Below are 114,539 nucleotides of genomic sequence, written 5' to 3'. Positions count from 1 at the left end.
AGCGAAGGTGTGGGCCTTGCTCAGGTTGCTGGTCCAGACACCGGCAGCCAGGCCGAAGATGCTGTCATTGGCGATGGCCAAGGCTTCTTCAGCGGTATCGAAGGTGATCAGCGACAGCACCGGGCCGAAAATTTCTTCCCGGGCGATGGTCATGGCATTGGTCACGCCGTCGAAAATCGCCGGTTCCACGTACAGGCCGCCGGTGGCTTCGAGGGTGCGGCTGCCGCCCGCGATCAGTTGCGCGCCCTGGTCTTTGCCGACCTGGATGTAGCGCAACACGTTGTCCAGTTGACGCTGATCGACGACCGCGCCGACGGTGGTTTGCGGGTCCAAAGCATGCCCCGGTTTCCAGGCTTGCAGCGCTTCCACCAGCAGCGGAATGAACTGCTCGCGGATCGAACGTTCGACCAGCAAACGCGAACCGGCGGTGCAGACTTCGCCCTGGTTGAAAGCGATGCCGCTGGCCGCTGCCTGTGCTGCCGCGCGCAGATCCGGCGCATCGGCGAACACCACGTTCGGGCTCTTCCCCCCTGCTTCGAGCCAGACGCGTTTCATGTTGCTTTGGCCGGCGTAGATCAGCAGTTGCTTGGCAATCGCGGTCGAGCCGGTAAAGGCCAGCACGTCGACGTCCATGTGCAACGCCAGTGCCTTGCCGACGGTGTGGCCGTAGCCCGGCAGGACGTTGAACACGCCTTTCGGAATGCCGGCGTCCAGCGCTAATTGCGCGATGCGGATCGCGGTCAGTGGCGACTTTTCCGAAGGCTTGAGGATGAACGAGTTACCCGCCGCGAGGGCCGGGGCGAACTTCCAGCTGGCCATGATCAACGGGAAGTTCCATGGCACGATGGCGGCGACAACACCGGCAGGTTCGCGGGTGATGAGGCCGAGTTGATCGTGCGGTGTGGCGGCGACTTCGTCGTAGATCTTGTCGATGGCTTCGGCGCTCCAGCGGATCGCGTTGGCGGTCGCCGGGATGTCGATGTTCATCGAATCGTTGATCGGTTTGCCCATGTCGAGGGTTTCGAGCAGGGCGAGTTCTTCCCGGTTGGCCAGGATCAGGTCGGCGAAGCGGATCAAAGTGCGCTTGCGCTCGGCCGGGGCGAGATTGGCCCAGACGCCGGATTCGAAGGTGCGGCGTGCGACGGCAACGGCTTCGTTGGCGTCGGCTTCATCGGTGCTGGCGACATTGGCCAGGAAGCGGCCGTCGACCGGGCTGATGCATTCGAAAGTTTCACCGCTGAGTGCATCGCGGTATTGGCCGTCGATGAAGGCGCGGTTTTCGATGGTTAGGGACTGGAAGCGTTGTTCCCAGTCGCTGCGAGTGTTTGTCATGGTTGTGACTCGACGCAGAGGAATGTTGGGTGGGCCGTGGGCGTTGGTGGTGGCTGAGCTGCCGCCATCGCCGGCAAGCCGGCTCCTACAGGGTTTGGTGTCATGCACGAAAGGTGTGAACGACAGCGATCAACTGTAGGAGCCGGCTTGCTGGCGATGGCGGTGTGTCAGGCGGCACTTGTGTTGGATGTGCCGCCGCTATCGCCAGCAAGCCGGCTCCTACAGAGTTTTGTGTCGTGCACGAGAGGTGTGGACGACGCAGATCTCGTCAAACCGTGTGCAGGTACCAGTTGTACTCAAGGTCCGAAATGGAGTTCTCGAACTCGGCCAGCTCGCTTTCCTTGCACGCCACGAACACGTCGATGTACAGCGGGTCGATGTATTTGGCCATGACTTCGCTGTCGTCCAGCTCGCGCAATGCATCGCGCAGGTTGTTCGGCAGGCTTTGCTCGTTTTGCTCGTAGCTGTTGCCTTCCACGGGTGCGCCCGGCTCGATCTTGTTGGTCAGGCCGTGGTGCACGCCCGCCAGCACCGAAGCCATCAACAAGTACGGGTTGGCATCGGCACCGGCCACGCGGTGTTCGATGCGCACGGCATCGGAGGAACCGGTCGGCACACGTACCGCAACAGTACGGTTGTCGATGCCCCAGCTCGGCGAGTTCGGCACGTAGAACTGCGCACCGAAACGGCGGTACGAGTTGACGTTCGGGCACAGGAAAGCCATCTGTGCCGGCAGGGTCTCGAGCACACCGCCGATCGCGTGTCGCAGCGCGGCGTTCTGCTCGGGATCCTCGCTGGCAAAGATGTTGTTGCCTTCTTTGTCGAGAATCGAAATGTGCACGTGCAAACCGTTGCCCGCCTGGCCCGGATACGGCTTGGCCATAAACGTGGTGTCCATCTCGTGGTCGTAGGCGATGTTCTTCACCAGACGCTTGAGCAACACCGCGTAGTCGCAAGCCTTGATCGGGTCGTTGACGTGATGCAGGTTCACTTCGAACTGCGCCGGGGCGCTTTCTTTGACGATGGCGTCGGCCGGGATGCCCTGCTCTTTCGCACCTTCGAGGATGTCTTGCAGGCAATCGACGTATTCGTCGAGGTCGTCGATCAAATACACCTGGGTCGACATCGGACGTTTGCCGGAGACCGGCGAGCGTGGCGATTGCGGACGACCGTTCACGTTGTCCTGGTCGATCAGGTAGAACTCGAGTTCGAACGCAGCGCAAATGGTCAGGCCAAGTTCATCGAACTTGCGCACCACATTGGCCAGCACTTCACGCGGGTCGGCGAAGAACGGTTCGCCTTCGAGCTCGTGCATGGTCATCAACAGTTGCGCGGTCGGGCGCTTCTGCCAAGGCTCGATGCTCAGGGTGCCAGGGATTGGATAGCAGATCCGGTCGGAGTCGCCGATGTCCAGACCCAGGCCGGTGCTTTCCACCGTGGAGCCATTGATGTCCAGGGCAAACAGGGACGCCGGCAGGTTGATGCCTTTTTCGTAGACCTTATGAAGACTGGTGCGCTCGATGCGCTTGCCGCGCACCACACCGTTCATATCCGCAATCAGAAGGTCGACGTACAAAACCTCAGGATATTTCTTAAGGAATGCGTTTGCTTCGTTGAGTTGAACGGCACGCAGAGGGACCGACATGATGCACCTATTAGCTGTTAATTATTATGTTCACCGCACTTTCTGGAGCCCAGTCAACCCGAACGGCAAAGTGAAGTCAATAGCGAACACTTGGCCTTTCATCCTTTATTTTTGGGACTTTTCTGGGCACGAGAGTGCCATATAGGCCCTCAACACCGCACAAAGACTAGCAATCGGACGTGCGGCGTTTAGAATTTTTTACATGAGAGTTGTTAATTAAAATCAACAAAGCTAAGCTCCTGAAAAACTCGTTCAAGGTCGAGGTGATAAAAATGGCATTCAAGCCATTGATCGGCGTTACAGCGTGCGTCAAACAGATTGGCCTGCACCCCTACCACATCAGCGGCGACAAGTACTTGCGTGCTGTCAGCGTCGCGGCTCTGGGGCTGCCCGTGGTCATTCCTTCCTTAGGCGAACTGACTGAAATCGAGGATGTGCTCGCGCATCTCGACGGTCTGTTGCTGACCGGTTCGCCATCGAATGTGGAGCCCTTCCACTATCAAGGCCCGGCCAGCGCTCCCGGCACGGATCACGATCCGGCGCGGGACGCCACTACCCTTCCTTTATTGCGTGCAGCCATTGCGGCGGGCGTTCCGGTACTCGGCATCTGCCGTGGTTTCCAGGAAATGAACGTGGCGTTTGGCGGCAGCCTGCACCAGAAGGTGCATGAACTGCCGGGCATGCTCGATCATCGCGAAGCGGACAGCCCTGAGCTGGCAGTGCAATACGCCCCGGCGCATGCGGTGACGGTGCAACCGGGTGGCGTGTTCGAAGCGCTGGAGTTGCCGACCGAGTTCATGGTCAATTCGATTCACAGTCAGGGCATCGACCGCCTCGCTCCCGGCCTGCGTGCCGAGGTGATTGCGCCGGACGGTCTGATCGAAGCGATTTCGGTGGACCACAGCCCGACCTTTGCGGTCGGTGTGCAATGGCACCCGGAATGGCAGGTGCTTTCGAATCCTCCTTATTTGAGTATTTTCCAGGCGTTCGGCGATGCATGCCGACGACGGGCCGCGCAGCGTAAAACCCGCTGACCCAAAACACCCATTTACTGCCCCCGCGAGTTTGGCGGGCGTGCCTTTGCGCGTCCGTGGCTCGCGAAAACAACACACTGCAATAACAACAAGTACGACCCAGGCAGCCAGGACGGCGGCGCCGAATAAGCCCGAGCGGTATGGATCAGGCGAGCGCAATCCTTTGTAGGAGCGAGGCTTGCCCGCGAAGGCGGTGTTTCAGACAACGATGATATCGACTGACATACCGTCTTCGCGGGCAAGCCTCGCTCCTACAGGGGGTTGCGCCAACCGAATGCCCCGGGCTTGCAATCCACTCTTAAGTCAGGCCGCGTTGGCCCGACGACTGAAACCTGTTGGGAGTTTCACATGGCAAACGCCTCCAGCATTTACAGGAAGGCTCTTGAAGGTCACCAGGCACCGAAAAAGGTCTTGGTGAAAGTCGACCGCGTCACCAAGAAATTCGACGAAACCACCGCAGTGGACGATGTTTCGCTTGAGATTCATCAAGGGGAAATCTTCGCCTTGCTCGGCGGTTCCGGTTCCGGCAAGTCGACGCTGCTACGCATGCTCGCCGGCTTCGAGCGCCCGACCGAAGGGCGGATCCTGCTCGATGGCGTGGACATCACCGACATGCCGCCGTACGAACGGCCGATCAACATGATGTTCCAGTCGTACGCCCTGTTCCCACACATGACCGTCGCACAGAACATTGCCTTCGGCCTCAAGCAGGACCGTTTGCCCGCCAGTGAAATCGACGCCCGCGTGGAAGAGATGCTGCGCCTGGTGCACATGACCCAATACGCCAAACGCAAACCCCATCAACTGTCCGGCGGTCAGCGTCAGCGTGTCGCCCTCGCCCGCTCCCTGGCGAAACGTCCGAAGCTGTTGTTGCTCGACGAACCGATGGGCGCGCTGGATAAAAAACTGCGTTCGCAGATGCAGCTTGAGCTGGTGGAAATCATCGAACGCGTTGGCGTGACCTGCGTAATGGTGACCCACGACCAGGAAGAGGCCATGACCATGGCCCAGCGCATCGCGATCATGCACCTGGGCTGGATCGCCCAGATTGGCAGCCCGGTCGACATTTACGAAGCCCCGGTCAGCCGCATGGTCTGCGAATTCATCGGCAACGTGAACGCCTTCGAAGGCACCGTTGTTGAGGACCTTGAAGGTCACGCGATCATTCACAGCAAGGATCTGGAGCAGAAGATCTACGTCGGCCACGGCGTCAGCACTTCGGTGGAAGACAAGTCCATCACCTACGCGATCCGTCCGGAAAAACTGCTGGTCAGCACCACCCAACCCGAGTCCCGCTACAACTGGTCCCAGGGCAAGGTGCATGACATCGCCTACCTCGGCGGTCACTCGGTGTTCTACGTCGAATTGCCTGGCGGCAAAGTCGTGCAGTCGTTCATGGCCAACGCCGAACGCCGTGGCGCGCGTCCGACCTGGGACGACAAGGTCTACGTGTGGTGGGAAGACGACAGCGGCGTGGTACTGCGCTCATGAAAACACTCAATCAGCGGTTCATGCGGCTGATGCCGAGTGGTCGAAAGCTCGTCATCGGGATTCCATTCCTGTGGCTGTGCCTGTTTTTCCTGTTGCCGTTCTTCCTGGTGATGAAGATCAGCTTCTCGGAAGCGGCGCTGGCCATTCCTCCTTACTCTGAGATCTACACCTTCGCCGAACAGAAACTCCAGCTGTTCCTCAACGTCGGCAATTACCTGCTGCTGACCGAGGATGAGTTGTACATCTCGGCTTACTTCGGTTCGTTGAAGGTCGCGTTTTTCAGCACGCTGATGTGCCTGGTGATCGGTTTCCCGATGGCCTACGCGATCACCAAGGCAAGCAAGGAAGCGCAAAACGTCTTGCTGCTGTTGATCATGATGCCGACGTGGACTGCGATCCTGATCCGCGTGTACGCGTGGATGGGCATCCTCAGCAACAACGGTTTGCTCAACGCGTTCTTGATGTGGACCGGGCTGACCGATCACCCGATCGAGATCCTCAACACCAACACGGCCGTGTACATCGGTGTGGTCTACGCCTACCTGCCGTTCATGGTCTTGCCGCTGTACGCCAACCTGGTCAAGCACGATCAAAGCTTGCTGGAAGCGGGGTCGGACCTGGGGTCGAGCAACTTCAACAACTTCTGGAAAATCACCGTGCCGCTGGCCAAGAACGGGATTATCGCCGGCTGCATGCTGGTGTTCATTCCGGTGGTGGGTGAGTTCGTGATTCCGGAACTGCTGGGCGGCCCGGAAACCCTGATGATCGGCCGTGTGCTGTGGCAAGAGTTCTTCAACAACCGCGACTGGCCGGTGGCGTCTGCCCTGGCGGTGGTGATGCTGTTGATCCTGATTGTGCCGATCCTGTTGTTCAACCGTAGCCAGGCCAAAGAGATGGAGGGTCGGGGATGAAACGCTTCGGATTTTCAAAGTTCATGCTGATTTTCGGCCTGTCGTTTATCTACCTGCCGATGCTGATCCTGGTGATCTACTCGTTCAACGCCTCGAAACTGGTGACGGTGTGGGGCGGCTGGTCGGTGAAGTGGTACGTCGGCTTGCTCGACAACTCACAACTGATGGGCTCGGTGGTGCGCTCGCTGGAGATTGCCTGCTACACCGCGATTGCGGCGGTGGCGTTGGGGACTTTGGCGGCGTTTGTGCTGACTCGTGTCACGCGTTTCAAGGGTCGTACGCTGTTTGGTGGCCTGGTCACCGCGCCGTTGGTGATGCCAGAAGTGATCACCGGCCTGTCGCTGTTGCTGCTGTTCGTGGCCATGGCGCAGCTGATCGGCTGGCCGATGGAGCGTGGCATCGTGACCATCTGGATCGCCCACACCACGTTTTGTGCGGCCTATGTGGCGGTGGTCGTCTCTGCCCGCCTTCGTGAGCTGGACCTGTCCATCGAAGAAGCGGCTATGGACCTCGGGGCGAAGCCGTTCAAGGTGTTTTTCCTGATCACCATCCCGATGATCGCGCCGTCACTGGCGGCCGGCGGCATGATGTCGTTTGCGCTGTCGCTGGATGACCTGGTGTTGGCCAGCTTCGTGTCCGGCCCGGGCTCGACGACCTTGCCAATGGAAGTGTTCTCGGCGGTGCGTCTGGGCGTGAAGCCTGAGATCAACGCCGTGGCCAGCCTGATACTGCTCGCCGTTTCGATTGTGACCTTCATGGTCTGGTACTTCAGCCGCCGCGCCGAAGCCAGCCGCAAACGGGCGATCCAGGAAGCGATGGACCAGACCGCCAGCGAATCCTGGCAGCAACCTGAAAAGCAAATGGCAGGAGCGACGGCCTGATACCCGTCCCTGTAGGAGCGAGCCCGCTCGCGATGGACTTCAACGATAACGCGGGCTGTCTGATTGAACGCGGCGTCCTCAGGTTTTTCGCGAGCAGGCTCGCTCCTACAAAGGAGCGCGCAAGCGCTTGCTGTGTGATTTTGAATAAAAAGAGAAATGGAGTTGTACCGATGAAAATGTTTGGCAGGACTCTGCTGACACTGTCCTTATTGGGCGCGATGGCTACCGGCGCCCAGGCCAATGACAAGGTACTGCGCGTCTACAACTGGTCGGATTACATCGCCCCGGACACCGTCAAGAAGTTCGAAGACGAGACCGGCATCCGCGTGACCTACGATGTGTTCGACAGCAACGAAACCCTTGAGGCACGCCTGCTCGCAGGCAAATCCGGCTACGACATTGTCGTGCCGTCCAACAGCTTCCTGGCCAAGCAGATCAAGGCTGGCGTCTACCAGGAACTGGACAAGTCGAAGCTGCCGAACTGGAAAAACCTCAACCCGGTGTTGCTGAAAAACGCTTCGGCCAGCGACCCGGAAAACGGTCACGCCTTCCCGTACATGTGGGGCTCGATCGGCATCGGGTTCAACCCGGCCAAGGTCAAGGAAGTGCTCGGTGCCAATGCGCCGACCAACTCGTGGGACTTGCTGTTCAAACCGGAAAACGCCGAGAAGCTGAAAGCCTGCGGCATCAGCTTCCTCGACTCACCGACCGAAATGCTGCCCGCCGCCCTGCACTACCTGGGCTACCCGGTGAACTCGCAGGACAAGGCGCAGATCGCCGAAGCTGAAGCGCTGTTCATGAAGATCCGGCCGTCGGTGGCGTACTTCCATTCGTCGAAGTACATCTCCGACCTGGCCAACGGCAACATCTGCGTCGCTGTCGGTTATTCCGGCGACGTGCTGCAAGCCAAGGCCCGCGCACAGGAAGCGGGCGACAAGGTGAAAATCGAATACAGCATTCCGAAGGAAGGCGCCGGCAGTTTCTACGACATGGTCGCAATCCCACGGGATGCGGCGAACGTCGACAACGCCTACCTGTTCATGAACTTCCTGATGCGCCCGGACATCATCGCCGAGATCACCAACAACATCGGCTACAGCAACGCCAACGCGGCGGCGACGCCCTTGGTGGATGAAGCGATTCGCGATGATCCGGGCTCGTATCCGCCCTTGGCCGTGATGGCGACGTTGTACGCGATTCCGGACATGCCGATCGGCGTTCAGCGGGTGATGACGCGCGGCTGGACGCGGGTGAAGCTCGGGAAATAATTGAGCCCCTTTGTAGGAGCGAGGCTTGCCCGCGAAGGGTCCGTCACATTCAACATTGATAGCGACTGACACACCGTCTTCGCGGGCAAGCCTCGCTCCTACAGGGGCATTGGATTTCTACTGTTTACCGTTCACGCAGCGCCTTACCACCGCTGCACTCCTCTCTGACGAACGGCCTCACCTGGCTTCCTCGGTTAAGGTGAGTTCGGCGCCCTCCTCGGGCGCCTTTTTTTATGCCGGCACCAGCGGCCATTCGGCCAATGCCCGATAGCGACCCTTGTGGGATTCAAACAACACAAATCGATCCGCCCGCAGAAAAAACTCCGGCGGCGTCGTCGACTCAGGCACCGGCGCCCGATAGTCACGCATCAACGTCAGATGCGGCCTGAATTCCTTGTGTGCCTCTTCAAACCCGAACGGCAACATCGCCTGCTCCAGCGCATACACCAGCCGCAGCAACTCCGGCGGCGCCTGTTCCGGCGCGAGCACCAACACCCCGGCCCTGCGCCACACATCCAGGCGATCCAGCGCCAACCGCAACGCCGCACCCGGCACGCGCACCTTTGCTGCCGCCGCGCAGATTTCGGCAATCTGCGCCACCTCCACAGCGCCCAAAAACAGCAACGTCAGATGGAAGTTTTCCACCGGCACCGGACGCCCGATGCGCAATTGCAGCGCGCTGCGCCATTGGGCAATCGCCTTGCGCTGTTCGGATGGGCAATCCAATGCAAAAAACAGCCGTTTGACCGGCTCCGGGGTTTCGTCGCTCACGCCTGGCACCTCCTGACATGCACGTTATAGTTGAACCAACCGAATAAACGGGACGGGGCCATGCGAGAGATCATCAGCAAAGAGCCATGGTGGGCCGTGCCACCGAAACCGGGTCAGGATGAGTCAGAGCTGGAGTGGGGCTGGCTGGTTCACTATAGCGAAGGTGAACCGCGTTTCGAGTTTGTCAAAGAACGACCGACGGACAGCGAGATCCGCAATCGCAAGAGTTGCAGGATCACCCCGACGCCGGAGTGATCCTGCCACACGCTCAGACCTGCAAGAGGATGTCGAAGCCACCGAAGATCATCCGCTGGCCATCGAACGGCATCGGGTTGACGTCCTGCTGCATACGCGGGTCGGCCATCAATTTCTGCATGCCGGCATCGCGGGTGGGCTTGTCCGGCCAGACGATCCAGGAAAACACCACGGTTTCGTCATCCTTGAGTTTCACGGCCAGCGGAAACGAAGTCACTTTGCCATCAGGCACGTCATCGCCCCAGCATTCGACAATGCTCAGGGCGCCGTTTTCCTTGAAAATCACAGCGGCGGATTCCGCGTGTTTCTTGAATTTTTCGCGGTTGGCACTGGGCACCGCAAAGACACAGCCATCGACGTAAGACATGGTCATTCTCCTGCCGGGGGTTGAGGGTCGATCTGCGGTTTAGTCGGTTCGGACGGGCTCCAATCGACAGCGCCGCTGCCCGAACTGACCGACGGTACGTCGGCACTCCCCGCCAGGTTGCCCTCGATCTGCCCTGCCATGTACAACGTCCCCGCCATCACACCGGAGGTCGGGTTCTGCACCATTTTTATCCAGGCCTTATCGAACGTGTTGCCCAGGCTGCTACGAATCAGCGCCTCGCTGTCCGGTCGGTCGCTGGCCTGAATCAGTGCGCGAATTCCCGCCACGCCCAAGGTAATCAAGCCTCCGGCGATTTTTCCCGCCGCTGCGGACACCGCGCTGGCGGCACCGCGCGGGGCCATTTCGGCTTCCATCCGCTGGCTGGCGCGCTTGGCCACCGGTGCCATGGCTTGGTCAGTGGAATCAACGCCCTTGCTACCGCCGGCCTTGTGGATTTTGTCGATCAGCGCCGCGTACGCCGGCAGGGTGTTGAGCGGCTGGGTGTGCACGACCTGGTACAGCGAAGCGTCCCGCGCGGGCGGCGGTCCGAGGGCGATGGCCGGGATTTTCTGGATACGGCCATTGAGCTGGGCCATGGGCACGCCGTGGCGCTGGGAGATTTTTTGCAGTTCTTCCTGAAGAATATCCACGTAGAACGCCGTGGCCAGACCGAGAATCTGGTCGGGATCAATCTCAACCGCGACCGGGGCCAGCACGCGTTTCTGGTATTGCTCCAGCAGATAGGCCGCCAGGCGTTTCGACGAGGCATCCTGCTCACCCTGGGCGCTGAGGCTGTACCAGCTGACTTTCATCGACAGCCATTCCTGGGTCCAGTAACTGCTGAACCAGGGAATGAATTTTTCTTCGGTCAGTTGATAGACCCGGGTTCGCCAGTAATCCATGGCGCCGCGCGAATAGATTTTTGCCTGCTCGGTGGCGGACTGGGATGCCGCGACGATGTCCCGATCCACCTGCTGCCAGGTGCTCTGGGAAATGACCACGGGCGGCGCAGGCGCCGGGGCACGCACAGGCGTGACGCATCCCGCCAACACCAGCAGCACGGCGACGATCAGCGAACGCAGGTTCAAGATCGCGGTTCTCTAGGGTTGAAATCAGATTAAGGGTTTCTACCTGAGTATAGGTGTTTGCCCGCAAGAGCATCGCGAGCAGGCTCGCTCCCACAAGGGATCAGCGTCGTTCACAAAATAACATCTCAATACCGGCCCCTGTAGGAGCGAGGCTTGCCCGCGAAGGGTCCCTCAAGAACACCACAAAAACCCGACCATCACTGACATCGATATTCACCATCGCCGCGAATGCCTTCCGCTCATGAACCGTCAGCGTAGGATCAACTTCAACCCGACACACAACCCCGAACCGGAGGGGCAAATCATGTTGATCCATCTGCTGACCTGCCTGGCCCTGACAGCCTTCACGCTGACCGTTTTTTCGTGGTACGTCCTGACCGAGGAGCGCACATCATGATCCACACCGTCACCCTCGCCGTGAGCTTTCCGGTGTTCGGCAACAACTACTACTCGCAGCAGGCCGTCTCGCGCAAAGTGCTGTCGCTGGTGTTCGACAAGAACTTCGAAGCGCTGCTGATGCCCGCCGCCGGCAACCACTTCAGCAACGAAGTGGTCGGCCTCAACGATCAATTCCGCTTTTTGAATGATGTGCTGGCCGAACATCTGCTGGATGCCGAACTGGCCCAACACACCTCGCGGTCGTTCAGTTTTTGAGACTGACCGTCACTGGCTATTGCGCACAAACCTCACGAACACACCCGCGTAACCAGCGATGCACCGGATCGGCGTCCAGACGCGGATGCCAGAGCATCGCGACGGTGAATTCCGGCAAGGCAACCGGCAGCGCAAAACTGTGCATGCCCGCCCGCAGGTTTTCGGTGTGGCGTTCAGGAACGGCAGCGATCAAATCGGTGGCTCGGGCAAGCGCCAACGCGGTCGAGAAACCGGCAACGATGGTCACGACCTGCCGTTCCAGTTGCAGCGCCGCCAGCGCTTCATCGACAGGCCCCTTGTCGAGCCCGCGCCGCGAGACGCTGATATGACCACCCTCCGCATAACGTTCCGGAGTGATCTCGCCCTGGCTCAACGGATGACCCACACGCACCACGCCGATGAAGCGGTCACGAAACAAACCCTGGGTCCTTAACTCAGGCCCGGCGGCCTTCCCCACCACACCGGTTTCCAGATCAACGGTCCCGTCCCGCAGCGACGTGCTGTCCTTGTCAGGTTTGTGCATGAAGCGCAGCAGCACGCCCGGCGCTTGCTCGGCGACGCGGGCGATGAGCGGCGCGCCAAAGGTCTCCACAAAGCCTTCGCTGGTACGCAACGTGAACGTGCGGACCAATTGTTTCAGGTCAGGCTGTTGCGCCGGGCGCAGTACCGCTTCGGCGTCCTGCACCAACTGGCTGACCCGCTCGCGCAATTCCAGCGCCCGAGGCGTGGCGACCAGTCCGCGCCCGGCCCGGACCAGCAACGGGTCACCGGTGGTTTCGCGCAACCGCGCCAACGCCCGGCTCATCGCCGACGGACTCAGGCGCAAGCGTTTGGCGGCACGCGCCACGCTGCCTTCGGCGAGCAGTACATCAAGGGTGATCAGCAAATTGAAATCGGGAGTCGACATGCGTTGCCCCACGGCCGGGTGAGATGGCGTTTGACGCACGAGTAGAGTGCAACCCGTGCGCCTTCCGCCATGTTAGGCGCCAGCGTAGATTTCTGATAGCTCCACTTCGGGAGCGGTCAGATCCAGAGGGACAGCATGAAGCCGACTATCGCCATCGCGGACAACACAACACAGACACCCGCCGTACGCTGGGCGCTGGTCAGCCTTTCGCTGTCGATGCTGCTGTCGTCACTCGGCACCAGCGTCGCCAACGTCGGTTTGCCGACGCTGGCCCAGGTGTTCGGTGCAACCTTTCAGGACGTGCAGTGGGTCGTCATCGCGTATCTGCTGGCGATCACCACGCTGATCGTCAGCGTCGGAAGGCTCGGTGACCTGATCGGCCGCCGCCGGCTGCTGCTCGGCGGCATTGGCCTGTTCACCCTCGCCTCGGCGCTGTGCGCGTGGGCACCGACATTGGGCACGTTGATCGGCGCCCGAGCCCTGCAAGGCCTCGGTGCGGCGATCATGATGGCGCTGACCATGGCCTTCGTCGGTGAGACAGTGGCGAAAGCCAAAACCGGCAGCGCCATGGGGTTGCTCGGGACGATGTCGGCGATTGGCACCGCACTGGGGCCATCGCTGGGTGGCCTGTTGATCAGTGGATTCGGTTGGCAGGCGATGTTCCTGATCACCGTGCCATTGGGCCTGATGACGCTGCTGCTTGCGCATCGCTACCTGCCGGCGGATCGGCAGAAGGCAACCACCGGGAGCGTCCGTTTCGACGCGTGGGGCACGCTGGTATTGGCGCTGACGCTGGCGGCGTATGCGCTGGCCATGACGCTGGGCCGTGGCCATTTCGGGCTGCTTAATATCGGTTTGCTGTTGGCGGCGGGGTTCGGCGTGGGGCTCTTCGTTTTGGTTGAAATGAAAGTCGCTTCGCCGCTGATACGGCTGGCGATGTTTCGCAACCCGGTGCTGAGCGCGAGCCTGGCCATGAGCACACTGGTCGCGACGGTGATGATGGCAACGCTGGTGGTCGGGCCGTTTTATCTGGCCCACGGGCTGGGGCTGAAGGCGGTTGTGGTGGGCATAGTGCTCGCGATCGGGCCCTGTGTCGCGGCCCTGACAGGTGTGCCCGCCGGCCGGATCGCCGACCGATTCGGCGCCCAACGGATGACTGTCGCCGGGCTGATCGCCATGGCCGTCGGGTGCCTGGTGTTATCGGTGTTGCCGCTGACAGTTGGCATCGGCGGGTACGTTGCGCCGATGGTGGTGATCACGCTCGGCTATGCCGTATTCCAGACGGCCAACAACACCACTGTCATGAGCGATGTGCAGCCCGATCAGCGCGGCGTTGTCTCGGGCATGCTCAATCTGTCGCGAAACCTGGGATTGATCACTGGCGCCTCGGCGTTGGGCGCTGTATTCGCCCTCGCCTCGCAGGCGGCCGACATCACCCTGACGCCACCCGAAGCCGTGGCCCACGGCATGCGGGTCACCTTCGCGGTAGCGTTGGGGCTGATCGCTGTTGCCCTCGGCGTCGTGCTAGCCCGCCGAACGCTGAAACCTTTGTAGGAGCCGGCTTGCTGGCGATGGCGGCGTATCAATCGCCATTGATGTTGGCTGACACACCGCTATCGCCAGCAAGCCGGCTCCTACAAGTGCGGGAGTGCTCCGGGAATGTTCGGTTGACGTAAATCCTGTAGGAGCCAGCTTGCTGGCGATGGTGGGTCAGCTGAATCGATGTCGACTGACACTCCATCGCCAGCAAGCCGGCTCCTACAGGGGATTTGCGTGCCTTTGGCTTACTGTTTGATCACAACCAGCGGTTCGCCTTTCTTGACGATGTACGTTGCCAGTTCGGAGCCGGTTTTGGTTCCGATGTTCTTCGCGACGTGCGCAACGCCGGCCGGGATGTACAGCGAATCACCGGTTTTCAACGTGACGGGTGGCTGCCCTTCCAGTTGATATTCGAACGTGCCGTCGATGACATAAGCCACTTCCACGCCAGGATGGGAATGGTTGGGCGACGAGATGCCCGGATCGATATCAACCCGTACCTGGATCACTTCACGACCGTCGACGTCGAGGTCCTTTTTCAGGAGATCGGTGCGATGAATCCCTGTCTGCCAGCTTTTTGCAGGGGCCTTCACTTCCTCGGCCTGAGACATCCCGGAGAACGCCGCGAGTGCGGCAGTGGTGGCAACAGCGACGCCAAGCATTCTGGCGGTGTGACGAGCGTTGATACGGAACATGGCATTTCTCCGGGTGATACCGTTGTGGTGCCCCATTAGGCGGCCGTCGTGTATCGGGCACGTGTCGCGGATGCCATGGTTTTGTAAGCCAAGATAGCTGCGGCCCCGAGGGATACACGGGGATACAAACCGGCCGACTCATTTGGAGGTGTTGAGCACCACCGCCGCCCGGATCAGCGCCTTCAATGCTTTTTCATCAAGCGCCTCGCCCTCATGCACATCAATCGCCCGGCGGGTATTGCCTTCCAGGCTGGCGTTGAAGAGATGGGCGGGATCGTCCAGCGCAGCGCCTTTGGCGAAGGTCATTTTCACCGCTGTTTTGTACGTCTCGCCCGTGCAGATGATCCCGGCATGCGACCACACCGGTACGCCCCTCCACTTCCACTCCTCGACCACGTCGGGGTCTGCCTGTTGGATGATCGCCCTGACGCGCGCGAGCGTCTCGCCCCGCCAGTCATTCAATTCCCTGATTCGTGCGTCGATCAGCGCAGAGGCCGATTCGCCCCCGCTGCTTTCCTTCGTCATGGTGCTCGCCCTCGACTGATGGTGGTCGCTTGAGTATTGCCGACTCGGGGATTCTCTCCAGCAATCAGGTGACCGGCTGGTCGCACAAAGTTGCGAGAGGCGCATTCGCGGCCTATGGTCCAAACGATGCATTGCTGGCGACCGGCGTGCGATGGCTCGCCGCCGGTTGCTGTCCTTCCCGTGCGAATTTTCGCAAAGAGGTGACAACATGCCGAACGACTCCCGCCCTGCCGTGCTTGAACTGATCGGCAATACGCCGCTGGTGCGCGTCAGCCGCTTTGACACGGGCCCGTGCACCCTGTTTCTGAAGCTCGAATCACAGAACCCCGGCGGCTCGATCAAGGACCGCATCGGCCTGGCGATGATCGACGAAGCCGAGCGCGACGGCCGGCTGAAATCTGGCGGCACCATCGTCGAGGCCACCGCCGGCAACACCGGCCTTGGTCTGGCCTTGGTCGGTCGCGCCAAGGGCTATCGGGTGGTGCTGGTGGTGCCGGACAAGATGTCCACCGAGAAAGTCTTGCACCTCAAGGCCATGGGCGCCGAGGTGCACATCACCCGCTCCGATGTCGGCAAGGGCCATCCCGATTATTACCAGGACGTCGCCGCACGGCTGGCGCTGGAAATTCCCGACGCATTCTTCGCCGATCAGTTCAACAACCCGGCCAACCCGCTCGCCCATGAGTGCAGCACCGCACCGGAGATCTGGGCGCAAACCCAGCATGACGTGGATGCGATTGTCGTCGGCGTCGGCTCGGCCGGCACGCTGACCGGGCTGACCCGTTTCTTCAAGCGCGTACAGCCCAATCTGGAAATGGTGCTGGCCGACCCCATCGGTTCGGTGATGGCCGAATACAGCCGCAGCGGCACCATGCAGACGCCCGGCTCGTGGGCGGTGGAAGGCATCGGCGAAGACTTCATCCCCTCGATTGCCGACCTGTCCAGCGTGCGCCACGCCTATTCGATCAGCGACGAGGAAAGCTTCGATCACGCCCGCCAACTGCTGCGCGCCGAAGGCATTCTCGGCGGTTCCTCGACCGGCACCCTGCTGGCGGCGGCGCTGCGTTACTGCCGCGAACAAACCACGCCCAAACGCGTGGTCAGCTTCGTCTGCGACACTGGCACCCGCTACCTGTCGAAGGTCTACAACGACCAGTGGATGAACGATCAGGGCTTGCTCAAGCGCAAACCTTATGGCGACCTGCGCGATGTGATCGCACGACGTTTCGAGGATGGCCGGGTGATCAGCGTCGGCCCGGACGACACGTTGCTGACGGCATTCCAGCGCATGCGCCTGGCGGATGTGTCGCAATTGCCGGTGCTGGCGGACGGCAAGCAACTGGTCGGCGTGATTGACGAATCCGACATTCTGCTGGGCATGCAGGAAGATCCTTCACACTTCCGCTTGACCGTGGCCAGCGCAATGACCGACAAAGTAGAAACCCTGCCGCCCAGCGCCAGCCTGGAAAAGCTGCAGGCAGAACTCGATCGCGGGCTGGTCGCGATCATCGCCGACGCCTCGGGCTTCCACGGCCTGATTACTCGCGTCGACCTGCTCAATCATTTGCGGAGATCCCTTGCATGAGTCAACACGATGAAAACGCCGCGGCACGCGCCTTTGCCACTCGGGTGATCCACGCCGGGCAAACGCCGGACCCGACCACCGGCGCATTGATGCCACCGATTTATGCCAACTCCACCTATTTGCAACAAAGCCCTGGCGTGCACAAGGGTTTCGATTACGGGCGCTCGCACAACCCGACGCGCTTCGCCCTGGAGCGTTGCGTCGCCGACCTGGAAAGCGGCACCCAGGCCTTCGCGTTCGCCTCCGGGCTGGCGGCGATTTCCACGGTGCTGGAACTGCTCGACGCCGGTTCGCACATCGTGTCCGGCAATGACCTGTACGGCGGGACGTTCCGACTGTTCGACAAGGTGCGTAAACGCAGCGCCGGGCACCGCTTCAGCTTCGTCGACCTGACGGACCTCGCGGCGTTCGAAGCGTCGTTGCAGGACGACACCAAAATGGTCTGGGTCGAGACGCCGAGCAATCCGTTGCTGAGCCTGACCGACCTCGCCGCCGTCGCACGTATCTGCCGCGACCGCGACATCATCTGCGTCGCCGACAACACCTTTGCCAGCCCATGGATCCAGCGCCCGCTGGAGCTGGGTTTCGACATCGTGCTGCACTCGACCACCAAATACCTGAACGGCCACTCCGACGTGATCGGCGGCATCGCCGTGGTCGGGCAGAACCCGGAACTGGCGCAACGCCTGGGTTTCCTGCAGAACTCGGTGGGCGCAATCGCCGGCCCGTTCGACGCGTTTCTGACCCTGCGCGGCGTGAAAACCCTGGCGCTGCGCATGGAGCGTCACTGCAGCAACGCGCTTGAGTTGGCGCAATGGCTGGAGCGCCAGCCGCAAGTGGCGCGCGTCTACTACCCGGGCCTGCCGTCGCACCCGCAGCATGAATTGGCGAAGCGGCAGATGCGCGGTTTCGGCGGGATGATTTCTGTCGATCTGAAGAGTGATCTGGCGGGTGCCACACGCTTCCTTGAGAGCGTACGGATATTCGCCCTGGCCGAGAGTCTGGGCGGCGTGGAAAGCCTGATCGAGCACCCGGCGATCATGACCCACGCCACCATCCCCGCAGAAACCCGCGCACAGCTGGGGATTGGCGACGGGCTGGTGAGGTTGTCCGTGGGAGTTGAAGATGTCGAGGATCTGCGTGCCGACCTGGCGCAGGCGCTGACGCGGATCTGAAAAACAAAGGGCTGTGGCATGCCCCCTGTAGGAGCCGGCTTGCCGGCGATGGCGGTGTGTCAGCCAACATTAATGCTGATTGATCTACCGCTATCGCCGGCAAGCCGGCTCCTACAGGGGAATGCGTAAGGCCGGCCGATTGCGCTCCGTCTTGGGCCTTATTCGCCGGACTTGATGCTCGTCCAAACCCGTGTGCGCACCCGCTCAAGCTTTTGCGGCAGCGGTTGCACCACATACAGGGTTTTCAACGCTTCGCTGGTCGGCGTCAGGTTCGGGTTGCCGGTGATCTCTTTGTTGATCAGCGCAAGCGAGTCCTTGTTGGCGTTGGGGTAGCCGAGGAAATCACTGATCGGGGCGATGACTTTCGGGTCCAGCAAGGTGTTGAGAAACTCGTGGGCTTCCTCCACGTTCTTCGCGCTTTTTGGAATCGCAAAGGTATCAAACCAGATCGGCGCGCCCTCCTTCGGCAAGCGCCAATCGACCACTACGCCGTTGCCCGCTTCCTTGGCGCGATTGCCGAACTGGTAGAAGCTGCCGGAATAGCCGATGGCGACGCAGATGTCGCCGTTGGCGATGTCGGTCATGTACTTGGCGGAGTTGAAGTAGGTGACGTAAGGGCGAATCTTCAGCATCAATGCCTTGGCTTTTTCGTAGTCGTCCGGGTTCTGGCTGTTCGGGTCCAGCCCCAGATAGTGCAGCGCCAGCGGCAGGATTTCCGAAGGTGAGTCGAGCATGGCGACGCCACAGGATTTCAGCTTCTGCATGTTCTGCGGGTTGAACACCAGATCCCAACTGTCCACCGGCGCATTCTCGCCCAGCGCGGCCTTGACCTTGGCCGGGTTGAAACCGATCAGCACGGTGCCGTACATGTAGGGCACGCCGTACTGGTTGCCCGGATCGTTCTTGTCCAGCAATGCGAGCAGTGCCGGGTCCTGATGTTTCCAGTTCGGCAGCTTGGACTTGTCGAGTTTCTGGAATACACCGGCCTTGATCTGGGTTTCGATGAACTGGTTCGACGGCACCACCAGGTCGTATCCCGAGTTACCGGTCAGCAGCTTGGCTTCCAGCGATTCGTTGGTGTCGAAGGTGTCCCAGGTCACTTTGATTCCGCTTTTCTGGGCGAAGTCCTTGGGCACGGACGGCAGGATGTAGTCCGCCCAGTTGTACACCCGCAATTCCCGCTGTTCGGCGTGCACGGCACTGGCCAACAGCGTCAGCCCACAAACAGTGGCGCCCAGTATGCGTTTCATCATGACCATGAATGAATTCCCCAAATGTGTCGCTCGTTGGTTTTTATGTTCTGTACACGGCAGGCCTTAAAAATTGCCCAGGGCAAGGAAAACAGGATTTCAGTTGTGGATTCGCAAGCATGCTGAAACAGCAATGCTGCTTCGATTCTTGCTGACGAACGAGTGAGTTCATAGTGCGAGGTCGGCCAAAAGGAGATCGAAATGGCCAATATCGGTGTCCCGGTGGATCCGGTGGAGGATGGCGAAAACGACATCGCCATGTTGTACGCAATCCCACTGTAGGAGCTGGCTTGCCAGCGATAGCGGTGGATCAATCAGCATTAGTGTTGGCTGATACACCGCCATCGCCGGCAAGCCGGCTCCTACAAAGGTGTCGGGAGAAAGCGAAAACGACAAAGCCCGCACAAGGCGGGCTTTGGGATTCGAGTAGGTGGCCGGCGCTGGTCTCCGGCTTACAAGGTTTATCAGGACTCTCACAGAAGAGTTTTGTGCTCTTCTGCTTCACACGGCATAAGGGCTGGATCTCAGCGCGGAGATCTTTCTAACCGTGTACCCTTCGGAACGCGCCCCACGTGTCCTTGCCATCCGCTTGCGCATCAGTCTGCGTCTTCACCTACAAGTTCTAGACTAGTACACCCTCCCGAACCGCGCCCCGGAATTTTTAGAACGATTTTGCCCATGGCGACGGACGTCAGGACGGAAAAATACTAACCAGTGGCCGAGGGTTTTGCTGCCGGAGGGTTTCCCTTCAAGCCCTTTGATGTACAGTCTTCGCCGACGTTTGCAGAACAACAAAAAATACAGGAGTTGAAAATGTCAGAACTGAAACTGCATCCAAACGCCGCACAATCCTTGAACCAATGGCACGCGATGATCAAAAAGGCTGACTTGAAGGCCTTGCCCGAATTGTTGGACCCGCAAGTGGTTTTCCGCTCGCCGATGGCGCACACGCCTTATCCAGGGGCGCCGGTGGTCAACATGATTCTCAACACGGTGTCCGGCGTGTTCGAGGATTTCCAGTACCACCGCGAATTGTCGACTGCGGACGGCTTGAACGTCATCCTCGAGTTCAGCGCCAGAGTCGGTGAAAAACAGCTCAAGGGCATCGACATGATCCGCTTCAACGAACAAGGAAAAATCGTTGAATTCGAGGTGATGGTCCGCCCCCTGAGTGGCTTGCAAGCCTTGGGTGAAGAGATGGGCCGCCGACTGGGCGCTTTCCTGGCCGCCAGCAAAGCCTGACCACTGCGCAGCGCTTCATCGGCGGGCACACTCACCGGTGAGGCGCGTCATCAGGCCAGGCTCGAAAGATACGGCCACGGGTAGATGCCACGTTCGTGGCCATCGCTGAAAATCAGTTGCAGGCCATAGCCCTGCGCGTTCAATTCGATGACTTGCACTCGGTCATCGACCCTCGGCGTCAACCCTTTCAAGCGAAACGCCCGGCACTGCGAACACGGGCATTGCCGGCGCAACTCGGCATGATCCAGTAACTGCTCACGGCCATCCGGCCAGTTCAGCCGCAGCTGCTGTCTGCTCCGGGAATTGCCGATCGCCAGCGGGTTCATTGCAACTGACTCAAGGCAATGCGCACCGCTTTGCGCACTTCCGGGTCGCCGTCGTTCTGCGCGGCCTGCAACGGTGCGACAGCGCCTTTATCGTTCAATTCGCCGAGGGCCAATGCGGCTTCCTTGCGCAGGTTGCTGATGCGATGACCGAGGGTTTCGATCAATGCGTCCAGCGCCGGGGCATAACGCAAGCGACCAAGACTGCGGGTGGCGCGCAGGCGCACTTGCCAATAATCATCGCTCAACGCTTCGACCAATGCCGGGCCGGCGTCGGTATGACCGACCTTGCCGAGGGTGGTCGCGGCTTCTTCGCGCACTTGCCAGGCGCCGTCCTGTAATGCCTGGCGCAGGGCCGGCAGGACGTGTGCATCGGAGGCCAGGCCAAGGGCTCCCGTGGCGGCGCGACGGACTTCGGTGTCCGGGTCGTGACTGGCCAGCGTCGCCAGGGCCGGCAAGGCATCCAGCTGTTTGAGCCAGCCGAGCACGCCCACAGCTTCGCGGCGAACGCTGGCGTCCGCATCGCCCAGCGCCGACAAGGCAGCGGTCGCGGCATCGGGAAAACGCAATTCGCGCAACGCCCGGAACGCGGCGATACGCACGTTGATATCGGCATGCCCGGTCCACGGCAGAATCACCCGGCCTGCGGCTTCACTCTTGAGCAGGCTCAGGCTCTGCGCGGCGGCGGCCTGCACGGCCGGCGCCGGATCGGTCAACGCCTGGCACAGCGCCTCGACGACCGGCGCATCCTCCCAGGCTTCAAGCAGGCGCGCGGCTTCGGCGCGGACCTCTGCGGTCGGGTCTTCGGCCAGTCGATCGACCAGCCACAGCAAACCGTCCGGCTCTTCCAGGTCCGCCAATTCGATCAGGGCGATCCGGCGCACGCCGGCGTCGGCATCGGTCAGGCGCGGTTGCAGGGCGAGAATGTCATCGTTATCGGTTACATCGAATAGAGAGGTCATAGGGCAAATCGCGGCAGTTTGTTTTCAGGGGGAAGTCCGAGAGGGTTCAGGCGCGGTAGCTGCCGACCGTCTTCGTGACGCAGTAATTCGAGGCAATGGCGCTTCAAGCGGGAAAACTCATGGCTTGTCACCAGTTCGCTGGTGCGTGGCCGAGGGAAGTCGAGGCGCAGGTCTTCGATGATCCGCCCGGGACGCGTGCTCATGACCAGCAGCCGGTCGGCGAGGAACAACGCTTCGTCGATGTCGTGGGTGACGAACACCACGGTGGTGCGAATCCGCGCCCAGATGTCTAGCAGCAGCTCTTGCATGTTCAATCGGGTCAGCGCGTCGAGGGCACCGAAAGGCTCGTCCATCAGCAACAGGCGCGGACGGTTGATCAGTACCCGGGCGATTTCCACCCGCTGCTGCATGCCACCGGACAACTGATCCGGCCAGCGCTCGGCGAACCCTTCGAGGCCGACCAGCGCGAGGATTTCATCGGCGGCTTCGTGCCGTTCGGCCTTGCCGATGCCGCGCATTTTCAGGCCGAACGCGACGTTGTCGCGCACCGTACGCCAAGGGAACAGCGTGTGGTGCTGGAATACCATGCCGCGCTGGGGCGAAGGACTCGACACGTCTTCGCCATCGACTTTAAGGCTGCCGGCGCGAGGTTGCAGGTGTCCGGCCAGCGCGCCGAGCAAGGTCGATTTGCCGCAACCGGAGGGGCCGAGAATGCACACGAACTGCCCCGGTTCGATCTGGCAATCGAGGCCTTGCACGGCTTCGAACGCGGCACGGCCCTCCCCGAGGCTGATCGACAATCCGCGAATATCGATGCGCCCTTCAAGGTGTTGAAATACGCTCATCAGGCTTTTCCTCGTGGACGATGCCAAGGCGTCAACAACCCGCCCAACCGTTTGATCAGCAGGCTGCTGCCCATGCCGAGCACGCCGATCAGCAACATGCCGACGACGATGTCGGCGTAGTTCTGGATGGTGTAGGACTCCCAGGTGTAATAGCCGATGCCGTATTGGCCGGAGATCATTTCGGCGGTCACCAGGCAAAACCACGAGGTGCCCATGCCGATGGCGAGGCCGGTGATGATGCTCGGCGCGGCGCCCGGCAGAATCACCTCCAGCAGAATCGCCCGACGCCCTGCCCCGAGGCTTTTCGCCGAGGCAATCAGGCGTGGGTCGACGCCTTCGACGCCGTGCACGGTGTTGAGCAGGATCGGGAACAGCGCGCCAGTGAAGGTGATGAAGACCATCGACAGTTCTGATGATGGGAACATCAGGATCGCCAGGGGAATCCAGGCGACGGCGGGGATCGGGCGCAGGACTTCCAGCGGTGGCAGCAGCAAATCTTCGGCCCATTTCGAACGGCCGATGGCCAGGCCCAACACGATGCCGATGATCAGCGCCGCGAGGTAACCGGTGAAGACCCGGCCGAGGCTGCTGCTCAGGTGCTGGGCGAGTTTGCCGGAATCACCCAGGCCCAAAGCGGCTTCGATCACCGCCAGCGGTGTCGGGACATTGGCGAAGGTGACCAGGCCGAGGTTCCAGTGGTGGCTGGCGGCGAGTTGCCAGAACAAAAGGCAGAGCAGAATCGAGGCTGCTCTTGGAATCCAGCGGATAAATGATCGGTACACAATTCTTCCTCTCAACCTAACCCCTGTAGGAGCCAGCTTGCTGGCGATGGAGTGTCAGTCGATATTTCTTCCGCTGACACACCATCGCCAGCAAGCTGGCTCCTACAGGGGGAGCGGTGCCTGGGGTTTTAGCGGGCCGCAACCGCCTGGGTGGTGGCGTCGGTGAAGTCGAGGACTTTGCCGCCCTGGGCCGTGGCGAATTGCTGGGCCTGTCCCTTGAGCAGGAACGCGCTGAGGCGCCCTTTCGCGTCACTGGCAAACCACGCCTGATCCGCCAGCAACTTGATCCCGCTGTCACTCGCCTGGGCATACACCGCGCGGATGTTTTTGCCTTCAGACTTCAAACCGGCCAATGCGGTGAACGCCGATTCCGCCGAGGCGTACTGCCGGACTTTTGGTTCGCCGCGCACCCAGATCTCGGCCACATGACTGAAGTCGGTAATGGCTTTGCCACTCAAGGCATCCACTGCTTTGAGCGGGGTCTGGCCGTAGTTGGCCAGTTGCGCGGTGTAGTCCAGCTTCGATGCCTTGAACGCGGCGCGGATGTACTGGTCGTCGATGAAGGTGTTGAGGTCGAGACCGCGATCAGCCTTCTTCAGCAGCTTGAGGGTGTCGATGGCGGTGCCGACCGCCTGGCGATATTCCGGCTTCCAGCTCAGGTCGCGGGTCTGCACGCCGAGCGGGCCGTGGAACAGGTAATTGACCTCGGCATCGACGCCGGTGACCTTGGCGATCAACTCGCTGTACTTCTCGGGTTCTGCCGCCAATAACTGGTTGGCTTCGAGGCTGGCGCGCAGGTACGCGACGACGATTTCCGGGTACTTTTTCGCGTAGGCCTGATCGACCAGCGCACCGTGGAACGTCGGCGTGTTCGCCTGGGAGCCGTCATAGATCTTGCGAGCAAAACCTCGGCTCGGGAACAGTTCGGCGAACGGCACAAAGTCGGCGTGGGCGTCGATCTTCCCGGCCTGCAACGCGGAACCGGCGACTTCCGGCGGCTGGGCGATGATGTTCACGTCTTTGAGCGGGTCCCAACCCTGAGCCGCCACGGCGCGCAGCAACATGCCATGGGCAGTCGAGGCGAACGGCACGGAAATGGTCTTGCCCTTCAGCTCGGCCAGCGACTGCACGCCCGAAGCGCTCGGCACGACGATGCCGTTGCCGCTGCCCTTGATGCTGCCCGACAGCACGCTGATAAACAGGCTGTGCTTGCCGGCGGTTTCAAACGCGACGCCGTTGAACGAACCGGGGAAATCAGCCATCGCGCCGAAGTCGAGTTTGCCGGCGACCATCTCGTTGGTCAGGGGCGCGCCGCTGGTGAAGTTCTTCCACTCGACCTCGTATTTGGCGTCCTTGTATTGGCCATCGTGGGGCAAGTATTTGTCCAGCAGGCCGAGCTCGCGAATCAACAGGCCGCCGGCGGCGCAGTTGATCGTGGTGTCCTGGGTGCCGATGGCAATGCGGATGGTTTCGGCGGAAGCCGACAAGGTGAAAGAAGCCAGTACCAGACCGGCCAATGCTGCACGCAATAACATGGTGAATCCCCTCGAATCATTTATAGGATGTTCGTCTCCGCCACGATCAGGGCGTGGTGGGAAACGAGGGGTGTTGGGTGAATCCAGCGTCCGGTGTTTCCGGATGGCTTTGGGTTGTCTGGGCGGGCCTCATCGCTGGCAGGCCAGCTCCCACAAGGTTCTCTGTTGCCAGCGAAATCCGTGTCCCACTGAAAATCCCTGTGGGAGCTGGCCTGCCAGCGATGGCGTCCTGTCAGTCAACGCAGCAAATAAGGGATTTCGACTTTCACCGCCCCGGTCGGGCAGTCCTTTTCGCAGGGCATGCAGTACCAGCATTCGTCGAAGGCCATGTAGGCCTTTTGCGTGGCCGGGTTGATCGCCAGCAAGTCCATCGGGCAGACGTCGACGCACACGGTGCAGCCTTTGTGGGCGATGCACAGGTCCTCGTCGACCGTGACGGGCGCGTTGGAACGGAAGAAAATTTCCTGGGGTTGATAGGCCATTGGTCGGTCTCTCTTATAGTCAGGCTCAGGCCGCAAAGGCACCGACACGCAGCCGGTCGTAGGCCTGCATTTCTTCGGCATCCAGCGGGATGATGTAGGGCTCGACGGCTTTCTTGAAACTGCTCATCTGGCCGTGTTCATCCTTCTTCAAATGGCAATGGCAGAACCAGTCGCTATCGTTGCGTTGCGGGTGATCGACCCGATAGTGGTAAAGCCCCCAGCGACTTTCAGCACGGAACAACGAAGCGCGGGCGGCCATTTCGGCGCAGTCGCGGATCATGCTGACTTCCATGGCGCGCATCAGTTCGTGGGCGTTGTGGGCCTTGATCTGATCGAGATCGCGCTGGATATCGCTGAAACGCTGCAGGCCGATCTGCATCTTCTTGGTCACTTTCGGCGGTTGCAGGTAATCGTTCACGAAGCGTCGCAGCTTGTACTCGACCTGGGCCGGCGGCAGTCCGTGCTCGCGGTCCAGTGGTGCATAGACCCGTGCTTTCTCTGTCTCGATCTGCTTGGCATCGACCGCTGAAAATTCGCGACCGGCGACAAAATCCGCCGCATTGGTGCCGGCAAACCAGCCGTAGGTGAACGCGCCAAGCATGTAGTTGTGCGGCACGGCGGCCATGTCACCCGCCGAGTACAAACCCTTGACCGAGGTTTCGGCCTTCTCGTTGACCCACACACCCGACGCCGAATGCCCGCTGCAAAAACCGATTTCCGAGATGTGCATCTCGACCATCTGCGTGCGGTAATCGGTGCCGCGATTGGCGTGAAACTGGCCGCGACTCGGGCGTTCGTTGCTGTGCAGGATCTCTTCGATGTTCTGGATGGTTTCCTCGGCCAGGTGATCGAGCTTGAGGAACACGGGGCCGTTGCCGCTTTCGAGTTCCTGGTGGAACTCCCACATCATCTGGCCGCTCCAGTAGTCGCACTCGATGAAGCGCTCGCCCTTGTTGTTGGCGGTGTAGCCGCCCAACGGACCGGTGACGTAGGCGCAGGCCGGGCCGTTGTAATCCTTGATCAGCGGGTTGATCTGGAAGCATTCGAGGTTCGCCAGTTCGGCCCCGGCGTGATAAGCCATGGCGTAACCGTCGCCGGCATTGGTCGGGTTTTCGTAGGTGCCCATCAGGTAACCCGAGGACGGCAAACCGAGGCGCCCGGCGGCACCGCAGGCGAGGATCACCGCTTTCGCTTTGATCACATGGAAGTCGGCGGTGCGGCAGTCGAAGCCCATCAGGCCGTTGACCGCGCCCTCTTCGTCCAACAGCAAGCGCGTGCACACCACGCGATTGGTGATGCTGACCCGCGCCCGTTTCAACTGGCGGTACAGGACTTTCTTGATGTCGTGCCCTTCCGGCATCGGCAGAACGTAAGCGCCCATGTGGTGGACCTTTTTCACCGCGTAGTCGCCGGTTTCATCCTTCTCGAACTTCACGCCCCAGCGGTCCAGTTGCTCGATGGTTTCGAAGCTGTGGGTGGCGTAGGCGTAGACCGCTGCCTGATTGACGATGCCGTCGTTGGCGATGGTGATTTCCTTGGTGTACTGCTCCGGCGTGGAATGGCCGGGAATGATCGCGTTGTTCAGGCCGTCCATGCCCATACTGATCGCGCCGCTGCGTTTGACGTTGGCCTTGTCGATCAGCAACACGCGCAGGTCGCGGTTGCGCTCCTTGGCCTTGATTGCCGCCATGGGACCCGCCGTGCCACCGCCGATCACGACGATGTCGTATTCCTGTTCGAGGGTACTTCTTGTCATGCCTGCGCCCCTTTGTGCCGGTCGATCCGCAGGCGGTACTGGAAGGCATCGCCACGGTAGTAAAGGTGTTCGAAGTCCACGGGTTGGCCGCTGGCATCGTGGGTCAGACGCTCGATGCGCATGATCGGCGAGCCGGGTTCGATGTTGAGTGCCTGGGTCAGGTCGCTGTCGGCGAGGACGGCATCGATGGCCAGATCGGCATGACCGAGGGCCAGGCCGCAGTCGTTTTCGAGGATCAGGAAGATGTCGCGGGTGACCAGATCGGCCTTCTCCAGCCGTTCGCCGATGGCTTTGGGCAGGTAGGTGATTTCCAGTGAGATCGGCTCGCGGTTGATCAGGCGCACCCGCTTGATCTGCGCCACGATCTCGCCTTCGGCCACCTGCAAACGCTCGGCGACGAGTTTGTCGGCGGGGATGAATTTGAAACTGCGCAGGCGGTTGATCACCTCGTAGCCGCGCCCGGTCATGGACTCGGCGAGGCCTTGCAGGGTGCTGACGTTCTGGAAGGTTTTCGGCTTGGCGACGAACGTGCCCTTGCCGTGAATCTTGAAGATCAACCCTTCTTTTTGCAGATCGCCGAGGGCCTGGCGCACGGTGATGCGGCTGACTTTGAACAACGCGCCAAGCTCGCTTTCCGAAGGCATCTGGCTGTCTTGCGGGTATTCGCCGTCGAGAATGCGGGCACGCAAGACGTCGCGCAGTTGAGTGTGCAAAGGAACACTGCTGAGGGAGAGAACGTTATCGGTCATGGCAGATCACTTGTTATAACGAGTTATGACGTGATCTTAGAGTTCTAGTACTGGGGTTGAGAAATACTGTTTGAGAATAAGGTTAGATTCGTGGGATGGCGCGGCACCTGACGCACCGCGCTGCATGGATCGCCGGCAAGCCGGCTCCTACAGGATTCTCGTCAACCGAATATTCCCGGCACGCTTGCCGGCGATGGCGTCCATGAAATCGCCTTCGCCGGCAAGCCTGGCTCCTACAGGATTGGCGCCAACCGAACATTCCCGGCACACCCACGCACTTGTAGGAGCCGGCTTGCTGGCGATGGCGTCCATGAAATCGCCTTCGCCGGCAAGCCGTGCTCCTACGGAATTGGCGTCAACCGAACATTCCCGGCACACCCACGCACTTGTAGGCGCCGGCTTGCCGGCGATGGCGTCCATGAAATCGCCATCGCCGGCAAGCCTGGCTCCTACAGGATTGGCGTCAACCGAACATTCCCGGCATACACGCGTACTTGTAGGAGCCGGCTTGCCGGCGATGGCGCCCGTGAAATCGCCATCACCGGTAAGCCGTGCGCCTACAGATCAACCGACGCGCAGTGCGCGCAAATCCAGTCGACCGTCCTTCAGCGGTGGGCACCAGTAGTAGCCGCCGGTGATCGGCCGACTGATGCGGTACAAGCCGTCGGTGATGCCGTCTTCCAGACCGCTCATGCGCCGCAATTGGGCTTCGAAGGCGTCGAGGGAGAAACCGAACGCGAGGAACATCAGACCAGCGCGATCCCCTTCGATCCACGGCATCGAGCGGCGGACCACGAACGCCTCAGGGGCGAAGCTTTCCTGGGCGGTGCGTTTGACGTGGGCAGAGATCGGCGCATCATCGATTTCTTCGTTGTCGCTCAAGCGACGGCCCATGATGTTGTCCTTTTCTTCGGACGGCATCGCGTGGAAGCCCTTCAGGTCGTGCTGCCACTGCTGGATCGCGGCAAAGCTGCCACCGACCACACCGTCAGCGCCCTCACCGACCAGCGCGGCAGCCACGGCGGCTTCGTTGTGCGGGTTTTCGGTGCCATCTTCGTAACCGGTCAGGTCGTGGCCGGTGAGGTGGCGGAACGTTTCGTTCATCTGCACCAGGCGCAGGGCCGGTGCCAGCGCGGCCTCGATGGCGGTGGCGCGATTGAGCAACTCGCCACGGTCGACACCATGCAACCAGCACCACAGCGCGTGCTGGGTCGACGGGTTATCGACGCCGACGCCGGTCAGTGCCGGAAACGGCCGCAGCCCGTCGATCTGCACGTGCAGCGCCTTGACCAGGGATTCACCGAAACCGGCCACCGCCGACTTCCCGTCCACCAGCAGCATCAATTTGTCGAGCGCGGCCGGCAGAGCATCGACGGATTCCAGCGCGAAGAACATATGACGGGCTTGAGGTGGAACGGGGGTGGCGAGGATGCCCGGCTGGTAGTAACTCATATGAACTCCTTAATAAAGAGCATGAAGTTTACCCGCAGCGTCGGCCGTTGTGTGTTCTCAGGTCAAAAGATCGCCGGATCTTGACCCCGGCACTTAAAAAGTCGAGGCAATAAGGCGTATAACCTTTGAAGTGAATTCTGAACTGCAAGCCGCCACCGCATGGCTTACATCACATGGAGTAGCGACATGACCACAGCACACATCCTCGGCAACCTGTTTCCCGACGCCAGCGACATCCCGGAAAAGTACCGTCTCGACGGCCAGACCGAGCAACGTGAATACCTGGTCGATGGCGAACTGAAAACCTGGGCTGGCCCCCTCGCCCAAGTCCGCAGCCCGGTGTACCTGACCGGCGAAAATGGCGACGAACAAGTGATCCTCGGCAGCACGCCGCTGCTCGATGCCGACACCGCGCTGACCGCGCTCGACGCCGCCGTCCGCGCCTATGACCGGGGCCAGGGTTTGTGGCCGACCATGCGCGTGGCCGAACGCATCCAGCACGTCGAAGCGTTTCTCGGGCGTATGCGCGAACAGCGCGAAGCCGTGGTCAAGTTGCTGATGTGGGAGATCGGCAAAAACCTCAAGGACTCGGAAAAAGAGTTCGACCGCACCTGCGACTACATCGTCGACACCATCAACGCCCTCAAGGAACTCGATCGCCGCTCCAGTCGTTTCGAGCTGGAACAGGACACGCTCGGGCAGATCCGCCGCGTGCCGCTGGGCGTGGCGCTGTGCATGGGACCTTACAACTACCCGCTGAACGAAACCTTCACCACGCTGATTCCGGCGCTGATCATGGGCAACACCGTGGTGTTCAAACCAGCCAAGCTCGGCGTGCTGCTGATTCGTCCGCTGCTGGAAGCGTTCCGCGACAGCTTCCCGACCGGTGTGATCAACGTCATTTACGGCAGCGGCCGCGAGACGGTCAGCGCACTGATGGCCAGCGGCAAGATCGATATCTTCGCGTTCATCGGCACCAACAAGGCCGCCAGCGACCTGAAAAAACTCCACCCGAAACCGCACCGTTTGCGCGCAGCGCTGGGTCTGGATGCGAAAAACCCTGGCATCGTTTTGCCTGAGGTGGACCTGGACAACGCCGTGAACGAAGCGGTCACCGGTTCACTGTCGTTCAATGGCCAGCGCTGCACCGCGCTGAAAATCCTCTTCGTCCACGAAGACGTGGTCGAGGCGTTCATCGACAAATTCAACGCCAAACTCGCCAGCCTAAAACCCGGCATGCCGTGGGAAAGCGGCGTAGCCCTGACACCGCTGCCGGAGTCGGGCAAGGTCGATTATCTGCACGGGCTGGTTGCGGATGCCGTGAGCAAGGGTGCCCGTGTGGTCAACCCGAATGGCGGTGAAACCCGCGCGTCCTTCTTCTATCCGGCGGTGTTGTTCCCGGTGACGCCGCAGATGCGCGTCTATCAGGAAGAACAGTTCGGCCCGGTGGTGCCAATCGTGCCTTACCGGCATCTGGACACAGTGATCGATTACGTCCTGGAGTCGGACTTCGGCCAGCAACTGAGTGTATTCGGCACCAACCCGGTGGCGGTTGGCCGTCTGGTCGACACCTTCGCCAACCAGGTCGGACGGATCAACCTCAACGCCCAGTGCCAGCGCGGCCCGGACACCTATCCGTTCAATGGTCGCAAGAACTCGGCCGAAGGCACTTTGTCGGTGCATGATGCGCTGCGGGTGTTCTCTATTCGCACGCTGGTCGCGACCAAGTTCCAGGAGACCAACAAGGACCTCATCAGCGAGATCATCAGCGGCCGCAGTTCGAGTTTCCTGACCACCGACTACATCTTCTGAGGACCACGAGCCTGAGCACCTTCAGAGCCCAAAGATTGCCACCACTGTTGCGTCGGGCACTGCGTCCGTTACTGGACCCGTACCGGCGCTATCGCCACGCCAGATTGATTCACGCCGTGCGTGTATCGCTGGGGTTGCTGGCGACGATCCTGCTGACCACCGGCATCCACCTGCCCCACGGTGAGTGGGCGTCGGTGACGATGCTGGTGGTGATCGGCGGTTTGCAGCACCACGGCAACATCGGCAAAAAAGCCGCCGAGCGCGCCATCGGCACCTTGATCGGCGCTGGTGTCGGCCTGTTATTGGTGGCGCAACAAGCCTGGCTCGGGATGCCGTGGCTGACCTATTTTGCGATGTCGGTGGTCTGCGGATTTTTCTCATACCATGCCATCGGCAAAGGCGGTTACACGGCGCTGCTGTCAGCGATCACCGTGTTTATCGTCGCCGGGCATGGCGATAATCCGGTGACCGACGGCCTATGGCGCGGGGTGGATATCCTGATCGGCATTGCCCTGGCCCTGGCGTTTTCCTTTGCGCTGCCGCTGTACGCGGTTTACTCCTGGCGCTACAACCTGGCCGATGCGCTGCGCGATTGCGCGACGATTTACGGGCGCATCATCAATGGCCAACCCGTCACTGATGACGAGCACGTGAAGTTGATGAATCGCCTGAACACGGTGATGGTGCAACAGCGCTCGCTGATGCCGTCGGTGTCCAAGGAAGTGAAGATTTCAATGACCGAACTTGATGCCATCCAGCGCCATTTGCGCATGTGCGTCAGCACTCTGGAAATCCTCGGCAACACCCGACCCGATGCCAATGACCCCGACGCCATGGCGAATCTGCAATCGGCGTTGAAAGCGGAGCATCGGCTGATTCGCGTACAACTGGTGGGGATGGCGCGGGCGCTGAAATCCGGCGCGTCCCAGCGGCTGAATCGCCCCGTCGAACTGCCGGCGGATTCGAGCCTGGACGCACCGGTCTACAACCCGCTGGACGGCTACCGGCTATTGATCCGGCAGCTGGCCAGCAACATTGGCGAAATGCGCCAGCGCCTGGCCAAGACCGCGCCGTGTTGGAACATCTGATTATTGTGTAACGGTCCGCCGAAACTTTAGGCTCCAGCCTTGTTGCATGCCGGCGGCGGCCAGCAGAATTGCAGCGACACCGATCCATTGCAGCATTTCCAGACGATGACCAAAGGCAAACCAGTCGACGAAAATCGCCGCAATCGGGTAAATAAACGACAACGCACCGGTCAGTGCCGTCGGCAATTTCTGGATCGCGCCGTACAGCAACACGTACATCACGCCGGTGTGAACAATGCCAAGGGTCACCAGGCTGGCCCAGGCGCTCGGTGCTTGCGGCAACGCCGAGAAGTGCGCGAATGGCGCGAGCAACAACACGCCGGTGCTGACTTGAATCAGCGCAATCAGGTGCGGTGGCGTGCCGGTCAGGCGTTTGATGATCAATGCCGCAATCGCATAAAGGAAAGCGGCCCCAAGCGCCAGCGCGATGCCCATCAGGTAATCGTTGCCGCCCTCGCCCTGTTGCCCATGTGCGCTGACAATCGCCAGCATCCCCAGAAACGAAACGCCCAGCCAGAACAGTTTCTGCAGGGTGATTTTTTCGTTGAGGAACAGCGCGGCCAAGCCGACCAGCATGAACGGTTGAACGTTATACACCGCGGTGCCGATGGCAATCGAAGCGCGGGAGTAAGAGGCAAACAACAGCACCCAGTTGCCGACAATCGCCACGCCGCTGAGCACCGCCAGCAGGAACGTGGTGCGGGTCAGAATGCCGGGGCGCAGGAAGCCGAAAGCCGCGCAAATCAGCAACAAGGTGCCGGCGCCGAACACGCAACGCCAGAACACCACGTCCAGCACCGGTTGCCCGGACACCAGCACGAACCAGCCGATGGTCCCGGAAATCAGCATGGCGGCAGTCATCTCGAATGACCCGCGACGAAGTGTTTTGTCCATCATCAGACTCCTGTGATTGAGCCCAAAGTATGCCCATCCAACCGGGGGCTTCTCCAGCGCAAAAAGCAGGCTAAACTCGACATCTGCCTTTTTTATCAAGGCGGTTTCGATTAATTACCTTACAGGGGTAGCGCCATGACTGACGATATCGACCAAGTGCTGATTACGGCGTTGATGGAAGACTCACGGCGTTCGCTCAAGGCGCTGGCAAACCTCAGCGGCCTGTCCTCACCGAGCGTCGCCGAGCGTTTGCGCCGCCTCGAAGAACGCGGCGTGCTCAAGGGCTACACCGTCGAGATTGATCCCAAGTGTTTCGGCTATCAACTCCAGGCCATCGTGCGAATCCGCCCGTTGCCGGGCCAGTTGCAAGAGGTGGAGCGGCAAATCCAGGCGATTCCCGAATTCACCGAGTGCGACAAGGTCACCGGCGACGACTGCTTCATCGCCCGCCTGCACGTGCGCTCGATGGAACAACTGGACACCCTCCTCGACCGCCTGAACACCCACGCCGAAACCAACACCGCCATCGTCAAGAAAACCCCGGTCAAACGCCGATTGCCGCCCATGGCGTGAGCCTTCAGCCAAATCGCAGGCAAGAAAAAACCCGCCGAAGCGGGTTTTTTACTCATGGACGACGATTAATCATCGCGGCTCATGATGCCGAAGATCTGCAACAAGCTGATGAACAGGTTGTAGATCGACACATACAGGCTGATGGTCGCCATGATGTAGTTGCGCTCACCGCCGTGAATGATGGCGCTGGTCTGGAACAGAATGCAGACCGAGGAGAACAGCACAAAACCTGCGCTGATCGCCAGTTGCAGACCGCTGACCTGGAAGAAGAAGCTCGCCAGCGTCGCACCCAGCAGCACGAAGAAACCTGCGGTGATGAAGCCACCGAGGAAACTCATGTCCTTACGGGTGATCAGCACGTAAGCCGACAGACCGCCAAACACCAGCGCCGTCATCGCGAAGGCCGAGCTCACTACTTCCGCGCCGCCCTGCATGCCCAGGTAACGGTTGAGGATCGGGCCGAGCAGGAAACCCATGAAACCGGTCAAGGCAAACGCCGACACCAGGCCCCACGCGGAATCACGGAGTTTGTTGGTTAGGAAGAAAAGGCCGTAGAAACCGATCAGCACCACGAAGATATTCGGGTAGCCGACGCGCATCTGCTGGGCGACGAACGCCATCACGCCGCTGAATGCGAGGGTGAGAGCGAGCAAGCCGTATGTATTGCGCAGGACGCGGCTAACCTCTAGCTGCTCAGCCTGCACGCTGTTATTAACTGCGTAATCCTGTTCGCGCATGGCGACACTCCTGTTGGTTTGAAACGTTCAGTCGCAAAGATCATAACAGACGCTCTGTAACAAGCCATGCACAGAGTTTGACAGTGTGTTTCATTCAGGTATTATGGCGCCCGCAACGCAAACGGAGGTGTGGCCGAGTGGTTTAAGGCAACGGTCTTGAAAACCGTCGACTGTAACAGGTCCATGAGTTCGAATCCCATCGCCTCCGCCATCTTTATACGACAAAGCCCTGATTATTCAGGGCTTTGTCGTTTCTGGGGTTTGAGAATCGGCGGCGATTTTTCGAGGCGTTAGAAAACTGTTTGGTAGCCGTTTCAAACTTTCCCGCTTTGACCCTCCTCCGTCCTGTCAACTGCTTCATGTCCCTATGTGGCACACAGCTTTCGAGCAGCGCCGGGCAGCCGAGGTCGCCGATAGAGGGCGCGGCGCCTTGATCGCAATCGACCGCAATGAGGAATTCATCAAGATGACACTGGCCGTAATGATGGCGCCGGAGTGAAGACTATCGACAGCTTTTGACTCAAGGTGAGGTAAGCCTATGGGCGCTGTTAGGTTTACTCACCCGGCCCGTGTCTTGAATTACTGGCCAGATCTTTCCACGCGGTTACGCCCTTTCTTTTTGGCTGAGTTTTCCGCCTCGTTGGCTTTCTTCCGAACTTCGTCAACAGACAGGTTGCCTGGGTGAGAGCTGCAGGTTCCCGTGGAGAGCGTAATACTTACCTCACTGCCATCGACATCAAATCGGCAGGCCGCAGCTTCATCAAGCAACCTGTTAGCGAAGGCTTCGGTCTCCAATGCACTAGTATTGCCAAGCAGTACTATGAACTCGTCCCCGCCCACACTGTAGGAATACCCTCGCGCCTGGACCAAATCCTTTACGAATCTCATAAAAGGTTTGAGCACTTGGAGGTCCACGGTCGTTTCTGTGTACTTGGTATTCAGGTCCTTGAAATGATCAATGTCAAAGAACACAAGCCCTACCGGCTTGCCAGAGTTGGCCAATGCCTGGAAGTCCTGCGCAAGCTGCGATTCGGCCCTGAGGATTTCGAATTTCCCATACCGCACCAACCCTTGTTGCGCAAGAAATTTTGTGGCATCCAGCAAATGGCTGATGGATCTCGCCAAAATTTTGTGCTCACTGTATTCCCACACTTCAGGCAAAGCGTTGAGATCTATGCGCTCGGGGAAATTCAGCTTTGCTGCACTCAGTAGATGATTGAACTGCGCTACGAGGGCTTTTTCGGCTAGGTAGCTGTCATGCCCTTTTGCTCGCTCGGCAAGGCTTTCTATACTCTCTCTAAGGTCGAAATTGCTCACATACCCCCCTGAATACCCGCCAATGGCGCGGCCAAATCAGCGACGCTACTATTTTGCCAGCAATCTGTCCAACGTAAGCGCGTACGTGAGTGTCTTATCAACGGAACAAAATCAATTGCGTTCGTGCAAGCAGGATTTTCAGTTCCTTGTTGATACTTCCCGCGCATAAGCTTGGCCTGCCCTCAGCGCGATCAGTCCTTGGTCTGTCCAACAAAGGTGTCGGGAAAGGCCGAAAAACTCCTGAGACAGAGCTCGACATGAACGCCCAGATCGCTGGAATGCTTGAAGGCCGAAATGTTGACTTGCACGCCGGTATTGCTCGAGCCTGCGACGATCTGCTCGCACTTTCCGCCATCGCCTGACCGCCCAGCACCCACACTCCACCGCCCGGGCATGACCCGGCGAAGGACGCCCATGCCCACGGAGCGGCGGACCGATGTAAAAAGTCAATCTATTCCGAAGCGATCGAAGTCCTAGAACGACTCGCCGAGCTGCCAGATCGCTCTTTAGTGACGCGGTGCAATAAGGAAACGTTGTAATCGTAGGTCGATATCAACGGCACTGGCCCCTCGTTCCGAGCCATCCCGAGCCATTGCCTTGTTCGTTCAACGTCAAAGAGTTCGTTCTTGAACTTCATCTTCGCAACAAGGTTTGCTGAGACCCTGAAGTGTCCACATCCGGCCGAGCATTTGACCTCGGACCAGCATCCTGTCGTGTGAACAATTTTAGAAACAGCTTGGCAAATTAAGCATTGCATGTCCGATCTCCATTTCGATGACCAACTCACTGTAGCCGAACACCGGCCAAGGCTCCTCCATGCCCACAGAAAACAAACCGGCTTAGCCGCTGGAGGTGGAGCGCCGAATCCCGCTTCGCACTCAAGAGCGTAAATTATTCAAACCCAGTCACCCAGCCGTGAATTACTCTATAGATCGATTCAGTTGACAGGTGCTGAAATGCTCACGCTCCCCAAACCCCAGGTTTGTGATCGCGTTTACGACGTAGTGAAACGTTCTGGAATTGACGTGCAACCATGGCATGTCAAAGAAGGAGGCGTTCCCGTCAAAAGACCGGCCGCGAACCCAAACTATTGCTACCGATGGGCCTTCGTCCAAGAGGCACAAGTCGCCGTTCTATGTATGTGGTGGGAACGGATGAAAGCTGACCATATAGGCGTTTTCTATGAGGGTAACTCTCGGTTAGAAGCGCAGGAATTAGCACGCGCAGTTGAGGACTGGAGGCATACCCCGAAACAGCGTCAGCAGGCTAAGCGCTGGGCAGGGAGTGCACTACAATTTGAGGGCATTGTGCAGAAGGCGTTAAAAGAAAAGCTTTTGATCCGAGGCGTAATCGTCGCCCGGCAGGATTCAAATGCGGTTCTTGGCCTTTTCGAACGGTGGGATGCACGTTACCGCGAACTTGATGCCGAGGTATGGCACATCGAGTCCTATGAACTGGAAACAGGTCACTATATTGTCCGACGGGGACCGAGACCTCAGCTTGCACCAATGGCAGTATCAACGGACCATCATCAGTCAAATGATGTTCTGATCAACCACGAAGCTTCGAAGCATCCTACTCAAGAAAAATTTCTAGTCGCGGATCAGTTCACAGGGACAGACAGACCGACCCAATACGAACGAAATGGGCTTGTTTACGAGAGACTGGCGAAAGTCCGTAATCATGTACTTCAGCGAGCTAAAGGTCGCTGCGAGCTAATATCGTGTGGTGCTGCAGGTTTTCGCAAAATTAACGATGAAATTTACCTCGAGACGCACCACGCAAGCCCGCTATGCGAAGGTGGACCAGACACGCCCGCCAACGTGATCGCCTTGTGCCCAAACCATCACCGAGAAGCTCACTACGGCGTCAACAGACAAAGGCTTTACGAAGAAGCCCTGAGAAGTATTGCTGCCGCCGAGGCCTTGACGCAGTATCCGCCCACCTAATGCTCCAAATCCGGTGTTATTGTCTGCATCCGAAAATTGGCAGTGGAAAGGGATTTAGATGAGTCAGTGCTGTGAATGCAAGGAAGACATCCACAATGGCGCAATTAGATGCCGTCATTGCTCGGCGGTACAGGGATGGCGACGCCTTTTAAGGGCTCCTTTACTTGTTTGTGGTCTTATTTTGACTGTTGTATCCATTTTTGCCGCTGATCCGGTTAAACGGCTCATGGACCCCCAAAAAGCAAGCATGCTGGCTGCCATTACAGACGGCGATTATTCCAAAATAAATATCACGCTCACAAACGCGGGAACTCGCGCAGCCACCCTTAAAAATATGAAAATAGAGGGCACGACAAAACAGGGCCAGTTAGCACTCTGGTTTCTAAACAGCAGTTTGGATGGTGCAATTCTGGAGCCAGGAAAGTCCTATGTAACCGTCGCGTCGAATGTCGATAGAATTCCCGGAATTGTTGAGCCAATGCGTAGTGTTCCGCTAAGAAAAATGTATGGATTCACGGATAACTGTCGGCTACTGATCGAGTATGTTGACGTAAATGGGCAAGGATTCATCTATCCGTATCCATTCATGTGTGATCCCATTGATTGGAATTATCGAGGAGGCCTCGATGAAAGCGTTCGGCGCAAAGGCTAACTTTTCTTAAATTCACTTCGATAGGTGATATAGAGTGCGGTAAATTTTTCCCAACTGGTCGCACCGCTAGAAACATAGAAACTCAAAGCAGAACCCTCTACGGGCTCAGGTTTTGTCAGGATTTTACCTGCAAGCTTCCAATAGCCTTTTAGCTTCTGGTCATCAGATTTTTTCGGTATAGGATACCGGCCAGCCCAAAGAATTTATGCCTCGTAGAAACGTAGCATTTTTCTCTCGTTTTCGTTCCGTTTGATGCCTATCAAATCAGCTAAATCATTGAGAAAGTGTTTCTCTGGCACGGTGCCTCCGCGACTGACAATTACAGCCTTCATGACGACTTCCAATGAGAGTCCACAAATCATGTGGTAAACAGGCTTGCAAGCTACGGACATACTGAAATCTTGACCTAAGTTCAGTTCATGAGTGATCGTTTCGTTGTTACCACTGCGCATTGCGAACCAGATTGCACCTGCTGACGCATAAAGGTCGTTTGCTCGATTAAGCCAATGGTTTTTGTGGTTACGTCCATCTACAAGCGTCGGACGGTCAAAAAGATCATAACCGTCTATGCCATTGCTTTCGGTATCCATGTCTCGTCCTATGATGAGTAAAAGATTATTACTGAATGCCTCGATTTACAGAGGGATCAGTCCGAGAGCATTTTTCGTCGAGTCTTCACATCTAAAACGCGATAATTGCCTATCCGTGCCGTTTTAACGATCGTCCAAGATCGCAGTCTTACAGCGCTCATCGTACGTGAACTTCAGGCTAGAGACGTCTCCGCTTTCAACAGCAAACGTCCCCCAATCTTCGAAAGGTGGCTGCAGCACTGCACGCAAGCATTCAATCACCTGTGCCGGGGCGCTACCCCCTTGAACAGTCTCGTTGTTGGTCGCTAGGAACTCGTGCATTTTTCCGGGGTTTTCAAGATCCAGTGGTACGTGCCAAGGAAGGCAGTTGGTCGTTCCGTCAAATAGACAAAACAGAGCTGGGACGCCTTTGAAATGTCGAAAAAACATTCCACGCAAATGCATAGTGAAAGTGTCGAGGTAGTCCATCAAATACGTACTTACCGTTGCTTCCGCGCCATAGAAAAAATCTTCCCTGCTAGCCGCAAGTGTGAAGGTGAAGAACCTGGCTTGGCCCTGCTGGCTGCCCCCCCCAACCCATGATCGCCCTCGCCTGGTTCGCCTACGTGTACTGCTACAAGGGGCCGCGGCGATGAAGGCTCGTATCGAAAAGAAGTTGAACAAACGGCTCGTTCAATTGCACCCAGCGCTGTATCGAAAGGCCTAGCGTGACGATGAGCACTCCGAACTGGCGTACGACCAGAAGTCGAACGTCAGGCATTGCCCGAGCGTGGGAGGTGGAACCGATTATTGGGGTGACAGGATGGATGCTTACACCACCTGGGCGGACTGGAAGAAGAATTGGCCTTTCCATGGTCCGTTCGAGGAATACCCGCATGGGCATGACCTTGCTCACTGCCCGAACGCGGAAGGCTTCAAGCCGACGACTCAAACCTGCTTAACCTGTCCGCCAAGTGCGAGCTGGCATCCAAAGCAACAGCCTAAGCCCTCTTCCACCTACCAGCCTGCTGCTGAACGGCGAATGTCACCGGCACCACTGCATCTCACAGGGGACTCCGTCATTGTCGCCATCCATTTTCATTCCTGGACAATTTTGCAGAAAGCTTTTGGCCTCTGCGCACGAGGTCATCTGCGAGCAGTATTTGCGCCCATCGCATTTGACTGGAACCGAAACAGGCTTCGGCGCAGTCACGACCGTAGAGATGATTTGGGGCGTCGATAGCCGAGCCTCAGCCCAGGACTGTAATTCAGGGGAAAGCTTCCAAGCCAACAGACCAACAACAAGCACAACCAAAATCAGTTTCATCTTGATCCATCCATGATGAGAGACCGTTTGCGTTCTCACGTTGCCTGCTTTCCAGCGTAACCCACAAATTTACATACAGCCTGCCGGTTAACGCCGGTCGAGGATAACTATCGCCATGAACACGGATAGGAATCAACGGCGCCTGCTGGAAAAACAGAGCGTCAAGCTGCCACCGCACCTTCAACACCAAAGGAGACATCACCGAGCGGGTTTACCGTCGCGCGCCTCCAAAATCTCCCACCGACAGCTCTACCGATCGCAATTCTCACCGTCAAAAAACAAGACCACTGGCAAACCTTCAGGGCGAAGACGCGATAACGCACCGGCCAAAGGTAGTCATCCAGGCATTCAAGCCTTGCCGATGTCATCGCCGTACGCCAACCTCGCTGCCACCACAATGGGCCGGTCGTGAAATCGGGGACCGAGCGTTTATTGGTAAGTCATTGTCATTGATATTCCTGCTTTTACTTTGCCTGTAACAAAGAGGGTGGAAGTCCTGAGATAGCGAACAACAAACTATTTACCTAGACGACCACCGGCGCTGGGGAATTTGCCAAAATTTCCTTGGTTAATAGTGCCTATTGCTGATGAATCAGGACCGAAACTTACGGACAAACAGTTTCCCAGAACTTGAATAGCAAAACTTGACGCGGAGTCCGGTACGTTCGCCAATCCTAGCGTCGATGAGGTATTTGTAGGGGATGAAATATCGCTGAGGGTATATTTCACGTTTACGTTTGATGCGCCGGCCCCGCAATCCAAATCGATAGAAAATGGGGATCCTCCAAGGAGTTCAGGGCTATTGGGGACTATGTCTGCACCCGAAGGAAGCCTGACCAAAACACTCACCGCGCAGTATGTTCGAACCGGGGATACTATTACGCCCGGCAAGGTGAATGCCGGAGTAACAATCACACTTTCCTATGAGTGAAGTTAGTAGCCGTTGAGCCGTCTCAGGTTGGTGTAAAACACAACACCGTGAGTCGAGACGGCCTATTCCATATTCAGAGCAGTATTAGGCGACCCTCGCCATGCCCCTGAACATCGTGAGCAACCGCCGTCAGGATCTAGAGCGCACTGAATTCATGACCTGCTTCGTCCAGACAACATCCGGGCAAGGGTGTTATCACCGACCCAATAGTGATGGAACAGGCCAGCGAGCGCATGCAGGCCGATCAGCCAATAGCCGCTGGTGCCAAGCCATTCGTGCCAGTACTTGAATCGCTTGGCCAGATCCGGATCCACCGACACCGGTGCCGACAGATAGACGTCGAAATACGGCAAGGGCTTACCTCCCGCAGCCAGCATCAACCAGGCCATCAGTGGCGTCACAATCATCAAGCCATACAGCGCCAGGTGCATCAGGTGTGACAGGCCGGTCTGCCAGGCCGGCGGCGTTGGCGTGATCGGCGGACGCGGCGTCAGACGCCCGAGCAGGCGAACCCAGACCAGAGCGAAAATGCTTATCCCGAACAGCCCATGCAACCCCAGGAACAGAGCTCGCGCGTTGCTGCCGCGTGGCAGCAGCCCTTTGATCTCAATGCACGCATACACGCCGACGAACAGCGCCAACATCAGCCAGTGCAGGGTGATCGACAGCTTTGCATAACGATCTGTGACTATCTCGCGGGTCATAAACACGCCTCATCAAATTTTGGGACGACTGCCGTGCGACAGCCTCTGAGCGGTTGCTTTGAACCGGCGGCACGCAGCCTGTCGGTCAAAACTTAAGACAATCTGAAGACCAGCGCTCAACGAACCTTTTTCCACCTTCAGACTTCATTAAGAAATGCCTCGGATACTCCCCTCAAACTTATAGAGGGAGGCGTTCCGCCCATGCCCGATTTCGACTGGAACATTGCATTGCCGCTGCACTTCGGCCAGGCAGAAACGCCACAGATCGTCCTGTCCCGCGCCTTGCCGGGCGATGACCAGAGGCCGGTATTCGAGAACTTTATCCAGCAACGCTTTCGCAAGGTTCACGGTGCAGACATTCGTCATTTCATGCCGCAGTTGTTCGGCATAAGCAGCACCGACGGCGAACTGTGCGCGGTCGCCGGGGTACGCCTGGGTCGTGACGAGCCGTTGTTTCTGGAGCGTTATCTGGACAAACCGATCCAGACATTGATCAGCGCCGTGGTGGAGCGCCCGGTGGACCCTGCCGGCATTGTCGAGGTCGGCAATCTGGCCGCCACCGACACCGGCAATGCGCGGATGAGCATCATTGCCATTACCTATCTGCTGGCCATGGGCGGGCTGGAATGGGTGGCCTTCACCGGCAACATGGGCCTGGTCAACAGCTTTCACCGACTGGGCCTGAAACCAGTGACCCTCTGCGCCGCCGACCCGCAGCGACTGGGCGACGATCGGCACAGTTGGGGCAGCTACTACGAAAGCAAACCCTGGGTTCACGTCGGCAACATCCGCGCCGGCTTCATTCATCTGCGCAACATCGGTCTGTTCAGCCGGCTGGGCTTGCCATCGTCCCTTGACGGAGCCTGCCATGTCGCCTGAATGCCAACGATTCGAGCAGGCCTTGCGCAGCCATGCCGAGCGCAAGAGCAACGTCATTGCCCTGTGGGGCGACACCCTGAAAATCGATTACGCCACGCTGTACGCTGAAGTGAAGTACCGCCAGCAGCGTCTGCGCGATGAACAGGCAAGCGTCATCGCCCTGTCTCTGGACAACGGCGTCGAGGCCATACTCTGGGACTTGGCCGCGCTGTTCGAAGGCCTTACTTGCGTGACCTTGCCCCCCTTCTTCAGCCCCGCACAGCGTGCCCACTGCCTGGAACAGAGCCAGGCAGAACGAGTGATTGCCGAACCGGAATTCGAAGCCGAACTGCTCGTTGCCGGCTATGAGAAAAGCGCCGAGTTCTGGCGACGCCCGTTCGCTGGCCCCAACCCGATGCACCCCGGCACGGCCAAACTGACCTTCACCTCCGGCACCACCGGGACTCCCAAAGGCGTGTGCCTGAGCGCCGACAGCTTGTTGCGGGTAGCGCGGGAACTGGATCAGGCCAGCAAACCCACTGAACCACAGCATCACCTGGCGCTGTTGCCGCTGGCGATCCTGCTGGAAAACCTGGGCTGCTACGCCGCGCTCTACGCCGGTGCCACCCTGAGCCTGCCTAGCCAGAAAACCCTGGGCATCCGGGGCGCCAGCGGCGTCGATGTACCGCGCCTGCTCGGTTGCCTGGCCAGTCGTTCGCCCGAGAGCCTGATTCTGGTGCCGCAACTGCTGCTGATGCTCGTCAGCGCAACCGAACAGAACGCGTTCAATCCGCAAACACTGCACTTTGCCGCCGTCGGTGGCGCGCGGGTCTCTAAGGACTTATTGCAACGCGCCCGGCACGTCGGCCTGCCGGTCTATGAAGGTTACGGCCTGTCCGAATGCGCTTCGGTCGTCTGCCTGAATCGCCCCGCAGCATACCGTGCAGGTAGCGTCGGCCGGCCCCTGCCCCACGTCGAAGTGAAACTGGCCGAAGACGGTGAGGTCCTGATCAAGGGCTCGCTCTTGCTCGGTTACCTGGGTGAGCCGGCCTACACCGGCGAGTGGTGGCACAGCGGCGATCTCGGGGAGTTCGACGCGCAGGGTTTCCTCTTCCTCAACGGTCGCAAAAAGCATCAGTTCATCACCAGCTACGGGCGCAACGTCAACCCGGAATGGGTCGAAGCGGAACTCACCCAACGCCGACACATCGCCCAGGCTTTTGTGTATGGCGAGGCTCTGCCGCGAAATCACGCATTGTTGTGGCCCAACCGCCCGGACTGCACGGACGAACAACTGGCTGCTGCCGTCGACGAAGCCAACGACGCGTTACCCGATTATGCCCAGGTGCATCACTGGACACGCCTGAATGAACCCTTCACTGCCGCCAATGGCCTGCTGACCGCCAATGGCCGCCCGCGCCGGGACGCCATCGTCGCGTTGTACCGCGCACAACTGACTGAATTTCCCCATTCCGAGGAGCCCGCATCATGACGTTTTTCGACACCCTGCAAGAAGCCACTCAACAAGAGCGCCACGAACTGTTCAACCTGCCGATCATCCTTGATGCGCTGCAAGGCCAGGTCAGTCTTGAAAGCTATCGGGCGTTTCTCGCTCAGGCGTACTACCACGTGCGCCATACCGTGCCGCTGATGATGGCGTGCGGCGCGCGCCTGCCCACACGCCTGGAATGGCTGCGCAAGGCGGTATGTGAATACATCGAGGATGAATACGGCCACGAACAATGGGTGCTCGACGACATAGCCGCCTGTGGCGGTGATCGCGAAGCGGTGCGTAACGGCCAGCCCTCGCTGCCGATCGAACTGATGGTCGGTTTTCTCTATGACCTGATTGCCCGGGGCAACCCGGTGGGGCTGTTCGGCATGGTCAATGTGCTGGAAGGCACCAGCATCGCCCTGGCGACTCACGCGGCGGGCAGCATCCGTCAGCACTTGGCCTTGCCGGAAAGCGCCTTCAGTTATTTGAGCTCCCACGGTTCGCTGGACATCGAGCACATGCAGACCTATCGCCGGCTCATGAATCAACTCGACGACAGCGCCGACCAGGCCGCCGTGATCCATGCCTCGAAAGTGGTGTACCGGCTTTACGCCGACATGTTCCGCGGTTTGCCGGGCCGCCTGGAAGTCCAACATGCAGCTGCATGAGGCCCGTGTGGTCCTGACCGGCGCGAGTGGCGGTATCGGCATGGAGATCGCCAGCGCACTGTGCGCCGCCGGTGCCCGGGTCCTGGCCGTGGCTCGTCACCAGGAGTCACTGCTGCCGCTGCTCGCGCGCTATCCGCAGAATCTGCACTGGGTGGCCGCCGACCTGACGTTGCCCTTTGACCGGCACAAGGTACTGGCCGCCGTTGAGGCCATCGGCGGCATCAACCTGTTGATCAATGCCGCCGGCGTCAATCATTTCGCCATGCTGGAACAGCTCGATGACAGCGACATCAACGCCATGTTGGCGGTCAACGTCAGTGCACCGATTTGCATGACCAAGCTGCTGTTGCCGCAGCTCAAGCAAGCCGACAGTGCCATGGTGGTGAATGTCGGCTCGACCTACGGTTCGATCGGCTACCCCGGTTATGCCAGTTACTGCGCCACCAAGTTCGCCCTGCGCGGTTTTTCCGAAGCCCTGCGCCGGGAACTGGCGGATACCCGGGTCAGTGTTCTGTATGTGGCACCCCGCGCCACCCGCACATCGATGAACAGCGCGGCGGCCCAAGCCCTGAACGATGCCCTCAAGGCCAATGTCGACGACCCGAAAACCGTGGCCTCGGCCGTCCTCCACGCAATCGCCGGCGACCACCGCGACCTTTACCTGGGCTGGCCGGAACGTTTTTTCGTGCGTCTCAACAGCCTGTTGCCCAACCTGGTGGATCGAGGCCTGCGCAAGCAATTGCCACTGATCCGCCGTCTGAGCCACAAACCCGAGAACGAGCAAAAACCATGAAAAAAATCTTTGCCTGCCTTTTGATAGGCGCCTTCAGCCAGATCGCCTGGGCCCTCGACAGCGCCGACCAGCAACGCCTCTCTGCCCTCCAGCAGAGTTGGGCGCACATTCAATACGAAATGCCGGAAAAACAACGCGAGCAAGCCTTCGAACAACTGGCCGCGCAAGCCTCCGCCTTCAGCCAGGAACGCCCGGCCGTGGCCGAAGCGTGGATCTGGAAAGGCATTGTCACCAGCAGCTGGGCCGGCGCCCAAGGCGGGCTCGGGGCATTGGGCAAAGCCAAAGACGCCAAGGCTGACCTGGAAAAATCCCTGACTCTGGCCCCCAAAGCCCTGCAAGGCTCGGCTTACACCAGCCTCGGCGCACTGTATGACCGCGTACCGGGCTGGCCCATCGGTTTTGGTGATTCAGACAAGGCCGAACAACTGCTCAAGCTTGCCTTGCAAATGAACCCCAATGGCATCGACAGCCTGTACTTTTGGGGCGATCACCTTTACCGTCAAAAGCGCTACTCTGAGGCCAAGGCAGCGTTGCAAAAGGCGCTGCTCGCCGCCCCTCGCCCCAACCGCGAAACGGCCGATGCCGGGCGCCGCAAAGAGATCGAGACGTTGCTGGTGGACGTAAACAGAAAACTCGACTGACAGGAGTTCGCGTGCGTTTATTACTGATCGAGGATGACGTCGCCCTCGGCGAAGGCATTCACCAGGCCCTCGGGCGCGAAGGCTACACCGTCGACTGGATCAAGGACGGCAGCAGCGCTCTGCATGCCCTGCTCAGTGAAACCTTCGACCTGGCCGTGCTTGATCTCGGCCTGCCGCGCATGGACGGTCTCGAAGTGCTGCGACGCCTGCGCGACAGCGGTTCCAACTTGCCGGTACTGATACTCACCGCCCGCGATGCCACCGAAGACCGCATCGCCGGGCTGGATGCCGGCGCCGATGACTATTTGATCAAACCGTTCGACCTGGCCGAACTCAAAGCCCGGTTGCGCGCCCTGCTGCGGCGCAGCGCCGGACGCGCTCAAATGCTGATCGAACACGCCGGCATCAGCCTCAACCCCGGCACGCAGCAGGTCAGCTATCTTGGCCAGCCCGTGGGGCTGACACCCAAGGAATACCAGTTGTTGCACGAATTGCTCTCGCCACCGGGTCGCGTCATGACCCGCGATCATTTGATGCAATTGCTGTACGGCTGGAATGAAGAAGCGGAAAGCAACACCCTGGAAGTGCACATCCATCACCTGCGCAAAAAATTCTCCACCGACCTGATCCGCACCGTTCGTGGTGTGGGCTATCTGGTGGAGGAACGTCGATGACGTCGATCCGTCGCCGTACGCTGACGCTGATCATCGGCTTGATGCTCGCCGGGCTGGCGGTGATCAGCCTGTTTAACGTGCACGACAGCAACCACGAAATCGCCGAGGTCTACGATGCGCAACTGGCGCAGAATGCCCGCCTGTTGCAAGGCGTGATGCGCATGCCGTTGGCGAGTCAGGAACATGCGGATCTGTACCAGGCGTTCAATACGGCGCTGGGCGAGGCAGTGCCTCGCGGCGATGGTCATCCGTACGAAAGGAAAATCGCCTTTCAGGTGTGGAGTCCCAAAGGTGAAGTGCTGGTGCACACCGCCAGTGCGCCCTCGTTCGGCACGCCACCGAACACACCCGGTTTCAGTGATGTGGTGGATTTGAACAATCGTCACTGGCGCGCCTTTGTCCTTGAAGACAAACAAAATGGCCTGCGTATCTGGGTCGGTGAACGTGACGATGTGCGGGCGGATCTGGTCGATCGCATCGTCCGCCACACCCTGTGGCCGAACATGCTGGGCAGCCTGATCCTCGCGGCGATGGTTTGGCTGGCCATCGGCTGGGGGCTGAAGCCGTTAGCCGATATGGCCGCAACCCTGCGCGCACGCCATAGCGGCTCGCTGGAGCCGCTGCAAATGACACCGCTGCCCAGCGAACTGGAACCGATGCAGGCGGCACTCAACCGCATGCTTGCGCAAATTCAGGACGTGCTCGGACGTGAGCGGCGCTTCATTGCCGACGCCGCCCACGAAATGCGCACGCCCTTGGCCGTCTTGCGGGTGCACGCACAAAACCTGCTGGAGGCCGGCACCGAAGATGACCGACGCGAATCACTTGAACACCTGATCGCCGGCGTCGATCGTACCAGCCGGCTGGTCAACCAATTGCTGACCATGGCGCGTCTCGAACCGAAGACGGCAGCCAAAATCCCTCCCCCCATTGACCTCACAGCCACCGTTCGAGAAAGCCTGGTGCAGTTGACTCCCTGGCTTTTGAGCAAAGGACTTGAACTGGTTTTCGATGCGGATGATGGCATCGGCCCGGTCAGGATCGATTCGGCCGACATCCACATTGCCTTGAATAATCTAGTGACGAATGCGGCAAATTTTTCACCGGCTCACGGTTTGATCAGCGTGCGTCTGGAAAGAAAAGAAGATCGCTATGAGTTATCCGTCGAGGACGAAGGGCCCGGAATCGAAGAGTCGGAACGCAATCGGCTCCTTGAGCGCTTTTACAGCCGTGGCAATGGCCAAGGGGCAGGCCTGGGGCTGGCCATCGTCAAGGCAATCGCAGATCGTACGGGAGGGGAAATCAAGCTGGAAAATCGAACGCCAACAGGGACCCGTGCGACGTTAGTGATATGTCCTCGCTAAGTTGAGTTTGAGTTAACAAGACCCGAGAAAAACGACAAAGCCCCGATTGCTCGGGGCTTTGTCGTTTCTGGTGTTTGGGAACGCTTGCCTCAATCCGCCTGCACGGTGACTTGCTGCTGTTCGCCCAACCCTGCGATGCCCAGGCGTATGGTCTGCCCCGGACGCAGGAAAACCGGCTGTGGCTTGATGCCCAGCCCAACGCCCGGAGGCGTGCCCGTCGAAATCACATCGCCAGGTTGCAGGCTCATGCAACGACTCAGGTATGCAATCAGTTGTGGCACGTTGAAGATCAGCGTCCGCGTATTCCCTTGCTGGTAGCGGTGTCCGTCGACATCGAGCCACAGGTCCAGCGCATGCGGATCGGTGATTTCATCGCGGGTTACCAGCCACGGGCCGAGCGGACCGAAGGTATCGAAGCCTTTGCCCTTGTCCCAGGTACCGCCCCGCTCCAGTTGCCATTCGCGCTCAGAGACATCGTTGATCACGCAGTAGCCGGCGACATGCTCCATGGCGTTGGCTTCATCGATGTTGCGCCCGCCTTTGCCGATGACCACGCCGAGTTCGACTTCCCAATCGGTCTTCTTTGAACCGCGCGGGATCTCGATGTTGTCGTTCGGGCCGCAGATGGCACTCGTCCATTTGTTGAAGATGATCGGCTCTTTCGGCACTTCCATGTTCGACTCGGCCGCATGGTCGGCGTAGTTCAGACCAATGCAGACGAATTTACCGACCTGGCCGACGCAGGCGCCTATCCGTGGCTTACCCGCAACGATGGGCAGGCTGGACGGATCGATGGCGGCAAGCGTCGCCAGGCTTTCCGGGCTCAGGGCCAGTCCGGCGATATCCGGTACATGCGCCGAGAGGTCGCGGATCTGATTATCGGCATCCAGCAGGCCCGGTTTTTCCGAACCTTTTTCGCCATAACGCAACAGTTTCATTTAGTTCTCCTGCTCAAACCGAAAGTGCGAAGCGGGTTTCAGATGCTCATGCCGCCATCGATGACATGCACACCGCCTGTGGTGTAGGCGGACGCATCGCTGCCCAGGTACAAAGCCAACTGGGCGATCTCGTCGGCACTGCCGATGCGACCCATGGGTTGGCGGTCAAGAAATTGCTGGTAGACCCGTGCTTCGTCGACGCCTTGTTGCGCAGCCTGTGCGGCAATGCGCTGACGCAGCGACGGCGATTCCACGGTGCCGGGGCAAATGGCGTTGCAGCGAATGCCCTGACTGATGAAGTCGGCGGCAACCGCCTTGGTCAGCCCTACCACCGCCGCTTTGCTGGCAGCATAGGCAAAACGGTTGGGCACGCCTTTGATGCTGGAAACCACCGATGACATGTTGATGACTGATCCACCTCCGCGTTCCAGCATGCCCGGCAGGAACGCGCGGATCATGCGGTACATGGCGGTGACGTTGATGTCCATCGACCGCGCCCAGTCCGCTTCATCGCATTCGAGAATGTTGCCACTGTGCACGTAGCCTGCGCAGTTGAACAGCACGTCCAGTGCGCCGATGCGCTCACTGATTTCGCTGATGGCGGTGGCCGAGGTCACGTCCAGGGTAATCGCCGTTATGCCTTCAAGCCCTTCCAGCCTGCTGATATCGAGGTCCGTGGCAAACACTTCGGCACCGGCCCGGGCAAAGGCAATGGCGCTGGCCATGCCGATACCCTGCCCCGCCGCCGTGATCAGCACCCGTTTGTTCTGCAGGTTCATGCAGCCTCCAGCTTCGCGGTGAGGGGGGCTGTTTTTGGGGTTCTGCCGAGCATCGACGCGGGAATGGCAAGGATCAACCCGCCGCTGACGAACAAGCACAGCGCCAGTACGTAGGTGCCGTTGTTGATATTGCCGGTCAGGTTTTCAGCGACGGCGGTGATCATCGAGCCGGTGAAACCGGAGAGGTTGCCGAAGGCGTTGATCATGCCGATACCCGCCGCAGCGGCGACGCCGGAAAGCACGGTTCCCGGCAGGGTCCAGTAAATCGGCATCAGGCTGAGGATCCCCGAGGCAGATACGCTGAGGAACAACACGGACAACACCAGGTTGTCGGCGAAATACGCGCTCAGGATCAACCCCAAACCACCGATGAAGGCCGGAATCGCCGCGTGCATACGACGCTCACCGGTCCGGTTGGAGTGCCGTGCGTTGAGCAGCATCGCAACCGTGGCAATCGAATAGGGAATGGCGGTCAGGAGGCCAATGTGCAAGCTGTTGGTGATGCCCGTGCTCTTGATGATCGAAGGCATCCAGAACGCCAGGCCGTAGAAGCCGGTGTTGAAGGTCAGCAGGATCAGGACCAGCAACCACACCCGTGGATTGAAAAACACCTCGCTCAGGCGCGAAGCCTTGCCCTGGTTATCGGTTTGCAGATTGGCCTTGAGCAAGGCTTTCTCCGCAGCGGACAGCCATTTGGCGGAGTCGATGTTGTTGGCCAGGCAGACGATGACGACGAACGCCATGATGATCGAGGGAATGCCTTCGATGATCAGCATCCATTGCCATCCGGACATGCCCTGCACGCCTTGCATGCTGCTCATCAACCAACCGGAAAGGATCCCGCCCAGGGTCAGGCTGACCGGCAATGCCATCAGGAACCCGGACATCACCCGGCTTTGCCGATGGGTCGGAAACCAGTAGTTGAGGTACAGAATCACACCCGGGAAAAAGCCGGCTTCACAGATGCCCAACAAGAAGCGCAGCACGTAGAACATCGTGCTCGATTCGATGTGGAAGAAACCCGCCAGCGGCACGGTGAACGCCACGGCCATGGAGATTACGGCCCAGGTCAACATGATCCGGGCGATCCAGAAGCGCGCGCCGTAGCGATGCAGCAACAGGTTGCTTGGCACTTCAAACAGGAAGTAGCCCCAGAAGAACATACTGGCGCCCAAGGCATAGACGGTGTTGCTGAACTGCAGCTCGTTGAGCATGTCGAGTTTGGCAAAGCCGATATTGACCCGGTCCAGGTAAGCCGCCATGTAACACAGGAGCAGGACAGGAAGAATTCGCCAGATCACCTTGCGGTAGGTCCGGTCTTCAAATTCGAGGGCGCTGGCCTGCGCCTGCGCGGGCAATTGCTCGGATATCGTTTGCATGAGGTAACCCCTGGGCATGTGGACATGCCTGATTGTTTTTATCGAATGGGTCAGGCCGAGTGAACCGTTCACTCGGCATAGCGCAATGACTAGAGTGCTTCGGTGGTTTTTTCTCCGTTGACCAGGCGCGTCAGTCCCAATGGATTGCGGTTCTTCAGCGCGTCAGGAAGCAAGGCGTCCGGGAAGTTCTGGTAGCACACCGGACGCAGGAAGCGATCGATGGCCAATGTGCCAACCGAGGTGCCACGGGCATCGGATGTCGCCGGCCAAGGACCGCCGTGGACCATGGCATCGCAGACTTCCACACCGGTGGGGTAACCATTGACCAGTACGCGACCGACTTTTTGCTCAAGCAGCGCCACCAGGTCGGCGGACTGTTCCAACTCTGCCGTCTCCCCCAGCAAGGTCGCGGTCAGTTGGCCGCGTAAACCGTGCAAGGCCGCCAACAGTTCGGCCCGATCGGCCACCTCGACCACCACGGTGGCCGGACCGAAGATTTCTTCCTGCAGCAACTCGTTGCCCGTCAGCAGCAGGCTGGCATCTGCCTGGAACAATTGCGCCTGCGCCTTGTTGCCCTGCTGTGCCGGTCCGGCCAGATGAATGATCTGCGGATGCGCCAGCAACGTTTCGCAACCGTGAACGTAACTGCGCAGGCCGCCCGCATTGAGCATGGTTTGCGCGGGCTGATCAGCCATCAAGGCACTGAGCGTCTGCACAAAGTGGCTGAAGGCCGGTGAGCGAATGCCGATGACCAGGCCGGGATTGGTGCAGAACTGCCCCGCGCCCATGACCACCGACGCCGCCAGTTCGGTGGCGATGCGCTCGCCGCGCACTTGCAATGCCTCGGGCAGGACCAGTACCGGGTTGATGCTGCTCATCTCGGCAAATACCGGGATCGGTTGCGGGCGGGCGGCGGCCATGTCGCACAGCGCCCTGCCGCCCTTGAGTGAACCGGTGAATCCGACGGCCTGAATCAGCGGATGCTTGACCAGCGTTTCACCCACACCGGCACCGAAGATCATGTTGAACACGCCTTCAGGCATGCCGGTATGCTCAGCGGCGCGAACGATGGCTTCGGCCACTCGTTCGGCGGTCGCCATGTGTCCGCTGTGGGCTTTGAACACCACCGGACAACCGGCGGCGAGCGCAGCCGCGGTGTCACCTCCAGCGGTAGAAAATGCCAACGGAAAGTTACTGGCGCCGAACACCGCCACCGGGCCGACACCCAGGCGACACTGACGCAGATCGACGCGCGGCAAGGGTTGGCGTGCCGGGAGTGGCAGATCGATGCGTGCACCGTAGAAGTCGCCGCGACGCAGGGTCTGGGCGAACAGGCGCATCTGGCCGCTGGTGCGAGCGCGTTCGCCCTGGATGCGTGCCGCCGGCAAAGCGGTTTCCTGGCAGACCAGGGCAACGAAGTCATCGCCCAGTGCATCCAGCTCTGTGGCAATGGCCTCAAGGAACTCGGCACGACGGGCGGCCGGCAGATGACGATAAACCGGATAGGCCTGGGCGGCGGCCGTTGCCGCGGCGTCCACTTCCTCGACCGTGGCCTGAATGAACGCCGTGGGCAAAGGTTGCCCGGTCGTCGCATCAACGCTGTGCAACACCACCGATCCGGCGGCGCTGCGGCCTCCCGCGGTGAAATTGTGTCCGGACAGTTCGGGCATGACAGTCTCCTGACCCTGATTGAAAGCTGGTCGCTACTGTACTGTCGCGAATCGATTCTTTCCCAATGGCATTTTTGGATTAACCGATAACGATCCGTTATCGAAATGACCGATAAACCCCATCGGATTTAACTCGCCGAATCGTTGTTCAAACGGGCGTTGTCCTTGAGTATTTCGGCAAATTCCAGAGCCGCTCCCACCAGTTGCTCGCCCTTGCGGGTGAGGATGCCGTAGTCCTGCGGGACCAAATGCAAAGGCGTATCCAGCGTCTTGAGCTGACCGCTTTCGAGCAGTGGGTTGACCATGGCATTGGGCAGCATCCCGATCATCGGCCCACGTTGCAGCACCTGGAGGAAGGTCTGCATCGAAATGGTGTCGACGGTGTTGCGGGGCATGCCCACGCCGGCTTCGGCGAACGCGAGTTCCATGCGCCCGCGAATCGGCGTACCCACCGGGTAAAGAATCCATGGCAAGTCCACCAGTTGCTCCAACGAGATGGGGCCGACACCTGCCAGCGGGTGCCGGTCGTTGACCACAATGCAGAACGGTTCGGGAGCCAGTGGTTGAAAGTCGTACCGCTGCTGCTGGCTTTGATCGGTGAAACGGGCGATGGCCAGGTCCAGTTTCTTCTCTTCAAGCATTTCCATCAGGTGGTTACTGGTTTGCTCCACCACCTCGATCGACAGCAATGGCCAGCGCTGTTTGATCTGCAAGATCGCCTCGGGCAGGGCCACCGCCGTAGCGGCAAATATTCCGCCGACCTTGAGATGACCGTGCCCCCCCTCGCGCAGGCTGCTGATTTGCTCGACGAACGAGCGCGCGTCGTTCAAGGCGATTTGCGCATAGCGCAGCACGTGCTCGCCCAGCGCCGTGGGCGGCATGGCCCGTGGTTGGCGCTCGAACAAGGCGAAACCGAGCAGGCTTTCGATCTCTTTGAGCATCTTGCTGATGGCCGGCTGGCTGAGGTTCATCTGTTGCGCCGCCAGGTGCATGTTACGGGTGCGCCCCAACGTGTCGATCAGCAGCAAATGCCTGAACTTGAGCCAACCGCAGAAACTGGAGAAGGACAGATCTGACATGAACACGCCTCGCACAGGTAATAACCGCAAGTTATCGAATACTGAATTTATCTCATTGGAGTTTATCGACTGTCCGTCCTAGCGTGAAGTCTTTACGAACCAGGAAGATGCCCCATGTCGCTATTGCTTACTCCCGAAAACACCCTGCCCGTCGATGGCGTCGCCGGTACCTTGATCGGCCGCGCCTGGGTACCAGGCCAGATCGCCGGACCTTCGCCGATCGTCCTGCGCGCCGACGGCGTATTCGATCTGTCGGAGCGCTTCGCGACCCTGAGTGACTTGCTGGAATCGGACGCTCCTCTGTCGGCAGTGCGCGAGACGCCGGGCACCTTCATAGCCAGCATCGAGGCCCTGCTCGCCAACACCGGACCTGATGCCGACCCGTCCCGACCTTACCTGCTGGCCCCTCTGGACTTGCAGGTGATCAAGGCCGCCGGCGTGACCTTCGCCGCCAGCATGATCGAGCGTGTGATCGAGGAGCAGGCCGGTGGTGACGCCGCCAAAGCCGAAGCCGTGCGGGCCACCGTGCACGGTGTGATCGGTGACAACCTGCGTTCGATCGTTCCTGGCTCAGAGCAGGCCATGCGCCTGAAAGCCTTGTTGATCGAACAAGGCATGTGGTCGCAATACCTGGAAGTGGGCATCGGTCCGGACGCGGAAATCTTCACCAAGGCACCGGTTCTGGCCTCTGTTGGCAGCGGCAGCCGGATTGGCATTCATCCGGGTTCGCAGTGGAACAACCCGGAACCGGAAGTGGTGCTGGCGGTGAACAGTCGCGGGCAGATTCACGGTGCGACCCTGGGCAACGACGTCAACCTGCGGGACTTTGAAGGCCGCAGCGCGCTGCTGCTGAGCAAGGCCAAGGACAACAACGCATCCTGCTCGATCGGGCCGTTCATCCGCCTGTTCGACGAACACTTCAGCCTGGACGATGTCCGCGCCTGCGTGGTCGACCTTGAGGTGCAAGGTGAGGACGGTTACCGGATGCACGGATCGAGCTCCATGAGCCAGATCAGCCGTGACCCGCAGGACCTCGCCGGCCAGACCCTCAACGCCAATCACCAATACCCCGATGGTTTCCTGCTGTTTCTCGGTACCCTGTTCGCGCCCACCGAAGATCGCGATCATGTCGGCAGTGGTTTCACCCACAAACTGGGGGACCGGGTCAGCATCAGCAGCCCGTTGCTCGGCAGCCTGCACAATCAGGTGACCCACAGCTGCGAGGCAACGCCTTGGACCTTTGGCGTGAGCGCCTTGCTGCGTAACCTGGCGTCCCGAGGACTGCTGCCACGCTGATCCAGAACAGATTGTCGATTCATCCAATTACAAGAGAGACATGAATCATGAGTGACACCCCTAAACGCCGTCTGCGCAGCGAGCAATGGTTCAACGACCCTGCCCACGCGGACATGACTGCCCTGTATGTCGAACGCTACATGAACTACGGCATGACCCGAGAAGAGCTGCAATCAGGTCGCCCGATCATTGGCATCGCCCAGACCGGCAGCGACCTGACACCTTGCAACCGCCATCATCTGGAACTCGCGCAGCGGGTCAAGGCCGGCATTCGTGATGCCGGTGGCATCCCCATGGAATTCCCCGTCCACCCGATCGCCGAACAGTCACGCCGGCCTACTGCCGCACTGGATCGGAACCTGGCCTATCTGGGACTGGTGGAGATTCTCCACGGTTATCCGCTGGATGGTGTTGTACTCACCACCGGTTGCGACAAGACCACCCCGGCCTGCCTGATGGCCGCCGCCACCACTGACCTGCCGTCCATTGTGCTGTCCGGCGGGCCGATGCTCGACGGTCACCACAAGGGCGAACTGATCGGCTCCGGCACCGTGCTCTGGCACGCGCGCAACCTGATGGCGGCCGGTGAAATCGATTACGAAGGCTTCATGGAAATGACCACCGCGGCATCGCCTTCGGTGGGTCACTGCAACACCATGGGCACCGCACTGTCGATGAACGCACTGGCCGAAGCGCTGGGCATGTCGTTGCCGGGTTGCGCGAGTATTCCGGCGCCCTACCGCGAGCGCGGTCAAATGGCCTACGCCACCGGCAAGCGCATTTGCGAACTGGTGATGCAGGATGTACGCCCGTCACACATCATGACCCGCGAAGCCTTCGAAAACGCCATCGCCGTCGCGTCGGCGCTCGGCGCCTCAAGCAACTGCCCTCCGCACTTGATCGCCATCGCCCGGCACATGGGCGTCGAGTTGAGCCTGGATGACTGGCAACGGATTGGCGAAGATGTGCCGCTGCTGGTCAATTGCATGCCGGCCGGCAAATACCTGGGCGAAGGTTTCCATCGCGCGGGCGGCGTGCCATCGGTCATGCATGAACTGCAAAAAGCCGGGCGCCTGCACGAAGACTGCGCCACGGTCAGCGGCAAGACGATCGGCGAAATCGTCAGCAGCAGTCTGACCAGCAACGCTGACGTGATCTATCCCTTCGAGACCCCTCTCAAACATCGTGCGGGCTTCATCGTTCTCAGCGGCAACTTCTTCGATAGCGCAATCATGAAAATGTCGGTGGTCGGCGAGGCGTTCCGCAAGACCTATCTATCCGAGCCAGGCGCAGAAAACAGCTTTGAAGCACGGGCAATTGTGTTCGAAGGACCGGAGGACTATCACGCCCGAATCGACGACCCGGCGCTGGAAATCGACGAGCGTTGCATCCTGGTGATTCGTGGTGCTGGCACCGTGGGCTACCCCGGTAGTGCCGAAGTGGTGAACATGGCGCCACCGGCAGCACTGATCAAGCAAGGCATCGACTCTCTGCCGTGCCTGGGCGACGGTCGCCAGAGCGGCACCTCGGCCAGCCCTTCGATCCTCAACATGTCCCCGGAAGCCGCTGTCGGCGGAGGTTTGGCGCTGCTGAAAACCAACGACCGCCTGCGCGTGGACCTCAACGCAAGATCGGTAAACCTGCTGGTCGACGAAGCCGAAATGGCCCGCCGTCGCGCCGAGTGGACGCCTAACATCCCTGCGTCCCAAACGCCTTGGCAAGAGCTGTACCGGCAATTGGTTGGACAGTTATCGACGGGCGGATGCCTGGAGCCGGCCACCCTGCATATGCGGGTCATTGCTCGAAGTGGCGGCGAGCCGCGTCATTCGCACTGACAGCTTTTGCGCAGCCCTGCTATTTCGGCCGGGCAGAATCTGCTGATCGATGGCGGCGCGATTCGCTCAAGTCAGCAAGTCCGCCGCTGCGCATCGCTCTTCGAGCAAACGCACGAACATGGTCAGGCTTTGCGACACCGTGCCCCGGCGCCACACCAGCCAGGTTCGCAAATAGCGAAAGGACTCAGACAACGGCCACACACTCACGGTGGTGCAGCCCGGCATGCTTTCGAGCATGCTGCGCGGCATCAGCGCCAGGCCAGCACCGGAGCTGACACAGGCCAGCATGCCGTGATAGGACTCCATTTCGAAAATCTTGCCGGGTACTGCGGCGTCCTTGGCGAACCAGCTTTCAAAGTGGTGGCGATAAGAGCAATTGGAACGAAAGGCGTAGATGTTTTCGCCGTTCACGTCTTGTGCGCGGTGGATCGGGGCATGGTTGAGCGGCGCGATCAGCACCATCTCTTCCTCGAAGGCCGGCACGCCCTCCAGTGCCGGGTGCAGCACCGGCCCGTCGACAAACGCAGCGGCCAATCGACCCGAGAGCACGCCGTCGATCATGGTTCCGGAAGGACCGGTGGACAAGGCCAGCTCGACTTTGGCGTGCTTCTGGTTATAGGCGGCCAACAGCCCAGGAATACGCACCGCCGCCGTGCTCTCCAGCGAACCGAGGGGAAACGATCCTTGCGGCTCTTCCCCGGCAACCGTCGTGCGGGCCTCCTGGACCAGGTCGAGGATGCGTCGGGCATAGTCGAGAAAACTCCAACCGGCCGGCGACAGCCGCAGGCGGCTTTTCTCGCGGATAAACAGGTCCACGCCCAGATCCTGCTCCAGTTGCTTGATCCGCGTCGTCAGGTTCGACGGCACCCGATGGATATGCTGAGCGGCCACGCTGATGCTGCCGTGCTCGGCGACAGCTTTGAAAATTTCGAGCTGAACCAGATCCAAGTCATTCTCCAAACGTGAACGGTACGATCAGTATTATTCAGTTTCCAGAAAACAAATGCCACCGTAGTCTGAACCCATCCCCACCCCGCAGGACGGTGCCATGACCCATGTTTCCAGCCTCACCCATGCCATTTCGATCAACCCCGCCAACGGCGAGCAGATCGGCCACTACCCTTTTGAATCCGATGCGGCGCTGCAATCCGCACTGTCACGCGCTGCGGCCGGGTTTCGTGTCTGGCGCGGCACACCGGTGGCGCAACGCGCGCAACGGCTGATCGCCCTGGCCAGCGTCTTGCGCAACAACGCAGAAGCGATGGCAACCATGATTACCCTGGAGATGGGGAAGCCGATCAGTCAGGCTCGTGGCGAAATCGAAAAGTGTGCGCAGCTCTGCGAATGGTACGCCGAGCACGGCCCGGCCATGCTCAACGCTGAACCGACACTGGTTGAGGGCGGGAAAGCGCGCATTGAATACCGCCCGCTCGGCCCGATTCTCGCGGTAATGCCGTGGAACTTCCCGATCTGGCAGGTACTACGTGGCGCCGTTCCGGTACTGCTCGCCGGCAACACCTACGTGCTCAAACACGCACCCAACGTGATGGGCAGCGCTTACCTGTTGCTGGATGCCTTCAAGCAAGCCGAATTCCCTGAAGGGGTTTTCGAAGTCATCAACGTCACGCCGGACGGCGTTTCCACGGCGATCAAAGATTCACGCATTGCAGCGGTGACCCTCACCGGCAGCGTGCGGGCCGGCATGGCCATCGGCGCGCAGGCCGGTGCAGCGTTGAAAAAATGTGTATTGGAGCTCGGTGGTTCCGACCCTTTTATCGTGCTCAACGATGCCGACCTCGACGATGCGGTGAAAGCCGCCGTCATTGGCCGCTATCAAAACACCGGGCAAGTCTGCGCAGCGGCCAAACGCCTGATTGTCGAGCAAGGCATCGTCGAGGAGTTCACACGCAAGTTCGTCGAAGCCACGCGAAAACTGGTGGTCGGTGATCCACTCGCCGCCACCACGTACGTCGGCCCGATGGCCCGCTTTGATCTGCGTGATGAACTGGATCAACAAGTGCGCGATACCCTGGAAGAAGGCGCGACATTGTTGCTGGGTGGCAAGAAAGCAGAAGGCCCCGGCAACTTCTACGAGCCAACGGTTTTCGCGGATGTTACCGACCAGATGACCTCGTTCAAGCAGGAACTGTTTGGCCCGGTCGCGTCGATCATCACCGCACGCGATGCCGCCCACGCGCTGGAACTGGCAAATGACAGTGAATTCGGCCTCGCTGCGACTATCTACACCGGCAACGTAGAACGTGCCCAACAGATGGCCGGCGAACTGGAAACCGGTGGCGTGTTCATCAACGGTTACTGCGCCTCCGATCCGCGCGTCACCTTCGGCGGCGTGAAGAAGAGCGGTTTTGGTCGCGAGCTTTCGCACTTCGGCGTGCGGGAATTCTGCAACGCGCAGACGGTGTGGCTGGATCGTCACTAAGTGCAGGGATGAAGCCTTGAAAGCTGGTTCCAGGTAATTTTGTGGAGTCTTCAAGGCATAAAAAAGCTGCCGCTTCATAAGCGGCAGCTGATGACGGGCAGCAACGAGCCCAGCGGACGGGTGCACGTGGCGACGCCGCTGCGCAAGGCCGCCGTGGCAGGCCTTGGCATCGCGCTGCCAGGCCTCTACACCTCGCGATAAAGAATCATGCCCGCGTGGTACAGAATCCCGTCGCGGAAGTCGCCATCAGCCGTGAACCCGGTGTCATCGACGTACTCGATGTGGTCACCTTCCAGCCAATACCGCCCCTGGTAGGCACTCGCCTTCCGGCCCCGGGCTTCATCGTATCGGCCACCCGGCAAGAGCTCATGGCGGATGAGCCCGTCTGCCGTGACCCACATACCGACGTACTTGTCCTGATCAGCGGATTTTTTTACCGTCATGTTCAAGTCCTCTGTTCAGAACGCGCTGGCGGTCGGGCGGACAATCAGCTCACTGACGTCCACATCGGCAGGCTGTTCGATGGCGTAAGCGATAGCGCGAGCGACGGCCATTGCCGGGATGGCGATCTTGCGGAACTCGCGCATCTCGGCACGCCCGCCTTCATCGGAAATGCTCTCGGCCAGCTCGGACTCGGTTACGCCGGGTGAAATCACCGTGACACGAATGTCCCCGCCGACCTCCTGACGCAATCCCTCAGATATGGCGCGCACTGCAAACTTCGTCGCGCAGTAGACCGACGCCGTTGGGCTGACGGTGTAGGCGCCAATCGATGCAATGTTGATGAACTGGCCTGATTTCTGTTTTTGCATCAACGGCAAACCTGCCGCGATACCGTGCAAGACGCCGCGAATATTGACGTCGATCATCTGATCCCATTCAGAGACCTTCAGCGCCTCGAGTTTCGACAGCGGCATGACCCCGGCGTTATTGACGAATACATCGACCCGGCCATGCAGGTTCAACGCAAAATCCACGAACGCTTGTACGTCGGTCAGACGGGTGACATCCAATGCCTGGAAGTGGGCACTTCCCCCGCTGGAATTGATCTGCGCGCAGAGCATTTCGAGGCGCTCCGTACGACGTGCCCCGAGCACGACATGTGCACCGCTACTGGCCAACAGGCGCGCTGTCGCCTCGCCTATTCCGCTGCTCGCGCCCGTAATCAGAACGACTTTTTTCGAGATATTCGACATGACCCTAATCCCTCACTTGAGTGGCTGGTGACGCGAGAGCGGTGTCTCGCTGCCAGTCCAGATTAGGGATAACGGTGGGCAGCCAGTTAGTCAGATCCTTCTGACAACTTGCCTGATCCTGTCGGGATAACGGGCTGCGACTTACCGGTTCAACGACGGCGAGCGTCGAGGCTGAAGCGACCGGCACCGAAGGCCACGACCTGCAACAGGCCACCGGCCATCGCGATGTTCTTGAAGAAGTGGATGAACTGGTTTTGATCGCCCAGTGCGTTATGGAAAGCCAGTGCGGTAAATACGCTGAACACGGCCAGTACAGCGGCAACGGTGCGAGTGCGGTAACCGGCGATCAGTGCCAGGCCACCACCGACTTCGACAATGATCGCCAACGCCAGCGCCAGTTCCGGAAGCGGAAGACCCACGGAGCTGATGTAGCCGACCATCATCGCGGGAGCGGCCAGTTTCGAAAAACCGGAGAGAATGAAGATTGCGCTGAGCAGTACGCGGCCGATCAACGAAGCCGAGGCTTGGGTCACGTCGCGGCGGCTCTGTTCAGAGCCGGTGGAATGAGCGATGTTTGCAGAAGTAGTCATGAGGTATTTCCTTCAAAGTTTGTGCGACTCGCCATGAATCGCTGCTGTGAAGAAATTTTGCGTCTTGTCCTCTCATCTGAATAGCCGACTAATTTAGATCATTAGATTCGAATAAATAGGCAAGTAACTCCCCCCACCAACAGGAAGTTCAATCGTGCAAATCGTTGAGCAGAACCTCTGCAACAGGCCTGGAATCGCACATTCGCGGTCAGCGCCTGGCCGCCTCCGAGGATGTTTTTTCCAACGATGTGCTGGTGCAGATCTTTACCCGGGAAAGGATCGAACAGAGCTTTGTCGTTCCCGCCGTGGCTGAACCGCTGATTGTCTGGGTGCTGTGCGGGAGCGCCACCATTGAAGAACGGGAGCCCGGCAAAGAGTGGCTGGCGAGTGAGGTGACAAAGGGTGATTTTTTCCTGACCACCAGTGCTGTGCCCTACGAAATGCGCTGGCACGTGAACAGTGCGGAGCCTTTCGTGGTGATGCACATTTACCTCGGTCTGCCATTGCTTGAACGTGCAATCCAGGAAACCCACAAAGAGGTCACCGGTGCGATTTGCCTGCGGGAAATATCCGGCGGTCGAGATGAAGCGCTGTCAGTGCTGTTCGAACAATTCAGAGTTGAACTGACTACCCAGGGAGAATCCAGCCCCCTGCTGATGCAAGGCATCGCCCAGTGCATCGCCGTGCATCTGGCGCGCCGGTACCTTGATACGCAAGCGGACAACATCGTGCAGCGCAACGCCCTGCCGGCCTTCAAGCTCAAGCGTGTGCTGAACGCGATGGAGAGGTCATTGAGTGAGGCGTTTTGTCTGGGTGACCTGGCCGACGAAGCCGGCATGAGCGAGTACCACTTCAGTCGCTTGTTCAAACGCGCCACGGGGCTTTCACCCTCGCGCTACTTCATCAGGTTGAGAATGACCAAAGCCAGGCAGCTGCTGATTGAAACCGACATGAGCATCATCGATGCCGGACTGGAAGTCGGGTACAGCAGCGCCAGCCATTTCTCTCAAGCGTTCAAACGGGAAGTCGGCGTCCTGCCCAGCCACTACCGCAAATGAAAAACGCGGCACGGCGTGCACCGTGCCGCAGGTAAAACCGACCCATCAACTGCCCACGGGAATGCTCATGCCGCCATCGGCCATGACCACCGAGCCGACAATGAAACTGGCGCGCTCGGAGGCCAGGAATGCCACGATTTCGGCGATCTCCCCGGGCGAGGCCGCACGGCCAATGGGGGCGGATTTCCCGTGCTCTTGCAGGAAACCCGGGCCGTCTTCCATGAAGTGATTGAGCAGATTGGTGACCACGTCACCCACGCCAATCGCGTTGACCCGGATACCGTGTTCTATCGCTTCCAGCGCCTGGGTCCGGGTCAGCTGCGCCAGTGCCCCTTTCGACGCGGTGTAGGCCGCAATACCGGGGAAGGCAAAGTAAGAGGCATAGGAGGCAATGTTGACGATAGCGCCTGACTTTTTCTTCATCATTTCTTTCGCCGCTTCGCGGGAATGGAGAAATGCACCCGTCACGTTTGTCTCCATCTGCCAGCTCCAGTCCTCGCGGGTCATCTCGACCAGAGGCTTGTAGATGATCCGTCCCGCATTATTGACCAGCACATCGAGCGTGCCGAAGTGTTGAACGGCCAGTGCAACAGCCTGTTCAGCCGAGCCATCGACCGTGATATCCGCCACCAAAGGCACCAGTCCCGGGCGCTCAAGTGCATTCACTTCGGGGTTGATGTCTTCGGCTATGATCCTGGCGCCACGGGCATGAAACAGCTCGACGATGGCACGGCCGATACCGCTGGCGGCGCCCGTCACAATCACGACTTTGCCGGCGATCTCGTTGGGGGTAGGAATGAAATCAGTCATCTTGTTTCTCCTGTTAAGAGCGCAGCTGAATAATTCCAGCCGCTGCGCATACGCCTGAACGTATGGGGGTGTCGCAATCGACGACTCAACTGTCGCCGATTGCGACCCGCCACTCTTTAGGAGCCTTGCTCACCCTGTCGGGGCTTTGCGCTTATCTGTCTGGCGTTTCAGTTTCCCTGTAGGTCGGGTTGAAAGCGCAAGCCGGGCAGGCAATCCAGGCTGATGAAACGGTTAGCAATACCGGGATAATATTGGCCATTACGTTCGAGGAAACACGCATGATTTCTGATCCCGGAACACCGACACTGGACCAACTGCGCGTGTTCCTGACGGTCGTTGAAGTTGGCAGTTTTGCAGCGGCTGCCAGAAAGCTGCATCGAGCCACTTCGGTCATCAGCTACTCGATTGCCAACCTGGAAATGCAGCTCGGCGTGTCGCTGTTCGACCGTCAGACCACACGCAAGCCGCAGCTCACCGACGCCGGCCGCACCGTCCTGGCCGAAGCCCGGACCATCGCCAATGGCATTCATGGTTTACGCGCCAAAGTGAAAGGGCTGCTTCAGGGGCTTGAAGCCGAAGTCCACGTGGTGCTCGATGTGATGCTTCCCCCGGAGCGCGTGGTCGACGCACTCAAATCCTTTCGCGAAGAATTCCCTACGGTTGCCCTGCACTTGCATATGGAAGCGCTCGGCGCCGTCACGGAACTGGTGATCAACCGTGGTGCAATCGTCGGCGTCAGTGGGCCGATGAACGAAGGCATCGACGGTATCGAAAGAATTGGCGTCGGCAGCGTGGAGTTGATTCCGGTGGCAGCCCCGAATCATCCACTGGCTTCAAGCGACTCGAATGTGACCGGTGCCGGGCGAGAGTTCACGCAACTGGTGCTGTCCGATCGCTCGCTTCTGACCAAAGGCAAGGATTTCGCCGTGCTCAGTAACCGCACCTGGCGCCTGGCGGACCTGGGTGCCAAGCACATGCTGCTGCGTGAAGGCATCGGTTGGGGGAACATGCCGTTGCCGATGGTCCAGGAAGATCTGGAGAGCGGCCGGCTCGTGCAATTGAACATACCGGAATACAAAAGCGGCCAATATACCTTCGACGTCATCTACCGTACGGATCTGCCACCGGGCCCTGCGGCAAGGTGGTTGATCGACCGGTTCGTACAACAAGGCTCGGTGCTGGATAGCGCCGCTTGAGGACGATTTCGCCCTGCCTGCATCAGCTCTCGAACGGGTGCTGGCAGGGCTGCGTGAATCCATTTCCCATGACGACTACTTGCTCGCTGCGGCAAGCGCCATCTTCGACGGCCTGCTCGACGAATTTGTGAAAGAGGAACAACCCGATGAGTAAGGTTTCCACATTGGACGTTGACGAGAATCTGTCGAGGCCCCAGCCGGTCAGTTTGCGTGAGGCATTCTGGTTCTGGCTAAAGCTCGGCTTCATCAGTTTTGGCGGGCCGGCAGGACAGATCTCGATCATGCACCAGGAGTTGGTAGAACGGCGGCGCTGGATTTCGGAGCGCAGATTTTTGCATGCCCTCAACTACTGCATGTTGCTGCCCGGGCCTGAGGCTCAGCAACTGGCGACCTACATTGGCTGGCTGATGCATCGGACATGGGGAGGAGTCATTGCGGGCGCACTGTTTGTGTTGCCCTCGCTGTTCATCCTGATTGCGTTGTCGTGGATGTACATCGCGTTCGGCGAAATGCCCGTGGTGGCCGGGCTCTTCTATGGGATAAAGCCCGCCGTGACGGCCATCGTGGTGCAAGCGGCACACAGGATCGGCTCTCGGGCACTGAAGAACAATTGGCTGTGGGCGATAGCGGCGGCGTCATTTACCGCGATCTTCGCATTCAACGTTCCATTCCCGCTGATTGTGCTGAGCGCCGCTTTGATCGGCTATGTCGGAGGGCGTCTGGCGCCCGAGAAGTTCAGGACCGGGGGCCATGGTTCCGCCAAAAAATCCTTCGGGCCAGCCTTGATCGATGACGACACCCCCACCCCTGAGCATGCCCGTTTTAACTGGCTGAAACTGGCGTCGCTCGCACTTATCGGCGCCACGCTCTGGGCATTGCCGATGGGCATCTTGACCCTCCTCTTCGGCTGGGAAGGCACCTTGACTCAAATGAGCTGGTTCTTTACCAAAGCCGCGTTGCTGACCTTTGGCGGTGCATATGCCGTGCTTCCGTATGTCTACCAGGGCGCGGTCGGACACTATGGCTGGCTGACCCCGACACAGATGATCGACGGGCTGGCCCTGGGGGAAACCACACCGGGGCCGCTGATCATGGTCGTGGCCTTCGTCGGCTTTGTCGGCGCCTATGTCTCGCAAGTGTTCGGAGCCGATCAGGTGTTTCTGGCCGGGGCCGTGGCGGCCTCGCTGGTGACCTGGTTCACCTTCCTGCCCTCGTTCCTGTTCATCCTCGCGGGTGGCCCGCTGGTGGAGTCGACCCACAACGAACTCAAGTTCACGGCACCGCTTACCGCCATAACAGCCGCCGTGGTTGGAGTGATCCTCAATCTGGCGTGCTTCTTCGGCTATCACGTGCTTTGGCCAACAGGCTTCAGCGGCAACCTGGACTGGCCCTCCGCGCTGATCGCGATTGCGGCGGCGGTTGCCTTGTTCCGCTTCAAGCGAGGCGTCATTCAGGTGCTGATGGCCTGCGCGCTCGTCGGTTTGACCGTGCATCTGTTGCGTTAGCCTGGTGCAAGGAATGCGAGGGTGAATCGCATCAATGGCCTTCACCCACGCCCTGAACCAGACTAGACCCGAAATTGCTGCATCAGCCCCTGCTGATGGTTGGCCAGGCGGTTCAGCGCCTGGCTCACCTGGGCCGATTCCTCGGCCTGCCCCGACAGGGATTCGGTGACATCACGGATGGTCGCCACGTTGGTATTGATCTCTTCGGCCACGGCGCTCTGCTCCTCGGCGGCGCTGGCAATCTGCAGGTTCATGTCGGAGATGACCGATACCGATTCGCCGATTCGACGCAAGGCGGCGACCGCCTGTTCGACGTGTACGACGCTGCCCTGTGCTTGCTGGTAGCTGCTGTTCATTGAACTGGCGACCTCGCGGGTCCCCTTCTGCAAACCTTCGATGACCTGACGGATTTCCTCCACCGAGTCCTGGGTCCGCTTGGCCAGGTTGCGCACCTCGTCGGCAACCACCGCAAAGCCGCGCCCGGCCTCACCGGCACGCGCAGCTTCGATGGCGGCATTGAGGGCGAGCAAGTTGGTCTGCTCGGCGATGCTGCGGATCACCTCCAGCACCAACCCAATCTGTTCACTGTTGGCCGCCAGGCCTTCGACCTGCGCCATGGCACTGCTCATGTCGCGCGCCAGGGCATCGATGGCGCTGGTGGTGTGGCCAATGATGCCGAGGCCTTCGCGGGTGGCGAGATCGGCACCACGCGCCGCTTCAGCGGCCTGCGCCGCGCTGCGGGCGACATCCTGGGCGGTGGCGCTCATCTCGTTGGAGGCCGTGGCCACCTGGTCCACTTCGCGATATTGCTGCTGCATGCCGGAGCTGGTCTGGCTGGCGATCGCCGCAGACTGATCGGCGGTGCTGCGGGCGTCCTGCACCGAGCGTTTCACGTCGGCAATCACCGGTTGCAGCTTGTCGAGGAAGCGGTTGAACCAGCCGGCCAGTTCGCCCAGCTCGTCCTTGCGCGAGTAGTCGAGGCGACGGGTCAGGTCGCCTTCACCGCTGGCGATGTCCTTGAGCATGCTGGCGACCCCAAGGATCGGTCGGGTCACGCCGCGCGCGGTCAGCCACACCAGGAGCAGACCGGCGATGGCGGCGGCTATCCCGAGCAGCAGCTCCAGCCAGGTTCCCTGGGTGTTGCGCACGTCCAGATCGTTCTGCAAGGCCATGGCCGGCGCCAGCAGGGTCGTCATGGGCACGTCCAGCAACACGGCCCAGGGCTTGGCATCTGGAATGGGTTGCAGCGGTGCCAGCACCTGCAAATGGTTGTTCGTCTGCTGCTCATGTCCTTGCCCCTGGCGTTGCAAGTCCAGCAGCTCGGCCGCTTCGCCCGGGTAGGCCTTGGACAGGCTCTGGCCGAGCAGGCCGGCGTCCACACTGTGACCGGCCAGCAAGCCGGCCGGGCTGAGGATACTGATGGCGCCCTGCCCCTGATAAAGGCCCTGACTGCCCGCCGTCGCCAACTGCTGAAGATTGCTCAGGCTGATGTCCATGCCGACCACCGCGATCATGCGACCGTTCTCGATCACCGGAAAGGTCAACGTGGTGATCAGCGTCTTCTGCCCCGAAGCGTCATCAAAGTAGGGATTCAACAAGCAGGGCTTAAGGCTTTGCTTGGGGCAGTTGAACCAGGTATTGAAAGGGCTGCCGTCGAGCATGGGCGTGGCGTCGCTGATCATGTCTTCGGTCACCGCCAGGGTGTTCAGGCTTGCACCGCGCTGTGCCCAGTAAGTGGCGAAACGGCCTTGTTCGTTACTGCCCGTTTCGGCACGGCCGGCAAAGGCGGAATCGTCGCCACCCAGTGCATCCGGTTCGAACACCAGGTAGAGGCTCAGCAGTTGCGAGTTGGCCTGCAACGCCTCTTTGATCTGCTGGTTGAGCGAATCACGCAGGGCCTGGCCGTCCAGATTCAGTTTCTGCGCCTGGCGCCGCTGGCGCATTACTTCGCGGGATAAGTTCAGGCCATCCTGGTAGGCCGACATGAAGTAACGCTGGATGGTCAACGCCTGAACCTTGCCCTCCCCTTGCATGCGTTCGCGGGCCGACGCTTCGAGCATCTGCGCACTGCTCGCCTTGACCAGCGTGGTCCCGGCCCCCATGCGGTAGAGCGAGATGCCGATGAGCATGGCAACGATAGCCACCAGACAGAAGCCGGTCAGCAAGGTGATCTTCCATTGGATGGAAAGTCGGTCAAGAGGCATTGAAGCAGTCCTTTTGCGGAGATACTGGTTGAGGTCCGACGATGCGCGCATTGACGGCGGAACCCGACGGCAACGTGGATCGGGTCAGCTCAGCAAGCAGTACTGGCCCCCTGACATCAATCACCAGCACTTTTCACGCCAAAGACATAAACTCCTTAAATTACAATTACTTAATAAAAAAAATGGAACCGCCTCGTCGCAGACAGAGGGCCCCTGTGTAAAATTTTGCGACAGACTATCTCTACTTGAATCACTACCTGACCGACCTCCAAATGCGCGGCTTGCGAGACAAGGCGGCAATGGACATGGCAGCGAGAGCCAGAGCCGGCCCCCGCTGCTGGCAGTCAATGTCAGCGCTTGAGTTTGCGCTTGTTGCGGTATTGGTCGATGACCACCGCGACCACGATGATCAAGCCCTTGATGATGTCCTGGATGTAGGCATCGACCCCGACGAAAGTGAACCCGCTGGCCATCACCCCAAGGATCAGTGCGCCGATGACCGTGCCGGTGATGCGCCCCACCCCGCCCGCCAGGCTGGTGCCGCCGATGACCGCTGCGGCAATCGCATCCAGCTCATAGGACATGCCCATCCCGGCCTGCCCGGTGGCGGCACGGGCCGAAGCCACCACGCCCGCCAGCCCCGCCAGCAACCCGGCGATGCTGTAGACGATGACCAGATGGCGTTTGACGTTAATACCCGACGTGCGCGCCGCCTGCATGTTGCCGCCGATGGCGTAGGTGTATTTGCCGTACTTGGTGTAGCGCAGCGCGATGTGGAAGATCACCGCCACCACCAGGAAAATGATCACCGGCATCGCACCGTGACCGATCGCCGTGTAGGAATCCGACAGCATGCTCACTGGCTGGCCTTCGGTGTAGTAACGCGCCAGGCCACGGGCCGAGACCATCATGCCCAGGGTGGCAATGAACGGAGGAATCCCGGTGATGGCAATGATGCTGCCGTTGATTGCCCCCGCCAGCAGCCCGACGCCGAGCCCGACAATCACTGGAATCCACACCGGCAAGTCGGTCAGCGACGGGAATACCGCCCGAGTGAAATCCGAGGTCTGCGCCAGGCTGGCAGCGATCATCGCCGACAAGGCCAGCACCGAGCCCGACGACAGGTCGATGCCGGTGGTGATGATCACCTGGGTCACGCCAATCGCCAGCAGGCCGATGATCGACACTTGCAGGATCATCAACACCAACCGCTGGGAGTTCATCAGGAAGCTCTGGTCGCGCACGATCCAGCCGAACATTTCAAATACCAGGCCGATCCCGATCAGCACCAGGAAGATGCTCAGCTCGGTCGGAAAGCGCCGGCGACTCTTGGCCGGTGCCGCTGCCGGTTTGTTTTCCAGTATCGCGTTCATAGCCACTCACCTTTCTATTGCGTCATCGACGGCGGCCGTAGCCACCACCCGCATCATTAATGAACCGAGGACATGCCCGAGGCCAGTTGCATCACTCGTTCCTGAGTCGCTTCGCTGCGGTCGAGGGTGCCCATCAGTTCGCCCTCGTGCATGACCATCACCCGGTCGCTCATGCCGAGCACTTCCGGCAGTTCCGAGGAAATCATGATCACCGCCATGCCTTCGCCAGCGAGGTAGGAGATGAGTCGGTAAATCTCGGCCTTGGCGCCGACATCGATACCGCGGGTCGGCTCGTCGAGAATCAGGATTCGCGGGTTGGTCATCAGCCAGCGCGCCAACAAGGCCTTCTGCTGATTGCCGCCGGACAAGGTGTCGATGCACTGCTCCAGTGAAGGGGTTTTCACCCGAAGCTTCTTGCACATGTCTTCGCACAACACCCGCAAGGCTTTCTGCTGAATGAAGCCGTGGCCGGCGTAGTGCGGCAGCACCGCCATTTCCATGTTCTCCAGTACCGAAAGGCATGGGAACAGGCCGCTGAGCTTGCGATCCTCGGTCAACAGTGCGAAACCCTTCTCGATCGCCATGTGCGGATCGCTGATGCGCACCACTTCGCCATCGAGGCGAATCTCGCCACTGTCGCTCGGGGTAATGCCGAAAATCGCTTCGGCCACGTTGGTCCGTCCGGAGCCCATCAACCCGGCAATGCCAAGGATCTCCCCGGCATGCAGGTCGAAAGAGACGCCTTTGAAGATGCCATCCAGCTTGAGGTCGCGCACCGACAGCAACAGATCGCCAATCGGCTCGTCGCGCACCGGAAACAACTGGCTCAACTCACGACCGACCATCATCGAAATCAGGCTGTCGCTGTCCATGCTGTCGGCCCGCTGCAGGCCTATGTAGGCGCCATCGCGGAACACCGCCACTTCATCGGCGATAGCGAACACTTCGTTCATTTTGTGGGTGATATAGATGATGCCTTTGCCCTGGCTTTTCAGGTCGGCAATGATCGAAAACAGGTGGGCGACCTCCTTGTCGGTGATGGCCGAAGTCGGTTCGTCCATGATCAGGATATCGGAGTCATAGGACACGGCTTTGGCGATCTCGACCATCTGCCGCTCGGCGATGCTCAGGTTGCCGACCAGCTCTTCGGGGTCGAGGTTGATCCGCAGGCGCTCCAGCAATTTCGCCGTGCAGCGGTGCATTTCCCGGTGGTCGATCATGTGGAAGCCGTTGAGCTGCTCACGGCCAATCCAGATGTTTTCGGCGATGCTCATGTGCGGCATCAGGTTGAGTTCCTGGTGGATCATTGCGATCCCGGCCTGAAGCGCCGCCAGCGGCGTTTCAAAAACCACCGGCTTGCCCCGCAGGCGCAGTTCGCCGGCGTCTGGCTGGTAGATGCCGGCGATGATTTTCATCAGGGTGGACTTGCCGGCGCCATTTTCGCCCATGAGCGCCAGCACGGAACCGGGGCGCACCCGCAGCTGCACATCGGACAACGCCACTACACCGGGAAAACCCTTGCTGACGTTGACGATCTCCAGCAGGTACGGCTCATCGACAGGTGTTGCAGTGGGCTGGGCACCTTTCAAAGGGGTGCTCGAAGCAGTCGCTGAAGCGAACATGATCAGGTACTCCATCAGCAAGGTCGCGCTCGCCACCTTGCGTACTTATTGTTGTTATTGAACGGACGGACTATTTGAACTGGTCAACGTTTTGCGGTGTGATCAGGCGAAACGGCACCCAGACAGCCGACTCGACCGGCTCGTTTTTCGCCATTCTCACTGCAGTATCGATGGAACCGTCGGCCTGCCCCTTGGCGTCCTGAAACACCGAAGCCGCCAGCGAGCCTTTCTTCACGGCATTCAAACCGTCCGGCGTACCATCGACACCCGCAATCAACACACTGCCTTTTTCGACGCCCGCCTGTTGCAGGGCCATCGCGGCGCCAATGGCCATTTCGTCGTTGTTGGAGACGATCGCGTCAAACTTGCGGCCCTGGGTCAGCCAGTCGTTGACCAGGGTCATGCCTTTATCCCGCAGCCAGATACCGCTCTGCTCTTGCTCGATCTTGATGTTCGGGTATTTGGCCAGTACTTCCTTGACGCCCTTGGTGCGATTGGTGGTGGAGTTGTTCGCGAGGTCACCCAGCAAAATCACAATATCGCCCTTGCCGCCCATCTTGTCGGCCAGGTACTGCATTTGCATTTCACCGGCCTCCAGGTCGTTGGAAGCGACAGTCACCACACCTTTGGGCAGGTTCAGGTCATCGGGGCGGCGGTTGACATAGACCAGCGGAATACCGGCCTTCACGGCGGCTTCAGTGATTTTTTTGGTTGCGGCCGTATCCACCGGGTTGACCACGATGGCATCGACTTTCTGGCTGATAAAGCTTTCGACCTGGCTCAGTTGCTTGACCACGTCGCTGCGGGCATCTTCGAATTGCAGCTGGACGCCGTCGGGGTAGGACTTGGCTTTCTTGTCCATGGATTCACGCAGGTAGGTCAGCCAGGTGTCATCGAACTGGGACATGCTGACGCCGATCTTCACATCGGCCAGCACAGCGCCGCTGGCGACCATCAGGGACAGTGCAAGTGAGGCAAAACGGATCTTGGTCTTCATGAAAAGTCTTTCTCCACATTCTTGTTGGTTTTATGGATGAGGCGTGACGATTTCAGTAAGCGGACAAGCAGGAAAAGTGTTGAAACATAACGCGAGGCAGCTCGCTGGAAATGACTTTATTGGAAAATATTTTCTATATCAACCAATTTTAGAATTTTATTCTGATTTTATTCCATGGCTTTCGAGCGGGCTCAACTCCACCGCTTGATGGCGCTTGAAACTCAGCCGCGCGGCGTCTAGCACACGGGTGGTCGCCAGTGCATCACGGGCGTCCACAGGCAGTGGGCCACCGCTCTGCAACGCGGTTTGTAGCTGTAAATAGAACTGATTCCAACAGCCCCGCTCGGAGGGAACCCGTTCGCGCTCTTCGCCCTGTTCGAACCAGCCCCAGCGTCGGTGCTCCTCCACGCCCCAGCGTTCGCCTTCGGTTTTAGGCGAGAGCCCGGCAAGCGCCGACGCCTCCTGCCCGTCCAGACCATCGACGCTGTAACAGCCTTGTGTGCCGGTCACCCGAAAGCGCGGGCCGGGGGTGTTTTGCAGGCAACTGCCACCCAGGTGCGAGGTCACACCGCTGGCGTGAGTCAGGGACATAAAAAAGCCGTTATCGAACGTCTGGCCTTTCTCCAGGTAATCCAGTTCGGCATAGACCCGTGTCACCGGACCGAACAGCAACAACGCCTGATCCACCAGATGGCTGCCCAGATCCCGCAGGAAGCCGCCGCCACTGCCGTTGTTCACCGACTGCGGCGAGTAGCGCTCGATCCGCGACTCAAAACGGGTGACCTGGCCCAGCGCGCCGGACTCGATGAGTTTGCGTACGGTGAGGAAATCCGAATCCCAGCGCCGATTCTGATAGACGCTGAGCCGCACACCCTGGCGCTCGGCCATGGTAATCAGGGTTTGTGCCTGTTGCGCATCGGCAGCGAACGGCTTGTCGCTGACCACTGCCACGCCGTACTCAATGCCGTCGAGCACCAGTGCCGGGCGGCCCTTGAGTGGTGTCGACACCACCAACACATCGATTCCGGCTTCCACCAATTGGCCGATGCTGTCGAAGGCTGGCACGCCGGGATGCTCCGCGGCCAGCAATTGTCGGCGCTCGGGGGAGCGGGTAACCACGCCCACGAAGGTCGCCGCTGGCAAACTGCTGATCAGCGGAGCATGGAAAAACCGGCCGCCATGGCCGTAACCGACAAGTCCGATGCGCATACACGTATTTCCCCTGAAAGAACGCAAACCCTGTAGGAGGGAGCCTGCTCGCGATGACGGCGGTACATTCCACATTGATGTCGCCTGATACACCGCTATCGCGAGCAGGCTCGCTCCCACAGGGGATAATTGTTAGCCGTAGAAGCGGGGGCGATCAGGGAGTGCGACGTTGACGATCGCCCCGCTGTTTTGCGCTTCGATGCATGCATCGGCGGCGACAGCGGCAGCAAAGCCATCCCACGCCGAAGGCCCACCCACCTGCCCGGCTCTTACACCATCAATGAACGCCTGCAACTCGACGTCGTACGCCGCGATGAAGCGATCCTTCCAGTCCATCAGAATCGCGTTGGACAACTTCGCCCCGCTGCGCAATTGAACCTGGGACGGCTCCGGCAGTTTGGCGATGCCGGTCTCCCCCACCACTTCGCACTGGATGTCGTAGCCGTACTGGCAATTGACGAAAACTTCCACGTCGATGCGTGTGCCCTTGGCGGTTTCCAGCAGAACGATCTGCGGGTCTTTCAAATGCGCGAGGGCCTTGCTGCTTTTGCGCGGGAACACCACCTGCACCGAAACGTAATCGTCGTCGAGCAACCAGCGCAGCACGTCCAGCTCATGGATCAGCGTGTCGGTGATCGCCATGTCAGTCTTGTAGTTCTCGCCCACCGTGGGGTTACGGTGAGCGCAATGCAGCATCAACGGTTCGCCGATCTGGCCGCTGTCGATCACTGATTTCAACGCGCGATACCCTTCATCGTACGGACGCATGAAACCGACCTGCACCAGCCGCTTGCCATGGGCGACTTCGGCCTCGACGATCTTGCGGCAACCTTCGGCGGTGACCGCCAGCGGTTTCTCGCAGAACACCGGTTTGCCCGCGGCAATCGCTGCCAATACGAACTCTTCGTGGCTCGGCCCCCAGGAGGTGACGAGGATCGCTTCGACTTCCGGCGCCTTGATCAGCGCATGACCGTCGGGATAGACCTCGGCAGTCAGTTTCAGATCGGAAACGACCTTGGCCGCTTGCTGCAAATTGATGTCGGTGACCGCGACCACCTGACTGTTGAGCAAGGTCTGGCTGCAACGACGGATGTGGTCCTGGCCGATGGCCCCGGTGCCGATGACGCCAAGCTTCAAAGACATATAAACACTCCTGTTTGTTCGTTTCAGGGCAATCAGTACTGACGGGCCTTGGCCAGTCGTTCGTTCAGGGTCTTGGCCACCGCATCGGTGCGGGCGCTGGTGGAGACTTGCGCCACGCCGACCCGCCACCAGGACAGGTAGCCATGAATCATGGTTTTGGGCAGGACCTTGATATCGATCAGGGTCGACACGGTCTGCAAGCGCGCATCCGCCAACGCGGCGTGCAACTCTTCAACGGTGTTCACTTTGTAGGTCTTGCAGCCATAGGCCGCCGCGCTCATGGCGAAATCCACCGGCACGAAACCGCCGTCGAGCTTGCCGGTTTGCGGGTTGCGGTAACGGAATTCGGTAGCGAAGCTGTCCATGCCGTTGCCCATCTGCAGGTTGTTGATGCAGCCGAAGGTCATGTTGTCGAGCAGCACCACGTTGATCTTGCGCCGCTCCTGAATCGAGGTCGCCAATTCCGAGTGCAACATCATGTAGGAGCCATCGCCCACCAGCGCATAGACCTCGCGCTCAGGCTCGGCGAGTTTCACCCCCAATGCGGCATTGATCTCATAGCCCATGCACGAATATCCGTACTCGACGTGATAGGTGTTCACGCCTTTGCTGCGCCAGCTGCGCTGCAAGTCACCCGGCAGGCTGCCGGCGGCGGCAACGATCACCGCGTCATCCGCGAGGGTTTCATTGAGCACGCCGAGTACGCGGCTCTGGGTCAGGCACGAGCCGGTCAACTCGATGAATTCGCGCAACACTGCCGGGTCCAGGTGATCGTTGATTTCCGGGGTGAAGTCCTGGGTCTGGTATTCGATCTGATAAAGACGATCGACTTCCTCATCCAGCTGCGCCCTGGCTTGACGGGGTTGATCACCCCAACCGGAGCGGTAGTCGCCCAGCGCTTCGGCCAGCGCCTGCAAACCGGTCCGGGCGTCCGCCAGCAATTGCACGCCGTCGAGTTTCAGAGCATCGCACGGGCTGATATTGAGGTTGAGGAATTGCACTTCAGGGTGCTGGAACAAGGATTTCGACGCGGTAGTGAAGTCGCTGTAACGAGTGCCGATACCGATGATCAGATCTGCATCCCTGGCCAGCAGGTTCGCAGCCAAACAGCCGGTCTCACCGATGCCGCCGACGTTCAGGGCATGGCTGGAGACCACCGCGCTTTTGCCGGCCTGGGTTTCGGCAAAGGGAATATCGAAGCGCTCGGCAAAGGCCTGTAACGCCGCGTTGGCGCCAGAGTATTTGACTCCGCCGCCGCAGATGATCAGCGGTTTGCGCTTGCCTTTGAACAGCGCCACGGCATCGCCGAGCATCGCTTCGGTCGCCGGACGGCGCTCGATGCGGTGCACGCGTTTTTGCAGGAAGTAATCGGGGTAGTCGTAGGCTTCGGCTTGCACATCTTGCGGCAAGGCCAGGGTTACGGCACCGGTTTCAGCGGGGTCGGTGAGCACGCGCATGGCGTGAATTGCGGCGGTCATCAGTTGCTCGGGACGGTTGATGCGATCCCAGTATTTGCTCACGGCCTTGAACGCGTCGTTGGTGCTGATGCTCAGGTCATGGAACTGCTCGATCTGTTGCAGCACCGGGTCCGGCTGGCGGCAGGCGTAGACATCACCCGGCAACAACAGCAATGGGATGCGGTTGGCTGTCGCGGTGGCGGCAGCGGTCAGCATGTTCGCCGCACCTGGCCCCACCGACGAAGTACAGGCGTAGATCTTGCGTCGCAGATGCTGCTTGGCGAACCCGATGGCGGCGTGGGCCATACCTTGTTCGTTGCGGCCCTGATGGACGATCAGGTCGCCGCTGTCCTGCTCCAGGGCTTGCCCCAGACCCAGCACGTTGCCGTGGCCGAAGATGGTAAATATCCCGGCGACGAATTTGCTCTGAACCCCATCGACCTCGATGTACTGGTTATCGAGGAATTTCACCAGGGCCTGGGCCATGGTCAGTCTTGTAGTGGTCATATCTGATCCTTCAATACACGAAGAAACCCTTGTGGGAGCGAGCCTGCTCGCGAAAGCGTTGTGTCAAGCGACATCAATATTGATTGTGCCGCCGCTTCGCGAGCAGGCTCGCTCCCACATTTGAACCGCGTTGGCCTCAGCCCAAGGATTTTTGCAGGTGATCCATGCTCGCGCCGATCGCCTGCTCGATATCCACCAGCCCATGCACGCTGTCGGCAAACGGTTCGAACGACAGGTAGCCGCTGTAGCCGCTGCCGAGCAAGGTCTCGATCTGCACCGCGTTGCCGAGAATGTCGCCCTTGCCCACCAGCACCCGATGGCCATCGCGGATGGTCGCCAACGGCGCTTCGGAATCCTCGACGCCGGAGATGTGCACCAGCCCGGTCAACTCAGGGAAAAACTCCTGTTCACCGGCCAGGTGATGATGAAAGGTGTCGTGCACCAGACGGAACACATCCAGCCCGCCGATGGCCTTGATCGCATCGACCGCCGTGCGTTTGCGCCGCAACGAACATTCTTCGAAGCCCAGCGGTTCGATGAAACCGAGGATGCCGTGATCGCGCAGGATCAGCGCCAGCTGACTCAACGCCGTGCGCAGGCCCGAAGCGCGTTCGGCCTCGCTGCGCGGATCGGCCCGGTCGTTCAACGGGCACATGACCAACCCCTGCGCGCCGCAATCACGTGCGTAAGCGGCGAGTTTCAACGCCTGCGCACGGCGTTCGTCATTCCACACATCAAACGGATACAACGCGTTGATCGACAGCACGGTGACGCCTTGGGCCGCACACAACTCCCGGACGTGCCCGGGCGCGGTCCCATCCTCGATCTCGATGCCCTTGAGGTCGTTGCGGATCTCAATGGCGTCGGCCTTGAGGGTCACCGCCAACTCGATGAACGCAGGCAGGGACAAGCGTGGGGCGACCATACGGTTCAAGGCGAAACGCAGCGGTTTGCTCATTATTGTTGTTCTCCGCACAGGTGAATTATTTAGCCGTCGGCATGCTGAATTCCGGGCCCTTGGCGATGCTGTCAGGCCAGCGCTGCATCACGCTTTTATAGCGGCTGTAGAAGCGGATGCCTTCCTCGCCGTAGGCATGGTGGTCGCCGAACAGCGAGCGCTTCCAGCCGCCGAACGAATGCCAGGCCATGGGTACCGGAATCGGCACGTTGATGCCGACCATGCCAACCTTGATGCTGCGCGCAAAGGCACGGGCAATCCCGCCGTCGCTGGTAAAACACGACACGCCGTTGCCGAACTCATGTGCGTTGATCAGGGCCACGGCACTGGCGAAATCCGGCACGCGAACGATGCCCAGCACCGGCCCGAAAATTTCCTGCTGGTAGATGCTCATCCCGGTCGTGACGTTGTCGAACAGCGTCGCGCCGACAAAGAAGCCATTCTCGGCACCCGGCACCTTGAAGTTGCGCCCGTCAACGATCAGTTGCGCGCCCTGGGCCACGCCCTGATCGATGAAGCCTTCAACCTTGGCCTTGTGTTCGGCGGTCACCAATGGCCCCATGTCGGTGTCACCCTGCAGGCCATTGCCGACTTTCAACTGATCGATGCGCGGCAGCAGTTTGGCAATCAACCGGTCCCCCACATCACCGACTGCCACGGCAATCGAAATCGCCATGCAGCGCTCACCGGCCGAACCATAAGCAGCGCCGATCAGGGCATCCGCCGCTTGATCCAGATCCGCATCGGGCATGACGATCATGTGGTTCTTCGCCCCGCCCAGCGCCTGTACACGCTTGCCACGCGAGGTCGCCTGCTGGTGGATGTACTCGGCGATCGGCGTTGAACCGACAAACGAAATCGCTTCGATGTCCGGGTGTTGCAGCAAGGCGTCGACCGCCGTCTTGTCCCCCTGGACCACGTTGAACACACCGTCCGGCAAGCCGGCTTCGGTCAGCAGGCGAGCCATCAGCAAACTGGCGGAAGGATCGCGCTCGGACGGCTTGAGGATGAAGCAGTTACCGGTGACCAGCGCCAGCGGGATCATCCACAGCGGCACCATCACCGGGAAGTTGAACGGCGTAACCCCGGCGCAAACACCGAGCGGCTGACGCAGGTTCCAGTTGTCGATGCCGCCGCCGATGTTGTCGCTGAACTCGGTTTTCAGCAGGTTCGGCGCACCGCAGGCGTATTCGACGATTTCGATGCCGCGGGTGACTTCACCCTTGGCGTCGGAGAAGACCTTGCCGTGTTCGCGGCTGATGATTTCCGCCAGCTCATCGTGATGGCGGTCGAGCAGTTCCTTGAACTTGAACATCACCCGCGAGCGTCGCAGGGACGATTGCTCGGACCAGGCCGGAAAAGCTTTCAGGGCCGAGGCGACAGCCTGGTCCACGGTCTTCTGGCTGGCCAACCCGACCCGCGCCTGAACGCTGCCGGTGGCCGGGTTGAAGACGTTGCTGAACCTTTCACTGCCGCTGTCTTGCACCTGACCATCGATGTAATGACCTACAACCTGGGCGTCGCTCATTGTGCTTGTTCTCCGTGCAGAGGTTGGAATTCAGAGATCCAGCAGCCAGCTGTGCTGCGGATCGTTATGGAATTGCCAGACGCGTTTCGGGCCCGCCATCACGTTCAGGTAATACGACTCGTAGCCGTACGGCACACTGACCGGGTGATAACCCTTGGGCACGACCACAAGGTCGTTGTTTTCCACGGCCATGGCCTGATCGATGCTGCGATCGTCGGTGTAAACCCGTTGGAATACGAAGCCCTGGGGCGGGTTGATCTGGTGGTAATAGGTTTCTTCGAGAAAGCTCTGGTGCGGCAGGTCGTCGGTGTCGTGCTTGTGCGGCGGGTAGCTCGACGAGTGCCCCGAAGGCGTGCGCACTTCCACCACCAGCAGCGAATGGGCCGGCTCGGTGTCCGGCAAGATGTCGCAGACGTAGCGGGTATTGGCGCCCTTGCCGCGCACGCTGCGTTTCATGGTCTCGGGTTTGATCAGCCGTGGGCCGAGGTTCTCGGTTGGCGCACCGGGCGCCGCGCAAACGGCGATCTGCACATCACTCAACGCGACAATCCGGGCCTGACTGCCGGGCGGCAAGTACGCGGCGAACGGGGATTTGTCTTCAAACACCGACTGACGATCCCCAAGGTTGTCCCAGTCGAACACGCCCTGCCCCGGCGTTTCACCCTTGATGCCGACCCGGCCGCTGAGCAGCACCAGGCACAGCTCCTTGTCACCGGCAGAGACCGGCAGGGTTTCGCCGAGGCTCAAGCGGTAAGCGGCGAAACCGACGTATTCAAGTTCACCTTTGCCCAACTCGACCATGGTCCGGCCACGGGCATTGCTTTTGACCAGCAGGCTCATCGTGCCGTCCTCTCGTCGAGCAGCGCACGCAAGGTGTCGAAGCCTTTTTTGGCATAGACGTAGCTCGGGGCCACCGCCGGGTCCTGCTCGGCCTCGACCACCAGCCAGCCCTGGTAATCGGCCGCCAGCAGCACGTCGAGCAGTTCGGCGAAGTCGATGTCACCATCTCCCGGCACGGTGAAGGTGCCGTTGATGATGCAGTCCGGGAAGCTCCACAGATTGTTGCGCGCCAACTGCACTACCGGTTTGCGCACGTCCTTGAAATGCACGTGGCAAATGCGTGAGATGTGTTTGCGCAGCACCTGCAAGGGTTCACCGCCCCCCATGTAGCAATGACCCGAATCGAAGAGCAGGCCGACTTCACTGCCGGTCAACGTCATCAGGGTGTCGATGTCCGACGGGGATTCGACGTAGGCGCCCATATGGTGGTGATACGCCAGACGTACACCCTGCGACAGGGTGAAGCGCGCCAGCTCGGTCAGTTTGTCAGCGTATTCCTGCCACGCCTGTTCGGTGTGAAAACGCGGGCGTTCGACCAGAGGAATACGTTGCCCTTGAATGGAATCGGCGACTTCTCCGTAAACCAGCACCTTGGCGCCGTTCTTCGCCAGCAGCTCGACATGGCTGGCAATGGCGTCGATTTCCTCGGCCACGGAGCGGCGTGCCAGGCGACTGGAATACCAGCCGGACACCAGCGCCAGGTCATACGGGCGCAGTACATCGCCAACGCCTTTGGCGTCCTTGGGGAATTTGCCGTTGAGTTCGAAGCCTTCGTAGCCGATCTCCTTGCCTTCGCCGAGGGCGGTGCTCAGCGGCGTCTCGCCACCGAGGGACGGCAGGTCGTCGTTACTCCAGGAGATCGGGTTGATGCCAATTCGGATAGCGGGCATGGCTGCACCTTTTATTGTTTTCTGAATTTCCGTTGAATCTGAGGCCGCCTTCGCGGGCAAGCCTCGCTCCTACGGGAAGCTACGGTGATCTGTAGGAGCGAGGCTTGCCAGCGAACAACGATAACGCGGTGTCGCGTCAAGCCCTGGCTGTGCGCCAGGCATCGATCAATTCGACAAACGTGCCCTGCACCTGTCGAATCAGCGCCTCGTCGTCGATTTCCCCAGCCAGCCACGCACGGCTTGGTTCCTGAAAAATCGTCCGCCCCACGGCGAACCCTCGGCATGTCCGGCTCTGGCTAGCCTGTTGAAAGCCTTCGGCCAACGTCGCCGCCGGGGCATTCAAGCCCAGCAACACCACGCCTCGGCAGTACGGATCGCGCTCCTGGATCAGCTCGTCGAGTTGCTTCCACTCCTCGGCGCTCTGGGCTTCGATCTTCCACCACGCCGGGTAGATGCCCAGGTTGTAGAGGCGCTTGAGCGCGCGATACAACACGTCCGGGTGCGTCGAGGGATGATCCTTGGGCGGGATGATTTCCAGCAGCAGTTCATGACCGCTGACTTGCGACGCCTGGTACAAACCCTTGATCTGCGCTTCCTGCTCCAGGCGTAGCATTGGCTCGTCGTCCGGGTGAAATTGCACCAGGCATTTGATGATTTGCTCTTGCGGCCAGGCAATCAGGTTGCTGCCGATCGAACGCCCGTGTTCGAAGGCCAGTGGACGGGAGTTTTGTATCTCGACCGGCCGCGCCACCCACCAGCCACGACCGGTGGCCGCGTTCAGCGAGTCCTGGCCGAAACGCTGGTCCGCCAGCAGCCCGACATCGGCCTCGATGCCCTGCTCGCGCAAATCGCGTTCGACCCGCTCCACGGCTTTGATAAAGAGCTGTTTGAGTTCGCTGATGACGCCGAGGTCGCGACCGCCCTTTTGCGCCAGTTCCACCAGTTGCCAGCGATGGTCGAAGGCAAAGATGAACAGTTGCTTCCACGGCTTACGCGACACACTGACCTGATGCAGGCGTTGCAACGTGGCGTCCTGATCCGGCCGGGTAATCGGCACCGGACTGTTGAACAGATAATCGAGCTCGGCACGGGTCGGCATCGCCGGGGCGCAGGCATGGCGTGACACCACCAGGCCACCGCAGGCATTGGCCAACCGGCAGCAATGCTCGTCGCTGGCATCCTCCAGCCAACCGCTGAGGAAGCCGGCCATAAAGGCATCGCCGGCCCCTAGTACGTTCAGCACTTCGACCCGCACGCCGGGATAAATCGCGCCATCTTCCAGACGCTCCGGGATCACCCCGTGAATCACCGTGCAGCCTTGCGGGCCGAGTTTGACCACCAGGGTCGCGTCACTCAATCGACGGACATTGCGCAGCGCGGTGAGCAAGTCCTCGGAACCACCGGCAATCAGAAACTCTTCTTCGGTGCCGACAATAAGATCGAAACGCGGGAGGATTTTCTGCACATGCTGACTGACGTTCTGGTCGGCAATGAACCGGGTTTCGCCATCGGCCTTGCCGGCAAGCCCCCACAGGACCGGGCGGTAGTCGATGTCCAGAACCCGTTTGACGTTGTGTTTTTCGGCATAGTCCAGCGCCTGGATGCTCGCCTTGTAGACGCCGTCGGTGGAGAAATGCGTGCCGGTGATCAGCAAGGCTTTGCTGGAGGCGATAAAGGCTTCGCTGATGTCTTCGGCCTGTAGCGCCATGTCGGCACAGTTTTCGCGATAGAACACCAAAGGAAAGGTCTCGCGGTCCTTGAGGCCGAGCAACACCATCGCCGTCAGGTGCTCCGGATCAACGTTGATACCGCTGGTATCGCAGCCTTCGCGGGCCAGGGATTCGACCAGGAAACGTCCCATGTGGTCGTCCCCTACCCGGCTCAGCATCGCCGACTTGAGCCCCAACCGGGCGGTGCCGAAAGCGATGTTGGCGGACGATCCACCGAGGTACTTGGCGAAGCTGCTCACATCCTCCAACCGCGCCCCGACTTGCTGCGCATAGAGGTCGACACCCAGTCGCCCCAGGCAAATCAGATCCAATTGGCGTCCACTGGCAAAACGAGTCTGGCCCATGCTGGCTCCTGTTATTTTTATCAGCCTGTGTTCAGGACGATGACCGTGCCGAACACTCTTGGTGGATGCAGACTAAAACGACCGGGACCGAATAATCAATAATTATTCCAAATAATTTTTACGTAGAATATTTTTTCCAATAAGCTTCATTACAAGCACTCCAGAGGCGGTGCATCGTTTCAGCAAGCCTCACACTACCGCAAGCTCATGATTTTGTTCGGGCCTACCCTGTAGACTGCGCACAGCCAACCTATTGTCCTGGGACGCGGTGAAACATCGTCGCTATAAGAACAAGCCAAGAACAAGCCAGAAGGATTCCTTATGTCCCGCACCGATCAGCCGGATACGACCGAGAGCACGCCCGAGAGCGATCTTGTCAGCCCCCCGATCAATGCCGAGCGCCTGCTGCAGCTGATCACCAATGAATACGAAAGCCTGCCGCGCCAGCTCAAACGCATTGCCAGTTACATGAGCCAGCAGAGCGACCGGATCATGGTCGACCGCATCAGCGACATCGCTCGCGAGTGCGAAGTGCACCCGTCGGCCATCGTGCGGTTTTCCCAGCGTTTCGGCTTCAGCGGTTTCAGCGAAATGCAGGCATTGTTCCGCGAGGCGTATACCCACAAAACCACGCCGGTACAGAACTACCAGCAGCGCATTCGCAGCATGATCGCCAACAAGTCGCAGAAAGCCAGCGGCGGCGACCTGGCGCGCGAGTGCATCGACGCGACCCTGTCGGGCATCGAGCGACTGGGGCTGGAACTCGATGACCAGGCCTTCGACAAGGCCGTGGACCTGGTGGTCAACGCCGACAACATCTACGTGGTCGGCGTGCGCCGTTCGTTCGCGGTAGCCGATTACCTGGTCTACAACCTGCAACACACCAACAAGCGCATTCATTTGGTGTCTGGGCTCGGCGGCAGCTACCGCGAGCAGATGCGCAGCGTGCGCGCCAATGACCTGGTGATCGCCATCAGCTTCACGCCATACGGCAAGGAAACCCAGCACTGCCTGCGCATCGCCCAGCATCATCAGGCGAAAACCCTGATCATCACCGACAGCAATCTCTCGCCCCTGGCCAAGCGCGCCAACACCCTGCTGCTGGTCAACGAAGGCAGTTCGTTTGCGTTCCGTTCATTGAGTGCGACCCTGTGCCTGTGTCAGGCGCTGTTTATCGCCGTGGCCTATCGACTGGAGTTGAAGGTCGATGAGATTCACGAACAGGTCGGGTTCGACGACTGACCCGGACACGGGTGTTACGGTTCCGCATACGGCGACTCAGCGATCGCGTGTAAATATTTATTCTAAAAATTGAAACAAGAGAATATTTATTCTATAAATTGGATCTCTGAAAACAAGAATCCAAAGGATCCTGTCATGCGCGAACTCGGAATCGGACTTATCGGCACGGGTTTCATGGGCCGTGCCCATGCCCTGGCCTTTCGCAACGTCAGTGCGGCATTCGAACTGCCCTTCACGCTTCGCCTCGCCGCCCTGGCCGACGCCGATCCCGTTCGTGCGCAAGCATGCGCCACTGCCTGGGGCTTTGAGCAGGCCCATGGCGACTGGCAGCAATTGATCGACGACCCCAAGGTCAACCTGATCGCCATCACCACCCCCAACCATCTGCACTACCCGATGGCCATGGCCGCTCTTGCCGCCGGCAAGCCGGTGTACTGCGAAAAACCGCTGGCGGTGAACCTTGAACAGGCGAATGCCATGCACGTGGCGGCCAAGGATGCCGGCGTGGTCACCCGTGTCGGCTACAACTACCAGCACAACCCGATCATTGGCCTGGCACGTAAGTTGATTCTGAGCGGCGAACTCGGCGAGATCATCAGTTTTCAAGGCGAATTCAGCGAAGATTTCATGGCCGATCCAGCGTCCCCCTGGTCGTGGCGCTGTGAGGCCGGGCATGCCGGCGGGGCATTGGCGGATCTGGGCAGTCACTTGCTCGCCATGGCGCGCCATCTGCTGGGTAATGTCGAAGCGGTGTGCGCCGACTCCCAGACTGTGCACCGCCAGCGCCCGGTCGCGGCCGGTAGCCAGGATCAACGCAGCATTGCTGTCGACGATCACGCCCATGCCTTGCTGCGCTTTGCCAGCGGCGCCCGTGGCACCTTCAGCAGCAGTTGGCTCAAGCACGGCTACAAGAATCATCTGAGCTTCGAGATCAGCGGTACCCGAGGCACCCTGGCGTTCGATCAGGAACGCTTGAATGAGTTACGCCTGTGCCGCGCCGGCCAGGACGGTTTCCAGCGTTTACTCGCCGGACCGGACTTGCCCGGTTACGCAGCGTTCAGTCCAGCGCCGGGGCATCAGTTGGGCTACAACGAGTTGAAGACGCTGGAAGTGCATGAGCTGATCATGGCCTTGGCCGGCCACGGACAAGCCGGCACCGATTTCGAGCAAGCCTTTGAAGTGGAGCGACTGGCGACGGCAATTCGATTGGCGGCGCAGGAACAGCGCTGGGTCAATATCAGCGAGGTCTGATCGCAATAGGCGTTGAAGAACGCCAATCCCTGTGGGAGCGAGCCTGCTCGCTCCCACAATTGTTCTGTGTGCTGCGGGCGTTTTGCGACCGGCGCAGACAATCACCCGCGCTAAACTCCGACATCATCAAACTTTCCCCGCCAATCGCTCCGGCCACCTTCACGCCAGCATCAAGCCCCCCGGATGATCAGGACGGCTGCCCAATCCTGTCAGCGTGGATAATCCTGCGACTCATGGGCTTTCACCGAACCACTAGGCACTATGCCTCGTGGACCTCAGACTCATTACTGGCCAACGAACGTCCCTCACATGATCAACGAGAACAAAGGCATACAGTCCGTCGAGCGCGCGATGATGATCCTTGAAACCATCGCAGCGGCAGGGGGCGAAATCCGCTTGGTGGACCTTGCGGCGCAATCCGGACTGCACAAGAGCACCTTGCACGGCCTGCTCAATACACTGGCCACCATGGGCTACATTGCCCGCCGCGGCACCCACTATGCGTTGGGTTTGCGCCTGCGCGAAATCGCTCAACCGTTGAACGACGCCGATGCGTTGCTGCGTGAAACCTTTGCCCCTGCGCTGCGCACGCTGGCCGAACGCAGTGGCGAAACCTGTTTCCTCGCAGCGCCCTGTGGCACCCGCGAATACCTCTACATGGATGCCCTGGAAGGCAGCGGCAACTTGCGCGTTGCAAGCCCGCGCGGGCGTCGCGCCGGGCTGACCACCTCGGCCATCGGTAAAATATTCCTGGCCTTTGACGAGGACCTGCGTCGTAGCCTGCGTCGAGCGGACTTGCTGCCTGCGGAACTGGAAATCGAGTTGGCAGGTATCGTCACCCATGGCTACGCGTTAGACCTTGAAGAAGCCGAGCCGGGGCTTAACTGCGTCGCCCTGCCCCTGCGTTTGCAAGGTCGCGTGGTGGCGGCGCTCGGTGTTGCCGCGCCCGCCTCACGCCTGCCCAAGACAGCGTTGTGCACGTTGGCGAACCACGCCATGCGCGAAATGTTCGACATGCTCAAACTTTAGCCGCCAATGGCCTGGGGCATATTCCCTTGAAAAGCAATCGTCGGGATCATCGCGTTCCTGTCGTTTTATTCAATGGAGTCCCGAATGTTTGAGCAATTGTCCCAGCAGGTCATTAACCGTGCACAAGCGCAGGCGCGTGATCAGGGTTTCGCCGTCTGCATCAGCGTGGTCGACGATGCCGGACTTCTGCGCCATTTCGTGCGCATGGATGACGCTGTGCCAGGCGCCATCGATGTTTCGCTGAAAAAAGCACGCACGGCGGCGTTGTTTCGCACCGACAGCGCCGAACTGGGTATGGAAGCGCAACCGGGCGGAGCCATTTACTCGCTGGAGGCTACCAACGGCGGCCTGATCAGCTTTGGCGGTGGCGTGGTGCTGCGTGATGAACACGGCAAGGTCATCGGCGCCGTTGGCGTTGCCGGGGCGACCGTCGAGGCGGATCAGGTGATTGCCCTGCAGGCAGCGGGTCGCCCATGAATCCGACCACGCAACGTATTCACCCTGGCGTGGTGGCGCTGGCGGTGACCGCTTTCGCTATCGGAATGGCCGAGTTCATTGTCGTCGGCATTCTCCCGGCTATCGCCTCTGACCTCGACATCCCACTGGCGCGTGCGGGGAGCCTGGTCGGGCTGTACGCGTTGGCCCTGGCACTGGGCACGCCGCTGACCGTTCTGGCACTGGCGCGCCTGCCGCGCAAACCGGTGCTGCTGGCGTTGATTGCGTTGTTTCTGGGCGGGAATCTGCTGGCAGCGCTCTCCACCGATTACCCTTGGTTACTGGCAGGACGCATCATCACCGCGCTTGCTCATGGCAGCTTTTTTGCCATCGGTGCCACCGTCGCCGCCAGCCTGGCGCCAAAGGGACAGGCAAGCAAAGCCATTGCCGTGATGTTCGCCGGCTTGACGCTGGCGATGGTCATCGGTGTGCCGATTGGCAGCATCCTGGGTAACGCGATGGGGTGGCGGCTGCCGTTTTATGCGGTCGCGCTGCTGGCCGCCCTGTCCTTGATAGCCAGTACGCGGTGGTTGCCGAACGTGCCGACGCCGCCGTCGGGCAAAGCTCTCACTCAGTTGGCAGCGCTCAGGCACCCGGCCATTCTGGCGATGATGGCCGTGACCGTGTTGGGTTTCGGTTCAAGCTTTGCCGCCTTCACCTTTATCACCCCGATCCTCACCGACATCAGCGGCTTTTCCACCGCGACCGCCAGTTTGTTGTTGGTCGTATTCGGTGTTGCGACCCTGGTCGGCAATCTGGTCGGGGGCCGACTCGCGGCCTCGATGGGCTGGCAATCGGCGCTGCGAATGATCTTTGTGCTACTGACACTCGTGCTGGCGGCGGTCGCACTGCTGTTGCCCTATCAACTGCCGATGGTAGTGATGCTGTTTTTCTGGGGCGCGCTGGCCTTCGGTCTCTCTCCCGCCGCCCAGGCCGGCATGCTGGCCACCGCCGAACGCTATACCCCGCACGCCGTGGCGTTCGCTTCGGCGCTGAACATTTCGGCCTTCAACCTCGGTATCGCCTTGGGCGAAACCAGCGGCAGTGCCCTGGTCGCCAATGGGCAAATGGCTCTCACACCCTGGGCCGGTGTCGTGACCGTGATCCTTGCGCAGTTGCCGCTGATCTGGCTGCTGTCGCTCAACCGAAAAGACTCGCTTGAGCACCGAGCCGAAATCTGCAACCCCTGAGCAACCCCCAATGCTGATCAATCACATGGGAACGGCGATGAGCAATATCGCCGTCCCGTGTGCAGCGGTGGCGGCGATCACGCCGTAGCGCATGCGGACGAAAGCACAGACCAGCCCCTCCAGCAACGTGAACAGTAGAATCGGCCAGCCAATCCGGGTGACGCTCAGTGCCAGAAACGAATGGCAGGCCGAGAAGGCGACAGCGCTGATCAAGGCGGCTCGTATCGCAGAGGTGTGGTGTTCGAGGTGACCTTGCAGGAACCCGCGAAACAGCACTTCTTCCAAGGCATTCCCGCCGTAGGCCAGCACGACCATGCCCATCAACCAGGGCCAGTAACCGGCTATTTCGCCTACACCGATGCCTTGATAGAGCCGCAGCGGAACGCCGATCGCACACCCGGCCGCAACACCCAGCGCAAGCCCTGCAGCCAGATTGCCCTTCCTCCAGACGACGAGTTGCCAAAGCTGCGGGGCGATCCTTGCCAGCGCGGCGACGATCGCCAGCGACAGTGCACCCAGCACGGCCAGGACAAACGGATTAGCAACAAAGCCGATCTGCACATCGCCACTCAGGGACCATAAGCGCAGCGGTGTCATCACATCGCGCAGCAGGACGAAGGTCAGCAGCAGGATCACAATACGCAAACCGGGTTGCGTCTTCGGCGTCAGCCAGAACCAGAGAGCACAGAGGCTAAAACCGGGCAGCAGATAAGTGCCGTAATCGATCAGTAGCGAAAGTCCCTCTTCAATCATGTGTCTGTCCGTTGGCGTCGAGGCGAGTGCCGGGTTATAGCATCCACTTCAGAAGAATGTGAGTGGCAATCCAGGGAGACGCCGCGGCCACGCCCAATCCGAACACCAGGAAAGCGGACAGATAAACCGCAAAAAACCGAATCAACGCCCGCCTCGACATCACCCGCCTCCAGAAACATTGAAATGCTCAAACCGGCTTAATGGCTTGGACGTGTGGCCATTTGCACAGTTCAATGTTCCGCGAGGCCGTGCAAACAGCAGAAGCGCCGATCAAGCAGCGATTGGAGACGGTGTCGGGGGTGGATATTCAACTGAAGGGCGACGTGGCGGGTTTTGCGATTGATCGGCGGATCAGCGGGGCTTGCGCGAGTGATGTGCTGAGATCGCTGTGTGACAACTATCGGGACAAGCTTGTGTGCCGCAATGAACCGGGGCGAACCCTCATCGAACGTAAACCCTGAAAATTACTGCGCAAAACAATGTGGGAGCTAGCCTGCTGGCGATGGCGGACTGTCAATCAACAGTGATGTTGAATGTTCAGCCGCCATCGCCAGCAGGCTAGCTCCCACAGGGATTGCTGTTAACCCGACAACCGGGTCAACAGCACTTTGGCCCGGCCTTGCTTCCGTAACGCGCTTCCTGGCGCTCCCGGAAGAACACCTCGTAACTCATCACCGGTTTGTCCGGATGTTTGGTCTGCATATGCTCGACGTAAGTATCGTAGTCGGGCATGCCGACCATCAGGCGCGCGGCCTGACCGAGGTATTTACCGAGGCGACTCAGGTCATTGAACATGCTGCACTCCTCGATCACGCATTCGGCAGGGCCTGGAATGGCGCTTCTTTATCCGTGCGCTCCTTGGTTCCCCACGCGGCAATGCCGACCTTGAGGGCAAAGAACAGGATGCTGAACACCACCAACAGGAACAGCGCGGTCAACGTCGCATTGGTGTAGGCGTTGTAGATCACGTGCTGCATCTGCTCGATGCTCTTGGCCGGGGCGAGTACCTGGCCGTTGGCCAAGGCATCGCTGTACTTCTTGGCCAGCGCGAGGAAGCCGATCGCCGGGTTGGCGTCGAACAGCTTGATGAAACCGGCGGTGGTGGTGCAGATCAGCAGCCAGACCGCAGGCAGCATGGTCACCCAGACGTAGCGCTGGCGTTTCATTTTGATCAGCACAACCGTCGCCAACATCAGCGCGATACCAGCCAGCATCTGGTTGGAGATGCCGAACAGCGGCCACAAGGTGTTGATGCCACCCAGCGGATCGATCACGCCTTGATAGAGCAAGTAACCCCACATCGCCACACAACCGGCGGTGGCGATCAGGTTGGCGGTCCAGGATTCGGTGCGTTTCAGCGCCGGCACGAAGGAGCCGAGCAAATCCTGCAACATGAAGCGACCGGCACGGGTACCGGCATCGACTGCGGTCAGGATGAACAGCGCTTCAAACAGGATCGCAAAGTGGTACCAGAACGCCATGGTGTTTTCACCCGGCAGGACGTGGTGCAGGATCTGCGCGATACCGACCGCCAGGGTCGGTGCACCGCCGGCACGGGCCAGGATGGTGGTTTCACCGATGTCCTTGGCCACTGCTTGCAGCGCTTCCGGGGTAATTGCAAAGCCCCAGCTGCTGACAGTCTGCGCAACCGAAACAGCATCCGCGCCGACAATCGCCGCTGGGCTGTTCATGGCGAAATACACGCCCGGATCGATCACCGATGCCGCAACCATGGCCATGATGGCGACGAAGGATTCCATCAGCATGCCGCCGTAACCGATGTAGCGGGCATGACCTTCACTGGCGAGCAGCTTCGGCGTGGTGCCGGAAGCGATCAGCGAGTGGAAACCCGATACCGCGCCACAGGCAATGGTGATGAACAGGAACGGGAACATACCGCCCTTCCACACCGGACCGGTGCCATCGATGAACTGGGTCAGTGCCGGCATTCTCAGCTCGGGCATGGTGATCAGAATGCCGATCGCCAATGCCACAATGGTGCCGATTTTCAGGAACGTGGAGAGGTAGTCACGCGGTGCCAGAATCAGCCACACCGGCAGTACCGCGGCAACGAAACCGTAGCCGATCAACATCCAGGTGATTTGAATGCCAGTGAAGGTGAAGGCCTTGGCCCACACTGGGTCAGCGGCAATCTGCCCGCCCAGCCAGATCGAGCCCAGCAGCAGGAACACGCCGATGATCGAGATTTCACCGATGCGGCCCGGACGGATGTAGCGCATGTAGATGCCCATGAACATCGCGATCGGGATGGTCGCCATCACGGTGAACATGCCCCAAGGGCTTTCGGCCAGGGCTTTGACCACGATCAGCGCCAGCACCGCGAGGATGATGATCATGATCAGGAAGCAGCCGAACAGCGCGATGGTGCCGGGGATGCGGCCCATTTCTTCACGGACCATATCGCCCAGGGAGCGGCCGTTGCGGCGGGTGGACATGAACAGGACCATGAAGTCCTGAACCGCACCGGCCAGCACCACACCGGCGATCAGCCAAAGTGTGCCGGGCAGATAGCCCATCTGCGCCGCCAATACCGGACCGACCAGCGGGCCTGCGCCGGCAATGGCTGCGAAGTGGTGACCGAAGAGTACGTGCTTGTTGGTCGGAACGTAGTCCAGGCCATCGTTATTGAGTACGGCGGGAGTGGCTCGATTGGGGTCCAGTTGCATCACCTTGTTGGCGATGAACAGGCTGTAGTAGCGGTATGCGACGAGGTAGATGGCGACGGCTGCGACTACGATCCAGAGGGCGTTGATCGCTTCGCCGCGGCGCAGGGCCACGACACTTAGCGCAAACGCTCCCAGAACAGCCACGGCAAACCAGGCGAGGTGTTTAGCCAGACGGGGCATAGCGTGTCTCCTGCCGACAGCTTGTGACTGCGGCGGTAATTTTTATAATTGTGTCCGCTGTGCGGAGCTGGCCCAATATCCGCGCATGCCGTCTACAAATAAATCCGCGTTACTACGTACGCGCTCTCTACGTAGTTCTACGTAGAAGCGCAAAACCTGTAGGAGCCAGCTTGCTGGCGATGGTGGCGTGACTGATACACCGCGTCGTCTGGATCGCCAGCAAGCTGGCTCCTACAATTTCGCGTCGTCCAGAAAGCCGCAGGTCATTCCGTCCAGCAACGCTACTGGACGTGCGCATCTTTGGCATATGATGCCGGCCTTCGCCTTCCCCCGGTCCGGACAGGAGCCCAGATGCAGCTCAAACACAAAATCGTCGCGCTCGGGATTTTGCCGCTGGTGTTGGCGATCGCTGTCATCTGTGGGCTGGTGATTTCCCTGAACCGCCAGGTGGGTGATCAACAGGCGCAATTGATCGAAGACAGCATCCTGGCGAGCAAGCGCGCCGAACTGAAAAACTACGTGGAAATGGCGCAAAGCCTGATCGCGCCGCTGTACGACGACGGCCACGGTGACGAACACGCCCAGCAACGCGTGCTGGAAGAACTGCGCAAACTCAGCTTTGGCATCAATGGCTACTTCTTCGTGTACGACCGCGAAGGTCGCAGCCTGATGCACGCGCGACAGTCGGAACTGGTCGGCCAATACCTGTGGGACATGAAGGACCCGCACGGCCTGCCGGTGATTCAGGCATTGCTCAAAAGTGCGCAATCGGGCGAAGGCTTTCAACGCTACGCCTGGAACAAGCCGTCTTCCGGCCAGGTCACCGACAAGCTCGCCTACGTGGTGATGCTGGATCACTGGGGCTGGATGCTCGGCACCGGCATTTACCTTGAGGACGTCGAACGCGCGACCCAACAGGCGCGTGACGAAGTGGCCCAGGGCATCCGCAAAACCATGCTGGCGATTGCCGCCGTGGCCCTCGTGGCGGTGCTGTTTGTCTTTGCCAGCGGCATGACGCTGAACGTGAGCGAGCACCGTCTGGCCGACAAAAAACTGCAACGCCTGACCCAGCGAATCGTCAGTTTGCAGGAGGAAGAACGCTCGCGGGTTTCCCGTGAACTGCACGACGGCATCAGTCAGGTGCTCGTCTCCATCAAGTTCCAGTTCGAACTCGCCAGCCATGTGCTGGAGAATGGACAAGACAAAGGGTTGAGCATTTTAAGAGAGGCCACGGAACGTCTCGGCGAAGCGATTGGCGAGGTGCGCAGCCTCTCCCACGACCTGCGCTCATCCTTGCTCGACACCCTGGGGCTGTCGGCGGCCATCGGTCAACTTGCCGAGGAATTCGAGCAACGCAGCGGCCTCACAGTGACCTATAACGACAACGAATTCGACTGCCATCTGGTCGATGGCGCGGCGGTTTCGTTGTTTCGCATTGTGCAGGAAGGCCTGACCAACATTGAACGCCATGCACAGGCAAAAAACGTTTCCATCAACCTGCACGGTTCTGAAGAGTCCATCCGGCTGACGGTGATCGATGACGGTATCGGCTTCAACGTCGCCCAGGTCGAACGTGGCCATGCCGGCATCGGCCTGCGTAATATCCGTGAGCGTGTCGAGCACTTTGGCGGCCGGTTCGAGCTGATCTCGGTGCCGGGAAGAAGTGAGCTGGACGTGCTGCTGCCCATGAAAATGCCCGGCACAAAACGCTGATCAGACAATAAGAGTGAATGCCCGTGATTAACCTGCCCTCCCCGATCCGCGTCGCCCTGGTCGACGATCACTCCCTGGTTCGCGACGGGATCAAGGCGCTGCTGTCCGTCATGGCCCCGCTGGAAGTGGTGGGTGAAGCCGAGAATGGCGCGGACGCCATCGAGATGGTCGGACGCTGCCAGCCTGACCTGCTGCTGGTCGACATCAGCCTCAAGGACATGAACGGGCTGGAGCTGACCCGGTTGCTGCGCAGCCAGTACCCGTCGCTCAAAGTGCTGGTGCTGAGCATGTACGACAATTATGAATACGTGAGCGAGTCCGTGCGTTCGGGTGCCAGCGGCTATGTGCTGAAGAACGCGCCGTCACGGGAAATCATCGCCGCCATCGAAGCCATTGCCAGCGGCGGCACGTTCTACAGCGCGGAAATTGCCCAGCGGCTCATTGCTGATAAAAGTACCGACAACGAGCTGACGCCGCGTGAAAGCCAGGTGTTGTACAAAATGGCCCAGGGGATGAACAACAAGGAAATGGCCCGCGACCTCGACATCAGCGTGCGCACGGTTGAAACCCATCGCCTGAGCATCCGCCGCAAACTCAACATCGACAAACCGGCGGCGCTGGTCAAATACGCTATCGACCACGGGATCATTTCCCCATAAGCCTGCCGAACACTACCCCCTGTAGGAGCCGGCTTGCCGGCGATAACGGAGTGTCAGCAAAAAACAGGTTGGCTGACCCACCGCTATCGCCAGCAAGCCGGCTCCTACAGGATCGGGGGCGTTGCCGATTTTTTTTCTGAGCCACCGGAGACACCCGTGCCACCGTTGACCACTCGCGAGATTTACCAGCTATTGCGCGACGCCGCCCTGGAGGTTCGTCCCCTGCGGCTGATAGGCGAACCTTCCGCATCCGGTCTGATGCAGGTCGACATCGAAGGTTGGCAGCTGACCCTCGACATCGACGACAACCACTTGCGCCGCTGCCAACGCTGCCAGAGCCCGGACGGCCGCGAGGGCCTGTTCGACAATTGGCAACGTTACGGCACCGACCCGGTCAGTCTGCTCAGCACCTGGGAACTGGCGCAGATAGAACGCCTGCTGACCGAGCTCAAAAACGCGGTTTGACCGCCTTCCAGTCCGGTTTGTAACGCTGCATCTGCTTCACGTCATCGCGCTGGCGGATGCCACAGGTCAGGTATTGGTCATGCAGCTTGCCCAGTTGATCGTGATCCAGTTCCAGACCCAACCCCGGCGCGCGCGTGATTTTCACGCAGCCATCGACGATCGGCAGCTTGCCGCCCTTGATCACTTCTTCATCCGGCTCCTGCCACGGGTAATGCGTGTCGCAGGCGTAATCCAGATTGGGCACCGCGGCCGCAACATGCGCCATCGCCATCAGGCTGATGCCCAGGTGCGAGTTGGAGTGCATCGACACGCCAAGACCAAAGGTGTCGCACATTTTCGCCAGCGCCTGCGTGTCGCGCAGCCCGCCCCAGTAATGGTGATCGGCGAGGACAATCTGCACGCTGTTCAACGCCACGCTACGCCGGAACTCGTCGAAATCGGTGACCACCATGTTGGTCGCCAGCGGCAGCCCGGTACGCTTGTGCAACTCGGCCATGCCGTCGAGGCCCGGCGTCGGGTCTTCATAATATTGCAGGTCATCGCCCAGCAACTCAGCCATGCGAATCGATGTTTCCAATGACCAGTTGCCATTCGGGTCAATGCGCAGCGGGTAACCGGGGAAGGCCTTTTTCAGCGCCTTGATGCACGACACTTCGTGCTCCGGCGGCAGCGTGCCGGCCTTGAGTTTGATGCTCTTGAAACCGTAGGCCTCGATCATCCGCCGCGCCTGGGCAACGATCTGCTCTTCGTTCAGCGCCTCGCCCCAATTGTCCGGTTTGTACGGTGAATCGACATGCTGCGCGTACTTGAAAAACAGGTAGGCGCTGAACGGAATCTCGTCGCGAATCGCCCCGCCCAGCAAGTCCACCAACGGCACGTTCAACGAATGCGCCTGCAAATCCAGGAACGCCACTTCGAACGCCGAATACGCATTGCTCACTGCTTTGCTGGCATGGGAGCCCGGTGCCAGTTCCGCGCCGGCAATGCTCGCCGGTTTGTTCGCCGCCACGGTGGCCTGGACGATGCGCCGCAGTTGATTGAGGTCGAACGGATCGAGACCGATCAATTGCGATTGCAGTTGCTGCTGGATCAACAGCGCCGGCGCATCGCCGTAACTTTCACCGAGACCGATGTAGCCATTGTCGCTCTCGATCTCGATGATCGAACGCAGCGCGAACGGCTCATGAATCCCGCTGGCGTTGAGCAGCGGCGGATCACGGAAAGCGATGGGGGTGACGGTGACTCGTTTGATTTTCAAGAGGCTGCTCCCTTTGGACCTGAGCTCAAGGCTTGATGACTGACTGATTTTTCTGACGCTGCGATGTCGGCAGGTTGGCCGTTCAACACGCGAACGGGGTCACCACGCGGGGCGGTGCGGGCAAAGAAGATCACCACTGCCGCCACCAGCGAGGTGGCCGCCAGCCCGTAGAGACCGCCCTCGATGGAGCCGGTTTTTTGTTCGAGAAAACCGAACGCTGTCGGGGCGACGAAGCCGCCGAGGTTGCCGATGGAGTTGATCAACGCGATCACCGCCGCGGCGATGCGCGCATCCAGATAGCCTTGCGGAATGGGCCAGAACAGTGCCGAGGCGGCCTTGAAACCAATCGCGGCAAAACAGATGGCGACGAAGGCAAAGACCGGCCCGCCAGTGGTGGACATGAACATGCCGAACGCAGCGATAACCAGGGTCAAGGCGACCCATGCCTGCTGGTATTTCCATTTGCTGGCCATTGCGGCGAAGCCGTACATCGCGACGATGGAAATGATCCACGGAATCGAGTTGAACAGGCCGACCTGGAAGTCGCCGAGGTTGCCCATTTTCTTGATCATGCTCGGCAGCCAGAACGTCGCGCCATAGATGGTCAAGGCAATGGAAAAGTAGATGAAACAGAACAGTGCGATCTGCTTGTCGGCGAGCAATTTGAACATCGACGGCTTGACCGTCTGCGTCGCTTCGCGGGCCTGCTGTTCGAGGGCGATGGCGCCCACCAGTGCGTCCTTTTCTTCCGCGCTCAGCCAATTCGCCTGGCGTGGATGGGACTGCAACCAGAACCAGACAAACCCGCAGAGCACGATCGAGGCGAAGCCTTCGATCAGGAACATCCACTGCCAACCGTGCAGGCTGAAACCGCTGACGTGCAACAGCGCACCGGACACCGGCCCGGAAATCACCGAGGCAATGGCCGAGCCGCTGAGGAAGATCGCCATGGCCTTGCCGCGTTCGGTCGACGGCAACCATTGGGTGAAGTAATAAATGATGCCGGGGAAGAACCCCGCTTCGGCCGCACCGAGGATGAAGCGCAGCACATAGAAACTGGTTTCGCCGCGCACGAACGCCATGGCCATGGCCGCTGCGCCCCAGGTGAACATGATGCGCGTCAGCCAGGCGCGGGCGCCGTAGCGTTGCAGCAGCAGGTTGGAGGGGACTTCGAAGATTGCGTAACCGATGAAGAACAGCCCGGCACCGAGGCCATAGGCCGCGGCGCCAATGCCGAGATCGGTTTCCATGTGACTGCGCACGAAGCCGATGTTGACCCGGTCGATGTAGTTGACGATGAACATCACCACGAACAGCGGCAGCACATGGCGCTTCACCTTGGCCGCTGCGCGGGCGAGCACAGTTGGATCGGGCGGACTCTGGAGGGTATTCAAGGGGGCGACTCCCGTTCATTGTTTTTTTAGGGACGCGCCGATCATGGACGCCGACATTGATCCCGTCTAATCTAACTTGGCATTCGATTGATACCTGGATTAGATCAATGTTCGAACTGACCCAACTGCGCTGCTTTACCACGGTGGCCACCGAACTGAACTTCCGGCGCGCCGCCGAACGGTTGAACATGACCCAGCCGCCGCTCAGCCGACAGATTCAGCTGCTGGAACATCACCTGGGCGTCGAGCTGTTCACCCGCACCACCCGCAGCGTCGCCCTGACCGCCGCTGGCCGCGCCTTCTTCATCGAGGCGCAGAACCTGCTCGAACGCGCGCAGCAAGCCGCCGCCACCGCCCGGCGTTTTGCCGAGGGCGATATCGGCACGGTCAACATCAGTTTTGTCGGTAGCGCGGTGTATGAATTCCTGCCCAAGGTCATCGCCGAAGCCCGCCTCAAGCAACCGCACGTGAAAATCGACCTGTCGGAGATGAATACCTACCAGCAGCACGAAGCCCTGCGCGCCCGCCGTATCGACCTGGGGATCGTCCGCGCGCCGTTGCTGGAACCGGGATATGCCACCGAGTGCCTGGTGCGCGAGCCGTTTGTCCTGGCCGTGCCCAGCCATCATCGATTGGCCAGCGCCGAAACCGTGTCGGTCAAAGACCTCGATGCACAACCGTTTCTAATGTACTCCCACGCCGCCTACCCACCGTTCAACGAACTGCTGACCGGTATGCTGCGCTCGGCCCGCGTCGCCCCGGAATACGTGCAGTGGCTGGGTTCGTCGCTGACCATTCTGGCGCTGGTCAACGCCGGCATGGGCCTGGCGCTGGTGCCACGGTGCGCCAGCAGCGTGGTGTTCAAGAACGTGGTGTTTCGCGATATCGACCTGGGGGAAGGCGTGCAGAGCGAGTTGCATCTGATCTGGCGCGAGAACAATGACAACCCGGCGTTTGCCATGTTGCTGGAAGGGATTCGCACGGCTGTTCGTGAAGGCTGGGGGTTGTGAGGGCTGAGCTGATTTCGTCGGTGTTTGTGCTGCCGTCTTCGCGGGCAAGCCTCGCTCCTACGGGTTTGAGTTGAAACACAATTTTGTGAACGACACCAACCCTGTAGGAGCGTGCGATGCGGCGACCCGACTTGCCCGCGAAGACATTTGTGTTATCGCCATCGCCGGCAATCCTTGCACCTGAAGATGTAGCGGTGAAGGTACGTCTGTCGGACACACGAAGTCGGCGGTAAATATGCACTCCTGCCCCGTGAACCTTGTTTCAACTCCCCAGTCTTACAGCGGCGCCAATTCCTCCCCTAACCGCCGCCATCTCTTCAGAGCTGTCCCTCCATGCGCCAAACCGCCCACGCCTTGCGCTTGACTTCGCTGTGCCTGTTTACCTTGCTTTCTATTACCACCCGCCCCGCCCACGCCGGCGCGGAACGGCAACTGGTGGAAGCCATCAACGATTACCGCGCCCACCCACAGCGCTGCGAGCGGCGTCCCGCCCAACGCTTGGCACCGCTGGCGCTGAAATCGAATCTGGCCTTGCCGGTCGGCTACGGCGGCGGCTTGCGGGACCGGTTGAAAGCGTCCGGTTATCAGGCAGTGACCGTGCGCAGCCTGCGCGTGGTCGGCGCGCAGGATGCCGAAGAGGCCTTCGACCTGCTGCAGAGCGATTACTGCTCGGCATTGCTGGATAGCCAATACGCCGATATCGGCGTCAGCCGCAGCCGCAGCGAATGGCAAGTGGTACTGGCGCGGCCGGTGCTGGACAGTCAAATGAACGACGCGCGAGCCGTCAGCAAGGCGTTGCTCGCCCAGGTCAACGCCGCGCGGGCGAAACCGCGTCTCTGCGGACGCCAGCGCTTTGCCGCCGCCCGACCACTGGCCTGGAATGCCAGCCTCGGGGCCGCGGCGCAGGGCCACAGCAAGGCAATGGCCTACGGAAATTACTTCGCACACCGCGATCCCGACGGCGATATGCCTGCCGACCGGGCGCGGGCTGCCGGATTCCGTGGCCGCCAGATCGGCGAAAACATCGCCGCAGGCCAAGGCTCACCGAGCAAGGCAATGGCAGGCTGGCTCGCCAGCCCCGGACATTGCGCCAACCTGATGAGCCCGTTGTTCACCCAAGTGGGAGCCGCCTACGCGACGGACGCGCGCAGTGACCAAGGGGTTTACTGGACGATGTTGTTTGGAGCGCCTTGAGGCCGGTCACACCATGGCCAGCGTGATGCGTCACGCTGGCCGCCGCACCGCCCTCACCTTCCCGCTGCCACCGCCGCCGCAGAAGAACTGATCGCCGCCATCGGACTCAAGTCCCGACACGCCGACACCAGCGGGCATCCTGATGCTGTGCAGCACTTCCCCGGTTTTGGCATCCACGCGGCGCAGCTCGCTTTCATCCCCTTCCCACGTTCCGTGCCACAGTTGCCCGTCAACCCAGGTCACGCCGGTAACGAAGCGATTGGACTCGATCGTGCGCAAAATCGCGCCGGTCTCGGGGTCGATCTGGTGAATTTTCCGATCGCGATAGCGGCCGACCCACAGCGTCCCCTCAGCCCAGGTCAGCCCGGAATCATTGCCGCCACCCGGTGCCGGGATGGTGTTGAGCACTTTGCCGGTCTGCGGGTCGATTTTCTGGATGCGGTCGGCGGCGATCTGGAACAGGTGCTGGCCGTCGAAGGCCGTGCCTGCATCGGCGCTGACGTCGATTGAACGCAGGGTCTTGCCGCTGGCCGGGTCGAGGGCGATGAGTTTTTCGCCACTGGCAAACCAGACGCGCTCACCGTCCCAGGTCACGCCATGCACGCTGTCGACACCGGCGAACGGGCCATATTCGCGGAGGATTTCTGCGGTTGAGTGTTTCATCTCGGTTACCTCTTCAGGGGTTCGTGGCGTTCATCCTAGTCACTCGGCAGTGGCGCCGGGAGTAACAAGGTCGTCGCGAAACCCGGTACCGGCGGGGTCATCCAGCGCCGCGCCCGGCCACGTCCGAATGGCTGCACTTTGCCGGCCGCCGCCAGCGCGTCGAGTGTGCGCTGCACCGTGCGCTGGCTGGTGTCGAGCGCCAACGCCAACGCCGAACTCGACCAGGATTCGCCGTCGGCGAGCAAGGCAAACAGCGCCGCGTGTCGTTCTTCGACCGGTTGCGCCAACACCACTACGTCAGATGAAACCAGCGCCACCAGCGCAAACCCGCGTTGAGTGGCGATGACGCCCGCCAAGGGTTTCAGCGCCGCACGCAAGCGCCCGACTTCGACACGCAAACGCGCTCGATGGGACTCGTCCGAAAGCTTCAGGCGGAACGCCCGGCGGATCAGGGTTTCCCTCGATACGTCCGCCGGCCACGCTTCGGCCAATACCCGAGCGAGGGTGAACAACACCGGGCGCCTGGCGAGGGAAACCGACATACCAACGCCACGCACGGCATAACGGCAGGCGTCCACCACCAACGCGGTCGAGCCGAGCACGGCTTCAACTTCATCCAGCCACAACGGCCGCTCTTCGCCATGGGCGATCAGGCGCGCTGCCGGGGAATTCAGGACGTTAACGGCGTTTTCGACTTCGCCGATAAGCGCCGGGACACCCGCCTCGCGTGCGACATGTTCGGCCCTCGCCAGGGCAAGCCGGGCTGTTTGCGATTGCAGGCGGCGGATGGCAATCCCCGCCACCACCAATTCATGGGCGGCGCGCAGCACCGGCGGCAACGGTGCGGGATCCAGCGCGGCCAACAGAACGTCCGCCTCGTCGAGCCGACCGATCAGCACCCATCGCCGAATCTGCAAGTACCGCGCGTGAGCGGCGTTCACTCGATCTCCATGGGCCTCAAGCGTCAGGCGTGCCGTTTCGAGCGCCTTCACTGGCCAGCCCAGGTCACGCGAAGCCAGCGCAATTTCGGCCTCGGCCACCACGCAGCGCGCCCGTGCCAACGGCTCTTTCGGCCCGAATGCGCGCGCGGCGCTTTTCACCAGCGCTTTCGCCCGAACCAGATCGCCGAGCTGCGCCATGGCGATGCCGCGCAACGCGAGCGCGGGCGCATCGTCACGCAACGCCACCCGGTCAAGCGCACCAAGCGGATCACCCGCCGCGAGTGCCCGCGCTGCGGCGGTGATCAATGAGTCCATAAAAGTAGCGCCACGGTTGTCGCCCCTGCCGTTCGATAACCCTGGTTAGTCTAGTCACGCGGCAGCTGAGCACGGGGCGCGATTGTTTGCGTTTGTAAGGGCCTTATCGCCGGCAAGCCGGTCTCGCTCCCACAGGGATTGCGGGGCTTGCACAAAACAGGCGGGAGATTCTATGTTGCAGGCCAACCCTGCATCATCAAACGTCAAGTTTGCCAGGAGTCATGCCATGAACACGTATCAGCCTTTGGATTGCGATCTGCACGACTATCTCGAGATTGCCTGCCTGCGCGGTTATCGACTGCATATCGAGTTGATGGATGGCACAAGCCTGACGGCCAAAGCGCTGACGACACGGACGTCCAGCGACAAAGAAGAGTTTCTCTGCGTTGAAACGGCAGGCGGCCCACAGGAGATCCGTCTGGATCAGCTGCTGGCCGTGACGCCGCTGGACGACAATGCGCAGTTTGGACGCGTGGTGCTTCAGGGCGCGAACTGCTCGTTCTAGCACTCGGTGTGCCGGCCCCTCAATTCGGCTCTGTGAAACGCAAAAAGCCCCGCCCTCTCAATGAGGACGAGGCTTTTCGGCAGCCGCCGTTCAATCGGCGTTCAGCAGCACCGCGTCGTGCAGCTGCGTTTGCCGTAACGTGCTTCCTGACGCTCGCGAAAGAATGCTGAATAACTCATGACCGGCTGGTCCGGATGATTCAGCTTCATCTGCGCGACGTAGTTGTCGTAATCCGGAACGCCCACCATCAGGCGCGTGCTCTGGCTGAGGAACCTGGCGGCAAGCTGCAGTTTGCGGAACATGGCAAAAGCCTCTTTGTGGTGTTGGACGACCTCATCAAACCGCACTCATGTATCTGCATTGTGTCCGCGACCGGGGAATTTGTATGTTCAAGTGGCTGAACGAACCCGACAAACCGCCCCCCCGATCACAGAACCAGCCTGCGATAATCCGCCAGCACACTGCTCAGATAGGCGTTGAAACGCCCCGCCGCCGCGCCATCGATCACGCGATGATCCCAACTCAGGCTCAACGGCAGCATGTTGCGCGTCACAACCTGCCCGCCCTCCAGCGCGAGTCGCTCCGTGCTTTTGCCCACCCCGAGAATCGCGACTTCCGGCGCATTGATGATCGGCGTGAAATACGTCCCGCCAATGCCGCCCAACGACGAGATTGAAAAGCAGCCGCCACTCATCTCGGCAGCGCTCAACTTGCCCGCCCGCGCCTTTTCGGCCAGCGCCGACATTTCCCGGGCAATCGCCAGCACCCCTTTCTGATCGACGTCCTTGATGACGGGGACGACCAACCCTTCGGGTGTATCGGTGGCAAAACCGATGTGGCAATAACCCTTCAACACCAATTCGTCGCCGTTGAGACTGGCATTGAACTCCGGGAATTTTTTCAACGCGCCCGCACAGGCTTTCATCAACAACGCCAGCAACGTCAACTTGACCCCGCTGCCGGCCTTTTCCTTGTTCACCTGCACGCGGAACTGTTCGAGTTGCGTGATATCCGCGTCGTCGTGATTGGTCACGTGGGGAATCATCAGCCAATTGCGATGCAGATTGGCCCCGCTGATTTTACGGATGCGCGACAGTGGCCGGGTTTCCACCGGCCCGTACTTGGCAAAATCCACCACCGGCCAGGGCAGCAATCCGCCCAACGGCTGGGCACGGGTTTCAGTGACCGTCAGTGCGCCTTTCACATGGGCCAACACGTCGTCCTTGGTGATGCGGCGACGCAGGCCCGTGCCCTGAATGGCCTTGAGCGAAACACCCAGTTCTCGAGAGAACTTGCGAACCGACGGCGATGCCAGCGGCAAGTCCGTTGGCGGATCAAACGCTTCGATGACCAACCCTGGCGAGGCAATCGGCTGAGGCTCTATGACCGTTGCAACGGGCTCGATGCGGGGTGCCGGCGCCGCCGATAGCCCTTCACTTTCGATAAAGGCAATCGGCGATCCCTCGCTGACTTTGTCATCCAGACTGACCACCAACGATTGCAACACGCCCGTGTGCGGCGATGGAATTTCCATGGACGCCTTGTCCGTTTCGACAATGATCAGGGTCTGCCCTTCGACCACCGCATCGCCCGCCTTGACCGGTATTTCGATGACACCGACATCCTTGGCATCGCCGATGTCGGGCATTCGCACTTCATGCACATTCTTCATGACCATTTCCTGAAAATTCGACTCGACCTGAAGCCCGGCTTCAAGCGTCCCAAGGTGCGATGGCGTCAACATCAATCCCGTAGCGCGCAATCGCTTCGGCACACACGCCGGCATCGAGGCGCCCGTCCTGAACCAGTGACGTCAGGGCACTCAAGACGATCTGATGGCGGTCCACTTCGAAAAACGCGCGCAACCGGCTGCGGGTATCACTGCGGCCGAAACCGTCAGTGCCGAGCACCGTGTAACGCGCCGGCGCGTAGCTGGCGATCAGTTGGGGCAAGGCACGCACGTAATCGGTGCTGGCAATGATCGGTGCCTTGTCGTTGAGCGATTCCTGAACGTGGCTGCGCCGCGCCGGTTGTCCCGGATGCAGGCGATTCCAGCGCTCCACCTCACGGGCCTCACGGGCCAGCTCGGTGAAGCTGGTGACGCTCCAGACCTCGCTGTCGATGTTCCAGTCACTGGCCAGCAGCTCGGCTGCCGCGATCACTTCAAGCAGGATCGCGCCGGAACCCAGCAACTGAACGCTGCCGCGTGCATCCTCGACTTCATGCCGGGCGAACAGGTACATGCCCTTGATAATTGCCTGTTCGACGCCCTCGGGCAGGTTGGGCTGCGGGTAGTTTTCGTTCATCAGCGTGACGTAGTAGAACTCGTCGACCTGACGTTCCAGCATCTGGCGCATGCCGTGATCGAGGATCACCGCAAACTCACCGGCGAACGCCGGATCGTAGGCCCGGCAGTTGGGCACCATCGCCGCCATCAAGTGGCTGTTGCCGTCCTGATGCTGCAAACCTTCGCCCCCCAGGGTCGTGCGCCCCGCCGTGGCGCCGAGCAGAAACCCGCGCGCCCGCTGGTCCGCCGCCGCCCAAATCAAATCGCCGATACGCTGGAAGCCGAACATCGAGTAGTAGATGTAGAACGGCAACATCGGCAGGCCATGCACCGAATAGCTGGTCGCGGCGGCTACCCAGGAACTGATCGCCCCGGCCTCGCTGATGCCCTCTTCGAGAATCTGCCCGTCGAGGGCTTCGCGATAGCTCAGGATCGAACCAATGTCCTCCGGCTCATAACGTTGGCCCACGCTGGAGTAAATCCCGATCTGCTTGAACAGGCTGGCCATGCCGAACGTGCGCGCCTCATCGGCCACGATCGGCACGATGCGCGGCCCCAGTTGTTTATCCCGGAGCAAACCACTGAGCATCCGCACAAACGCCATGGTGGTGGACATTTCCTTGCCTTCGGCAGCAATGGCGAACCCGGCGTAACTGTTGACGTCGGGCACGGCCAAGGACGTCGACGTGGTGGGCCGCGACGGCATATAGCCGCCCAATGCCCGGCGACGTTCATGCAGGTAGCGCATTTCGGCGCTGTCGTCGTCGGGTTTGAAGAAGCTCAGCGAGGTCGCCTGTTCATCGGTCAACGGCAAATTGAAACGGTTACGGAAGGCGATCAACGCGTCCTTGTCGAGTTTCTTCTGCTGGTGCACGGTCATCTTGCCCTGCCCGGCATCGCCCATGCCGAAGCCTTTCTTGGTCTGCGCGAGAATCACCGTGGGTTTTCTGCCCTCGCGCATCGCGCTTTGGTAGGCGGCGAAAATCTTCACCACGTCGTGGCCACCGCGTTTGAGGCGGTCGATCTGTTCATCGGTCAGGCCCTGGGCCAGATGTGCCAGGGCTTCGTTCTGGCCAAAGAACTGATCGCGGTTGAAACGTCCGTCCTTGGCGGCGAACGTCTGGAACTGGCCATCGACCGTGGCGGACAGGGCCTTGACCAGCGCGCCGTCGTGATCCCGGGCAAACAGTCCGTCCCAGTCAGAGCCCCAGACCAGTTTGATGACGTTCCAGCCGGCCCCACCGAACAGCGCCTCCAGCTCGTCGATGATGCGACCGTTGCCCCGCACCGGACCGTCCAGACGCTGAAGGTTGCAGTTGACCACCCACACCAGATTATCCAGCCCCTCGCGTGCCGCCAGTGTCAGGGCCGACATGCTTTCCGGCTCATCCATTTCACCGTCGCCGAACACCCCCCAAACGGTGCGCCCGGCGGTGTCTTGCAGGCCGCGATGTTCCAGGTAACGCATGAAACGCGCCTGGTAGATCGAGCTGATCGGACCGATGCCCATCGAGCCGGTCGGGAACTGCCAGAAGTCCGGCATCAACCACGGATGCGGATAACTCGACAGCCCCCGGGCGCCATTGGCGCGTGCGCCGATCTCTTGCCGGTAATGCTGCAAGTCCTTCTCTTCGAGGCGGCCTTCCAGAAAAGCCCGTGCATAAACGCCCGGCGCCGAGTGCGGCTGGTAGAACACCAGATCGCCGCCGCTGGTTTCTGTGCGCGCCCTGAAGAAGTGGTTGAAGCCCACCTCAAACAAATCGGCGGCGCTCGCGTAGCTGGCGATGTGGCCGCCAAGTTCCCCGTAGGCCTGGTTGGCCCTCGCCACCATGACCAACGCGTTCCAGCGCATGATCGAGGCCAGGCGTTCTTCGAGCGCCAGATCCCCCGGGAACACCGGCTGCTGCTCAACGCTGATGGTATTGATGTAGGGCGTGCCGTGACGGGGCCGCCAATTCATCTCGCAGGTGCTGGCCAGCGTCACCAGCATGTCCATGATCTGCCGGGCCTGCCCGGTGCCGCCGTGGGCGATGACCGATAGCAAGGCATCGCGCCATTCAGCGATTTCCTCGGCATCTTCCGTGGTCTGGCCGGGTAACTGGGCATGAAGATCGGACGGGTTCATGGGCATCTCCTGCAAAAGGCTGATTCGTTATCAATGCGCGGTGGAGGGTTTGCTCGGGCCAGGCTTTTGACCTGCTCGACCGCTTCGATGACGGAGCGCTCGGTCCGGGCATCCCGGGCTATCGGGTAAATATTGATTCTGCGCTTGGGCAAATCGCGTAAAAAGCGCTTATCCAGTTCGCCAGCCACGACAAGGCAGTAATCACAGGTGGATGTGTGCGCTTCAAACATTCCAGCACTCATCGGCGCGACATCGACCTGCATCAGTGCAATGTTTTCAAAGCAACTGAAACTGTGGTGAATCAACTCTAGATGTTCACTTCCCAGTCCAGCAGTGATCACCACAATGCGCGTGCCACTTGAGGGCTCGCGCATCCATTTCCTGGCGTTATTACGACGGTCGGCAGATCGGCTCATAGGCGTTGCCTTTCTTATTGGGTGTGTTTGATTGAGCGGGCGAAGACATCCGCTAAATGACGTAGCGCTCCTGCAGCACGCTTTTCGCCAGACTCCGGGTCGCCAACAAAACGGCTTCCACCTGTCGATCCATCGCTGCATGGGTTGAGGCGACGGTTCCCAGGTCGACGACGCGCAGCGAGTGACCGCAGACGGATCCCAGCCAGGTCAGGCCCGGCACCGTGCCGACTTCGACGTCCAGTAAAAAACTGCTTTTGCACACGCCGCGCAGCAATTGGCGGGCATCGCACGCTTGCTCGGGGCTGGACCCGACCCGTAACCAGTCGAGCATCAATGCCCTGCATTGCTTGACGGCCAGGTAAGCCACCTGATCCCAGTCGTCGATGGCCACGTGCAGCTGGTCGATCATGTATTTGGGCAACGCGGCACTGGTCACGATGACCACCCCGGCATCCGCCGAGGGTTCCTTGATCCAGACGGCGGATTGCGATATCGCATGCATGGCGCTACTCCCGGCGATTGAACGTTGTCCCCTTTCCTGTAGGAGCCGGCTTGCCGGCGATGAGGCCCGTTGGTTTTGCATCGATCTCAAGGCCGCCATCGCCAGCAAGCCGGCTCCTACAAGGGTTCGGTGACAGACACGAAAATGTGAACAACACAATCCACTGTAGGAGCCGGCTTGCCGGCGATGAGGCCCGTGGGTTTTGCATCGATTTCAAGGCCGCCATCGCCAGCAAGCCGGCTCCTACAAGGGTTCGGTGACAGACACGAAAATGTGAACAACACAATCCACTGTAGGAGCCGGCTTGCCGGCGATGAGGCCCGTGAGTTCTGCATCGATTTCGAGGCCGCCATCGCCGGCAAGCCGGCTCCTACAGGTTTGTGATCAGCCGTTACGGAACAGGAAGCTGTAGGCATTCAGCGCAGGCACCCCACCCAAGTGTGCGTAAAGCACTTTCGAGCCTTCAGGGAACTCGCCACGGCGAACCATTTCGATCATCCCGTGCATGGATTTCCCTTCGTACACCGGGTCGGTCAGCACGCCTTCAAGTCTGCCGCACAGGCGGATGGCTTCCAGCGTGCCGTCGTTGGGCAAGCCGTATTCCGGATAGGCGAACCGTGTGTCGAGCACCACATCTTCTTCGGTGATTTCGCGCCCCAGCTCCACCAATTCAGCGGTGTGCCGGGCGATACGCAGGATCTGTGCCTTGGTCTTTTCCGGTTTGGCCGAAGCGTCGATACCGATGACATTCTTCGAACGACCGTCGGCGGCAAACCCGACCACCATGCCCGCCTGGGTGCTGCCGGTCACCGAGCAGACCACGATGTAATCGAACTTGAAGCCGAGTTCCTTTTCCTGCTGGCGGACTTCCTCGGCGAAACCGACGAAGCCGAGACCGCCATACGGATGCTCGGAACAGCCCGCCGGGATCGGAAACGGTTTGCCGCCGCGCTCCACCACATCGTTCATCGCCTTTTCCCAGCTGGGCCGGATACCAATGTCGAACCCGGCGGCGTCCAGTCGTACATCCGCGCCCATGATGCGAGACATCTCGATGTTGCCAACGCGGTCATATACGGCATCGGAGTAGTTCACCCAGTTTTCCTGGACCAGCACGCACTTCATGCCCAGGTGTGCGGCAACGGCAGCGACCTGGCGGGTCTGGTTCGACTGGATCCCGCCGATGGACACGAGGGTGTCGCAGCCCTGCTCGATGGCCTCGGGAATCAGGTATTCAAGCTTGCGCGTCTTGTTGCCACCGAAGGCCAGGCCACTGTTGCAGTCTTCACGCTTGGCATACAGCTCGACCTTGCCGCCCAGGTGTTCGCTGAGGCGTTTCAAGGGGGTGATGGGCGAAGGACCGAAGGTCAACGGATAGCGTTTGAAACGATTCAGGTTCATGACTCTGCTCCTTGATTATTGGATATCCAAGCGCCAGACCGAAAGGCAAACAGGCTGCATTCCAGGTTCTTTCAGAGGGGCTTCGATGAGTTCAATATTAAGAACAAAGCCAAAAATATGTGTTGCAAGTTTCAACGCATTAAAGAAACATAAATCATCACCTAACACTTCAAACAACTTTTTATTGCGTAGAAATCCATATGAACGCAACAAATACTCACAAGAAAACCGGCACACCCAGCCCGGAGCCACACCCGCTGGACCGGACCGACCGCGCCATTCTCAAGGCGCTGCAACGCGACGCTTCCATCTCCAATGTGGCGCTCGCCGAGAAGGTCAAACTGAGTGCGCCGGCGTGTTTGCGCCGCGTGGAACGCCTCAAGCAGGCGGGTTTGATCAAGGGCATCGTCGCGTTGCTGGACAATGACGCGCTGGATGCGGGCATGGTGGTGTTGATCGGCGTGGTGCTGGACCGCTCGACGCCGGAATCCTTCGCTGCCTTCGAAGCGGCGGCGCAAAAGGTTTCCGGCTGCATGGAATGCCATGTGGTGACGGGGGAATTCGACTACTTCATGTTGTTGCGCACCAAGGACAGCAACAGTTTCAACCGCCTGCACGCGGAGCAATTGTTGTACCTGCCCGGTGTGCGGCAGATTCGTTCGTTCATGGGGTTGCGCCAGGTGGTCTCGACGCCGCAGATACCTCTTTGATAGCCCGTGTCAGCCGCGCAACTTGCGCGGTGACCGGGCCCGATCCCGCTTTATTGACCCGGTTTGGCCACCGCCACGCGCCACACCTTGTTACCGACATCGTCCGCCACCAGCAGCGCACCGCTCTGATCAAGCGCTACGCCCACCGGACGCCCTTGAGCCTCGCCTTCGCCATTGAGGAAACCGGTAAGGAAATCCACCGGTAAACCTGAAGGCTTGCCGTCGCTGAACGGAATGAACACCACCTTGTAGCCGGCCTGCGGATTGCGGTTCCACGAGCCGTGTTCGCCGATGAACACGCCATTGGCGAAAGCGCTGGGCATGCCGCGCGAGTCAGAGAACGCCAGGCCCAGCGGTGCGACGTGGGTGCCCAACGCGTAATCCGGGGCGATGGCCTGGGCCACCTTGTCCGGACGTGGCGGCTCAACCCGGGTGTCGACGTGATTGCCGTAGTAACTCCATGGCCAGCCGTAAAACGCGCCGTCTTTTACCGACGTCAGGTAATCCGGCACCAGGTCGCTGCCGATTTCATCGCGCTCATTGACCACGGTCCACAACTGGCTCGAACCGGGTTTCCAGGCCAGGCCGTTGGGGTTACGCAGGCCGCTGGCAAACAGACGCTTGTCGGCGCTTTTAACGTCAACTTCCCAGATCGCCGCCCGCCCTTCTTCGGCCGCCAGACCGTTTTCGCCAACGTTGCTGTTGGAGCCCACGGTGACGTAAAGCTTGGTGCCCTCAGGGTTGGCGAGCACGTTCTTGGTCCAGTGATGGTTGATACCGGCAGGCAGATCGGTGACTTTCACCGGCGTCGCCGTGATCTCGGTTTGCCCCTCGCTGTAAGGCACCTTGACCAGGGCGTCGGCGTTGGCGATGAACAGTTCGTTGCCCACCAACGCCATGCCGAAGGGTGACGTCAGTCCACTCATGAACACCGTGCGCAGTTCAGCGTGACCGTCACCGTCGGCATCGCGCAGCAAGGTGATTCGATTGGCGCTGGGCGCATCGGCGCCGACACGGCCCATCACAAAACCCATCGCGGTGCGCCGCGCCCAGGCCAGCGGACCGCTGCCACCGTCAGTGGCGCCTTCAGGCATCGGCGGGTGATTGCTCTCGGCGACCAACAGATCGCCATTGGGCAATCTGTAGATCCAGCGCGGGTGGTCGAGGTTTTCGGCCAGGGCCGTCACCGTGAAACCGGCGGGCGCTTTCGGCTTGTCGCTGCCGGCCCAGCCGATGGCCTTGGACACCTTCAACGTCGGGATCAGCGTAGTCGTGGGCTCAGGCAACTGCGGGCTCGGGCCGACACTGGCCTGCGGCGGCAGTTTGGAAGATTCACCACACGCGGTGAGCAACGCGGCAGCGGTCATCAAGAGCGCCAGTCGGCGGGAGACAGTCATGGTTCGAACCTCGCAATGGCCATCCGTGGGCCAATTTAGGAATAGGCAAAATCCCGTCGAGTATCGCGGCGCCGATTCGTTTCAAACACCGCGCCCGCCACAAATCAATTTTGCCTGAATCGCACGAATGCAAACGTCCAATGCCGGGCACTATCCCTGACAAAGACGCAACCCACTGTAGGAGCCGGCTTGCCGGCGATGGGGCCCGAGAGTTTTGCATCGATTTCAAGACCGCCATCGCCAGCAAGCCGGCTCCTACAAGGGTTTGGTGGCGGGCACGAAAAAGGTGAACAACACGATCCACTGTAGGAGCCGACTTGCCGGCGATGGGGCCCGTGGGTTTTGCATCGATTTCGAGACCGTCATCGCCGGCAAGCCGGCTCCTACAAGGGTTTGGTGGCGGGCACGGGAAAGGTGAGCAACACGATCCACTGTAGGAGCCGGCTTGCTGGCGATGGGGCCCGCAAGGTTTGCATCGATTTCAAGACCTCCATCGCCAGCAAGCCGGCTCCTACAAGGGTTCAGTGGCGGGCACGGAAAAGGTGAACAACACGATCCACAGTAGGAGCCGGCTTGCCGGCGATGGGGCCCGCAAGGTTTGCATCGATTTCAAGGCCGTCATCGCCGGCAAGCCGGCTCCTACAAGGGTTTGGTGGCGGGCACGGGAAAGGTGAACAACACGATCCACTGTAGGAGCCAGCTTGCTGGCGATGGGGCCCGTAAGATTTGCATCGATTTCAAGGCCGCCATCGCCGGCAAGCCGGCTCCTACAAGGGTTTGGTGGTGGGTACGGGAAAGGTGAGCAACGCGATCCACTGTAGGAGCCGGCTTGCTGGCGATGAGGCCCGTGGGTTTTGCATCGATTTCAAGGCCGTCATCGCCGGCAAGCCGGCTCCTACAAGGGTTTGGTGGCGGGCACGGGAAAGGTGAGCAACACGATCCACTGTAGGAGCCGGCTTGCCGGCGATGGGGCCCGCAAGGTTTGCATCGATTTCAAGGCCGTCATCGCCGGCAGTCAGGCGGGATTCAGCAGTGCCTCGCGCAGCAGCCTGGCCGCTGGCGAGTCCGGGACGCCTTTGCGCGACACCAGTTCATAGGGTTCGCTGCGTGAGGTGATCGGCAGCGGCAGCGTGGTGGTGAAGCCGTAGCCGGAGCAGAACTTCGCCACGTCGGTCGACACCAGTGCGACGAGGGTCGGGTTTTCCTGGAGCAGCGACAGAGTGGCGAAGGCCGAGGTGGTTTCCAGCAAATGCACCGGAAAACGCAGGTCTGCCTCATGAAACTCCCGCTCCAGCAGCAGACGCATCGGCATGTTGGCGCGATAGACGACCCAGCGGTAATCCACCAGGTCTTTCAACGACAACTGGCGGGCATAGGCGAACGGATGCTGGGTGCTGGCAATCACCGCCAGGGTTTCCTCGACGAAGGTCGAGCTCTCATACAAGTAGGGGGTGGTGCTGATGGTGGTACGGCAGATCGCCAGGTCCAGGCGCCCGGCATCGAGCTGGCTGAGCAGCGCGGCGCTGGTGTCTTCGACAATCTCGATGGACAGCTTCGGGTTGTCGGCGATCACCCGGCTGATCGCCGTGGTCAGCAGCGGCACGGCGCCCATGATGGTGCCGACCGACACGCGTCCGCCCTCGCCGCTCATGATGCCAATGATCTCTTCGCGCAGGTGCGCAAGGTCAGTCTGGATCAACCGCGCGTACCGGATGACCGAACGTCCGGCGTCGTTCGGCTCAAGCCCGCGGTTAGTGCGGGTGAACAGCGCAGTGCCGAAAGTGGTTTCAATTTCTTGCAGCGCCTTGCTCGCGCCGGGCTGGGTCAGCGCGACCTGTTTGGCCGCGCCCAGCAACGAGCCGTGCTCATCCAGGGCGATCAGCAAACGGAGCTGCTTGACGTGCAGGCGGGACATGATCGAGTTCAGTGAGGGCGTCATCAGGGTTAACTAAAAGTTATAGAGGTATCGAAAGTTGTCAGTATCGAGGCTGGCCAAGACGGCCCTATAGTCCACTCCACAGCCAGGCAATGCAATGGGTTTGACCAGAGCGCGAAAGCCCTCCTGCCCCAGACCGGTTGCAACAATAACAATCCTGTATAACTTGTGGTGAATCATGTCACTCATCAATTACGTCACCAAAATCCAGTTCGGCTACGACAGCCTGCAGCACCTGGCCGCCGAAGCCGAGCGCGCCGGCATCACCCGGCCGCTGATCGTCACCGATGTCGGCGTGCGCAATGCCGGCATCGTCGACAAAGTCATCGCCGCCCTCGGTAGTGACCGCGCACCGACAATCTTCGACGCCACCCCGCCCAATCCGAATGAGCACGCCGTGCGTGAAGCCGTGGCCCAATACCACCTCGGCGAGTGCAACGGCATCATCGCTGTCGGTGGCGGTTCATCGATCGATCTGGCCAAGGGCGTCGCGGTCTGCGCCACCCACGACGGTCCTCTGCAAAGCTTCGCGGTGATTGAAGGCGGACTGGATCGCATCACCTCGGCCACCGCGCCGCTGATTGCAGTTCCGACCACGGCGGGCACCGGTAGCGAGGTGGGTCGCGGCGCCATCCTGATCCTCGACGATGGTCGCAAGGTCGGCGTTATCTCCCCCTATGTCGTGCCGCGCGTGGCCATCTGCGATCCGGAGTTGACCCTCGGTCTGCCGCCCATGCTCACCGCCGCCACCGGCATGGACGCTATCGCGCATTGCATCGAAACGTTCATGGCCCCGGCCTTCAACCCTGCCGCAGACGGCATCGCCCTCGACGGTTTGTGGCGTGCCTGGGAACACATCGAACGCGCGACCGCCGAGCCCGGTGATCGCGAAGCGCGGATGAACATGATGAGCGCGTCCATGCAAGGCGCGCTGGCCTTCCAGAAAGGACTGGGCTGCGTGCACAGCCTTTCCCACGCCTTGGGCGGCATCAATCCGAAACTGCACCACGGCACTTTGAACGCAATTTTTCTACCGGCGGTCGTGCACTTCAACGCCAACGCCCCGACTGTCCGTGACGAGCGCAAACTGGAACGACTGCGCCATGCCATGGGCCTTGAGGCCGACGCGAACATCGGCGCAGCCATCGAAGACATGACCAAACGCCTGGGCCTGCCGACCCGCCTGAGCCAGATCGGCGTCGATGAAAGCCTGTTCGCCGGCATCGTCGAGGGCGCTTTGCACGATCACAGCCACAAGACCAATCCGCGCGAAGCATCCTCGGCGGACTACCTGTCGATGCTCGAACAATCGCTGTAAGCAGCCGCTGCCCAACAACAATAAATCAGGAGGCAACCGCGTCGTCGATCTCACCCCCCGAGCATCGACGGCAGCGGAACAATCATGAAGCCCACCGTCCTTATCGAACGGCAAGACGCCATTGCCATCGTCACCCTCAGTCATCCGGGAAAGATGAACGCCCTGACCCTGTCCATGTGGCAAGACCTGGGTGACGTCATGACCGAACTGTCCGCCGACCTCAGCGTGCGCTGCGTGGTGTTGCGCGGTGCGGGCGAACAGGCCTTTGCCGCCGGCGCCGATGTCGGCGAGTTTCCGAGCGTGCGCGCCAACCAGGCGCAAGCCCGACACTATGCCGAAGTCACTTCAGCGGCGATGCGCGCGGTTGTCGACTGCCCGCACCC

General features: G+C 60.1%; 107 protein-coding genes, 1 tRNA gene and 2 pseudogenes (2 of these 110 running past the window's edge). 47 read left to right on the top strand and 63 right to left on the bottom strand.

Annotated features, from left to right (window positions below; translation table 11 throughout):
* Window positions 1–1,332, bottom strand: partial view of an aldehyde dehydrogenase gene (locus IB246_RS01325; protein WP_008038998.1) — the 5' portion only. It extends 159 nt beyond the left edge of the window; the window shows 1,332 of its 1,491 coding nt (coding positions 1–1,332); the start codon lies at window positions 1,330–1,332; its stop codon lies off the left edge, out of view.
* A 268-nt stretch (window positions 1,333–1,600) separates the two neighbouring features.
* Entirely contained in the window at window positions 1,601–2,977 is a 1,377-nt protein-coding gene (locus tag IB246_RS01320) for a glutamine synthetase family protein (protein ID WP_008039000.1), read from the bottom strand.
* 272 nt (window positions 2,978–3,249) lie between these two features.
* On the opposite strand from IB246_RS01320, the gene IB246_RS01315 reads away from it, so the two are divergent.
* From IB246_RS01315 to IB246_RS01295, 5 genes are all read left to right on the top strand, one after another.
* Window positions 3,250–4,011, top strand: coding sequence for a gamma-glutamyl-gamma-aminobutyrate hydrolase family protein (locus IB246_RS01315; protein ID WP_008039002.1), 762 nt, complete (start codon window positions 3,250–3,252; stop codon window positions 4,009–4,011).
* Between the two features lie 348 nt (window positions 4,012–4,359).
* Entirely contained in the window at window positions 4,360–5,502 is a 1,143-nt protein-coding gene (gene potA, locus IB246_RS01310; RefSeq protein ID WP_008027211.1) for a polyamine ABC transporter ATP-binding protein, read from the top strand.
* 29 nt (window positions 5,503–5,531) lie between these two features.
* Window positions 5,532–6,413, top strand: a complete 882-nt coding sequence (locus tag IB246_RS01305) for an ABC transporter permease subunit (protein WP_162130710.1) — start codon at window positions 5,532–5,534, stop codon at window positions 6,411–6,413.
* Window positions 6,410–7,294 (top strand): ABC transporter permease subunit, encoded by an 885-nt coding sequence (locus IB246_RS01300; protein WP_008027215.1) that lies wholly within the window; start codon window positions 6,410–6,412, stop codon window positions 7,292–7,294. The genes IB246_RS01305 and IB246_RS01300 overlap by 4 nt, the downstream gene beginning before the upstream one ends.
* Before the next feature lie 170 nt (window positions 7,295–7,464).
* Entirely contained in the window at window positions 7,465–8,562 is a 1,098-nt protein-coding gene (locus IB246_RS01295; protein WP_008027216.1) for a polyamine ABC transporter substrate-binding protein, read from the top strand.
* 231 nt (window positions 8,563–8,793) lie between these two features.
* On the opposite strand, the gene thpR is transcribed toward IB246_RS01295, so the two are convergent.
* Window positions 8,794–9,333 carry an RNA 2',3'-cyclic phosphodiesterase gene (thpR, locus tag IB246_RS01290; protein ID WP_008039004.1) on the bottom strand — a complete coding sequence of 180 codons (540 nt, stop codon included), beginning with the start codon at window positions 9,331–9,333 and terminating at the stop codon, window positions 8,794–8,796.
* 60 nt (window positions 9,334–9,393) lie between these two features.
* Here thpR and IB246_RS01285 point away from each other — a divergent pair, with 60 nt between their 5' ends.
* Window positions 9,394–9,588: a hypothetical protein gene (locus IB246_RS01285; RefSeq protein ID WP_008027221.1), complete on the top strand. Its 195-nt coding sequence runs from the start codon at window positions 9,394–9,396 to the stop codon at window positions 9,586–9,588.
* Window positions 9,589–9,601: 13 nt separating this feature from the next.
* On the opposite strand, the gene IB246_RS01280 is transcribed toward IB246_RS01285, so the two are convergent.
* Window positions 9,602–9,955: a DUF1428 domain-containing protein gene (locus tag IB246_RS01280; RefSeq protein ID WP_008039011.1), complete on the bottom strand. Its 354-nt coding sequence runs from the start codon at window positions 9,953–9,955 to the stop codon at window positions 9,602–9,604.
* Window positions 9,956–9,957: 2 nt separating this feature from the next.
* Complete coding sequence (locus tag IB246_RS01275) at window positions 9,958–11,043, bottom strand: hypothetical protein (protein ID WP_008039013.1); 1,086 nt, start codon at window positions 11,041–11,043, stop codon at window positions 9,958–9,960.
* Between the two features lie 393 nt (window positions 11,044–11,436).
* Between IB246_RS01275 and IB246_RS01270 the strand changes: the two genes are divergently transcribed.
* Window positions 11,437–11,697 carry a hypothetical protein gene (locus IB246_RS01270; RefSeq protein ID WP_008027230.1) on the top strand — a complete coding sequence of 87 codons (261 nt, stop codon included), beginning with the start codon at window positions 11,437–11,439 and terminating at the stop codon, window positions 11,695–11,697.
* Between the two features lie 16 nt (window positions 11,698–11,713).
* Here IB246_RS01270 and IB246_RS01265 read toward each other — a convergent pair whose 3' ends face one another.
* Entirely contained in the window at window positions 11,714–12,604 is an 891-nt protein-coding gene (locus IB246_RS01265; protein ID WP_008039022.1) for a LysR family transcriptional regulator, read from the bottom strand.
* Window positions 12,605–12,739: 135 nt separating this feature from the next.
* Here IB246_RS01265 and IB246_RS01260 point away from each other — a divergent pair, with 135 nt between their 5' ends.
* Window positions 12,740–14,158 (top strand): MFS transporter, encoded by a 1,419-nt coding sequence (locus IB246_RS01260; protein ID WP_008039025.1) that lies wholly within the window; start codon window positions 12,740–12,742, stop codon window positions 14,156–14,158.
* A 230-nt stretch (window positions 14,159–14,388) separates the two neighbouring features.
* Here IB246_RS01260 and IB246_RS01255 read toward each other — a convergent pair whose 3' ends face one another.
* Together IB246_RS01255 and IB246_RS01250 are read right to left on the bottom strand one after the other, a co-directional pair.
* Window positions 14,389–14,838 (bottom strand): cupin domain-containing protein, encoded by a 450-nt coding sequence (locus tag IB246_RS01255; RefSeq protein WP_008039027.1) that lies wholly within the window; start codon window positions 14,836–14,838, stop codon window positions 14,389–14,391.
* A 138-nt stretch (window positions 14,839–14,976) separates the two neighbouring features.
* A complete protein-coding gene (locus tag IB246_RS01250; RefSeq protein WP_008039029.1) occupies window positions 14,977–15,363 on the bottom strand; it encodes a DUF1801 domain-containing protein in 387 nt (128 codons plus the stop codon).
* Between the two features lie 208 nt (window positions 15,364–15,571).
* On the opposite strand from IB246_RS01250, the gene IB246_RS01245 reads away from it, so the two are divergent.
* Together IB246_RS01245 and IB246_RS01240 are read left to right on the top strand one after the other, a co-directional pair.
* Window positions 15,572–16,948 (top strand): pyridoxal-phosphate dependent enzyme, encoded by a 1,377-nt coding sequence (locus tag IB246_RS01245; RefSeq protein ID WP_008039030.1) that lies wholly within the window; start codon window positions 15,572–15,574, stop codon window positions 16,946–16,948.
* Window positions 16,945–18,123, top strand: a complete 1,179-nt coding sequence (locus IB246_RS01240) for a cystathionine gamma-synthase (RefSeq protein ID WP_008039031.1) — start codon at window positions 16,945–16,947, stop codon at window positions 18,121–18,123. The genes IB246_RS01245 and IB246_RS01240 overlap by 4 nt, the downstream gene beginning before the upstream one ends.
* 158 nt (window positions 18,124–18,281) lie before the next feature.
* Here the strand turns inward: IB246_RS01240 and IB246_RS01235 are convergent, their stop codons facing one another.
* Entirely contained in the window at window positions 18,282–19,382 is a 1,101-nt protein-coding gene (locus IB246_RS01235; protein WP_008027246.1) for a polyamine ABC transporter substrate-binding protein, read from the bottom strand.
* An 804-nt stretch (window positions 19,383–20,186) separates the two neighbouring features.
* Between IB246_RS01235 and IB246_RS01230 the strand changes: the two genes are divergently transcribed.
* A complete protein-coding gene (locus IB246_RS01230) occupies window positions 20,187–20,615 on the top strand; it encodes a nuclear transport factor 2 family protein (RefSeq protein ID WP_008027251.1) in 429 nt (142 codons plus the stop codon).
* A 50-nt stretch (window positions 20,616–20,665) separates the two neighbouring features.
* On the opposite strand, the gene IB246_RS01225 is transcribed toward IB246_RS01230, so the two are convergent.
* The 10 genes from IB246_RS01225 to IB246_RS01180 all read right to left on the bottom strand — a co-directional run bounded on the left by IB246_RS01225 (window position 20,666) and on the right by IB246_RS01180 (window position 29,501).
* A complete protein-coding gene (locus IB246_RS01225) occupies window positions 20,666–20,941 on the bottom strand; it encodes a DUF971 domain-containing protein (RefSeq protein WP_008039032.1) in 276 nt (91 codons plus the stop codon).
* On the bottom strand, window positions 20,938–21,900 hold the full coding sequence (locus tag IB246_RS01220) for a HEAT repeat domain-containing protein (RefSeq protein ID WP_008039045.1): 963 nt from the start codon (window positions 21,898–21,900) through the stop codon (window positions 20,938–20,940). Before IB246_RS01220 ends, IB246_RS01225 begins: the two co-directional genes overlap by 4 nt.
* The gene (locus IB246_RS01215) at window positions 21,897–22,745 is read right to left on the bottom strand and encodes an ABC transporter ATP-binding protein (protein ID WP_008039047.1); all 849 of its coding nucleotides are present in this window, start codon (window positions 22,743–22,745) and stop codon (window positions 21,897–21,899) included. The genes IB246_RS01220 and IB246_RS01215 overlap by 4 nt, the downstream gene beginning before the upstream one ends.
* On the bottom strand, window positions 22,745–23,527 hold the full coding sequence (locus tag IB246_RS01210; RefSeq protein ID WP_008039049.1) for an ABC transporter permease: 783 nt from the start codon (window positions 23,525–23,527) through the stop codon (window positions 22,745–22,747). Before IB246_RS01210 ends, IB246_RS01215 begins: the two co-directional genes overlap by 1 nt.
* A gap of 128 nt (window positions 23,528–23,655) precedes the next feature.
* Window positions 23,656–25,062 (bottom strand): ABC transporter substrate-binding protein, encoded by a 1,407-nt coding sequence (locus IB246_RS01205; RefSeq protein ID WP_008039050.1) that lies wholly within the window; start codon window positions 25,060–25,062, stop codon window positions 23,656–23,658.
* A gap of 236 nt (window positions 25,063–25,298) precedes the next feature.
* Window positions 25,299–25,544 carry a ferredoxin family protein gene (locus tag IB246_RS01200; RefSeq protein ID WP_007946457.1) on the bottom strand — a complete coding sequence of 82 codons (246 nt, stop codon included), beginning with the start codon at window positions 25,542–25,544 and terminating at the stop codon, window positions 25,299–25,301.
* A gap of 25 nt (window positions 25,545–25,569) precedes the next feature.
* On the bottom strand, window positions 25,570–27,300 hold the full coding sequence (locus tag IB246_RS01195) for a fumarate reductase/succinate dehydrogenase flavoprotein subunit (protein ID WP_008039051.1): 1,731 nt from the start codon (window positions 27,298–27,300) through the stop codon (window positions 25,570–25,572).
* The gene (locus IB246_RS01190) at window positions 27,297–28,049 is read right to left on the bottom strand and encodes a GntR family transcriptional regulator (RefSeq protein ID WP_008039052.1); all 753 of its coding nucleotides are present in this window, start codon (window positions 28,047–28,049) and stop codon (window positions 27,297–27,299) included. Before IB246_RS01190 ends, IB246_RS01195 begins: the two co-directional genes overlap by 4 nt.
* 147 nt (window positions 28,050–28,196) lie before the next feature.
* Window positions 28,197–28,469, bottom strand: coding sequence for a hypothetical protein (locus tag IB246_RS01185; RefSeq protein WP_032832476.1), 273 nt, complete (start codon window positions 28,467–28,469; stop codon window positions 28,197–28,199).
* A 144-nt stretch (window positions 28,470–28,613) separates the two neighbouring features.
* A complete protein-coding gene (locus IB246_RS01180) occupies window positions 28,614–29,501 on the bottom strand; it encodes a Dyp-type peroxidase (RefSeq protein WP_008039054.1) in 888 nt (295 codons plus the stop codon).
* Between the two features lie 186 nt (window positions 29,502–29,687).
* Here IB246_RS01180 and IB246_RS01175 point away from each other — a divergent pair, with 186 nt between their 5' ends.
* Both IB246_RS01175 and IB246_RS01170 read left to right on the top strand, forming a co-directional pair.
* Window positions 29,688–31,313, top strand: coding sequence for an NADP-dependent glyceraldehyde-3-phosphate dehydrogenase (locus IB246_RS01175; protein ID WP_008039055.1), 1,626 nt, complete (start codon window positions 29,688–29,690; stop codon window positions 31,311–31,313).
* A gap of 44 nt (window positions 31,314–31,357) precedes the next feature.
* Window positions 31,358–32,401 carry an FUSC family protein gene (locus IB246_RS01170; RefSeq protein ID WP_032832485.1) on the top strand — a complete coding sequence of 348 codons (1,044 nt, stop codon included), beginning with the start codon at window positions 31,358–31,360 and terminating at the stop codon, window positions 32,399–32,401.
* On the opposite strand, the gene IB246_RS01165 is transcribed toward IB246_RS01170, so the two are convergent.
* The gene (locus tag IB246_RS01165; protein WP_008039057.1) at window positions 32,402–33,295 is read right to left on the bottom strand and encodes a DMT family transporter; all 894 of its coding nucleotides are present in this window, start codon (window positions 33,293–33,295) and stop codon (window positions 32,402–32,404) included.
* A gap of 135 nt (window positions 33,296–33,430) precedes the next feature.
* Here IB246_RS01165 and IB246_RS01160 point away from each other — a divergent pair, with 135 nt between their 5' ends.
* On the top strand, window positions 33,431–33,868 hold the full coding sequence (locus tag IB246_RS01160; RefSeq protein WP_008028095.1) for an Lrp/AsnC family transcriptional regulator: 438 nt from the start codon (window positions 33,431–33,433) through the stop codon (window positions 33,866–33,868).
* 65 nt (window positions 33,869–33,933) lie between these two features.
* Here IB246_RS01160 and IB246_RS01155 read toward each other — a convergent pair whose 3' ends face one another.
* The gene (locus IB246_RS01155) at window positions 33,934–34,605 is read right to left on the bottom strand and encodes a Bax inhibitor-1/YccA family protein (protein ID WP_007915443.1); all 672 of its coding nucleotides are present in this window, start codon (window positions 34,603–34,605) and stop codon (window positions 33,934–33,936) included.
* A 123-nt stretch (window positions 34,606–34,728) separates the two neighbouring features.
* Between IB246_RS01155 and IB246_RS01150 the strand changes: the two genes are divergently transcribed.
* Window positions 34,729–34,816: transfer RNA gene (locus tag IB246_RS01150), tRNA-Ser, on the top strand.
* 368 nt (window positions 34,817–35,184) lie between these two features.
* Here the strand turns inward: IB246_RS01150 and IB246_RS01145 are convergent.
* Window positions 35,185–35,922 carry a GGDEF domain-containing protein gene (locus IB246_RS01145; protein ID WP_008039058.1) on the bottom strand — a complete coding sequence of 246 codons (738 nt, stop codon included), beginning with the start codon at window positions 35,920–35,922 and terminating at the stop codon, window positions 35,185–35,187.
* A gap of 1,154 nt (window positions 35,923–37,076) precedes the next feature.
* Here IB246_RS01145 and IB246_RS01140 point away from each other — a divergent pair.
* Complete coding sequence (locus tag IB246_RS01140; RefSeq protein ID WP_157222771.1) at window positions 37,077–37,871, top strand: HNH endonuclease signature motif containing protein; 795 nt, start codon at window positions 37,077–37,079, stop codon at window positions 37,869–37,871.
* Between the two features lie 226 nt (window positions 37,872–38,097).
* Window positions 38,098–38,523: a hypothetical protein gene (locus tag IB246_RS01135; RefSeq protein ID WP_050562981.1), complete on the top strand. Its 426-nt coding sequence runs from the start codon at window positions 38,098–38,100 to the stop codon at window positions 38,521–38,523.
* 203 nt (window positions 38,524–38,726) lie between these two features.
* On the opposite strand, the gene IB246_RS01130 is transcribed toward IB246_RS01135, so the two are convergent.
* Entirely contained in the window at window positions 38,727–39,113 is a 387-nt protein-coding gene (locus IB246_RS01130) for a hypothetical protein (RefSeq protein WP_008039061.1), read from the bottom strand.
* 1,024 nt (window positions 39,114–40,137) lie between these two features.
* Window positions 40,138–40,419: an excalibur calcium-binding domain-containing protein gene (locus IB246_RS01125; protein ID WP_032832479.1), complete on the bottom strand. Its 282-nt coding sequence runs from the start codon at window positions 40,417–40,419 to the stop codon at window positions 40,138–40,140.
* Between the two features lie 811 nt (window positions 40,420–41,230).
* Between IB246_RS01125 and IB246_RS28975 the strand changes: the two genes are divergently transcribed.
* The gene (locus tag IB246_RS28975) at window positions 41,231–41,350 is read left to right on the top strand and encodes a fimbrial protein (RefSeq protein ID WP_412548143.1); all 120 of its coding nucleotides are present in this window, start codon (window positions 41,231–41,233) and stop codon (window positions 41,348–41,350) included.
* Between the two features lie 152 nt (window positions 41,351–41,502).
* Here the strand turns inward: IB246_RS28975 and IB246_RS01120 are convergent, their stop codons facing one another.
* Window positions 41,503–42,054, bottom strand: a complete 552-nt coding sequence (locus IB246_RS01120; RefSeq protein ID WP_008039062.1) for a cytochrome b — start codon at window positions 42,052–42,054, stop codon at window positions 41,503–41,505.
* A 201-nt stretch (window positions 42,055–42,255) separates the two neighbouring features.
* On the opposite strand from IB246_RS01120, the gene IB246_RS01115 reads away from it, so the two are divergent.
* Genes IB246_RS01115 through IB246_RS01085 form a run of 7 tightly spaced genes read left to right on the top strand, consistent with a single transcriptional unit; the run spans window position 42,256 to window position 48,547 of the window.
* Window positions 42,256–42,933, top strand: coding sequence for a thermostable hemolysin (locus IB246_RS01115; protein WP_008039063.1), 678 nt, complete (start codon window positions 42,256–42,258; stop codon window positions 42,931–42,933).
* A complete protein-coding gene (locus IB246_RS01110; RefSeq protein WP_008039064.1) occupies window positions 42,923–44,404 on the top strand; it encodes an AMP-binding protein in 1,482 nt (493 codons plus the stop codon). The genes IB246_RS01115 and IB246_RS01110 overlap by 11 nt, the downstream gene beginning before the upstream one ends.
* Window positions 44,401–45,075, top strand: coding sequence for a TenA family transcriptional regulator (locus tag IB246_RS01105; RefSeq protein WP_008039065.1), 675 nt, complete (start codon window positions 44,401–44,403; stop codon window positions 45,073–45,075). The genes IB246_RS01110 and IB246_RS01105 overlap by 4 nt, the downstream gene beginning before the upstream one ends.
* The gene (locus tag IB246_RS01100; RefSeq protein ID WP_008039066.1) at window positions 45,062–45,868 is read left to right on the top strand and encodes an SDR family oxidoreductase; all 807 of its coding nucleotides are present in this window, start codon (window positions 45,062–45,064) and stop codon (window positions 45,866–45,868) included. Before IB246_RS01105 ends, IB246_RS01100 begins: the two co-directional genes overlap by 14 nt.
* Window positions 45,865–46,509, top strand: a complete 645-nt coding sequence (locus tag IB246_RS01095; RefSeq protein WP_008039067.1) for a tetratricopeptide repeat protein — start codon at window positions 45,865–45,867, stop codon at window positions 46,507–46,509. Before IB246_RS01100 ends, IB246_RS01095 begins: the two co-directional genes overlap by 4 nt.
* Window positions 46,510–46,520: 11 nt before the next feature.
* Window positions 46,521–47,183: a response regulator gene (locus IB246_RS01090; RefSeq protein ID WP_008028051.1), complete on the top strand. Its 663-nt coding sequence runs from the start codon at window positions 46,521–46,523 to the stop codon at window positions 47,181–47,183.
* Window positions 47,180–48,547 carry a sensor histidine kinase gene (locus IB246_RS01085; protein WP_008039068.1) on the top strand — a complete coding sequence of 456 codons (1,368 nt, stop codon included), beginning with the start codon at window positions 47,180–47,182 and terminating at the stop codon, window positions 48,545–48,547. The genes IB246_RS01090 and IB246_RS01085 overlap by 4 nt, the downstream gene beginning before the upstream one ends.
* Before the next feature lie 89 nt (window positions 48,548–48,636).
* Here the strand turns inward: IB246_RS01085 and IB246_RS01080 are convergent, their stop codons facing one another.
* From IB246_RS01080 to IB246_RS01060, 5 genes are all read right to left on the bottom strand, one after another.
* Window positions 48,637–49,485: an ureidoglycolate lyase gene (locus IB246_RS01080; protein ID WP_008024786.1), complete on the bottom strand. Its 849-nt coding sequence runs from the start codon at window positions 49,483–49,485 to the stop codon at window positions 48,637–48,639.
* Between the two features lie 38 nt (window positions 49,486–49,523).
* A complete protein-coding gene (locus tag IB246_RS01075) occupies window positions 49,524–50,264 on the bottom strand; it encodes an SDR family oxidoreductase (RefSeq protein WP_008039069.1) in 741 nt (246 codons plus the stop codon).
* Window positions 50,261–51,643, bottom strand: coding sequence for an MFS transporter (locus IB246_RS01070; protein ID WP_032832480.1), 1,383 nt, complete (start codon window positions 51,641–51,643; stop codon window positions 50,261–50,263). Before IB246_RS01070 ends, IB246_RS01075 begins: the two co-directional genes overlap by 4 nt.
* Window positions 51,644–51,732: 89 nt before the next feature.
* Entirely contained in the window at window positions 51,733–53,313 is a 1,581-nt protein-coding gene (locus IB246_RS01065) for an aldehyde dehydrogenase (NADP(+)) (RefSeq protein ID WP_008039071.1), read from the bottom strand.
* Between the two features lie 128 nt (window positions 53,314–53,441).
* A complete protein-coding gene (locus IB246_RS01060) occupies window positions 53,442–54,392 on the bottom strand; it encodes a LysR family transcriptional regulator (RefSeq protein WP_008024779.1) in 951 nt (316 codons plus the stop codon).
* A gap of 114 nt (window positions 54,393–54,506) precedes the next feature.
* Here IB246_RS01060 and IB246_RS01055 point away from each other — a divergent pair, with 114 nt between their 5' ends.
* Together IB246_RS01055 and IB246_RS01050 are read left to right on the top strand one after the other, a co-directional pair.
* Window positions 54,507–55,688, top strand: a complete 1,182-nt coding sequence (locus IB246_RS01055) for a fumarylacetoacetate hydrolase family protein (protein WP_008024778.1) — start codon at window positions 54,507–54,509, stop codon at window positions 55,686–55,688.
* A 47-nt stretch (window positions 55,689–55,735) separates the two neighbouring features.
* Window positions 55,736–57,523 (top strand): IlvD/Edd family dehydratase, encoded by a 1,788-nt coding sequence (locus IB246_RS01050; protein WP_008024776.1) that lies wholly within the window; start codon window positions 55,736–55,738, stop codon window positions 57,521–57,523.
* A 66-nt stretch (window positions 57,524–57,589) separates the two neighbouring features.
* Here IB246_RS01050 and ptrR read toward each other — a convergent pair whose 3' ends face one another.
* Complete coding sequence (gene ptrR, locus IB246_RS01045; RefSeq protein ID WP_008039073.1) at window positions 57,590–58,471, bottom strand: putrescine utilization regulator PtrR; 882 nt, start codon at window positions 58,469–58,471, stop codon at window positions 57,590–57,592.
* 100 nt (window positions 58,472–58,571) lie between these two features.
* On the opposite strand from ptrR, the gene IB246_RS01040 reads away from it, so the two are divergent.
* Complete coding sequence (locus tag IB246_RS01040; protein ID WP_008039089.1) at window positions 58,572–59,963, top strand: aldehyde dehydrogenase family protein; 1,392 nt, start codon at window positions 58,572–58,574, stop codon at window positions 59,961–59,963.
* 185 nt (window positions 59,964–60,148) lie between these two features.
* On the opposite strand, the gene IB246_RS01035 is transcribed toward IB246_RS01040, so the two are convergent.
* The 3 genes from IB246_RS01035 to IB246_RS01025 all read right to left on the bottom strand — a co-directional run bounded on the left by IB246_RS01035 (window position 60,149) and on the right by IB246_RS01025 (window position 61,749).
* Window positions 60,149–60,406, bottom strand: coding sequence for an Atu4866 domain-containing protein (locus IB246_RS01035; RefSeq protein WP_008039090.1), 258 nt, complete (start codon window positions 60,404–60,406; stop codon window positions 60,149–60,151).
* Window positions 60,407–60,421: 15 nt separating this feature from the next.
* Entirely contained in the window at window positions 60,422–61,159 is a 738-nt protein-coding gene (locus IB246_RS01030; RefSeq protein ID WP_008039091.1) for an SDR family oxidoreductase, read from the bottom strand.
* 149 nt (window positions 61,160–61,308) lie between these two features.
* Window positions 61,309–61,749: a DoxX family protein gene (locus IB246_RS01025; protein ID WP_008024732.1), complete on the bottom strand. Its 441-nt coding sequence runs from the start codon at window positions 61,747–61,749 to the stop codon at window positions 61,309–61,311.
* A 164-nt stretch (window positions 61,750–61,913) separates the two neighbouring features.
* Here IB246_RS01025 and IB246_RS01020 point away from each other — a divergent pair, with 164 nt between their 5' ends.
* Window positions 61,914–62,807, top strand: coding sequence for a helix-turn-helix domain-containing protein (locus IB246_RS01020; protein WP_192229983.1), 894 nt, complete (start codon window positions 61,914–61,916; stop codon window positions 62,805–62,807).
* Window positions 62,808–62,852: 45 nt separating this feature from the next.
* Here IB246_RS01020 and IB246_RS01015 read toward each other — a convergent pair whose 3' ends face one another.
* Window positions 62,853–63,617 (bottom strand): SDR family NAD(P)-dependent oxidoreductase, encoded by a 765-nt coding sequence (locus tag IB246_RS01015; RefSeq protein WP_008039092.1) that lies wholly within the window; start codon window positions 63,615–63,617, stop codon window positions 62,853–62,855.
* Window positions 63,618–63,895: 278 nt separating this feature from the next.
* On the opposite strand from IB246_RS01015, the gene IB246_RS01010 reads away from it, so the two are divergent.
* The 3 genes and pseudogenes from IB246_RS01010 to chrA all read left to right on the top strand — a co-directional run bounded on the left by IB246_RS01010 (window position 63,896) and on the right by chrA (window position 66,318).
* The gene (locus tag IB246_RS01010; RefSeq protein ID WP_008039093.1) at window positions 63,896–64,813 is read left to right on the top strand and encodes a LysR family transcriptional regulator; all 918 of its coding nucleotides are present in this window, start codon (window positions 63,896–63,898) and stop codon (window positions 64,811–64,813) included.
* 19 nt (window positions 64,814–64,832) lie between these two features.
* Window positions 64,833–64,967, top strand: a pseudogene (locus IB246_RS28625) (chromate resistance protein); the annotation flags it as partial.
* Window positions 64,960–66,318 (top strand): chromate efflux transporter, encoded by a 1,359-nt coding sequence (gene chrA / locus IB246_RS01005; protein WP_008039094.1) that lies wholly within the window; start codon window positions 64,960–64,962, stop codon window positions 66,316–66,318. The pseudogene IB246_RS28625 and the gene chrA, both read left to right, overlap by 8 nt.
* Window positions 66,319–66,380: 62 nt before the next feature.
* On the opposite strand, the gene IB246_RS28970 is transcribed toward chrA, so the two are convergent.
* From IB246_RS28970 to IB246_RS00945, 13 genes and pseudogenes are all read right to left on the bottom strand, one after another.
* Window positions 66,381–67,136 carry a methyl-accepting chemotaxis protein gene (locus tag IB246_RS28970; RefSeq protein ID WP_411736698.1) on the bottom strand — a complete coding sequence of 252 codons (756 nt, stop codon included), beginning with the start codon at window positions 67,134–67,136 and terminating at the stop codon, window positions 66,381–66,383.
* 102 nt (window positions 67,137–67,238) lie between these two features.
* Window positions 67,239–68,261, bottom strand: a pseudogene (locus tag IB246_RS28965) (HAMP domain-containing protein); the annotation flags it as partial.
* Window positions 68,262–68,872: 611 nt separating this feature from the next.
* The gene (locus IB246_RS00995) at window positions 68,873–69,895 is read right to left on the bottom strand and encodes an ABC transporter permease (RefSeq protein WP_008039101.1); all 1,023 of its coding nucleotides are present in this window, start codon (window positions 69,893–69,895) and stop codon (window positions 68,873–68,875) included.
* Window positions 69,896–69,951: 56 nt separating this feature from the next.
* Window positions 69,952–71,517, bottom strand: coding sequence for a sugar ABC transporter ATP-binding protein (locus tag IB246_RS00990; protein ID WP_008039108.1), 1,566 nt, complete (start codon window positions 71,515–71,517; stop codon window positions 69,952–69,954).
* A gap of 70 nt (window positions 71,518–71,587) precedes the next feature.
* Window positions 71,588–72,514 carry a sugar ABC transporter substrate-binding protein gene (locus tag IB246_RS00985; protein ID WP_008039109.1) on the bottom strand — a complete coding sequence of 309 codons (927 nt, stop codon included), beginning with the start codon at window positions 72,512–72,514 and terminating at the stop codon, window positions 71,588–71,590.
* A 156-nt stretch (window positions 72,515–72,670) separates the two neighbouring features.
* Window positions 72,671–73,723 carry a Gfo/Idh/MocA family protein gene (locus IB246_RS00980; protein ID WP_008039110.1) on the bottom strand — a complete coding sequence of 351 codons (1,053 nt, stop codon included), beginning with the start codon at window positions 73,721–73,723 and terminating at the stop codon, window positions 72,671–72,673.
* A gap of 132 nt (window positions 73,724–73,855) precedes the next feature.
* Window positions 73,856–74,866, bottom strand: coding sequence for a Gfo/Idh/MocA family protein (locus IB246_RS00975; RefSeq protein ID WP_008039111.1), 1,011 nt, complete (start codon window positions 74,864–74,866; stop codon window positions 73,856–73,858).
* A 32-nt stretch (window positions 74,867–74,898) separates the two neighbouring features.
* Window positions 74,899–76,830 carry a 3D-(3,5/4)-trihydroxycyclohexane-1,2-dione acylhydrolase (decyclizing) gene (gene iolD, locus IB246_RS00970; RefSeq protein WP_008039112.1) on the bottom strand — a complete coding sequence of 644 codons (1,932 nt, stop codon included), beginning with the start codon at window positions 76,828–76,830 and terminating at the stop codon, window positions 74,899–74,901.
* Window positions 76,831–76,966: 136 nt separating this feature from the next.
* On the bottom strand, window positions 76,967–77,788 hold the full coding sequence (locus tag IB246_RS00965; RefSeq protein WP_008039114.1) for a TIM barrel protein: 822 nt from the start codon (window positions 77,786–77,788) through the stop codon (window positions 76,967–76,969).
* Window positions 77,789–77,813: 25 nt separating this feature from the next.
* Window positions 77,814–79,316 (bottom strand): CoA-acylating methylmalonate-semialdehyde dehydrogenase, encoded by a 1,503-nt coding sequence (locus IB246_RS00960; RefSeq protein ID WP_008039116.1) that lies wholly within the window; start codon window positions 79,314–79,316, stop codon window positions 77,814–77,816.
* 30 nt (window positions 79,317–79,346) lie between these two features.
* Window positions 79,347–80,156, bottom strand: a complete 810-nt coding sequence (gene iolB / locus IB246_RS00955) for a 5-deoxy-glucuronate isomerase (RefSeq protein WP_008039118.1) — start codon at window positions 80,154–80,156, stop codon at window positions 79,347–79,349.
* Window positions 80,153–81,046, bottom strand: coding sequence for a myo-inosose-2 dehydratase (iolE, locus tag IB246_RS00950; protein WP_008039119.1), 894 nt, complete (start codon window positions 81,044–81,046; stop codon window positions 80,153–80,155). Before iolE ends, iolB begins: the two co-directional genes overlap by 4 nt.
* A 136-nt stretch (window positions 81,047–81,182) precedes the next feature.
* Window positions 81,183–83,120 (bottom strand): bifunctional 5-dehydro-2-deoxygluconokinase/5-dehydro-2-deoxyphosphogluconate aldolase, encoded by a 1,938-nt coding sequence (locus tag IB246_RS00945; protein WP_008039121.1) that lies wholly within the window; start codon window positions 83,118–83,120, stop codon window positions 81,183–81,185.
* Between the two features lie 321 nt (window positions 83,121–83,441).
* Here IB246_RS00945 and IB246_RS00940 point away from each other — a divergent pair, with 321 nt between their 5' ends.
* From IB246_RS00940 to IB246_RS00920, 5 genes are all read left to right on the top strand, one after another.
* The gene (locus tag IB246_RS00940) at window positions 83,442–84,362 is read left to right on the top strand and encodes a MurR/RpiR family transcriptional regulator (protein WP_008039123.1); all 921 of its coding nucleotides are present in this window, start codon (window positions 83,442–83,444) and stop codon (window positions 84,360–84,362) included.
* A 135-nt stretch (window positions 84,363–84,497) separates the two neighbouring features.
* A complete protein-coding gene (locus tag IB246_RS00935) occupies window positions 84,498–85,613 on the top strand; it encodes a Gfo/Idh/MocA family protein (protein ID WP_008039125.1) in 1,116 nt (371 codons plus the stop codon).
* 309 nt (window positions 85,614–85,922) lie between these two features.
* Window positions 85,923–86,642 (top strand): IclR family transcriptional regulator, encoded by a 720-nt coding sequence (locus tag IB246_RS00930; RefSeq protein ID WP_008039126.1) that lies wholly within the window; start codon window positions 85,923–85,925, stop codon window positions 86,640–86,642.
* A gap of 84 nt (window positions 86,643–86,726) precedes the next feature.
* The gene (locus IB246_RS00925) at window positions 86,727–87,119 is read left to right on the top strand and encodes a GlcG/HbpS family heme-binding protein (protein ID WP_008039127.1); all 393 of its coding nucleotides are present in this window, start codon (window positions 86,727–86,729) and stop codon (window positions 87,117–87,119) included.
* Window positions 87,116–88,327, top strand: coding sequence for an MFS transporter (locus IB246_RS00920; RefSeq protein WP_008039128.1), 1,212 nt, complete (start codon window positions 87,116–87,118; stop codon window positions 88,325–88,327). The genes IB246_RS00925 and IB246_RS00920 overlap by 4 nt, the downstream gene beginning before the upstream one ends.
* 21 nt (window positions 88,328–88,348) lie before the next feature.
* Here IB246_RS00920 and IB246_RS00915 read toward each other — a convergent pair whose 3' ends face one another.
* Window positions 88,349–89,080: a CPBP family intramembrane glutamic endopeptidase gene (locus IB246_RS00915; protein WP_008039129.1), complete on the bottom strand. Its 732-nt coding sequence runs from the start codon at window positions 89,078–89,080 to the stop codon at window positions 88,349–88,351.
* 233 nt (window positions 89,081–89,313) lie between these two features.
* On the opposite strand from IB246_RS00915, the gene IB246_RS00910 reads away from it, so the two are divergent.
* Complete coding sequence (locus IB246_RS00910; protein ID WP_223435174.1) at window positions 89,314–89,541, top strand: hypothetical protein; 228 nt, start codon at window positions 89,314–89,316, stop codon at window positions 89,539–89,541.
* A 136-nt stretch (window positions 89,542–89,677) separates the two neighbouring features.
* On the opposite strand, the gene IB246_RS00905 is transcribed toward IB246_RS00910, so the two are convergent.
* Both IB246_RS00905 and IB246_RS00900 read right to left on the bottom strand, forming a co-directional pair.
* A complete protein-coding gene (locus IB246_RS00905; RefSeq protein WP_007900300.1) occupies window positions 89,678–89,875 on the bottom strand; it encodes a YbdD/YjiX family protein in 198 nt (65 codons plus the stop codon).
* A 14-nt stretch (window positions 89,876–89,889) separates the two neighbouring features.
* Window positions 89,890–91,947: a carbon starvation CstA family protein gene (locus IB246_RS00900; RefSeq protein ID WP_008024713.1), complete on the bottom strand. Its 2,058-nt coding sequence runs from the start codon at window positions 91,945–91,947 to the stop codon at window positions 89,890–89,892.
* A gap of 351 nt (window positions 91,948–92,298) precedes the next feature.
* On the opposite strand from IB246_RS00900, the gene IB246_RS00895 reads away from it, so the two are divergent.
* From IB246_RS00895 to IB246_RS00885, 3 genes are all read left to right on the top strand, one after another.
* The gene (locus IB246_RS00895) at window positions 92,299–93,660 is read left to right on the top strand and encodes a cache domain-containing protein (RefSeq protein ID WP_008036355.1); all 1,362 of its coding nucleotides are present in this window, start codon (window positions 92,299–92,301) and stop codon (window positions 93,658–93,660) included.
* A 26-nt stretch (window positions 93,661–93,686) separates the two neighbouring features.
* Window positions 93,687–94,319, top strand: a complete 633-nt coding sequence (locus tag IB246_RS00890) for a response regulator (RefSeq protein ID WP_017339266.1) — start codon at window positions 93,687–93,689, stop codon at window positions 94,317–94,319.
* A gap of 156 nt (window positions 94,320–94,475) precedes the next feature.
* The gene (locus IB246_RS00885) at window positions 94,476–94,784 is read left to right on the top strand and encodes a hypothetical protein (protein ID WP_032832285.1); all 309 of its coding nucleotides are present in this window, start codon (window positions 94,476–94,478) and stop codon (window positions 94,782–94,784) included.
* On the opposite strand, the gene IB246_RS00880 is transcribed toward IB246_RS00885, so the two are convergent.
* Window positions 94,768–96,042, bottom strand: coding sequence for a glucarate dehydratase family protein (locus IB246_RS00880; RefSeq protein WP_008036359.1), 1,275 nt, complete (start codon window positions 96,040–96,042; stop codon window positions 94,768–94,770). The genes IB246_RS00885 and IB246_RS00880 overlap by 17 nt on opposite strands.
* The gene (locus IB246_RS00875) at window positions 96,039–97,436 is read right to left on the bottom strand and encodes an MFS transporter (RefSeq protein ID WP_008036361.1); all 1,398 of its coding nucleotides are present in this window, start codon (window positions 97,434–97,436) and stop codon (window positions 96,039–96,041) included. The genes IB246_RS00880 and IB246_RS00875 overlap by 4 nt, the downstream gene beginning before the upstream one ends.
* Before the next feature lie 107 nt (window positions 97,437–97,543).
* Here IB246_RS00875 and IB246_RS00870 point away from each other — a divergent pair, with 107 nt between their 5' ends.
* Both IB246_RS00870 and IB246_RS00865 read left to right on the top strand, forming a co-directional pair.
* A complete protein-coding gene (locus tag IB246_RS00870; protein ID WP_008033861.1) occupies window positions 97,544–98,446 on the top strand; it encodes a LysR substrate-binding domain-containing protein in 903 nt (300 codons plus the stop codon).
* A gap of 333 nt (window positions 98,447–98,779) precedes the next feature.
* Window positions 98,780–99,640 (top strand): CAP domain-containing protein, encoded by an 861-nt coding sequence (locus tag IB246_RS00865; protein WP_008036363.1) that lies wholly within the window; start codon window positions 98,780–98,782, stop codon window positions 99,638–99,640.
* A gap of 30 nt (window positions 99,641–99,670) precedes the next feature.
* Here IB246_RS00865 and IB246_RS00860 read toward each other — a convergent pair whose 3' ends face one another.
* Both IB246_RS00860 and IB246_RS00855 read right to left on the bottom strand, forming a co-directional pair.
* A complete protein-coding gene (locus IB246_RS00860) occupies window positions 99,671–100,303 on the bottom strand; it encodes a glutaminyl-peptide cyclotransferase (RefSeq protein WP_008036364.1) in 633 nt (210 codons plus the stop codon).
* Window positions 100,304–100,338: 35 nt separating this feature from the next.
* Window positions 100,339–101,559 carry a hypothetical protein gene (locus IB246_RS00855; protein ID WP_008036365.1) on the bottom strand — a complete coding sequence of 407 codons (1,221 nt, stop codon included), beginning with the start codon at window positions 101,557–101,559 and terminating at the stop codon, window positions 100,339–100,341.
* Between the two features lie 226 nt (window positions 101,560–101,785).
* Between IB246_RS00855 and IB246_RS00850 the strand changes: the two genes are divergently transcribed.
* Entirely contained in the window at window positions 101,786–102,064 is a 279-nt protein-coding gene (locus IB246_RS00850) for a Rho-binding antiterminator (protein ID WP_008036366.1), read from the top strand.
* A gap of 101 nt (window positions 102,065–102,165) precedes the next feature.
* On the opposite strand, the gene IB246_RS00845 is transcribed toward IB246_RS00850, so the two are convergent.
* The 6 genes from IB246_RS00845 to IB246_RS00820 form a co-directional block, all read right to left on the bottom strand.
* Window positions 102,166–102,366: a YbdD/YjiX family protein gene (locus tag IB246_RS00845; protein WP_008033844.1), complete on the bottom strand. Its 201-nt coding sequence runs from the start codon at window positions 102,364–102,366 to the stop codon at window positions 102,166–102,168.
* Between the two features lie 125 nt (window positions 102,367–102,491).
* The gene (locus tag IB246_RS00840; protein ID WP_008036367.1) at window positions 102,492–103,736 is read right to left on the bottom strand and encodes a dihydrolipoyllysine-residue acetyltransferase; all 1,245 of its coding nucleotides are present in this window, start codon (window positions 103,734–103,736) and stop codon (window positions 102,492–102,494) included.
* Between the two features lie 40 nt (window positions 103,737–103,776).
* Window positions 103,777–106,476: an alpha-ketoglutarate dehydrogenase gene (gene mdeB, locus IB246_RS00835; protein ID WP_008036369.1), complete on the bottom strand. Its 2,700-nt coding sequence runs from the start codon at window positions 106,474–106,476 to the stop codon at window positions 103,777–103,779.
* Window positions 106,473–106,892, bottom strand: a complete 420-nt coding sequence (locus IB246_RS00830) for a hypothetical protein (protein WP_223449437.1) — start codon at window positions 106,890–106,892, stop codon at window positions 106,473–106,475. The genes mdeB and IB246_RS00830 overlap by 4 nt, the downstream gene beginning before the upstream one ends.
* Before the next feature lie 52 nt (window positions 106,893–106,944).
* The gene (locus tag IB246_RS00825; protein ID WP_008036370.1) at window positions 106,945–107,394 is read right to left on the bottom strand and encodes a hypothetical protein; all 450 of its coding nucleotides are present in this window, start codon (window positions 107,392–107,394) and stop codon (window positions 106,945–106,947) included.
* Between the two features lie 384 nt (window positions 107,395–107,778).
* Window positions 107,779–108,795 carry a 1-aminocyclopropane-1-carboxylate deaminase gene (locus IB246_RS00820; RefSeq protein WP_008045265.1) on the bottom strand — a complete coding sequence of 339 codons (1,017 nt, stop codon included), beginning with the start codon at window positions 108,793–108,795 and terminating at the stop codon, window positions 107,779–107,781.
* Between the two features lie 200 nt (window positions 108,796–108,995).
* On the opposite strand from IB246_RS00820, the gene IB246_RS00815 reads away from it, so the two are divergent.
* Window positions 108,996–109,505 (top strand): Lrp/AsnC family transcriptional regulator, encoded by a 510-nt coding sequence (locus IB246_RS00815; protein ID WP_008045266.1) that lies wholly within the window; start codon window positions 108,996–108,998, stop codon window positions 109,503–109,505.
* A 50-nt stretch (window positions 109,506–109,555) separates the two neighbouring features.
* Here IB246_RS00815 and IB246_RS00810 read toward each other — a convergent pair whose 3' ends face one another.
* Entirely contained in the window at window positions 109,556–110,902 is a 1,347-nt protein-coding gene (locus tag IB246_RS00810) for a PQQ-dependent sugar dehydrogenase (protein ID WP_008045267.1), read from the bottom strand.
* Window positions 110,903–111,917: 1,015 nt separating this feature from the next.
* The gene (locus tag IB246_RS00805; RefSeq protein ID WP_008033815.1) at window positions 111,918–112,841 is read right to left on the bottom strand and encodes a LysR family transcriptional regulator; all 924 of its coding nucleotides are present in this window, start codon (window positions 112,839–112,841) and stop codon (window positions 111,918–111,920) included.
* Between the two features lie 175 nt (window positions 112,842–113,016).
* Between IB246_RS00805 and IB246_RS00800 the strand changes: the two genes are divergently transcribed.
* Window positions 113,017–114,156: an iron-containing alcohol dehydrogenase gene (locus tag IB246_RS00800; RefSeq protein WP_008043085.1), complete on the top strand. Its 1,140-nt coding sequence runs from the start codon at window positions 113,017–113,019 to the stop codon at window positions 114,154–114,156.
* 84 nt (window positions 114,157–114,240) lie between these two features.
* Window positions 114,241–114,539 carry the 5' portion of an enoyl-CoA hydratase-related protein gene (locus IB246_RS00795; protein ID WP_008043086.1) on the top strand. The gene runs 481 nt beyond the window's last position, so only the first 299 of its 780 coding nucleotides appear in the window; it begins with the start codon at window positions 114,241–114,243; its stop codon lies beyond the right edge, outside the window.

Source organism: Pseudomonas sp. PDM01 (genome assembly GCF_014852325.1).
Lineage (GTDB): Bacteria > Pseudomonadota > Gammaproteobacteria > Pseudomonadales > Pseudomonadaceae > Aquipseudomonas > Aquipseudomonas migulae.
The sequence above is the reverse complement of the archived record's forward strand: the minus strand, read 5'-3'. Positions and strand labels throughout refer to the sequence as shown.

Coding starts and splice junctions, on each gene's coding strand:
- IB246_RS00930 (WP_008039126.1), top strand. CDS start 85,923: ATGATCAACGAGAACAAAGGCATACAGTCCGTCGAGCGCGCGATGATG.
- IB246_RS00845 (WP_008033844.1), bottom strand. CDS start 102,366: ATGTTCCGCAAACTGCAGCTTGCCGCCAGGTTCCTCAGCCAGAGCACG.
- IB246_RS01095 (WP_008039067.1), top strand. CDS start 45,865: ATGAAAAAAATCTTTGCCTGCCTTTTGATAGGCGCCTTCAGCCAGATC.
- IB246_RS01180 (WP_008039054.1), bottom strand. CDS start 29,501: ATGAGTTACTACCAGCCGGGCATCCTCGCCACCCCCGTTCCACCTCAA.
- IB246_RS01280 (WP_008039011.1), bottom strand. CDS start 9,955: ATGTCTTACGTCGATGGCTGTGTCTTTGCGGTGCCCAGTGCCAACCGC.
- IB246_RS01175 (WP_008039055.1), top strand. CDS start 29,688: ATGACCACAGCACACATCCTCGGCAACCTGTTTCCCGACGCCAGCGAC.
- IB246_RS00900 (WP_008024713.1), bottom strand. CDS start 91,947: ATGCCCCGTCTGGCTAAACACCTCGCCTGGTTTGCCGTGGCTGTTCTG.
- IB246_RS00915 (WP_008039129.1), bottom strand. CDS start 89,080: ATGATTGAAGAGGGACTTTCGCTACTGATCGATTACGGCACTTATCTG.
- IB246_RS00820 (WP_008045265.1), bottom strand. CDS start 108,795: ATGAACCTGAATCGTTTCAAACGCTATCCGTTGACCTTCGGTCCTTCG.
- IB246_RS01250 (WP_008039029.1), bottom strand. CDS start 15,363: ATGACGAAGGAAAGCAGCGGGGGCGAATCGGCCTCTGCGCTGATCGAC.
- IB246_RS01195 (WP_008039051.1), bottom strand. CDS start 27,300: ATGACAAGAAGTACCCTCGAACAGGAATACGACATCGTCGTGATCGGC.
- IB246_RS01205 (WP_008039050.1), bottom strand. CDS start 25,062: ATGTTATTGCGTGCAGCATTGGCCGGTCTGGTACTGGCTTCTTTCACC.
- IB246_RS01050 (WP_008024776.1), top strand. CDS start 55,736: ATGAGTGACACCCCTAAACGCCGTCTGCGCAGCGAGCAATGGTTCAAC.
- IB246_RS01190 (WP_008039052.1), bottom strand. CDS start 28,049: ATGACCGATAACGTTCTCTCCCTCAGCAGTGTTCCTTTGCACACTCAA.
- IB246_RS00925 (WP_008039127.1), top strand. CDS start 86,727: ATGTTTGAGCAATTGTCCCAGCAGGTCATTAACCGTGCACAAGCGCAG.
- IB246_RS00980 (WP_008039110.1), bottom strand. CDS start 73,723: ATGCGCATCGGACTTGTCGGTTACGGCCATGGCGGCCGGTTTTTCCAT.
- IB246_RS01110 (WP_008039064.1), top strand. CDS start 42,923: ATGTCGCCTGAATGCCAACGATTCGAGCAGGCCTTGCGCAGCCATGCC.
- IB246_RS01200 (WP_007946457.1), bottom strand. CDS start 25,544: ATGGCCTATCAACCCCAGGAAATTTTCTTCCGTTCCAACGCGCCCGTC.
- IB246_RS00920 (WP_008039128.1), top strand. CDS start 87,116: ATGAATCCGACCACGCAACGTATTCACCCTGGCGTGGTGGCGCTGGCG.
- IB246_RS01185 (WP_032832476.1), bottom strand. CDS start 28,469: ATGGACGCCATCGCCGGCAAGCCGGCGCCTACAAGTGCGTGGGTGTGC.
- IB246_RS00985 (WP_008039109.1), bottom strand. CDS start 72,514: ATGAAGACCAAGATCCGTTTTGCCTCACTTGCACTGTCCCTGATGGTC.
- IB246_RS01135 (WP_050562981.1), top strand. CDS start 38,098: ATGGACCCCCAAAAAGCAAGCATGCTGGCTGCCATTACAGACGGCGAT.
- IB246_RS00905 (WP_007900300.1), bottom strand. CDS start 89,875: ATGTTCAATGACCTGAGTCGCCTCGGTAAATACCTCGGTCAGGCCGCG.
- IB246_RS01085 (WP_008039068.1), top strand. CDS start 47,180: ATGACGTCGATCCGTCGCCGTACGCTGACGCTGATCATCGGCTTGATG.
- IB246_RS01285 (WP_008027221.1), top strand. CDS start 9,394: ATGCGAGAGATCATCAGCAAAGAGCCATGGTGGGCCGTGCCACCGAAA.
- IB246_RS00940 (WP_008039123.1), top strand. CDS start 83,442: ATGTCCCGCACCGATCAGCCGGATACGACCGAGAGCACGCCCGAGAGC.
- IB246_RS01125 (WP_032832479.1), bottom strand. CDS start 40,419: ATGAAACTGATTTTGGTTGTGCTTGTTGTTGGTCTGTTGGCTTGGAAG.
- IB246_RS01055 (WP_008024778.1), top strand. CDS start 54,507: ATGTCGCTATTGCTTACTCCCGAAAACACCCTGCCCGTCGATGGCGTC.
- IB246_RS01030 (WP_008039091.1), bottom strand. CDS start 61,159: ATGTCGAATATCTCGAAAAAAGTCGTTCTGATTACGGGCGCGAGCAGC.
- IB246_RS00800 (WP_008043085.1), top strand. CDS start 113,017: ATGTCACTCATCAATTACGTCACCAAAATCCAGTTCGGCTACGACAGC.
- IB246_RS28970 (WP_411736698.1), bottom strand. CDS start 67,136: ATGCAGCAGCAATATCGCGAAGTGGACCAGGTGGCCACGGCCTCCAAC.
- IB246_RS01015 (WP_008039092.1), bottom strand. CDS start 63,617: ATGACTGATTTCATTCCTACCCCCAACGAGATCGCCGGCAAAGTCGTG.
- iolE (WP_008039119.1), bottom strand. CDS start 81,046: ATGCCCGCTATCCGAATTGGCATCAACCCGATCTCCTGGAGTAACGAC.
- IB246_RS01025 (WP_008024732.1), bottom strand. CDS start 61,749: ATGACTACTTCTGCAAACATCGCTCATTCCACCGGCTCTGAACAGAGC.
- iolD (WP_008039112.1), bottom strand. CDS start 76,830: ATGACCACTACAAGACTGACCATGGCCCAGGCCCTGGTGAAATTCCTC.
- IB246_RS01245 (WP_008039030.1), top strand. CDS start 15,572: ATGCCGAACGACTCCCGCCCTGCCGTGCTTGAACTGATCGGCAATACG.
- IB246_RS01305 (WP_162130710.1), top strand. CDS start 5,532: ATGCCGAGTGGTCGAAAGCTCGTCATCGGGATTCCATTCCTGTGGCTG.
- IB246_RS01255 (WP_008039027.1), bottom strand. CDS start 14,838: ATGTTCCGTATCAACGCTCGTCACACCGCCAGAATGCTTGGCGTCGCT.
- IB246_RS00870 (WP_008033861.1), top strand. CDS start 97,544: ATGTTCGAACTGACCCAACTGCGCTGCTTTACCACGGTGGCCACCGAA.
- IB246_RS00975 (WP_008039111.1), bottom strand. CDS start 74,866: ATGTCTTTGAAGCTTGGCGTCATCGGCACCGGGGCCATCGGCCAGGAC.
- IB246_RS01115 (WP_008039063.1), top strand. CDS start 42,256: ATGCCCGATTTCGACTGGAACATTGCATTGCCGCTGCACTTCGGCCAG.
- IB246_RS01060 (WP_008024779.1), bottom strand. CDS start 54,392: ATGTCAGATCTGTCCTTCTCCAGTTTCTGCGGTTGGCTCAAGTTCAGG.
- IB246_RS00830 (WP_223449437.1), bottom strand. CDS start 106,892: ATGAGCCGATCTGCCGACCGTCGTAATAACGCCAGGAAATGGATGCGC.
- IB246_RS01140 (WP_157222771.1), top strand. CDS start 37,077: ATGAAAGCTGACCATATAGGCGTTTTCTATGAGGGTAACTCTCGGTTA.
- IB246_RS01220 (WP_008039045.1), bottom strand. CDS start 21,900: ATGACCTCTCTATTCGATGTAACCGATAACGATGACATTCTCGCCCTG.
- iolB (WP_008039118.1), bottom strand. CDS start 80,156: ATGAGCCTGCTGGTCAAAAGCAATGCCCGTGGCCGGACCATGGTCGAG.
- IB246_RS00850 (WP_008036366.1), top strand. CDS start 101,786: ATGAACACGTATCAGCCTTTGGATTGCGATCTGCACGACTATCTCGAG.
- IB246_RS00805 (WP_008033815.1), bottom strand. CDS start 112,841: ATGACGCCCTCACTGAACTCGATCATGTCCCGCCTGCACGTCAAGCAG.
- IB246_RS00840 (WP_008036367.1), bottom strand. CDS start 103,736: ATGAAGAATGTGCATGAAGTGCGAATGCCCGACATCGGCGATGCCAAG.
- IB246_RS01075 (WP_008039069.1), bottom strand. CDS start 50,264: ATGAACCTGCAGAACAAACGGGTGCTGATCACGGCGGCGGGGCAGGGT.
- IB246_RS01230 (WP_008027251.1), top strand. CDS start 20,187: ATGTCAGAACTGAAACTGCATCCAAACGCCGCACAATCCTTGAACCAA.
- IB246_RS00815 (WP_008045266.1), top strand. CDS start 108,996: ATGAACGCAACAAATACTCACAAGAAAACCGGCACACCCAGCCCGGAG.
- IB246_RS01160 (WP_008028095.1), top strand. CDS start 33,431: ATGACTGACGATATCGACCAAGTGCTGATTACGGCGTTGATGGAAGAC.
- IB246_RS00860 (WP_008036364.1), bottom strand. CDS start 100,303: ATGAAACACTCAACCGCAGAAATCCTCCGCGAATATGGCCCGTTCGCC.
- IB246_RS01265 (WP_008039022.1), bottom strand. CDS start 12,604: ATGTCGACTCCCGATTTCAATTTGCTGATCACCCTTGATGTACTGCTC.
- mdeB (WP_008036369.1), bottom strand. CDS start 106,476: ATGAACCCGTCCGATCTTCATGCCCAGTTACCCGGCCAGACCACGGAA.
- IB246_RS00865 (WP_008036363.1), top strand. CDS start 98,780: ATGCGCCAAACCGCCCACGCCTTGCGCTTGACTTCGCTGTGCCTGTTT.
- IB246_RS01040 (WP_008039089.1), top strand. CDS start 58,572: ATGACCCATGTTTCCAGCCTCACCCATGCCATTTCGATCAACCCCGCC.
- IB246_RS01320 (WP_008039000.1), bottom strand. CDS start 2,977: ATGTCGGTCCCTCTGCGTGCCGTTCAACTCAACGAAGCAAACGCATTC.
- IB246_RS01225 (WP_008039032.1), bottom strand. CDS start 20,941: ATGAACCCGCTGGCGATCGGCAATTCCCGGAGCAGACAGCAGCTGCGG.
- IB246_RS01105 (WP_008039065.1), top strand. CDS start 44,401: ATGACGTTTTTCGACACCCTGCAAGAAGCCACTCAACAAGAGCGCCAC.
- IB246_RS00990 (WP_008039108.1), bottom strand. CDS start 71,517: ATGTTCGCTTCAGCGACTGCTTCGAGCACCCCTTTGAAAGGTGCCCAG.
- IB246_RS01165 (WP_008039057.1), bottom strand. CDS start 33,295: ATGGACAAAACACTTCGTCGCGGGTCATTCGAGATGACTGCCGCCATG.
- IB246_RS01215 (WP_008039047.1), bottom strand. CDS start 22,745: ATGAGCGTATTTCAACACCTTGAAGGGCGCATCGATATTCGCGGATTG.
- IB246_RS01070 (WP_032832480.1), bottom strand. CDS start 51,643: ATGCAAACGATATCCGAGCAATTGCCCGCGCAGGCGCAGGCCAGCGCC.
- IB246_RS01100 (WP_008039066.1), top strand. CDS start 45,062: ATGCAGCTGCATGAGGCCCGTGTGGTCCTGACCGGCGCGAGTGGCGGT.
- IB246_RS01235 (WP_008027246.1), bottom strand. CDS start 19,382: ATGGTCATGATGAAACGCATACTGGGCGCCACTGTTTGTGGGCTGACG.
- IB246_RS01270 (WP_008027230.1), top strand. CDS start 11,437: ATGATCCACACCGTCACCCTCGCCGTGAGCTTTCCGGTGTTCGGCAAC.
- IB246_RS00895 (WP_008036355.1), top strand. CDS start 92,299: ATGCAGCTCAAACACAAAATCGTCGCGCTCGGGATTTTGCCGCTGGTG.
- IB246_RS00945 (WP_008039121.1), bottom strand. CDS start 83,120: ATGGGCCAGACTCGTTTTGCCAGTGGACGCCAATTGGATCTGATTTGC.
- chrA (WP_008039094.1), top strand. CDS start 64,960: ATGAGTAAGGTTTCCACATTGGACGTTGACGAGAATCTGTCGAGGCCC.
- IB246_RS00810 (WP_008045267.1), bottom strand. CDS start 110,902: ATGACTGTCTCCCGCCGACTGGCGCTCTTGATGACCGCTGCCGCGTTG.
- IB246_RS01130 (WP_008039061.1), bottom strand. CDS start 39,113: ATGGATACCGAAAGCAATGGCATAGACGGTTATGATCTTTTTGACCGT.
- IB246_RS01080 (WP_008024786.1), bottom strand. CDS start 49,485: ATGAAACTGTTGCGTTATGGCGAAAAAGGTTCGGAAAAACCGGGCCTG.
- IB246_RS01315 (WP_008039002.1), top strand. CDS start 3,250: ATGGCATTCAAGCCATTGATCGGCGTTACAGCGTGCGTCAAACAGATT.
- IB246_RS01065 (WP_008039071.1), bottom strand. CDS start 53,313: ATGCCCGAACTGTCCGGACACAATTTCACCGCGGGAGGCCGCAGCGCC.
- IB246_RS00965 (WP_008039114.1), bottom strand. CDS start 77,788: ATGAGCAAACCGCTGCGTTTCGCCTTGAACCGTATGGTCGCCCCACGC.
- IB246_RS01010 (WP_008039093.1), top strand. CDS start 63,896: ATGATTTCTGATCCCGGAACACCGACACTGGACCAACTGCGCGTGTTC.
- IB246_RS00960 (WP_008039116.1), bottom strand. CDS start 79,316: ATGAGCGACGCCCAGGTTGTAGGTCATTACATCGATGGTCAGGTGCAA.
- IB246_RS00855 (WP_008036365.1), bottom strand. CDS start 101,559: ATGGACTCATTGATCACCGCCGCAGCGCGGGCACTCGCGGCGGGTGAT.
- IB246_RS01120 (WP_008039062.1), bottom strand. CDS start 42,054: ATGACCCGCGAGATAGTCACAGATCGTTATGCAAAGCTGTCGATCACC.
- IB246_RS01295 (WP_008027216.1), top strand. CDS start 7,465: ATGAAAATGTTTGGCAGGACTCTGCTGACACTGTCCTTATTGGGCGCG.
- potA (WP_008027211.1), top strand. CDS start 4,360: ATGGCAAACGCCTCCAGCATTTACAGGAAGGCTCTTGAAGGTCACCAG.
- IB246_RS00825 (WP_008036370.1), bottom strand. CDS start 107,394: ATGCATGCGATATCGCAATCCGCCGTCTGGATCAAGGAACCCTCGGCG.
- IB246_RS01155 (WP_007915443.1), bottom strand. CDS start 34,605: ATGCGCGAACAGGATTACGCAGTTAATAACAGCGTGCAGGCTGAGCAG.
- IB246_RS01300 (WP_008027215.1), top strand. CDS start 6,410: ATGAAACGCTTCGGATTTTCAAAGTTCATGCTGATTTTCGGCCTGTCG.
- IB246_RS00910 (WP_223435174.1), top strand. CDS start 89,314: ATGTTCCGCGAGGCCGTGCAAACAGCAGAAGCGCCGATCAAGCAGCGA.
- IB246_RS28975 (WP_412548143.1), top strand. CDS start 41,231: ATGTCTGCACCCGAAGGAAGCCTGACCAAAACACTCACCGCGCAGTAT.
- IB246_RS01035 (WP_008039090.1), bottom strand. CDS start 60,406: ATGACGGTAAAAAAATCCGCTGATCAGGACAAGTACGTCGGTATGTGG.
- IB246_RS01240 (WP_008039031.1), top strand. CDS start 16,945: ATGAGTCAACACGATGAAAACGCCGCGGCACGCGCCTTTGCCACTCGG.
- IB246_RS00995 (WP_008039101.1), bottom strand. CDS start 69,895: ATGAACGCGATACTGGAAAACAAACCGGCAGCGGCACCGGCCAAGAGT.
- IB246_RS01260 (WP_008039025.1), top strand. CDS start 12,740: ATGAAGCCGACTATCGCCATCGCGGACAACACAACACAGACACCCGCC.
- IB246_RS00935 (WP_008039125.1), top strand. CDS start 84,498: ATGCGCGAACTCGGAATCGGACTTATCGGCACGGGTTTCATGGGCCGT.